This window comes from Streptomyces sp. NPDC001604 (genome assembly GCF_042893475.1).
Taxonomy (GTDB): domain Bacteria; phylum Actinomycetota; class Actinomycetes; order Streptomycetales; family Streptomycetaceae; genus Streptomyces.
In genome coordinates, this window is record NZ_JBIAUY010000021.1 from 1 (window position 1) to 115,070 (window position 115,070).

Genomic DNA, 115,070 nt, shown 5'->3' on the forward strand with positions numbered 1-115,070 from the left:
TCAGCCCTCCCCCTTGCGGATACCTCATGTGACCGGCCTACTGCGCCAACCACAACGTGTCGACCCTCACGACATCACCCCAACAAGGTCAGTAATGCCTCAGCCGACTCAGATCACGCAGCTGTACGCGGCTTCGAGGTGGATTTCCTTCCTGCTGACTTCCGCGTCGGGCACATGCGACGGATCGTGTCGGCCCACCTACACCTCTGGGACCTGACGGGGCTGTGTGACTCAGCCACTCTGGCCGTCTCGGAACTGGTCACCAACGCCGTGCGACATGGCCAAGGGAAGCCGGTCGGATTCCGGGTGACGAACACCGACAACGAACTACGCATCGAGGTCACTGACGGAAACTCGACACCGGCCCGGCTCCGCGAAGCGGGTGAATCTGCTGAGAGCGGCCGCGGGTTGTTACTCGTCGGCGCGCTTGCGAAAGAGTGGGGTGTCAGTCCCGACGGGATGACGACGTGGTGCTCCTTCGCGATCCCCGAAGGGGGATCTTGATGGTCGCAGTGACGCGCGAGGTCGCCGCTGAGCTGACCGGACGGTGCTCCACCGATGACGCCACGCTGGGCGTGGTCCTCTTCTCACTGCGCCGCTCTCTAGCACGCGAGGCGATCAGCGAGGAGCTGTACGACGACCTGGAGGCCGTTCTCGGGGAGTTCTCGCGACCTGACCCAGACGAGGTCGGGGTCATCGCGGATGGGTTCCGGAAGACGACCACCAAGCTCGTGGAGATCGTGCCCTACCTGGTGAAGCCGTACCCGATCGATGAGATGCGGCGCGTTATCGATGTGAGTGCCGAGCACCCGTGCCCTGAGCACACACAGGGCCACGTCGTCCGCTTTGGCCTGGCCATCCTCTCGATCCTCGATCTGATGGGGGACGACGCGTCGTGATGCGCTCGCCAGCACCGACTGTTGGACCTGTACTGAGCGACGACAGCTTGTGGCGGGCGCGATACTCCGCCCGGCGCCGGGCGAACACAGCTCCGCGCGTCCTTCTCGGGGAGTCGGAAATCCCTGGCGACGGTCACTGCATCCGCCATGTCGTACCCACCTTGATCGCCGCGACTTCCCCCAGGTCACCGCCGCCGCCCATTCTCTGGGCAACCACACCTGACTCCCATGCGCGGCAGCCCCGTTGCTAGCCACTGCCGCGCATGGGTTCCACACCCCTGTTCGCGCGATGTGCGAGCAGTCCCAACCAACATCTCGGAGGCATTAGATGACAGTCCAGATGGACGAACAGGCCACTGCGACCACTGGGCCGGCCACCGACCTCTTGCCGTTCTCGGACGAGGACTGGCAGCTCGAGGTCACGATCACCGACGCTCCGCGTCCGGTGCCGGCCAACTGCGACACCAGCGACGGCTGCGAGTCGTCATGCGCGTCCTCCTGCACCAGCGACTGATCCCATTCAACAGAGCCTGTTCCTGCGGGCCGGAGGTTCCCGGCTCGCAGGACCAGACACATCCGACGAGGACGAACATTGACGCGGACCAGACTTCTCCAGCGCGGCGACGTGCTTCTTCTGCGCGCCGCGGTCGCCCCCTTTACACTGCAGCACACTCGCTGGCCTTCGCCCGACGACGCGAAAGCCTGCCGTGAGTGGCTGGCCGGGATGTGGGCTGACCAGGCAGACTTCGCCACTTCGGTGCAGTCCGCCACGCCGCGCCTGGCCCGCGCGGTGGAGCAGGCCGTGAACGACCTGAGTCTGTCACCCAGGAAGGTCCGCAGGGCGACCACCGCCACAGCCCGGTACCTGCTGCGGGCCACCGGCCGTCCGACCCCTTTCGGTCTCTTCGCCGGGGTGACCACTGCGCACATCGGCCCCGCCCTCGCCCGATTCGGCAGCGAGCATCGCCCGATAGCCCGCCCGGACACCCTTTGGCTTGACCACGTACGCCGCGACCTCGAGAACCGCCCCGACGTCCTGCCGCACCTGATCGTGGCAGCCGACACCCTCACCACACGGCGCGGGATCACCCTCGAACGCCCAGCACCCGGCGGCCGTACGGCAACCGTCCGGCTCACCCGGCCGCTCGCATCCCTCCTGGAAATGGCGGTCAAGCCGGTGCCGTTCGCGCAGGTCGTGGAACACCTCACCGCGATGGGCGGCTCCGAATCGCAGGCGACGGGTCTGCTCGCCACTGCGGTCCGTGCGAGCCTGCTGACCACTCATCTCCATGCCCCGGTCACGGACATGGACCCCCTCGGCCACCTGCTCGGCGTCCTGGAGCCGGTGTCGTCGAGTCTGGAGCCAGAGACCGTTGCGGTGCTGACTGAACTCGCCGCTGTCCACCGGTTGCTGGACGGCCACAACACGGCCTGGGATCAGCGAGCAGCGAGGAGGATCCGGGAAGAGGCCGAGCACCGGATGACCACGCTCAAGAACGCCGGCCGCGTACGGCTGAGCGTGGATCTTCGTCTCGATGCCACCGTGCAGATCCCCGCCCCCGTCCTGGACGAAGCGGAAGCCGCCGCCCACGCTCTGCTCCGCCTCACCCGCCACCAGAGCGAGAAGCCCGAATGGGCCGCCTACCACAGTGTGTTCTGGGACCGGTACGGAGCGGGCAGCCTGGTCCCCGTCCGCGACGCCGTGGACCTGGCTGCCGGTGTGGGGCTGCCCGGCAACTTCCCCATGTCGCTGTGGCCCGAGCAACCGACGCGGCCGCTGCCGAGGGACGAGCTGCTGATGCGCCGCGCGTGGCAGGCCGCAGTCACCGGCGAGCAGGAAATCCGCCTCACGGATGCCGATATCGAGGAGCTGAACCCCACGCCGCGGGCCGCTGACGACGAAGCAGCGGTGGCCCCGCACGTCGAGATGGGGGTGCGGGTCTACGCCGGAAGCCAACAGGCCCTCGACCGCGGCAACTTCACGATCTCGGTACGCCCGGCGTGGAGCACTGGGAACCTCACCGGCCGGTTCGCGGCCATGCTGCCCGACAGCGGCCTGCGCGAGGTCTACGGGAAGCTGCCCACCCTCGTGGATGGGGCCCTCGCTGCTCAGCTGTCCTTCACCCCGGACTACCCGCACGCCGAGAATGTCGCCCGCACGCCGGTCTTCCTGCCGTACGTGATTCCGCTGGGCGAACACCACCCGCCCGCCGACGACTTCATCCCCCTGGACGATCTGGCGGTGCTGTCCACCGGCAAACGGCTTCACCTGGTCAGCGTTTCGCGCCGACGCGTCGTCGAGCCAGCGGTCCTCCACCCGCTGGCCCTGGAGAAGCAGGCACCACCCGTCGCCCGTTTCCTTGCCCAACTCGGACGGGGCTTCGCCACCGCGTGGACCCAGTTCGACTGGGGGCCGCTCGCTGCCGGGATGCCGTTCCTGCCCCGCATCCGCTACCGCAAAGCCCTCCTCACTCCCGCCCGTTGGCACATCACCGCGAGGGACCTGCCAGCCGGGCCCTTCACCCCCGGCTGGCACGAAGCCCTGACCGACTGGGCACGGACCTGGCGATGCCCGCAGTTCCTCGAACTACGCGAGAACGACCGCACCTTGCGTCTCGACCTGCGCGAGGCCCTGCACGCCCGCCTGCTGTTCGACCACCTTCGGCGGCACGACGGCGCCGACCTCCACGAAGCCGCCACAGAAGAGGACTTGGGGTGGATCGGGCACGCCCACGAGATCGTCCTACCGCTCACGTCCACCCGACCGCCGGTGCCTCACCCGGACCTCGACAACGCACCCGTGATCACCAACCGGATGCAAGCCACCCCCGGCGCCGACCAGCCGTGGGTCCAGGCCAAGCTGTTCACCGCACCCGCCGCCATGGACCAGATCCTCGCGCGTACCCTCCCCGACCCACTGGAACAGCTGGACACCTGGTTCGTGCGCTACCGCTCACCACTGGAGGAGAACCACCTGCGGCTTCGCGTCGCCGCTGCCGAACCGGCCACGCACGCCGCTATCACCCAGACCCTCGTGACCTGGGTCCGACAACTTCAGGACGACTCCCTCGTCTCCCGCCTCGTCTTCGACGGCTACCGGCCCGAGATCGGCCGGTACGGCACCGGCGCCGCGATGACGGCCGCCGAGAACGTCTTCACCGCTGACAGCCGCACCGTCCGCTACGCCCTGGCGGACCTCCCGCACGCCGACCGGCGCGTACTGGCCACGCTCGGCATGATCGACATAGCCCTCGACTTCCTCGGCGACAAGCACGGCACCCGCTGGCTGGCCACCACACCCGCCCGCGGTACCGGCCTGTCGGCCGTCACCCGCGTCGTCGCCCAGCACACGGCCTCCGGCCTTCGGGCCCGGCCTCACGGCTGGACCCCACGGCTCGACGCCGCGACCGCCGCCCGGCGCGCCGCCCTGCACCGCTACCGTGAACACGTCGCCGACCGGCAGATCACGGCCGTACTGGAATCCCTGCTGCACATGCACCACAACCGGCTCATCGGACCGGATCGCGACTCGGAGGCCGCCTGCCGTCACGCCGCCCGCCAGGCGAGCCGCACCGTGTGGGTGCGGGAGGCCACCCCATGAGCCAGCACGCCTGCGACCTGGGCACAGGGGCAGTCGGAACGCTCCTACGCCAAGCCGTGATCGCACGCAGCGACGGCGCTTGGGACGCAGCACACCGCACCGCCCGCGCGGTCGCCGCCCAGCCCGCCACCAGTCATCCGGACGACGCCAGCCTGTACCGCGGCGCACCCGCCCTTGCCTACGCCCTGCACACCGCTGGCCACCCGGCCTACCACTCGGCACTCAAAACCCTGGACGAGACGGTCGCAAATCTCGTGCGCGTCAGACTCGTGGCGGCGCACGCGCGGATGGACGCAGGCCAGCCGCCGAGAATGAGCGAGTACGACCTGATCAGCGGCCTTACCGGGCTCGGCGCCCACCTCCTGCACCGCCGCACCCGCCCGGAGCTCCTGGAACAGGTGCTGCGCTACTTGGTCCGGCTGCTACTCCACCCCGTCACGACTGGCAGCCTCGTGCTTCCGGGCTGGTGGACCTCGGACGGCCCCGGCGGCCAGCCCGTCAATGAACTGCCGCACGGGCATGGCAACTTCGGACTCGCTCACGGAGTTGCCGGCCCCCTAGCTCTCCTCGCTCTGTCCGCCCGAGCAGGAGTGCGGGTGTCCGGAGGGGAAGAGGCGCTTGAGCGCGCCTGCCGACTGCTGGAACAGTGGCTGTGCCCCACTCCCCAGGGTGCGGCGCTCTGGCCCGAGACCCTCACCGCCCACCAGTGGTACGCGGGGCCGCCCCCCTCCATCACCCCGAGTAGACCCTCCTGGTGCTACGGCGCCCCCGGCATCGCCCGAGCCCTTCAACTGGCCGCACTCGCCTGCGGCCGCGTCTCGGCACAGCGAGACGCCCAACAAGCCCTGGCCGCCTGCCTCACCGACCAGTCGCAACTCGACTTGCTCGGCGGTGCCACGGTCTGCCACGGCTGGGCCGGGCTCGCACTCGTCGTCAACGCGGCCGCGGCCGACGCCCCCGCCGGCAGCCCGCTCCCAGCGCAGATCCCTCTCCTGCGCGAACGTCTGAGCACCCACCTCGACCAGCACCCGATGCCGGACAACGGCGGCCTCCTGACGGGTTCGGACGGCGTCCTGCTGACCCTGCACACCCTCACCCCCACGCGGTGCGCTGCACCGACGTGGCAGACGTGTCTCCTCCTCAACTGATAAGGATGCAAAACGTGAACGACACCCCCACCGTCGATGTCCTCCGCAACAACCTCGTCGACCAGATCCTGGCCAAGCGGCAGCTACCACCCCGCGTCGAGCAGGCCATGCGCACCGTGCGCCGGGAGATCCACCTTCCCGGCCTCGACCCGGCCACGGCCTACACCGACAAGGCCGTCACCATCAAGGACAACCCCAACGGGCCGCTCGCCCTGTCCTGCGCCTCCGTGCCCTCCACCGTGGCCATGATGCTCACCCAGCTCGACGCACAACCCGGCGATCACGTCCTGGAGATCGGCGCCGGCACTGGCTACAACGCCGCCCTCCTCGCCGAGATCGTCGGCAACGACGGTGAGGTCACCACCCTCGACATCGACAGCGACGTCACCCTGCACGCCCGCACCGCCCTCAACAACGCCGGCTACGAGCACGTACGCGTCATGGAACGCGACGGACTGAAGGGCGCGCCCGAATACGGCCCCTACACCCGCATGATCGGCACGGTGGGCTTCTGGGACATCCCTACAGCCCTGCGCGACCAACTCGTCGACGGTGGTCGCTTCGTGCTGCCACTGCGCTGGCGCGGCCAGACCCGCTCCGTCGTCCTCATCCGCCAGGGCGAGACGTTGCTGTGCCAGGGCATGGAACTGTGCGGCTTCGTCCCCATCATCGGACAGGACGGCGAACACACCGCCGAACTGGCCGACGGCACCGTCCGCATCCACTATGACCAGGACCAGGACATCGACGCCGCCGGGCTGAACTACGCTCTCGCACAGCCGGCCACCGAGTCATGGTCGGACGTCCGAGTCGGCAACCAGGAGTCCTTCGACGGAATCTGGCTGCGAGTCACCGCCTTCGACGACACGGTCTGCCGACTCGAAGCCACGCCGGCCGCCGTGGACAAGGGACTGCGCCGCCCCGTGATCCTTCTACGGAGCCCTGCTCTGGTCTCCGGAGGATCCCTGGCGTACCTGATCGCCAAGCGCGATGACGGGGACCCCGAACGGCGTTCGCTACTGGGTGCTGCCTACCTTGGCGCCGACGGCGCCGATCTGGCCAAACGCCTCATTGCCCACATCACGGCGTGGGGAGCCGACCGTACAGCTGTGCCCCACCTCGCTGTCCACCCGTCGGGCACGCCGCACCGTGACCTACCCACAGGCCACGTCATCGACAAGGTCAACTCCCGCATCGTCCTTTCGTTCGCATAAGGCGACAGTGGGGCTTCGAGTTGAAATCGGGGCCCCTCTCTGGTCATCCCGACACAGGAGGAGGTGAAGACACTGCTGAAGCACCATCGCCGACACGGCGCGCGGTAGAGACTGCCGTCATGATCGAGTTCAGGCGCAAGCCGGATTCCGCCGTCTGGGACCCGGACGAGGTCGTCCTGGACGTCGAGGCGCTGACCACGGACGCCCTCCCGGGCCGCGGCGACGACAACGCGTACAACTGACCCACCGTGCTCGGACCGTGCCGCGCACGCACGGCCCCGGCTGTTGCATCTTGAGGACGGCTGCCGCGGCTGCCGCGAGGATCTCGCGCCAGGTGCGGTGCTCGTCGGTGGCGTCGGGGGCGTCTTCTTCGTGTCCGAGCTGTTTCCAGACCTGCTTGAACAGCGCGCCGGCCAGGACGCCGCTGAGGGCGCCCAGGGCCATGCCGACCGGCTTGTAGGCGATCTTCGAGGCTGTCATCGGTGCCTCCTGGCGCGGCGGATGACAGCAACGCGATGAGCGCGCCGGCGGCGGCGAGCAGGGGGGTGCGGTTAGCGCGGGCCTCCTGCAGACCCTCAGCAGAGCGACGTTGACGAGTGTAGGGAAGGAGCTGTCTCATGCCTGTCAGACCCGTCAACGCCATTACCGACGCTTACTGAGGGTTGCTTGCCGCCAAGTCGTTGAGCACGGCGTTGACGGTGGACCAGCAGAGGTCGGCTGTGTCGAAGTCTGCGCTGTGTTTGGCTCGCTTCTCCGCGAGGGGGTGTACCAGGTTGCGGTAGGTCCGTAGCAGGTCCGAGGCCATTTTTGCGTCTTGGTCGATCCACTGGTTGGTGTGGGCGTGCTGAATGAGGTCCTGCAGCCGGGTGTCGCGGGCGGGCCGGGTCAGCGGCACGGTTGCGTTTCTGACGTCGGCGGCGTGGACGAGGACGCCTTCGAGGAGACTCCCGAGCATGATGACGGCTGAGGTGTAGGCGCCGTGTTCTTGGCAGATACGGGCTTCGTCCAGGCGTAGCTGAACGGCGCGGGCCAGGTCGGGATCGGAGACGATGTCGGTGATGGCCACCTTCAGCTCTACGCGCTGCGGGCGAGGGGGTTCGTCGGGGTCGTACTCGATGAGGAACGGCTGCCCTTTGCGGTAGTCGATGCGGCGGCATTCGAGGGCGAGGACTTCTTGGAGGCGTTGGATGACGGCGTCGTAGTCGGCGGGTTGTTGTTGGTATTCCCGTCGGTTGGCCAGGCGCAGGATGACGCGCTCGGTGTCTCCTGCCTGGTCTTCCTGCCGTTCGCGCAGGATGGTGTGTACCCAGCGGTGGCGCGGGCTGCCGTCGTGGTCGGGGACGTCTTCCCAGCCGGCCCGGCGGAGGAATGGAGCAAGTTCCCAGCCGGCCCGGCGGAGGAATGGAGCAAGTTCCCAGCCGGCTCGGTGTTTCATGCCAGGCTCGTCACCGCAGACCATGGCGGCGAGTTCTTCGAGAGTGCTGTCGTCGAAGTTGTCCATGTCAGTGTCCCTCGCTGTCTTCGTCCGGCTCGCCGTCGTAGGGGTCCGCGTCTTCGTCGGGTTCGGCCTCGGCCAGGCCGACCGGAGTCCAGGTCACGTCGGTCAGCGAGTCTTCGATGGATGACTCGCGGACGGGATGGATGCCCAGCTCGGTCAGGCGGTCCCACAGCGGTTCCAAGGCCTCGTCGGGCGAGACGGCGAAGGCGCTGCTGCGTATGCGCCAGAACGTCCAGCCGGCACGTCGTAGCTCCCGCTCGCGCTCGGCGTCGTCTTGGATTTGTTTCGAGGTGGAGTGGTAGGGGCTTCCGTCGCACTCCACTGCGAGGCGTCCGTGGTCTCCCGTGACGACGAGGTCGATGCACTTTCCGTTGACTTCCCACTGGGGCACGACGTCGTAGCCGCGTTCCTTGATACGCAGGAAGACACGCTGTTCGAAGAGTGAGTCGAAGGGCGCGCAACGTCGGTCCGGGCTGACGTTGGTGGGCTGGTGGGGGTGTGTGTAGGGCGGGGGCGGGCTGACCATGTAGGTGAGCAGGGAGCGGCGTAGGTCCTTGCTGCTGAGCTGGTCGGCGGTCATGGAGTGGAAGAGCCACATCTGGTCGCGGGCGCGGCTGGCGGCCACGTTGAAGCGTCGTTCGTGGTTCCGGCCGGTCGCGGCGATGGCATTGGCTCCGTCGACGACCATCGACAGGAGGATGACGTCGCGCTGGTCTCCCTGGAACTGTTCGGGTGTGCCGACCTGGATGCTGTGGCGTTCGCGGGCCGATACGTCGATGCGCTGATCGACTAGGTTCTGGACCAGGCGGGTCTGGTCACCGTGGCGCAGGATGATCACGCCGATGCTGCGGTCGGCGTAGGCAGGGTCCTGGGTGAGGCGGTGCAGTTCGTTGACAACGGCCTCTGCCTCCGGCCGATTGATGAGTTTGTCCCGGCGTCCTTCACAGTGCCCTTCGGGCACGTGGACGACCTTCAGCGGCGGGAGGCGGTCGGAGCCGTGCTGGCGCAGCAGGACCAGCTGATTGTCGGGATAGAACTGCATCGAGGACCACTTGATGATCTCCGGCATGCACCGGAAGTGCTCGGTGAGACGGATCACCTCGGTGAAGCGGGACTGCAGCAAGTCGTACAGGTTGGACTTGGGGTCGAAGCCTTCGCGCTGCCAGGGTTCGAGGCCGGCCATGCGCTCGTCGAAGATCTGGGTGATCCGGTCATGCTTGCTGCCGCTGTAGAACGGGGCGCACTGCCGGTCGTCACCGACGACGATGATGCGGGGTGCGAGCCAGAGCAACAGCAGGCCGTCCAGGCCCACTTGGCTTGCTTCATCGACGATGACGACATCGAAGGAGTCCGGCTCTGGACTGATCGTTTCCGCTACCTGGTTCAGCGGCATGATCCACGCCGGTACCGCTCCTTGCGCTGTCTGCATGGCAGAACGCGCGTGACGCTGGTGGCGTTTGCCGTACTCGGTGGTCCCCTGGCCTGCGTTGGCCACGGCACTGGCGTACGCAGCCAGGGCCTGTTTGTGCTTGGTGGTCATGCGGCTGACGCAATGGAGTGCTGCGCGGTCGCAGACCAGCTGTTCCACCAGGTCGTGCAGCCGGGTTTGGATCTGGGTCAGTTCGCCTTCGAGCTGCTCTTCGCGTCCCGGGAGCAGGTGGGTGTCGAGGAAGTCCTGCGCCTGCCGCCACGCCCAGGCCTGGGGAAGCACGGCGAACCGGGAGCGCCAGTGCGGGGCGAGGGGATCGCCGACGAAGTCCTTGGCGAGTTCGGGGTGGGCCTCGGCAAGGCACTCGAAGAGTTTGCCGGTCTCGCGCCGGTCTGCCTCACGCTGGTATGCCGCAGCCAGTGCGTCCACCGCCTGCGCGTAGGCCTGCGCATCACGGGCCGCTGCGGCCTCCGCCGCGCGCTGCAGCTCGTCGACGCCATGCGGGTGGGGCGGCGGAAGGCTCTTGAGGAGTTCTTCGAAGCGTTGTGTTGCGGTCCTGATGTGCAGGAGTTGGCGGGCCTGGGCCGTGGCCTGGCGGATGTCGCGCCACTGTTCGGCGGTGGTGACCGGTGTCTGGATTCCGTCGGCCAGCAGGGTTGCGTGGACCTGGCGGATGACCTCCACGCAGGTGTCGATGGCTTGCAGGATGACGGCCCTGTCCAGGAGCTCGGACGTCATCAGTTCGGTGGTGTCCTGCCCGACGGCCGATCCGACGCCGGTCCATCGGCCGCGCAGGGTGCGGGCGTGGGCGCGCATCTCCAGTTGCCGTACGACCGCGGTGATGTGCTCTCGGCCGGCTGGCGCCATGCCTTCCACCCGGCACTGTTCCAGGAGGAATCGGGCTTGCTTGACGACGGCCGGCCGGGGCCATCGCGTGTTCAGTCTGCCGGTGCGCAGGACGTGTTGCTCCAGATTGCGGCCCGCGATCAGGAGTTCCTTCTCCTCGCTTTCGGACAGGCGGGGGATCTCCACTTCCGGGAACGAGGCGGCGGCTATCTCGTCGTGGGTGTGCTGTGCACGCAGTGAGGCGTTTCGGATGCTGTCCCACAGTTGCTGCCATCGCTGGGCGATGCCGTCCTGCAGCGCGCGCGTGGACCAGATATCCGCCTGCCAGGAGGTGGGGTCCGCGGACAGCCCTACCCTCTGCAGGGCCTGCTGAGCTCGGTCGAGGAGCGCTTCCAGCACAATGAGCCGCGCGTCACCGTGGTCAGCCAGTTCCTGCGCCAGCGGTGTGACCGGCTCGCGGCCGACGGCTTCCTCGACTCCTTGAAGTTCCGTGATGCAGTGGGAAACCTCCATCGGGTCCGGCAGGGTGGCCGGGTCCGGGCAGTACTGGATGCGGGCGTCGAGGATTCCGGGACCATGCTGGGTGACGAGCAGCCACAGTCGCTCAGCTTCGTCCGTGGTCAGTGGCGGGACCTGTGGGGCCTGGACATCCAGGGGCGGCAGCCACTGATATTCGGCTGCGCCGTGTTCCACGGCCTGCACGATGTCGTCAAGCCGCCCTCGGTAGCCCGGCGCGATCTCGGGATGCTCGTACCACTCGACTTCACGGACCTGACGCAGGCGGTCTTGGAGTTTGGCCTGCTCCGCCATGAGCTGGTGCCGCTGCGTCTGCTGGTCGTCAATGCGCTGTTGGAGTCGATCGAGGTTCGTTGTCGCGTTCAGGTGCGCCAAGGCTCCCAGCGACTGGCTCAGATCGGAGTTACCGCCCTGCCACTGATCGCCTTGGATCACGCACATGCTGCGCAGCTTGGACGGCAGCTGGTCCCGCAGCACATTCAGAGCCTGGCTCTTCGCGCTGGTGACCAGGACTCTCTTGCCGTCCGCGAGGAGTGCGGCGATCAGATTGCTGATGGTGTGTGTCTTTCCGGTGCCCGGCGGGCCCTGGACCACGACACTGGTGTCGCGCTGCAGCCGGTCCAAGACATCGCGCTGGGCAGCGTTGGTGACCATCGGGAACAGCGGATCCGGTCCCAGTGCCGGCGGCACGGAGCCATTCCTGCTCCCCCAGGCCGTCCGATGCTCGGGTTCAAGGTCATACAGCAGTTGCGCCAGTCCCAGAGGAGCTTGTGCTCCGGGACGTTTCAGCGCCCGGGCGATGCTCTCGTAGAAGCCAAGGACGGAGCGCTGGCTGTGTTCGCGCAGGATGAGTGCGGGCGCGAGATGCAGTGACCGCGCATGGGGTTCAGCGGTGAAGTCTTCGGGGTGCTGGCCGGTGGCGTCGAACGGGAGCACGCGGTCGACTCCGAAAGCCCGCTGCGCCCACGAGCGCACTGCCTGTGCCGCCCGGTCCGACAGCGGGTGGAAGGGGACGTCCTCGACAGCGGAGCGCACGACCCCCAACAGCTCCGACGTGTAGCCGTCGGACTCGCTGAGGAAGTCGGTGTCTTCCAGACGGCCGGGGTGCTCAGGCACCAGAGAAACGGTCACGTTGATCGATGCCGGTTCAACGGTGAGGGTTACAGGTGTTGTCACGATGTGCCTGCGGACCCGAGCCGAGGGACGACCGGCTCCCAGTTGCAAGAGACCTACGGCCAGGACTACTTCGAAGGTGTCACTGTCCTGCTCGATCTTCTTGGCCATCCGGTACAACTGCTGGTGCAGCCGCCGCTGCGGCTCGGCCGCCAGCTCTTCCTGCGACCATCGCATCCACTTGCCGGCCCACGTCTCGTACGCCTTGCGCTCTTCGGAGCTGCCGCTCTCCAGTGCCGGCTGGTTCTCCTCCACACTTGCCTGGGCATCTGCCACTTGACGGTCATTCGGGGTGTTGTCGATCAGGCCGGGAGGGTGCGGTCCAGCGGTGGCGGCGGCCTCGGCGGACACCCTGCCGTGCAGGATCGCCGGCAGCCGCGGTGCGTCTTGGGGCGGACGGTGCTTGACCACCATGATGCGAGGGTCAGCGTCCACAGCACGGCGCACGGTCCCAACGGGAGCATCCGCGAGCCACACCGTTTCCGGGTACTTGGCACAGTCGCGGATGGTCTTGGAGACGGCGCCCCGCACCAGCTCCTGCAGACAGTCGATCAAGACGCGAGTGTCACGGATGGCTTTGGGATCGCTGCCATCTCGTACTGCCGGGCGGGCCATCACATCCCCCAAACGCCTGCCACTGTGGCAAGCCTTTTAGGATCCCTGGCAGGTGCCCACCGGGCAATGTGACGGGATTCATGCACAACCATTTCCGGACATGAAAACCCTCCGGTGCGTCATAGGGTTGCTACCCGGCTGGGCCATGGCTGCTGAGCAGCAGCTGCAGCTCGGCGCACTACGAAACAGTGCAGCCCCAATCTCTGCCAAATCTCCGGGGGACTGTCCCTGCGGGTGGTGTACCTGGGGCTCCATGGGGTGGGACAACAGCGCGTGGCCTCGGCCTCGCAGATCCGGCCGGGCTACGGCGGGCACTCCGGTGTCCTTCTCGGAGCACTGATCGGATGCCGCAGCGCAGCGTCCAGCAGCGGGCTGGGTTCCGGGACGAGGGCCCTCGGTGTGGCCGCCCCGGTGCGTGGTGCGGACGGCAGGGTGCTGGCGGCGCTGTCGGTCGTCGTCCCCAATGACGCGGGCGCCCAGGCGGTCGTTCCCGTCCTGCGGACGGCCGCGCGAGGCGCGTCCCGTGCACTGGGCGCGCTCACCGGACGAGAGGGGGCCTGCTGTGTGACGGCAGTGTGACTTCGGTGCGAAAATAAGCGTTTCTCACTCAATGGGAATGCCGTCGCGCCGTGCCGGCGGCCACGTGCATCCTTCCTGCATTCCACAGGAGGGAGGCGACAACGTGGTCGTGCACAACCTGCTTTCCGCAATGCCCCGACCCACCCCACCTCCACCCCCTCCTTGCGGGTCCGTGCCAAGGACGTCGTCGCGGACGGCGTCGTGTCCCTCACGCTCGACCACCCCGACGGTGTCCGCCTGCCGGACTGGACGCCGGGGGCGCACATCGCTTTCGTGCTGCCGGACGGGACGACCCGGCAGTATTCCCTGTGCGGTGACCTGTGGGACCCGCACAGTTTCCGCATCGCCGTCCTGCGTGAGTCCGCCGGGCGCGGTGGGGCGGCGTACGTGCACAACCGGCTCATGCCCGGTGACCGGGTGAGCGTCGGCGGGGTGCACAACCACTTCCCCCTCGTGTCGGCGTGGGAGTTGCTCTACGGGGGCCGTAGCCGCGCCTCGACGGCGTTCCGCGCGAACCTCACGCACACCTACGGCGAGCGGGTGCACATCAGGCCCCAGGACAAGTGCGGGCTGCTCGATCTGGCTGCGTGGCTGGGCGAGCCGCTGCCCGGTACCACGGTGTACTGCTGCGGACCGGCTCCTCTCCTGGCGGCCCTCCAGGAGGCGTGCGCCCACTGGCCCGACCACAGCCTGCGTACCGAGCGCTTCACCGCCGCCGACCGCTCCCAGCCCGCGCGCCGGGTGCCCTTCGAGGTGGAACTGCGGCGCACCGGCCGTACGGTCACCGTCACCCCGGACGTGACCGTGCTGCACGCCGTGCGCCGAGCCGGTGCCGAGGTGCTGTCCTACTGCAAGCACGGCACGTGCGGCACCTGCCCCGTCCCGGTGCTGGAGGGCACGCCCGACCACCGGGACGCGGTGCCGGCCGACCACGAACGTGCGGCGGACTGCATGCTGCCCTGCGGGTCCCGCTCGCACTCCGACCATCTCGTCCTGGACCTCTGACCGACCGGTGACCGGTACCGAACCCGCGGCCGGACTTCCGAGCCACGTCGCCTTGAACCCCCTCGCCTCAGCCGCATCTCATGGAGCCGCCATGACCGAGACAGCCGCCGTTCCCGCGTCGCCGCCGATCAGCGACGCAGACCCGTTCGCCGCCGAGCACCTGGAACACCCCGACCCCCTGCACCGGCAGCTGCGCCAAGCCGGCCCCGTCGTCCGCCTGTCGCGTTACGGCGTCCACGCCCTGCCCCGCTACCAAGAGGTGTACGCCGCCCTCGTCGACTGGCAGACCTTCCAGTCCGGCGCGGGAGTGGGACTGGCCAACTTCCGTCACGAAAGGCCATGGCGCCCGCCGAGTTTGCTGCTGGAGGCCGACCCGCCCCACCATGACGCGCCGCGCCGCGTGTTGCGGGACGTCCTCGCCCCGCTCAGCCTGCGCCGGCTGCGGGAGACGTGGCAGGCGGTGGCCGAGGAACTCGTCGCGACCGTACTGGCTGAGCAGGGGAGGGAGTTCGATGCCTTCGAGGTGCTGGCGGCGGCGTTCCCCTTGCGTGTCTTCCCCGACGCCGTCGGCCTCGGCTCGCACGGGCGGGAAAACCTGCTGCCCTACGGCAACATGGCCTTTAACGCCTTCGGGCCGCGCAACGCCCTTGTCGAGGCCGACGCGCACCGCGTCGGCGCACTGTCGGACTGGGTGAACGCCCAGTGTGCCCGTGAGGCGCTGAGCGAGGACGGCTTCGGCGCCCGGATCTGGGCCGCCGCCGACCGCGGTGACCTCACTCATGCGCAGGCGCCCCTGGTCGTGCGGTCGCTGCTCACCGCCGGTATCGACACCACCGTGCACGGACTGGCCGCCGCGCTGTACGCCTTCGCCACGCACCCGGAGGAGTGGCAGCGGCTGCGTGAGCGCCCCGAACTGGCGCGGGTGGCGTTCGACGAGGCGGTGCGCTGGCAGTCGCCGGTGCAGACCTTCTTCCGTACCGCCACGACCGATGTCGACATCGCGGGTACCCGCATCTCCGCAGGCGGCAAGATCCTCATGTTCCTCGGCTCCGCCAACCGCGACCCAGATCGCTGGGCCGACCCCGACCGCTTCGACCTCACCCGCGATCCCTCCGGCCACGTCGGTTTCGGCATGGGTATCCACCAGTGCGTCGGCCAGCACGTCGCCCGCCTTGAAGCGGAGGCCCTGCTGACCGCCCTCGCCCGCCGCGTCGGACACCTGGCGCTGGCCGGCGAGCCGAGGCGGCACCTCAACAACACCCTGCGCTCGTGGTCTTCGCTGCCAGTGCGCGTCCTGCCTGCCGACTGACCACACTCACCGGACCCCCGCCTTACCCACCGAAAGGACCCCTCCCCCATGCCCCAGCACGTACGCGGAGTCGTCGCCCGCACCAAAGGCGAAGCGGTACACGTCGAGACGATCGTCGTCCCCGACCCCGGCCCGGGGGAGGCGGTCGTGAAGGTGCAGGCGTGCGGCGTCTGCCATACCGACCTGCACTACCGCGAGGGCGGCATCAACGACGACTTCCCCTTCCTCCTCGGCCACGAGGCGGCAGGCGTCGTCGAGCAGGTCGGACCCGACGTGACCGACGTGGCCCCGGGTGACTTCGTCATCCTCAATTGGCGTGCGGTGTGTGGCCGTTGCCGCGCCTGTCGGCGCGGCCGCCCGCAGTACTGCTTCGACACGCACAACGCGCGGCAGAAGATGACCCTGCCCGACGGAACCGAGCTTTCGCCCGCCCTCGGCATCGGTGCGTTCGCAGAGAAGACACTCGTCGCCGCCGGTCAGTGCACCAAGGTGGATCCGGCTGCCTCCCCGGCCGCCGCAGGGCTGCTGGGCTGCGGGGTGATGGCGGGCATCGGTGCCGCGATCAACACCGGCGGCGTCGGCCGGGGCGACACCGTGGCCGTCATCGGCTGCGGCGGTGTCGGCGACGCGGCCGTGGTCGGCGCACGTCTGGCCGGCGCGGCGAAGGTCATTGCCGTCGACATCGACGACCGCAAGCTGTCCACCGCCAAGTCCCTGGGCGCCACACACACGGTCAACTCCCGCACCGCCGACCCGGTCGAGGCCATCCGTCACCTCACCGGAGGCTTCGGCGCCCACGTGGTGATCGAGGCCGTAGGCCGGCCGGAGACCTACCGGCAGGCGTTCTACGCCCGCGACCTGGCCGGCACCGTCGTCCTCGTCGGAGTGCCCACCCCCGAGATGACCGTCGAACTGCCGCTGCTGGACGTCTTCGGACGCGGTGGGGCCCTGAAGTCCTCCTGGTACGGCGACTGCCTGCCCTCCCGCGACTTCCCCATGCTCATCGACCTCTACCTCCAGGGCCGCCTCGACCTGGACGCCTTCGTCAGCGAGACCATCGCCCTCGACGAGGTCGAGGACGCCTTCGCCCGCATGCACAAGGGCGACGTCCTGCGCTCGGTGGTGATCTTCTAATGACCGGCCTGCGTATCAAAAACGTGGTCACCTCGGGCGTCTTCACGCTGGACGGCGGCACCTGGGACGTCGACAACAACGTCTGGGTCGTCGGCGACGATCATGAAGCGGTCGTCATCGACCCTGCCCACGACGCCGTCGCCGTCGCCGAGGCGGTCGGCGACCGGAAGCTGGTCGCCGTCGTGTGCACCCACGCCCACAACGACCACATCAACGCGGCACCGGCGCTCGCTGCGGCCACCGGCGCACCCATCCTGCTCCACCTGGACGACCGGCTGCTGTGGAAGCACACCCACTCGGACCGCGACCCCGACGGTTACCTCTCTGACAACCAGCGCATCGAGGTCGCTGGCACAGACCTGCGTGTCCTCCACACCCCCGGACACACGCCGGGTGCCATCTGCCTGTACCTGCCGGACCTCGGCACCGTCTTCACCGGTGACACCCTGTTCGCGGGCGGGCCGGGAGCGACCGGGCGGTCGTACTCCCATTTCCCCACCATCATCCGCTCGATCCGCGACCGCCTGCTGGTGCTGCCTCCCGCCACCACCGTCCGCACCGGGCACGGAGCGGACACCACGATCGGCGACGAGGCGCCGCACCTCTCCACATGGATCGCGCGAGGCCACTGAGGCCGGAGGCTCACCGCCACGGCACCCTGCCGGTGCCCGTCCCACCGGCAGGGGCCAACGGCGACGCGTCGGGGTCGCATCGGCCTGTCGGCCCATGGCGACGCAGGTCGGCGCACCGAGGTCAGCGGTTCGACGGCGGACGCCGCGAAGTCGATGTCGTCGTAGCCGATGACCGCGATGTCGTCCGGCACGCGCAGTCCGGCCTCGTACCGCGCCTGCAGTGCCGAAGGCGAGCAGTCCGTTTCCGCAGAAGACGACGGTTGGGCAGGCCGAGGATGCGGTGTCCGGCGTCCCGGTCGGGCGACCACCGTGAGGTCGACGCAGGGCAGTTACCGCATGGCGCTCGCCGCGATGCCCGCCTCGCTCAGGGCAGGGCGTCGGGGTGAATGTGGGACAACGGGCTCGCGCCGCGGCGGTGTACGAGAGCCACAGCAGCCGGCGTGGCGTCCTGGTCGTGTTCGCCTTGGCAGACCTCGGCATGATCGGCGTCGAGCGCGAGCACCGTTCCTACCACTCGGCGTTACGGCAGCACCAGGGGTGGCCTTGCCGGCCGCCAGGGGCCGCGTTCTCGACGATGTCGAGGCGCTTGGTCACCGGCGAGGACATCTTCATGACGGCATCGCGCTGGGAGGGCCAGGCCGAAGAAGCGATTCATGGCGGAGATATGGGTCGCCCGCGCCTTCACGAAGTTCAGGTAGTTCGCTCCGAACGCCCAGCGGCCGTCTTCCTGCACCCCGGTTCGCTGTGCGAAATCGCTGATGCCCATGACAGGTAAACGAGGCACAGGAGGTTCCGACACATGCACCTACGGCTACTTCCTCGTCCTGGGCCCGTGGAGCAGGCCGATCACCCGAGTGAACAGCCTGTCGGTCTTCTCGGTGCGGTCGAAGGTGGTCAGTGTGAGCATCGGCCTGAACCTCTGCCGGGCGATCGCCTTGGCGTATGTGAACTCCTTCAGGCCGTCCGGCCCGTGGATGCGGCCGAAGCCTGATTCGCCGACGCCGCCGAAGGGCAGGCTCGGTATGCCGGCGAAGCTGATCACGCCGTTGACCGAGGACATGCCCGAGCGGATCCGCTCGGCGACCGCCATGCCGTGGCGCTTGCTGAAGACCGTGTTGCCGAGGCCGTAGGCGGTCGCGTTGGTCAGTTCGATGGCTTCGTCCATGTCCCGCACCTTCGCGACGGTCATGGTCGGTCCGAAGGTCTCCTCCTGCACCGCCAGGGAGTTCTCCGGCACGTCGACCAGGATGGTCGGCTGCACATAGCGCTCGCCCACGGCGTCGAGGCCGCCGACCACCGCACGGCCGCCCTTGTCGAGGGCGTCCTGCAGGTGCCGGCGTATGACGTGCAGCTGGCTCGGCATGGTGATCGGCCCGATCTTGCCCTCGGCGCCCGCGTGCAGGCCGGCGGCCTTGGTTGTGAGTGCGTCGACGAACTCGTCGTACACCTGCTCGTGGACGTAGACCCGCTCGACGCCGATGCACGTCTGCCCGGCGTTGCCGCACGCGCCCCAGAGCGCCGCGTCGGCCGCGGCGGGGATGTCGGCGTCGGCGTCGACGATCACAGCGTCCTTGCCCCCGGCCTCGATGACCACCGGTGTGAGCGTTTCGGCGCACGCGGCCATCACCTTCTTACCGGTGGCCGTCGATCCGGTGAAGGCGATCTTGTCGGCCCCGGCGTGGCACAGTGCGGCGCCGGTGGCACCGAGGCCGGTGACGACCTGGAGGACCGGACGGCCCACGGCCTCCTCGAATCGCTCGGCGAGCCACACGCCCACCCCCGGCGTGTACTCGCTGGGCTTGAAGACCACGGCATTGCCGGCTGCCAGTGCGTAGGCGATGGACCCCAGCGGTGTGAAGACCGGGTAGTTCCACGGCCCGATCACGCCGATCACCCCCAGCGGTTTGTAGGCCACCGACGCGGACTGATTGACCATCAGCAAGCCCGGGGACACCTTGCGCCGACCGAGCACTCTCCTCGCGTGTCCGGCGGCCCACCCGATGTGTTCGATCGCGAGCCCTGCCTCGAGCGTCGCGTCACCGACCGGTTTGCCGGTTTCGCGGTGCACTGTCTCGATCAGCTCGGGCAGTCGCTGGACCAACGCGGCTTTCCACGCCGTCAGGTGCCGCTTGCGTACGGTGAAGCCGAGGTCGGCCCACCAGGCGGCCTCGGTGCGGGCGCTGTCGACGGCCGCGCGTACCTCCTCCTCGGTGTGCACCGGGTGGGTACCGACGACCTCGCCGGTGGCGGGGTCGAGCGAGTCGAACGTGGCGGCGGCGTGTCCGCGCCGACTGGCGGCTGCTTGGCTGGTCGGACTCACAAAATCCCTTTCGCTTTCGACCTGGCATGGCTCAAAGGCGCGCCAGTTCGGTGTTTGTGGCCGCGCGCCGGCCTTGTGGCGCGGGCGCCTGGAGGTTGGTTCAGGGCTGATATCCGCTGGCTGTGGCACGGCGCCATACGTCCTCCAATTGCTCGCTTATCAGCGTTGCCGGCTCTGCGAGTTGGGCGGCCTGCATGTACAGGCGTGCGAGCCACTCGACCGATTCGGCGTTGTGGACCGCCTCGGCCAATGTGGCGCCACTGGTGACTGCGCCGTGGTTGCGCATGAGCGCAGCCTTCCGGTCGAGCATCGCGCGACGCACGTTGTCGGCGAGTTCCTGGCTGCCGAAGGTTGCGTAGGGCGCCACTCGGATCGGGCCTCCGAGCTGGAGGATGGCGTAGTGGACGCTGGGCAGCTCGTCACGCACCAGGCCGAGGGCGGTGGCCCACGGCGCGTGTGTGTGCACGATGGCCTGAGCATCGGTTGTGCGGTAGATCCCCAGGTGGAGGGGGGTTTCCGAGGAGGGTGAGCTCGCGCCCGGGTCGAGGATCTCGCCGTCGAGTGTGACGCGGGCGATGCCGGCGGGTTCCAGCGTCCGGTAGTTCACCCCGGACGGCGTCACGAGTACCTGGTCGCCGGTGCGGACGCTGAGGTTTCCCGACGTGCCGGTGACGAGCCCGGTGTCGTGGAGGTGCCGGCTCGCGTCGACCAGAGCTGTCCGGGTTTTCAGTTCGTGTGTGTCGTCCACTGCGTTGTCACCGCGTCCGTTCTTGTGCCGTTGCATCGGGTGGTGGCTGTTCGGGCTTGTCCGGGCGGCTCAGCGCTTCAGGGCGCCGGCCGTCACGTTGCGGACCACGACGGGGAGTTGGCGTGCGAGTTTCCCGCCGAGCAACGCGGCGTAGAGGCGGTGCAGGGGGCCGTCGAGGACGACGCCGTGGGTGGTGCGCATGCCCTCGCCGGCGGGCTCCATGTCGTGGGTGATGGTCAGGGTGGCCAGTGGCAGCCGGATGACGAAGTCCATGGCGCGTTCGTGTTCGACGCGGGTGAACTCGATCTTCTGGGCCGGGGTGCCGTGGTCCTTGACGACTCCGGTGGTTCCGACGGTGAGGGGGCCGTCGATCTGGGCCCATGCGACGCCGGGATCGTCGAGCTGCCAGTAGGCGGCGTTCGTCCAGCGCTCCCACAGCTGGGGGGCGGTGGCAGTGGTCAGCTGGCTGTGGGAGCGGCTCCAGGTCATCGGCGTGCCTTCTCGTAGGGTGTGGTCGTGGTGAGTTCGATGGCGGTCTCGCGGGCGGCGCGTTCGCCGGCTGCGACCGCGCCGTCCATGAATCCGGCCCAACGCCGCGCGGTCTCGGTGCCGGCCCAGTGGATGGGGCCGACCGGCTCTGTCAGCCGGGCGTGCAACGAGGCGACCGCTCCGGGGCCCGGTGCTGCCGTGGGCCCGCCGCCGAGCCAGTCCTCCTCGCCCCACCGCTGATCGGTGTAGCCGCGTGGTTTCAGGGCGCGGTCACCGAAGAGGTCTGCGAGCGCCGAGAGCGTGCGCAGGCGCCGCTCGGCAGCGTCCACTGCGTCCCACTCGCGTGCGTAGTCGCCTCCGATGAAGCCGAGGATGACGCCGCGGGAGGCGTCGGGAGGGCTGGCGTCGAAGGTGATGAAGACGGGGCCTTCGTCGGAGATCGTCATGCCGTTGAGGCCCTGTTCGCGCCAGAACGGCGTGTCGTAGACGGCGTAGATCTTGGACAGGACGCCGGGCGACCAGCGCTGTGAAAGGCGCCGGTGCGCGGCGGGAAGGTCGGGGACGAACCGGATCCGGCGTCGCATGGCCGGCGGAACCGCGACGATGACGCGGCGTGCGGTGGTGGGGCCGTCGTCGGTGTGGACGGTCACGGCGTGGTCGCTCCAGTCGATCCGCAGGACCGGCGACCCGAGGTGGACGGTGTCCGCCCCCAGTCCGTCGGCGACGCGGACGGCGATCTCGTGCGAGCCTTCGACGAAGTGCTGCTCCTGCGCGCCGCCGCGGGTGTCGAGCAGCGGGTCGAGCCCGCCGGCCTGGGCGATGTAGTGCAGCACGTACAGCAGCGAGATCTCCGAGGGTTCGCAGCCCCACGAGGTCTTGCACACCACCGCCAGCAGGTCTTTGGTCGCCTGGCCGGCGTGCTTGGCGGCGAGCCAGCTGCCGAGGGTCTGGGCGTCGAGGCCTGCCGCATCGGGGGCGTCCCACGGCCTGCCGACGGGGATCTTGCGGCTCATCCGCTCAAGGGAGGAACGGACACGGGCGAGGTCCAGCAGGGAGGTCGCACCGATCGGGAGGGCGGCCCCGCGGTACCGCTTGCGGTCCTTGCGCCACAGCAGCAGGGTGTCCCCGGCCTCGTGCGTCAGGTAGCGGCCAACGCCGACCTCCTCCGCGAGGGAGTTGATGTGGTCGTGGTCGGGGCCGACGAAGGTGCCTCCGAGGTCGACATGCGCATCGGCGACGGTGGCGGAGTGGACCCGGCCTCCGACCCTGTCGAGCGCCTCGAACACCTTCACGCGCAGCCCGTGCCGCTGCAGGCTGCGGGCGGCGGCGAGGCCGGAAAGTCCGGCGCCCACCACCACGACATCGACGTCGAAGCTGTCGGTCACGCTGGTTCTCCTTCGGGAAGAGGCTTGGGGGAAGCAGAGGTACGGGTCGGGAGTCGGCGGGCGATGGGCAGCACGAGCAGGAGCGCGAGCGCGGGTGCCACGAACCCGAGCCGGAGGGCGGCACCTGAGCCGAGCAGGCTCGGGACGACGGCTCCGGTGACGGCGCCGGCGTAGTTGAAGACGTTGACGCGGGCGATGACCTCGTCGCTGCGGGCGGGCAGCAGCTGACCGGCGGCTGCGAAGGCGATCGGCACCAGGACGCCGGTGGCGATCCCGGCGACCGCGAATCCGGCGACCGCCGCGGCGGCGCCCGGGCCGGCGACGACGAGGGCGCACCCGATGATTCCGAAGGCGAGGGCGCACACACCGACGCCACGTCGGCCCCAGCGCAGCACGGCCGGGTCGGTCACGAGCCGGGCGAGCAGGACCATCGCCAGGTAGGCCGCATAGCCAATCGGCGCGACGGCATCGGAGGTCTTCAAACCGTCGGAGAGATAGACAGTGCTCCAGGTCGAGACCGCCGCGTCGAGCACGTAGGCGACGAGGACGAGCGACCCGACAGCCCAGATCGCCGCTCGCGGGAGTGGGGTGCTCCGGCGATCGGGCGAAGTGGTGTCCGCCGTTCGGGCCGGAGGCTGCGGCACGAGCCAGATACGGCCGGTGAGGGCCACGGTGAGCTGCAGCAGGGCAACGCCCCCGACCAGGGTGAGCGCGGAGACACCGCCGGTGGCCAGAGCCGCGGCGAGGAGCGCTCCGATGATGCCGCCGGCGGTGAAGGCCGAGTACAGGCGGCCCATCATGGGCACTCCGGCGCGGCTTTGCAGGGCGACGCCCTGCATGTTGCTGCCGGCGTCGACCGTGCCCAGGCCCAAGCCGTAGACGGCGACCGCGCCCAGGTAGACGCCTCGGTCGTGGGCGAGGCTCATCCCGGCCATGGCGGCGAACTGCAGCAGGAATCCGAGGCACAGCGCACTCCGGCTCCCGCGGCGCACGGCGACCGCATCCGCCAGTCCCGACCCGAACACCGCGGCGACGCAGACCCCGAGCAGGATCGCGGAGAGGACGGCGTCGCTGAAGTCCATGCGGTCCTTGGCCGCGGGAAGCGCGGTCACGACCGCGGCGTAGCCGAGCCCCTGAGCGCCGTATACCGCGCAGACCATCAACGTCGTCGCGGCCGGTCTCTTACGGGGGCTCACCGCACGTCCAGGCGGTCGGCGCTCGCGGCGAATGCGCGGATGTCGTCGAGCGTGTAGGTGCCGGCGTCGGTCCCGAGGCCGCCGGCGACCTGTGCCGACGTCGCGCAGCCGAGCTCGGCCGCCTCCCGCAGCCCGAGCCCTAGCGACCGGGCGCGCAGGAAGCCCGCGCTGAACGCATCGCCGCACCCGGTGGTGTCGACGACCTTCACCGCGTAGGCCGGAACCTCCACCACCTCGTCCGCGGTCACCACCACCGCGCCATGGGCGCCGTGGGTCACCGCCACGCACGCGGCGCCGGCGCTCACGAGCGCGCGGGCGCCGGTGACCAGGTCGTCGGCGCCGGTGAAGCCCAGCACCTGCTCGTGGTTGGGCAGAAGGTAGTCGGTGTGGGGCAGCGCGGCCGCGATCCACTCCAGCATTCCCGGGTCGCCGGAGGCGAGGATGTCGACCGAGGTCGTCGCACCGCACGAGCGTGCCCGGGCCAGCAGCGAGGCGGCGGCGTCGCCGCCGAGGAACTCCGGACCGCCGAGGTGCAGATGCGTCAGGTCACGCAGCAACTCGTCGGAGACGTCGCCGAGGGTGAACGCCGCGTTCGCCCCGATGCAATGCCAGGCCGGGCGGTCGCCGTTCGGGCGGACGGGCAGCACGGAGGCCGATGTCTGGTGGCCCTCCTTGCGCACCAGGCCGGAGGTGTCCACGCCTTCGCGGGCCAGGAGCGCCAGGAGAGTGTCCGCGAGAACGTCGTCCCCGATCGCTCCGACGCTGCGGACGTCGGCTCCCAGCCGCGCCGCCACCAGCGCTGTCCCGCCTGCCGTGCCGGCGGCGGTGGCGCGGATGGTCTCGACCAGCTGACCCTCGTTGCGCTCGGGGATCGACTCGATCCCGATCACCAGATGGTCGAGCACGTGCACGCCCACGCACCCCAGCTTCATCACGTCGCTCATCGCGTGTTCCTCCTCCGCCTTGCTCGACTCCCGGCCTGTGGTGCGACGTCGTCGCTGCGCGGCGGCCGATTGCCTGCCGCGACCACGAACGGTTGAGCGACGGTAGGAGCGCGCCGCCCGAAGCTGGGCGCCGCGTCACGCTTGTGGCAACATTTCCCCCCGTCATGGCGCGAACGCGGCCCCTCCTCACCTCGGGCGGAGGCAGATGGCGGCGGCAGGATGCCGAGGAGGCGGACCGTGGAGAAACCGAAGCTGACGCAGGCCACGATTCCTCCGCTGACCCTGACCGGGTTGCTCGAAATGGCCGACCACCACCGAATCGAGACGGCCAGGTGGTTCGCGGGCACGGGCCTGGATCGGGCCCGACTCGAGCAGCCCCGGACGCTGGTCTCCTACCGGCAGGCGATCACCGTGATACGCCGCGCCCTGAAGGAACTGCCCGCCGGACCGATCGGCCTCATGATCGGAAGCCGCGACCCGCTCCTCACCTGGGGAACGCTCGGCACCGCCGTGCGGTCCGCCTCGACGGGCGCCGAAGCCCTCAAGGTCGCGACCCGGTTCCAGCAAGGGGCGGGCACGATGATGGACTACCTCGTGTCCCGCACGGACCAGGGAAACGTGGTCGAGCTCCTGCCCCGCACCCACGAGCCGGACCTGCTGGTCTTCCTCAGCGAGGAGGCGTTCGCCGGGATCGTGGTCCTCACCCGGCTCATGTTCGGTCCGTCATCCGGCCCGCTGGCCGCGGAACTGTCCTACCCGCCGCCACCGTGGGCTGCGGAGTACACCCGACTGTGGCGCTGCCCGGTCACCTTCGACTGCGAACGCACGACCCTCACAATGCCCAGTGCCCTCGAAGAGCGGCGCGTTCCCACGGCGAACGCCACCCAGTTCGAGGCCGCTCTGCACGCCACTCGCGCGATCCTGGACTCCGACCCGGTCGACGACCTCGTCGCAGCCGTCGAAGGAACACTTCGCCAAGACCTCCGCTCCCGCCGAACGGCGACGCAGGTCGCTGACGCGCTCGGCATGAGTCCCCGCACCCTTCATCGTCACCTCGCCAAAGCCGGGTACAGCTTCGGCACGATCCAGGACCAGGTACGGCGGCAGCAGGCCGACGTACTGCTGATGCAGACACGCAGGTCGATCACCGCCATCGCAGCCGAACTCGGCTACAACGACCCGCGCGAGTTCCGCCGCGCCTACAAACGATGGACCAACACCACACCCACCCAAGCACGACAACAATCGACCCCCAGCATTTGAGGAGGCGCCACTCCCCCGGCGATTGCCCAGGTGAGCTGAGAGAGCGGTATGAGACCTGATGCCCGATTCTTCGTTTCGTGTGGGACAGGCGAGCAGGTCGTGGCGACGTCGGTCGTCTACGGCCGGGACTGAGTGAACAAGCCTGACTCGGTCTCGGCCAGGATCCCGCGGTCGGCCAGCCGCTTGAGCTTGAGGCGAACGTTGTTGATGTTGTTGAGCGCGATCTCCAGGTCCATCGCCTCGCGCCACGGATGAGCGAGGCCCGCCGTTACCAGCAGCTGCGGGCGGCCACCGGGTCTATCGGGTGTCCTCGGCCAAGGCGGCCGATCTGCGCCGGTTACTGACGAGGTGGTCGCCGCGATCGGCGACCCGCCCCGTTCCCCAACGGCAAGGCCTTTCGCTCCTACACCCTTGTGCCTAAGGCATCCGAAACCGGCGACACCGACCGCAAGGGCCAACCCATGTCCAAGGCCGGCTCCTCGCTGCTGCGCACCACCCTGATCCGGGCCGCCGACAGCGCCCGACACCAAGACCCCCAGCTGGCCCGTCTGGTCGTCGGGGACAGGCCGGAGGACTTCGCGCTGGCCCAGCTTGCCGGTCTGGTCCATGGCCCGTGCATGTGGCTGCCGTGGCCGGACCCGAGTCCATTGACGGTCATGGGCCGCTTCCCGCGCTGGACAGGGGCAGGCATGGTCCGGGTGACCAGTGCCTCGTTGCCCTTGGAGGACGTCGAGGCGCGGATGCGCAAGATGTGGGACCGACGGCTGCGCGCCTTCGTCGACGGCAAGGAGATGGACGACAAGGCATTCGCATGCGTCTCTGTGAACGAACTGTGCACCCGCGGAAACAGCCTTTACGTCCACGAGCAAGCGTGGGATCTGCCGCGTTCGCTGCCAGCCACCGTATTGCCAGACGGCTCGCTGGAGGCCGCCCTGGGCCTCCCCGCGGAGGTTCCGCCAGGCCTGGATGCAACCCGGGACAAATGGCAGGTCCTTCTGGTGGCTTCGGACCACCCGCTGCCGCCGCACCGGGCGTTGACCGGCGACGCACTGTACGCCGGGCAGAGCAACTTGTGGTCGACATTCGTGCGGGCCGCGGACGGGGGCATCACCTACTCCTCACACCGCTTCGACTTCGTACCCCAAGGCGCCTCTTTGGCAGGCACGTTGGCCGCACCACGGTTGCGGTGGCCGAGCCTGCCTGGAGTCCTGGCAATGGCGGCCAAGCCCCATACTGTCCAGGCGAGCGCCGCGGGCAAACGAGCGGCAGTGGCCGAGCGACTTCTTGGCTCCCGCGCGGCTCTTGAGGAGCTTGCCGATGGCCCCGGATGGAACCTGCTGAAGACGTTCCTGCCCGGCCAGCAGCATCCCGGCCAGCCCGAGAGCGCCTGGTGGGCTTTGAAGACCTCAGTGGTGATGACCTTCCGCGCCCTGGCAGCCACCCCCATCGCACCGGAATGGGATACACCACAGCGGCGCGCCCAGGTCGACGAATGGACCAGGCAGGGCATCCTGCGCAGAGGGCTGGCCCTGGGCTGCCAGGAGTGTCCCGCCTTCGAGTTCTATCCCCTAGAGGAGATCGCACAGCACTATCGCTGCCGCCGCTGCGGCGCAGGCAACGACCTCGTCCAGGCACGCTGGAAGACGGATACCTGCGAACCCGAGTGGTCCTACGAACTCCACCCAGCCGTCGTCGAGCTCATCGACAACAACGCCGACGTGCCCCTGCTTGCCACCCGCTACCTGCGCCAACAGGCCAGAGGCACGCGCCCTTTGGTGGCAGCGGAGTTCGAGATCCTGCGCGACGGCGGATCCTGACCCCCCAGCTGCGGCAACGACACGAACCCGTCCTTGCCCCAGCGCTGCCCGCGCTGGCCTCCTTCAGCCCCCAATGGCCTGGTCGCGCTCGCTTCTTGCGCTGGTACTCCCTCGTCGGTCAATTCACCCAGGCCAGCGATGAACCGGCACGAGCCGTCTGCGCCCTGCAGCACGATCTCGAAGACCTGCTGAAGCTGGCCCACCGCACATACGCACCGGTCGCCCGCATGGCGGTCCTCCACCACATCACCCTGCTGACAACCGGTCCTGCTGCAGCCCGGCGCCTGCTGTTGGCCGCACTCGCTGCAGGTCAGCCGACCGCGCGCATCGCTGCCGCACACGCCCTGGCGGACAAAGTTAATCAAGGCGATGGAATACAAAGCCTCCTGACGGCTCAGGCGGCCAACGATCCGGACCCTTCCGTGAGAGCGGCCACCCTGACCTTGTTGGTCGGTCACTGGGGCCACGATGACGACATGCTCACGCTGCTGGCCCACCGTGCGACGGCCGATCCCGATCCACGTGTCCGCTGGACCATCGTCACTGCCCTGGCCAACGCTTGGCACGACAGTCCTGACGCCCGCACGGTGACGGCGGCACTGGCCGGCTGCGACAGCGACCCCACCGTGCGCGCTATCAGCCTGCAGGCCACGATGTTGATGGCAAACGGCTCCACCGATACGCACGACGCCCTACTGCGCTTTGCCGCACACCTGCCCGACCCACAGATCCGCAGCATGGCATTGCGCGACCTCGCCCGACGCGCTCCCCACGACGAGGGCACCTTCCATATTGTCAAACAGGCCACCAAGGATCCCCACGGACTGGTGCGTTGCGCCGCCGTGGAAACCCTCACGCAGCATTGGGCCTGGCGCGAGGACACGCTGCCGGTCGTGAGGCACGCCGCCGAGGATCCCGAAGGAACGGTCCGTGCCCTGGCCGTTGAGGCGCTCGTACAGGGCTGGGCTACCCACGACGACCTCCTCGCCGTCGTCGACAAGGCCGCACGCGACAACCACCCTGACAGTCGGTTCGCCGCCTACCAAGCCCAAGCCCGACTGAGAGGAACAGACCGCACCTTCTGGACATCCCTGGCAGACACGGTGGCAGAAGACCCCGATCCCACCGTACGACAGCGGCTCATGCACCTCATCGCCCTGGCAGAGACCGACGCTTCCCGTGCACGGACCTTGCTGGAAGCACGCACGCGGCACGAGCCGGATCCTGCCGTACGCGAATGCGTCTGGGAGCTGCTGGCCTCTTTCACCACACCGTTGTCTCTAAGGCAAACCGCAATTGACTGACGAGGAGCTTCACTTCTCAATCTCGTCCCGCCGAGACCGGGCGTGCAGGAACCATTGCAAGGCTCAGCCGCCAGGTCGCTACCGTCACACACCGGTGATTTGAGGCGTGATCTCGGGGAGCTACCGAGCGAACGAGTCTTGCGCGCCGTCCCGCCAACCAACGCGCCGGCGATCTGGCCCAGTTGCGGCTGACCCACAGCCAAGGGCCCGACATCGTGTCCCGCGACAACGAAGACACCTCTAGCGGTGGCAGGTCCCCATCCGCGCCTACCAAGGGCGCGTGTGATGAGCCATATTGCTCTGTCGGTGATCAGGCCCGGATGGTGGGGGTGATCAGTCGGCGATAGCCGGCCCAGGGAGCCCGCTTCCGGGTTCCTGGACCGGCTGATGGTACTGGCGTCAGGCGTCCGGCGTCGGCTTGAGCAGGCGTACATCGCCAGCCCTGCCGTTCTTGATCACGAACTCGACCTGCTCCCCGGGTTTCGGTGCACGCGAGAAGACCTTGAAATCCTGGCAATGAACCGGGACTTCGCGGCCTCGGGCCACGGCGATATAGCCCATGCCCTCGCGCGCGTCGAACCACTTGATGCGGCCCTTCAGCACCGCATTACCCGGTGGGCGGGCCTGGGCCCGCTCGGGGACCAGTTGCTTATTGTCCCGCTGCTGCTCGTGGCGGGGCATCACCCGTGCCCTCTGGATCACCTGGTTGAGGCCATCGCCCAGGCTGATCACGTTATGCAGGGAGTCCACTGCGGAGTCGGACACGGCCGCGACGTACTTGTCGAATGCCTGGTCCTGCAGCTCATCCTTGTCGAGGTCGTCCCATGGAGTGCTCATTCGTCACCCCCCATGAACCAGTCGCGATTGTCGTTGAGGGCTTCCTTGAGCCTTTTTCGTGCCAGATGAAGGTTCGAGCGGACACGGCGGGGATCAACGTGGAGCAGATCCGAGATCTCCGGAATGCTGAACCCGTCGTAGTTCCAGGCCATGACTTCACGCTGCCGTTCAGGCAACTTTGCGATGGCATCGATGACGTCCTTCTCCTCGTCGAGGAGCTTGAGCTGGTCGAATGACGGGAAGTAGAACCATTCCGCTTCGGTAGCCCGCCGGACGTCCTCGCTCGAACGCTGCTTTTGCGCCCGGTAGTTGCGCAGTGCGGTGGCCCGCACGTACTTCGCCGGGTAGTCGATGCTGTCCCACCGCTGGAACGCCTCCGCAAATGCGTTCTGGGTCGCGTCCCATGCGTCATCCCACGTCGCACCGTTCTTGTACACGAACAGGACGATGAGCCTGACCTCTGAGGCGTAGAAGTCGGTGAAGCTCGACTGGCCGGCCCATTGGTCCGCGGAAGGGTCCGGGTCGTCGGGCGTTTTCATGTCCAAGGCGTGCTCCTTGCGGATTCCAGTCCTTGGGCTTGATGGTGCCACTGGGTACCAGGCCAGGAGCACACCATGGAGTGTTCCTCCCCGAAACTGGACCAGGCGATCACGCCACCACCGGGAAGCAGGGGAATAACTGCCTCAAGGAGGTCCTGGCGTGATCGTGCTTCCCGCCTGCTGATCCAAGCCCTCAGGAGCACGCCTGGGTACGGGTAGAGATATCGCAGAGCCAAGAGCATTGCGCTCAGCCCCACCACGGCCGGTTCGGCCATCTGAACCTCCTCGCTACGAGACCGGGTTGTCAGGCGCAGTCACTAAGTAAGAGCGAGACGATCACCGATTCATCAAGTAGCTGTCGAATGAACCCATTTCATGGGGCTGCGGCGCAGAACGGTCGGCCAGTCCGGCCCCGCCGCCGATCAGCCGATCAGCTTGGCGGGACCTCGACCGTCAGGGGGCTGCTTGCGGGCTCGGGTTGCGTGCTGATTGGCGGGCACACCGTGGAGTCGACACTCAGGTCCGGGGTCACCAGGGCGGGGTGGGGGTTCCATCCGGGTCAAGCCCGTAGCTCCACATACGGAAGACATCCCTCCCGGTTCCTCCCCAGGCTTTCCCCGCATTGAGGGCGCGTTTGACGGTGTCTTCGGCGCGGGCATCCTCTCCGGTCGCTGTAAGGAGCAGGAAGAGTTCGATGAGGGCTTGCGGATGACCGGTCTCGTCGGCCCTATTGAGCGCCTGTTCCGCGCCGGGTAGATCACCGGCAGCTCGGCGGATCCGGGCAATCTCGAAAAAGGCGGTCGGCTCACCCTTGTCAGCGCCCTCGGTCAGGAGTTGCTCGGCGCCCTCGCGGTCTCCGGCAGCGTGTCGGAGACGGGCAAGCTGGATGACGGCCCACTGATGACCAGCCGCAGCCGCATTTTTGAGGAACTGTTCAGCGCCTTGAAGGTCCCCGGCCTGCTGCCGTCGACGGGCGAGTTCGACAGCTGCCCATGGCTGGCCGGCTTCAGCGGCTTGGGCGAGGGGCTGGTCTGCCGCCTGATCGTCCCGGGCTCCCGGCTGGCGGGGAAGCGGCTCAGCACCCGCCTCGACCGAGACTTCAGCGCGACGGGGACGTCGGCCTCTCAACTCCTGGCGGCCACGCCGCACGCCCTCACTGTGCAGCATCGCTTGGGCTATGGCATCCCCAGAGTCGGCTGCTTGGCTCAACAGGCGTTCGGCATCCTCGTCATCACCAGCCGCACGGCGAAGTCTCGCAAGGTCGACGAGGGCTGACGTATCGCCAGCATCGGCGGCTGCGGTTAACAGCTGCACGGCAGCCTTGACGTCTCCTGCTCTTTCCCGAAGCACTGCGAGTTCCCTGAGCGCGCGCGGGTCACCGCTGGCAGCGGGCTGGGCCAGCAACTCCTCGGCACCGCGCATGTCACCAGAGCCCAGCCGGAGATCGACCAGCTCGAACAGGGCAGCACGACTTCCCTCTGCGGCAGCTTCGCTGAGCAGTTCAGCCGCTCCTCCCCTGTCGCCTGCACGCAGGCGGAAGACGACCTGCCGCTTGAGCGCGAACCAGGGATCCACGCGCTTGTAGAGGTGGTAGGCCCATTGGAGCCGGTGCCGCGTTTCCGCGGCGTGGGCGAGCCTGCCGAGGTCCTGGACATCGGTGAGATGGTGGTGCGCGGCCTCCCAGAACGAGGCAGGCGGGCACAGGCAGCGGCGTTCTGCTAGGCCGTGCTGCTCCAGATAGTCAGCCAGCCGGTAGACGACGCCGTGTGTAGTGTCTTGATCTCGAGGAGCACCGGGAGCGCGGCGGGAGGGACGCCGCCGGGCGCGCTGCAAAGGGGCGAGCCGTCCGTGCACGGGTGCCGCCAGTTCCGCCAGAGCCTTCTCCGCCCAGTCCGGACTCAGCGCGTCGTATTCCCGGTCGGTGAGGTAGTCGACGGCGGCATCGGTGAGAAATGCCAGCGGAAGGTGGAGGCCAACGCCGAGCCGACGGGCGTCCATCGCCGTATTAAGAATGGCACGTGCTGGCGGACTGGCCGTGCGGAAGCGGTGCAGGAGCTCAGGCGCACCGGCCAGGTCCTGCGTGACGCGCCCTGCTTCGGCACGTTCCAAGGCTGCAGCGAGTATCCGGTCGCCGGCCGCCGCAAGGTCACGGGCCGCCGACTGCGCGGCGTCGTCGAACGCATCGGGCACGGGGACAGTCCGTCCGGCCAGCAACGCACGGACCTGCGCGTAGCGGTCCGGCTCTCCCGGAAAGGGGAGCGTCGTGTAGGCGCGGTCGTATTCGGGCCAGAGGGTTCCCAGCACCAAGACCGGCCGGACACCCGGGTTGGTGAGCAGGGAGCGGACTGCGGCGGCGATGTCCGGGCCCTTTTGGGCGTCACCCAGATAGTGCTGGGCTTCATTGAGCCACAACACGGTGCGCGGCCCCACACGCCGGATGTCAGCGAGAGTGGCCTCGGCCCGGGTGGGGTCGAAGGGATGCCACAGCCGCCACCCCTGGTCGGCAAGTGGCTGGATAGCCTCCCAACACGCCCTGGTCTTGCCCGTGGAGGACGATCCGACCAGGACAAGCATGCCGCTGCGCCCTGCGGACGCTGCCTGCACGACCTGCTCGAGGACCTCATCGTGCCCGCGCCGCACATATCCGGGCAGGACTGGGACCCGTGCTGTCCGGGGCAGCGCAGTACTCGCTGCCGTGCTCGCGGCGTCGCCCTCCGCACCCGCGGGGTGGACTTCCAGGTCATACGGGTCGCAGGCGCAGATCGGGTGGCCGATACCCTCCTCCGCGCCGTCCGAAGCTGTCCGCGTCAGGCCCTGGGCCTCCGCGTCCGCCTGCATCTGCAGCCCCAGCAGCCGGTCGGCATCCAGACCCAGGGCCTTTGCCATCGCAGCCACTGTCGTCACAGATGGCACTTGATCGATCGCTCGCAAGGCCTGGCTCACCGTCGTGCGACCCAGTCCAGCACGCCGCGCGAGCTGCGTTTGATCCAGCCGGGCCTTGGCGCGCCCCTGCTCCAAAAGCGCTTGCAACTTGGCCAGTGCCTGCCCATTTCCCTTCTGGGTTCCCCCGCTCAACCCTCGATGCCCCCGCTTCCTCACTACGACGTGTGCGACGGTGTCCATCATCGTTCACCTGAACCCTGGCGAACGCGCTCCCCACCACATTTGCAGTCAGCACAATCCCCGTGCTGCCCCGTCCCAGAAGAGGAGCCGTCACCGTGTCGAACCGCTTCGCCCTGGCCCTGTTCACTGTCCTGGCCACCATCGTGCTTGCCATCACGGCCGCAGCCGGAGCGGGTTACCTTTCACGCCGCGATGGCGCTAGCTATCCGGCGGCCATCACCCGAGCTGCTGCCGCCTTCGCCGCCACCGTGACCGTAACCGCCGCCCTGGTGACGGCCATTGTGGCTCTCGCAGGCTGACCTTGCAGTGAGATGTGCCGCCTGAACCTAACCTTTTAGCCATAGAACACACGGCCCCGCCGCCCCATCTCAACTGCCAGGAACGGGGCCGATGCTGTCCACGATGGGACCAGTGGCGCGGCTGGCCGGAAACGAGCCGCGCCAGTCAAGCGAAGGCACTGCCAGCAGGTGCTCTGGACCGAGTACTGGGGCCGCCGCAAGCCGCTCACGCCAACCCTGCAACAGCGGGTGCACGTTGCGGCCTACGGCCGGATCTGGAAGCTGAAGGCTCTGGTCAGAGTCGCTGTCGGCGAGGCTTCCGAGGTGTGCCAGTTCCTCGTCCCCGTTGGGGATGAAGACCACCGAGTCGACGGCGCGGCGATGACCGGTGAGGCGACGCCCGACGGGGGCATCCAGGCTCCGCTACCGCTGGTACGACGGCCAACACGAATTCCGACGAGCGAAGGGCGTGTTGAAAGCGCGCCGGACAGCCCACGTCTTGGTGTGCCCACGCTGGAAGGAGCCCGCGGGAGCCGGCGCTGCCCTGGCCAGCACTCAGCCAGCCCCGACATTGTCAGTGGTGCCTCCTAGGATTTTGTTGAGCACCACGGTGCACTCACGTGCCAGGGCAGAAAGAGAACATGACGTGACGACTGTGCGCCCAACTCATCTCGTTGACCGTGCGGGCGTCACGATGACCGGCTATCTGGTGATCACCCGGCTCGGCTGGCTGTTTCGTGAGCAGGAGACGAGTGACGTTGGGATCGACGCGCACCTTGAAGTCGTCACCGGCGCCAGCCTCGCCGCCAAAACGACGGGCAAACCGACCGGACGCCTGTTGGCAGTGCAGATCAAGTCCGGGGAGAGCCAGTTCACGGCTGCCGCCGAAGGGGGTTGGTGGTATCCCTGCGACGCTGCGCACGTGGCCTACTGGAGCAACCACTCTCTGCCGGTCACCCTGCTGCTGTTTGACCCGAACACCGAACGTGTCCACTGGCAACACGTCACCCCCGACACCCTGGTGAGGACGGGCAAGAACTACAAGGTGTTCGTCCCCGTCGACCAGCAGATAGACCAGGCCAATGCCGAGGCGCTGGCCCGCCCCGCTCGGCTTCAGGACGACGTCGACCCCTTCCAGCATGCAGCAGATCGTCTGCCGGGCGATACCCGCATCCAACTGCTGCGTGAACACCAAGCCCGCGCCGCTCACGCTCTAGACCTGGCCGTTTTCCTTGCGGATGCCGACGACCCGACTCAAGCCGTCCGGCAGCTATTGAGCGCTCCGCCTGTCTGGTTCACCGATGTGGAGGCCGAGCGCGAAGAAGGAGTCTGGCGGGCTGTTGCCGCCTACGCCAGCTCTCACGAAGTCGGCATACCCGCTGCCGAAGCCCTGGAGCGTGCCGCCGCCGCGGCCCCGGGCGACCGCGGACGCCTGCTAGCCCTGGCTGCATTCTCGGCCGTTGAGCACGCTCCCGAGCACGCGCGCCGACTGCTGGACGCCGCTCAGGAGGAAGGCACCACCGTGCTCGTCGCGGCCACCCGAGCTTTCCTCGACGCCGGAGGACAGCACCCCGCACGCCTGCCGGACGCCGTGGAACTTGCACTAGCGGCCGGGGATCCAGCCGCGATCAAAGACGTCAACATCCTGCGCTTCACGGCCTACTGCCACTTCGCAGCCGATCGCCACGAGGAAGGCGAGGACATGCTCGAAAGGGCGCTGCGACTTGCTCCCAATGAACCTGCTGTGCAACTCGACCTCGCACAGTGCCTGTTGCGCCGCAGCGCAGTCGGCGCGCCCCACCAGGCGTCCTTCGACACCGGCCGAGCCCAGCGTCTGGCACAGGCCGCACGCGCCGAGTACCGACGCTGGCGGGGCCCCAGCGCCCGCGCCGCGGCCATCCTCCTCGAGGCCCGAGTGATGTCCGGTGACATCACCGCCGCCATCCACACCGCGATCGCCGAGCCAGAGGGAGACGCCTACGGACCAGAGATCACCTCCCAGACCCTCCTGGTCGAGGCGGTACGGCTGGCCCACAAATCGGGCCGCACGGACCTCGCGGAGACACTCGCTGCTCACATCACCGGACATGGCGAGAAGCTCCAACTGGCCGCGTACGCACGCGAGGCAGATCCTGCTGTAGGCCGTGCCGAGCGCATCGCCGCCTGGCAGGCCGCGGCAGACGGCGCAACCACCGACGAGCATCGAGCGGAGGCCGCATTCGCCCTGACCAGCCACGGCCTCTGGCCGGTGCCTCGCCTCGACGAACTGCGTGAACAAGGGGCTCTGCCCGAAGCCGTCTACCAGACCCGCCGGGCCGTGGCCGATGCCGTCAACGGCGACGTCGATGCCGCCATCCGCCGGCTGCGCATTTGGGAAAGCCACAGCGTGGTAGCCGCGATGACACTCGTCGAACAGTACGAGCACCAAGGACAGTTGGTGCTGGCCGCGGAAGCTGCTGAACGCGCCGGACGGCGCTTCGGCGACACCCACCTCAGGGCACTCGCCATCGACCGGTGGGACCGGGCCGGCGACAGGGAACAGGCCCGTCTGAAAACCCTGACACTGCTGGGACGCCCGTTCCTGTCAGCCGAACTGCGCAGCCAGTTGCGCCGGATGGTCATCCAGTGGGCCCAGGAACGCGCGGACTGGGACGACATGGAAGAACACGCCCTGGTCGGGCTGGCCGAAGAAACCGGCATCGAGCACATCACCGCCCTGGAAGGAGCAGCAGGAACCGTCCCCCCACAGACACTGCCCCTTGCCTGGGCGGCGATCCACGCCCAGCTCAACGCCCGCAAGCTGGAGACCGCACGCGACACGCTTGCCCGGTTCGCCCCGCAAATCCGCAACACACACGACGCACGGGCATGGCTCACCCTGACCGGATGGTCGGGATGGACGCCCGCACTCGCGGAGACAGCGGTCGACCTCGCCGAGCGCTACCGCTGCCAGGACCCCGAATTGACCGGAGCACTCCTGAACGGCGTCCTCCTCGCCACCGGAGAACCGGCCCCCGAACGCACCTCGGCCACCTCCGCAAAAACGGCGGACCCGGCCTGCCATGAGACAGCACCTGCAGCGCTCGTACTGCCAGATCAACTCGGCCGAAGACTGCAAGACCTCTTAGCCGATGCGATAGCAACCCGCTCACTCACCACCATCCAAGGCGCTCAAGACCTCCTGCAGCACGTCGAACGAACCCTGGGCCCCCGCGAACCACTGCTCGAAGCCGCCGCAGACGCCGTACGCGTCGGCACCCTCACGACCGGGATGCTTGCCTGGGCGGCAGGACGCCCCGTCGCCCTCGCGGTGATTCATCGGGCCGCCGGGCTCATCCCCGCCTGCACGCTCAACCCACAACACGTCGCCTCCGAAGTCCGGGCCGCAAACGACGCGCTGAACCGCACCGCCGTGCTCGACCCCAGCGCCCTGGCCCTCACCACACTCCTCCCCGGACGGTTCGACCAGCTCAGGGCCGTCTTCGTCGCTGCCCCCGTCCCACGCGCCGTGTTCGACGACATCATCAACACCCGCTACGCCCTGGACGAGATGCTGCGATCCTCCGGCCAACTCGGCGTACGTGGCGGACGCTTCATCCTCACGAAATACTCCGACCAGGACAGGAGAGAACACAGCCGTCAAGCCGCCGCGTTCTCCCAGATCATCCCCGCCCTGCAGACCGTTGACGTCCCAGACCTCACCGAGATCCGACGCCGGCTCGACCTGCATGATGTTCCCGACCAGGAAACCGCCGCGTGGCTGTCTGCCGCCCAGCATGCCCTGGACACTGGGACCGCCCTGTGGTGCGACGACGCGGCACTACGCGAACTGCTCATCAAGGTCGGCATCCCGACCTTCGGCACCGTTGCGCTCCTACGCCTACTCACCGACCACAGCGACTATCCGGAGTTCACCCACGAGCGCTACCGCGACGACCTCCGCACGCTACTCAAGTCCCACGTCGTGGATCTGCCTGTCACCACGCAGGAGATCACCGACCTCGCCCAAGCGCAGGACTGGGCACCAGCCGCCGCAGCCGCCTCGTTCAGCAGGCCCCACTTCTGGACGATTGAACCGCTCAGAACACGGTGGGCACACATCGCCGAGAAGGTATGGGAGAACGCTCCCGAACAGCTCGCAGGCTGGCTCCACCAGGCGATCGCAGGCGCAACGGCACTGCTGGCGCCACAGGAGATGATCCCGGCCGTCGTACAGCTGACCGCCGAAACCCTGCTAGCGACCGGAATCGGCCCGGAGCCAGCGCAAACTCTGCATCCCGCCGCACTCAAGGCACTCGAGGCGAGCAGCCAAGCAGTATCCCGCCAGCGCACTCTGAGCAGACAGCCCACCCCGGAACTGCAACTACCGACGGCCGACGAGTTCCTGGCCCAACTTCGCCCCGTCGTGACACGCCTGCTGACCGAGCAGCATCGGTTTACACCGACGATGGCAACAGCCATCGTCGAGGCCAGCATGCCGCAGAACCCACCGCGGTGAGCCGTTGCTGCAGAGTGACGGCCGCCCATCTCACCGGCTTCGGGCCGCGCAGGAGGATGTACCAGACCAGATCGACCGCGGCCCGGGGAGGCCCAACAGCGTCGTGCCCTCCCGAGGAGGGCCATGCGGCTTTTTCATCGTCACCGTTCCGGTGCGGTCCAAGGGGTCCCACGCTCCGCTCCGACGATGTGCCGACCCTCTGTCCAGCGGGGCGTGTACACGTTTTCGGCGCCCGATTCCTCTACTCGGTGACAGCGCACCGAGCCTCGGGAGGCTAACGCCGTGACAGAGCAGTGGAGTTGGGTGATAGTGGGCACTGGGGCGGCTACTGCGGGCGCTGCCGTCCAGGCCTGCGGATACCTGCTGAGGGAGCGGGTGCGTGCCCGGGCGATGGCCCGGATGGCGCGCGCACTGTCCGTCCGAGGGGGGATGGCCGAGGTGAGCGACCAGGACGGCACCGCATGGAGCGTCCGCCTGGACGCACAGGATCCTCAATGACGGCCCCGCCGGAGGAGCAGTTCGACGCCCTGTTCCGCCAGTGGTACCGGCCCCTTCTGGCGCAGGCGATCTTCGTCTCCGGAGGGCGCCGTACCTTGGCCGACGACGCAGTGCAGGAGGCCTTTCTTCAGTGCTGGCAGCGTTGGAACGCACCTCACCTGGAGCCGGTCCGGGCTTGGCCGGCCTGGCTGCGTACCACCGTCGTGCGCGAGGTGCTGCGGCTGCAGAAGGATGCAGGCTCGGTCGGCTTCGACACCGAGCATCATGACCGGGCCGCGGCGGAGGTGGACCTGGCATCGTTGATGGATGCGCGCGGCGCCTACCGCACCGTGCTGGAGCGCATCGTGTCCCTCAGCGACAAACAGCGCGAAGTGATGGGCCGCTGCGCGATTGCCGGACAGCCGCTGGGGGATGCCGCGAAGGAGATGCGCATCCAGGTGGCGACGGCGCGCGTGCATCTGCACCGTGCCCGCCAGGCGCTGGAAGATGTACGCAGCCAGCTGCATGAGTTGGGCGTGATCGACACGGGCGAGGGGAGGCAGCGATGACCGGCCACCACGACGAGGACAATGCAGCCGCACTGTCTGCAGGAGCGGTGCGTCGAGGGCGGGAAGCAGTGATGGCCGACCACCACGACGAGGACGATATTGCCGCGCTGCGCGAAACCCTGATGGCCAGTGAAGGACCGATCGGAGCGCTCGTGGCCACGGCCCACGACGTCGAGTCCGCGCTCGCCAGGGTCAAGCGGCGGACCCAGACGCAGCCCGCCCCCCAGTCGGCCCACCGCACTCCGCCCGCAGCAGACCGCAGCAACGCGCGAGCGATGTTCCTGCAACTGCGCGCCCTGAACGACGGCAGCCCGGAGTACGCGGAGCTGCGCAACAAGCTGGTCCGTATGCACCTGCCGCTCGTCGAGCATCTCGCGCGCCGCTTCCGCAACCGCGGCGAGCCGCTGGACGACCTCACCCAGGTCGCCACCATCGGCCTGATCAAGTCCGTGGACCGCTTCGACCCGGAGCGCGGCGTCGAGTTCTCGACGTATGCGACCCCGACGGTCGTCGGCGAGATCAAGCGGCACTTCCGCGACAAAGGCTGGGCAGTGCGCGTCCCGCGGCGCCTGCAGGAACTGCGCCTCGCGCTCACCACGGCCACCTCAGCGCTCTCGCAGGCGTACGGCCGACCGCCCACGGTCCACGAGCTGGCCGAGAAGCTGGCGATCTCGGAGGAGGAGGTCCTGGAGGGCCTGGAGTCCGCCAACGCGTACTCGACGCTGTCGCTGGACGTCCCCGACACCGACGATGAATCCCCAGTGGTTGCGGACACCCTGGGAGTTGAGGAGGCGGCACTCGAGGGCGTCGAGTACCGCGCGTCCCTCAAGCCGTTGCTGGAGGACCTCCCACCCCGGGAGAAGCGGATCCTGCTGCTGCGTTTCTTCGGCAACATGAGCCAGTCGCAGATCGCGCAGGAGGTCGGCATCTCTCAGATGCACGTCTCCCGGCTACTGGCGCGCACGCTGGCCCAGCTGCGGGAGAGGCTTCTTGTGGAGGAGTGAACTGCCTTACGTGGAACCTTCCGTGCCCGCGGTCCGAGAGGGCGCAACTCTTCGAGGGGATCAGCCGCGTGGGCTGTATTCCAGGCAAGATCGTCGCGTCGGGCGGAACTCAGAGGAAGAGCGGCCTAGCGTCGTAGTGCCCTGCTCCGACAGGACGGCAGGGCGCGGGCAGCCCTCCACCATGCGCCCTGGTGAGGGCCGCCCCACCTGATGCCGAATCGAGCAGGCGGCCCTTCCACGCCCCCGAAAATCTCGGTAGGTGTCAGGGGGCGGAGCTACGGTTCGCTTCATGTTCAGAAGTGGCCGTAAGAAGCAACGTGATCCGCTGGCGGCGGATCCCCGGCGATCGGTGGGTGAGGCCCTCGTTGAGGACGTCCCCGAGCACTTGGAGATTCCCCTGCGGCGATGGGTCATGGAGATCCTCCAAGACGACGAGGACAACGCTCAGAGGGTCGCTTTGCATCTGCGGCTGCGCGTGGACACCGGCCGGCACGAGTACTCGCCTGCCAAGTTCCTAGCGAGCCGCACCACCGGCAAGCAACTGCTCGACGTCATCGACGCGATGCTGAGCTTCAGCGCACCGCCCGAGCCGGAGCCTGGCAGCCCGCGGGCCTACAGGTCGAGTGGCTACGCGGACGGCAACGCCGATCGAAACAGGGCCATCGCCGCTCTGCAGGACATGCTGACGCTCGGGGGCTCTGCCTACCGCGTGAATGATGCTCGTACTGGCCTTGAGCTTCGGGTCAACACCACGGCTCAGCAGGCCGTGGCCGGCGCGCTCGCCGCGTCGCGTACGCCGAGCAGCGGGTCTGCCGCCGATCACCTGGCGGCGGCTTGGAAGTGTGTGTACGGGCGCGACCCGGATTCCTCCAAGGCGTACAGCGAAGCGATCAAGGCGGTGGAGTCAGCCGCTCAGGCTCTCGTTGAGCCGAACAATGCCAAGGCGACCCTTGGGACGATGCTGGGTGTCATGCGCAACTCGCCGCAGCGGTTCGCCACGGCGATTCCGGCGGCCGGCAGCGCGGACGATATCGAGCTGGTAGCGGACATGATGCGGCGTTTGTGGCAAGGACAGACCTCTCGGCACGGCTCGCAGAGCCTCACGCGGCTCGAAACCCAGCAGGAGGCGGAGATGGCGGTCCACTTGGCCACCACACTGGTGCAGTGGTTCGCAGCCGGGCTGATCCACCGCGTCCCCTAGGTACCGCCCTGATTGCGGCGATCTAGGGACCCGGGTACCTGGTCGCCCCGCGGCTGGTCGGAAACGAGCCGTCCGGTCATGCGCAGGCGCTGCCGGCGGGTGCTCTGGGCCGAGGACTGGGCTCCGCAAGTCGTTCCCGCCAACCCGGCAACAGCGGGTGCGCGTTGCGGCCTGCGGCCGGATCTGGAAGCTGAAGGCTCTGGTCAGAGGTCGCTGTCGGTGAGGCTTCCGCGGTGTGCCAGGTCCTCGGCCGTACAGCCGCGCCGCTGTGCCAGGGCCTGGAAGGCTTCACACTCGCGCTGCGAGGCCAGGGCCCGTTCGGCTGCCGTACGGCGGATGTATTCATCCGGGGACACTCCCAGGGCGGACGCATGGGCGGCGATGGCATCCCGCTCACCGGGGGTGAAATCCACAAAGGCCTCCTGAGGCTGGCCAGTTCGCTCGGCGGGAACCAGGCACCGGCATGCCCGCGCCGACTCTGACGCTATCGCGCTGCTGCGCGCCGGAGCCATACTGCGGCGGTCCTCGCACGGAGGCACGCGCTGCCTTACGGAAACAGCCGGAGGGGCAGAAGGCCCGACGGTCGTTCAGCGGGCGGGGTTCCACAGACGGATCGTCTGGTTGGCGCCGCTGCTGACCAGCAGGTTTCCGTTTGGGATGAAGACCGCCGAGTAGACGGCGCGGCGACGACCGGTGGGGCCACGCCCGACGGCCCGTGCACCCTGGTAATGCGTTGCCTAGCCAGCACCGTGCGTCGCATCATCACACCCATGAGTGATCCTTCCCGCAGCCCCAACCCGGGCACAGGCCTGCTCGGCCCGAACTACGCCCGCCGCAACCAGCCCAGCGCCACCACGGACATCGAGGAGGAGGGACGGTGGGTGGCTGTCGACGAATCGGGGTGGGACGGGGACCAACTGCATGGCGAGCAGCGCAGCCGCTACCTGTCGATCGGATCAGTCGCCATCAGTGACGCCGACGCCGAGCCCATCGTGGACGAGATCCGCACCGCCACCCGCCTGCAAGCACCCGAGCTGAAGTTCTCCAAGGTCTTCGCCGGACCGAAGAATGGCCAGCGGCGCTTGGTTTTGTCCGCGCTGCTGGCACCGGGCGGTGCCTTGCACGAGAGGGCATCGGTCTATCTGATCGACAAGCATTACTTCGTCGTGGGCAAGCTGATCGACTTGTTCGTCGAGGAACAGGCCTACAAGCAGGGACGCAACCTCTACAAAGCCGGCCGTGCACGCAAGATGGCCCGCAGCTTGTTCGACGAGGGGCCGCGTGCCCTGGGACCGGCGCTCTTCGACCGACTGTTGTCGTCCACCGTTGCCTTCACCTCACAAAAGAACCGGGACCAGCAGGTCACAGTCGATGATTTCTATGAGGTCGTGGAGGAAGCCTGGGCTCGTTCCCGCCGCCGCAACGTCACCGAAGCCTTGGCACTGCTGCGCACCACCCGGCAGGAAGCCACCGAATACGTCCAGGATGCACATGGGCCGGACGCGATTCTCCCGCAGGCACTGGAACCTCTCATCCCGGCCGTTTCTGCGATCACCGCAAACTGGTCCCGAAAACTGGGCAGGGTCAACATGCTGGTGGACGACCAAAGAGCCCTGTCCGATGCGAACCTTGACGACATCGAGAGGGAAGCACGTGACCGCGGGCATCCCGACTTCCGCCACCTGTCCAGGGGAGTGCACCTGGGGCACCTGCTGCGAGGGCAGTCCACACAGCACCCATCACTGCAGCTCGCGGACCTGATCTCGGGCGCCGGATTTTCCGTGGCGCAGCGCCACAATGGGCTCGCCAACCCCGCCGGAGAAGACCTGTATCCCGTTGTGGTGCCTCTCATCGACGAGGCAGGCATGCTTCCACACGACGAGCCTGCCCGCGTAGCCCGCCCCTCTTCTCCAGTCGCCTGAGCTTCGGTATTGCGAGGGTCGTAAACGGCCCCGGAGGCGGAGCGGGGCGATGCGCTGTTGTCAGGGGCGAAGGGGGATGGGGATGGCGATGACGGGTTGCAGGATCTCGAGTCGGGCTGCGTAGGTGCGGACGACCTGGTCGTAGAGGTCAGGTACGGCCGGCGCCTTCAGCGTGACGACCAGGGCGTAGGACACTTCTGGGTCGGTGTCCGATGGGAGGTCGTCCAGGCGGAAGACGTGGCGCACGTCGAAGGCTGGCCGCTTGAGGCGGTCTGCCTTGAAGACGGCCGTCTTGTGTTTGACGGTCTCCCACTTGTGGGCGTCCGCGCGCAGTTCCTGTTCGGTCATGTAGTCGCGGGCCTGGAAGAACGGCTCGGATTTGGGCACGTTCCCGGACGGGTTGAGCCGCTCCATGTGGGGACGGAAGAAGGGCTCGAACGCGCTGGTGGTGTAGTTGCGCGGTGCCCGTGGGTCGGTGGGGCAAGCGATGCAGTACGTCGCGGTGATCTGCACGTTCCCTGCGGTCACCGATTCGGGCAGCGGCAGGAACATGCGCACGGTCTGCTTGGGGGCCAGCTTTCCCTGGTAGACGACGCGGGCAGTGTGGGGCGGGCAGACGACGTAGTCCTCCAGCGTGGTGGGCAGCCGGCCCCAGCCTCGTTCGGAGGTGTCCTGCTCGTTGTCCTCCGCGCAGTGGACGAGCAGGGCTTTCAAAGCGAGCGGGGTAAGGACGGGACCGAAGTGCGCCCGGATGCCAGCCGCCATCCGCAGGGCGCTGGGCGCGGCGAAACTGGTGCCGAGCGACATCGGCGGCGCCTGCTGGCCGTACGGTGCGGCGAAGAAGAACGGTTCCTTGTGGTCCCCGCCGAAGCTGAGCACATCGGGCTTGACCATGCCGGGGCAGCGCCCCGGGCCCAGAGCGCTGTACGAGGCGCGCCGCCATGAGGGGCGCGTGGAGTCGGCCGCACCGACCGAGAGGGCGTTGACACTGTCGGAGGGCACCTGTATGCGTGCGTTGCCGGAGGGCTGGTCCAGGGCGCCGTTGTTGCCCGCGGCGATGGTCAGCAGGCGTTTGCCGTCGGAGAGCCATGAGTCCAGCAGCGCGGTCCAGGGATGGATTTCGTCATCTTCGATGGGCAGGTCGGGACCGAGGCTGAGATTGACGAGTTCGTGTGGGTTCTCCCGCAGCACCGTGTCGACGCGGTCCAGGGTCCGGTAGAGGGCGAGACCGTCTTCGGGATCTTGGTCGACGACGCGGAAGTGGTCGACGGTGCCGAAGGGGCGCGGTGCCGTCTGTCCGGGGACGAGGGGCCCGAACAGGGCTGCTGAGGTCACGTTGTGGCCGTGATCGAGGTAGTCACCGGCGGCGGCACCGATGCCGGGCGCCTCGTATGAGCGTGCCCATGGGGCCATCGGGCCGTCCTCGGGGAGGCCTCCGTCGAGGACGGCCATCTTCACTTCGGGGTCGACTGCTTCGGTGTTGGGCAGGGCCGGGGCTTTGAGACCGGTGGCCGTTGTGGCGCGCTCGACGGGGTGGAAAGCCCTAAGCTTCGGCATGGGCCGGATCACACGGGCAAACGCGAACTGGGCCAGCTGGTCGAGGGCTTCGCGATCCAGCCGCACCGGGACGAAGGCGATTCCCTGCAGGCGTAGGGCGTGGGTGACCTCGGCAGTGCCGCCGAGGGAGTCGACGTAGTCGGCGAAGCCAGTGAGGACCTTGGAACGGATCCGGTGGGGCAGGTGCAGACCGACTTCCACGAGTGATCCTGCGGCCAGACGCGTCATGTTGCGCTGCCGCTCACGAGGGGTGGGTGCGCGGAAGGACTCGACCTTCCGTAACTGATCGCCTCCTGGCAGCGGGCCGGCCGCCATGCGCTGGGCCCAGAGGGTGAACGCCGCCCGCCGGCCGGAGATGAACAGCTCGGCTGTCTCAGCGGCTGCGGGCGACCGCGACGGGTTGGTCCATTTCTCGGGCCGCACCGTGGCGTTGCGGGCGCCGACGTAGGACAGGCCCAGGTCGTCTAACAGCCGTTGGGGATGGTAGCTCTTGGCGATGAACTGCGGATGCATCGTCAGGACGCCGACGACCTGTCCGTCCGGGCAGGCCTGGGCGGGCAGCCGGGAAAAGTGCTGGACCGCCTCCCTTACTTGCGGGCGCAGACGCGTGCGGGCCTCGTCCTCGGTGTAGGGCAGCGGTGTCGAGCCTCCCCCCGGTGGCAGCGTGACTGCCTCAACGAGCCTTTCCCCATGGCCGAGTAAGAAGTTGTGCGGTCCGGGCACTGGCTGCTCCCCCTCGAGATCTACCCCTCAGACTCCTGCCGCCGCATACGGTTTCGGATCGTGTCCCTGCTGATTCCTGACAGCTCGTGTACACGCCGTTGCGACATGTGATCAGATTGCACCAGATCCACTGCCAACCGCACCCTCTCTGCAAAGGGCAATTGCCGTACCTGCTCGCCACAGACACGCAGAAGCGCCTCGCCGACCGGCTGATCGGACAAGGCGGCGCGGCGTCGTGCAGTCATCACCACACGATGAGCCTCCGAGTACGATGCACTCTGGGCGCTCAGTGCCTGGGCGATGGCGGTGAGGACATCGTCAGGAGCCTGGTCTTCGCAGTACTGCCCGAGGGCCTGCCGCAGCTGTGCTGCATCGGGCAGAGCGAAGTCGATCACCACCTCGAAGCGGCGCCAGACAGCGGGATCAAGCAGGGAACCATGGTTGGTGGCCGCCAGGAGCAGCGAGCTGGCTGGCCAGTCGTCAATCTCCTGCAACAGCACGGTGACCAGTCGCTTCAGCTCACCGACCTCGGCACCGTCATCCCGTCTCTTGGCGACCGTGTCGAGCTCGTCCAGCAAGAGGATCGAGGGGCTGGCCTTCGCATAGTCGAGGACCTTGCGAATGTTGCCGCCGGTCCGTCCCAGGTAGCTGCTCATGACGGACGACAGATCGAGGACAAGGAGAGGCAGGTTCAGGCGGCTGGCAATCCACCGCGCCACCAGCGTTTTGCCGACTCCAGGGGGCCCCACGAAGAGGGCGCTACTGCTCGGCGTCAAACCGGCCCGCACGAGACGGTCGCAGCCCAGACGTTCCTCGCAGAGCTGATCAACGGCCCCGCGGACGCCCGACGACAGCACAGGCGTCACCGACGGAGCCAGATGATCAGGGCGGATCAGGGGCACTCGGCTGTCCATGTCGAGCGGCAGCGGCGCGGCGTTGCCCATGCCGCGCAGCGGCGCATCCGCCGTCGGCGCTTCCCTCAGCAAGGACTGCAACGCCTCGGCAGTTGCCCGGTTGGTACGGCTGTAGCGTCTGGCCATGCGCTGCAGCAGGGTCTGAACATCCTGGCTGCGCCCGGCGAGCGCCATACGTGCAAGATGGACTAAATCATGCTCAACTGCTGTCATCTCGTCCGCCTGATGGCCATCCAAGGTCCTGGTCATAGGGGGAACACTAGTGACTGACGGGCGAGATATGCGCGACCAGGTCACCGCTAGTCCGTATCGATGCCTGGCCTGTCTTCACGAGGCGTCGTCAGCGTTGGATTGAGCATGGTCGGTCAGCGCGAAGCAGAGCTGGGCGTCTTGGCGATCAGCAGACAGCACGCCGTCCAACCCTTGCAGGCCATGCGTCGACCAGGAGTACACCACGCTCTTGGTGCACGCGGCTACGGATCTCTTTATGCAGGCAAGCCGATGTAGGCGCCCAGCCGTTGCTGCCAGATGGCGTCCTGTTCAGGCAGGACAGTGCGGCAGATTCGTTTGAGGGTGCCGTCGTCGCGCCAGCGAAGGAAGCGGCGTCGGCAGGCCTGGAAGGTGCCCAGAGCTGAGGGAAGTCGTGTCCACGCCTGTCCGGTGCAGGCGATGTGGACGATGGCTTCCAGGATTTGCCGATCACTGCGGGGGCGGCCGCCGGTGTGCGAGCGCGCGGGCAGCAGCCCGGACAGCGTTTGCCAGGCGACGTTGCTGATCCGCGGCTGCCACACCGGTATTTCGCCAGCCAGCGACAACAGCTCATCGACCAGAGACTGCTGCCGTGGTTGCAGCAGCGGTCGTCGCGCACTCTGCTCGCGCAGCGAGGCTGCGGCGTGCTCACCATTCGGTGCGGCGGCCCACCACTCAAGACCGTCAGGGAGCCCGGTCAGGTGGTGGTGGCAGGCCCACCACATACGCTGCCAGGCCACCGGCCAGGGCGGGTTCCACCACGCGTCGAGGGCCGTCAGATGGTGGCCCAGCCGGGTGGGCCGGCCAAGGCTGCGCTGGCGCTGACGCTGATTGCTGAGCCAGGTGCCCAGAGAGAAGCCGTCTACAGCAGTGGGCCGGGACACGGCGAGGTGGCCGTGACGGGCGGCATAAGCACGGGCGACAGTCAGGCCATCGGCGGTCGGACGCCGCCGTCCGGGCCAGGCGTGGAACCGTTCGACCTCGCCCGCAGTCAGGCCGAGCTCGGCCAGCAGCACCTGCTGACCCTCGTGCAGTTGATCGTAATGGGTGATCTGGTGGCGCAGCCACCGCTGAAGCCAGCGCGGCAGCCCGGTCAGGTTGTCGCCGCCGTGTACCGGCCCCTGCTCGTGCACGTGGGCGCGGGCCCGGTACCAGGCACGCTGCCAGTCGACGGGCCAGGGTGGGTTCCACCACACATCCAGCCGTCGAAGCTGCTCCGCCTGTTCCCTGGTCAGTGACGTCGCGTCGGCACGTCGGTTGGCCAGCCACCGCCCCAGATCAAACCCCTCCTGCACCCGGCCATCGGTGTGCGCGACGGCCAGATGCCCGAACCGCTGCACATGAAGACGGGCCTGCTCAAGGCCTTCGGCGAACAACTGCGCATGCCGCTGCTCCAAGCCCCGGCCGTGCCCGGCCCGCCGCGGCACCCTCAACTCTGCCCGCCAGCCTCTCTGCGCCGCCGGTTGGCCAGGTCCTGCCGCACCCGAATCCTCACGGATGCCTGGGCCTGCGCTCAGAGGGTCTACCAGCCGGCGCAGGCCCGTTCCTACTTCCACCGGCCGGTGCGCGCTGTGCACCCACCACAGCCCATACCGCCCCTGCTACGCAGGCGACCCCGCCGGGCGGCGCTGCTCACGTACCACCGCGTGAGCCCAGGACGCCAACGGCCCGCCATGGCCGTCCGCTTCCAGTTCAACCAGCCACTCCCGTCCCAGCCGCTTGCCCAAGGCGGCAGCAAGCCGCTCACCGCTGCCCCGGCCGCGCACCAGAGCCCCCGAACGGTTCTCAGCGACCAGCTGCTGCATCCGCGGGTCCAGCAGAGCTTGCGCCACCGCGACGACCTCCGGGAACATCACCACGTCCCGTACCAGCAGCCGCCACTGCTCAACGCCCCAGCCCGCCGGATCCGGACACCACCGGCGCGTAGCTGCCACCAGCTGCTCTAGGCGCGGCCCCCACACCCTCTCCCGCTCCCAGAACTCCTCCCGCCCCCACCACCCGCCCACCACCGCACGCGCTAGCCCGAACACCTCACGAGGCGCCGCGTCGGCCGCCTGCCCGATCCGCTCCACTCGATCCCACTGACGCTGCGCCCGGATCAACTCCATCACCAGATCCTCGGCATCAACGAATTCCACCGGATGTCCTTCGCCCACCTCCAGCAGCCACCGGCCATGCCGCGCACACAGCCGCCGCCACCGCGGCCGGTACGCCCAGACCGGCGCCCCACCGCTGCTACGCCGGGCTGCGCACAACCTGCAGCCGAACACCACCGGCCCCCACTCCGAAGCCGCCGACCGCCACCTCGCCCACCCCTGCCCGTCCTCGCCACGGCCAGCCAGCTGTGTCGGCCCTGCCGTCCAGGACGGCAACGCCCGCGCGAGATGGCCTGCTGGCACACGGCACCACCCGGCCAACTGCGCCTGCGCCACTGCGTCGAGGAGCACTTCACCGTCGGGACGCACACCATGCCTTTGATGCACGGGGTTTGCCCACTGCCACCACGCCGTCAGGTCGGTTACCTGCAACCGGTAGGCGGACGCCACCCGGTGCAGAAAAGACCACGTCGTTTCTCCTGGAAGGGGTGTCACCCGCAGGACTGCCTCCACAGCATCGATTTCCGCCCAATTCGCTCTTGCTTCCTGGCCGCTACGGCGTAACCCGGGCGTATCTACTACGTGCAGAGGTTGAGCGCGGCAAGGACCACCTCGGCGCACTCTTCGTGGTCGCAGCCAACCTCGCCGAACGCTTCTGGACCGTGATGAACCGCCAGATGCCCTACGTCATCTGCGACACCAACGCCTGTGCGGTTACCCCGAGTGAGGCGCAAGCGATCATCGCCGAACACTGGACCGTCCCACCCGAGGTCCGGTTCCGACACCGCAGCAAGAAGACGGGGAAGGCCCCCCGAACAGTCCCAGCGAGACCGTTGCTACGGGGCGGCCTTCCCCACCAACGACCCTCAGCGGCACCCGGCGCCCAGGTCAACAAGAGACCCGCTTGGCAGGGGATCCCCCATGGGGAATCAGCTCAGGTGGAACCGCAGGGGGATCGACTTCCACGCTCGGAGCGTGTTGTTGTGGTGACGTTCAGGCGTCTCAGCGATCTCGATGCGGCACACGCGGTCGAGAAGGGCGTGCAACAGCGCCTCGGCTTCGAGCCTAGCTACGTGCTGTCCCACACACTGGTGTATGCCCATGCCGAAGCCCACGTGCCCGGAGGGGTCTCGGGCGAGGTCGTACACGTCGGGGTTGTCCCAGCGGCGCGGGTCGCGGTTGGCGGCTCCGAGGAACATCAGTATCTTCCGTCCCTCCGGGATGGTGACGTCGCCGATCCGGACGTCTGTGGTGGCGGTGCGGAAGAACGTCTGTACGGGGGATTCCCAGCGAACGGCTTCGTCGAAGGCGACGCGGATGCGGTCGCGGTCGCCTCTGAGCGCGTCCCATTCATGCGGGTGGCTGGCGAAGGCGTGGAGAACAGCTGCGATGCCGTGCACGGTGGTGTCGACGCCTGCGGAGAGAAGTGAGCGGACGATGAGGGGTGCTTGCTCGTGAGTAATGTCGCCGCGGTCAGCCGCCGCCCAGATGGCCTCGCCGAACCCTCCGGCGGTCAGGGCGTCGCGGGCGCACTGGGCGATGACCCATGTGGAGATGTCGCCGATGCGGTCCGCGCCCTTCTGGACCAGGTCGTTGCTCGGACCGAAGGCGTTGAACAGGTGGTCGCCGTACGGCAGTAGGTTCTCGCGGCCTTCTTTTCCGATGCCTACTGCGTCGGGGAACACTCGGATCGGGAACGCGGCCGCCAGGTCGGCGTACCCGTCGATCTCCAGCACCTTGCCGGTCGCTCGTTCGGCCAGGTCACCGACCAGCTGCTCGGCGTCAGCCATCCAGCCGTCCCGGAGCTTTCGCAGGGCACGAACCGACAGGATCGAGGAGAGCACGACGCGTGGTGCGTCGTGGTGCGGCGGATCGCTCTCCAGCAGCAGGCTCGGCGGCCGCCATGGCTTCTCGTACTTGAAGTTGCTGAGGCCCACTCCTGCTGCGGACTGGAACGACTGCCAATCGACGAGCGCAGCCCGGACGTCGGCGTAGCGCCCCATCGCGAACACGTCGTAGCGGGACAGGTAGACGACCCGGCCGGCCCCACGCAGCTGCTCGTGGAACTCCGACGGGTCCTCGAGGATGTCGTGCCCGAACGGGTCGGCGTCGATTGTCGGAACGCCCCCAAGGCCGCCGAGTGGCTCCGAGGCTCCGAGCGGGAGCCGAGCAGCCTCTGGATTCGACGTAGTCATGACGCTCTCCTCACAGGTCCAGCACGAGTCGGTCACCGATGGAGCGCGACACACAGACGAACATGCAGTCACCGCTTTCCCGCTCGGCGTCGGAGAGGAGCGAATCGCGGTGGTCCGGCGCGCCTTCGAGGACGGTTGTCTCACAGGTTCCGCACGTGCCCTCCCGACACGAGGACAGAACGTTCACTCCGTGACGGTCGAGGGCGTCGAGAATCGACACATCGGGCTCGACCGTCACAGATCCGCCTGTCCTGGCGAGGTCGACGACGAACGGGGTCGTACGCGCCGGAGCGTCCTGTTCTTTCGGTACGAAGCGCTCGGTTCGCACTGCTCCGGCCGGCCACTCTTGCGTCGCCGCGGCCAGCGCATCCAGGAGGGGCGCGGGCCCGCAGCAGTACACCTTGCCGGTGCCGTGTTCGAAGTCCGTGAGTGCAGCGGCCAGGTCCAGCAGGCCGAACTCGTCTTGCGGGCACACCTGGACCCGATCTCCATAGGTCTGGAGCTCGGGCAGGTACGCCATCGAAGCGCGCGTACGTCCGCCGTAGAGCAGCTTCCAGCCGGCACCGAGTCGTTCAGCTGCAGCCACCATCGGGAGGATGGGAGTGATCCCGATGCCGCCCGCGATGAAGAGGTACCGGTCGGCCGGAACCAGGGCGAAGTTGTTGCGCGGGCCACCGACGCCAACAACGTCTCCTTCGGCGAGGTGGTCGTGAACCAGCGCGGAGCCTCCGCGGCCGGCGGGTTCACGGAGGACCGCGATTTGGTAGGTCGAGGCGTCCCATCGGTCGCCGCACAAGGAGTACTGCCGTGAGTACTGCGAGCCGTCGGGCGCGGTCAGCACAAGGTCGATGTGCGCTCCGGGCGCCCAGTCCGGCAGCCGCGCACCGTTGGGATCACGCAGCGTGAGCTGGGCGACCCCGTCGGCGACGATGCGTTTGGAGGCCACGACCAACGTCGTAGCGGTCGATGCGACCGCACGACCGGGCGAGAGTGCGATGGACATGCGCAGACTGTCGCTCGCCGGTGACCGGCGTCACCACCGCCATCCCATTGAATGGCAGCATCGTGGTGACCGCTGTCACTGCTCGTGATCGTCCAGTTTGGGCTGCTCCGCCGACGGGCCGACCAAGAGGCGGTGGGTTCCCCGTGCCGCAGCGAGCAGCGCGGGGATGTGTGAACGCGCGGCGTCGTCGTTCGGTACGACGACCGAAAGCGCTGCGATGACGCGGTTTCTGCTGTCCCGGATGGGGACGGCGACGCCGGTGGCGTCCGGGTGGAGGTAGCCGGGGCAGAATGCGTAGCCATCGTGTCGGATGCGGGCCAGTTCGGAACGCAGTGCTGCCTCGGTGGTGATGGTCGCGTCGGTGAAGCGCTCCATCGGAGAGTTCAGGATGCGCTCCTGCAGGGTGCGCCCAGCGTGTGCAAGCAGGACCAGTCCGGAGGAGGAGGCGTGGAGGGAGAGCCGTCCGGCGATGCGGGTGAAGTTGATGACCGAGCTGCGTGCACTCAGTCGTTCAATGAAGAGCACCTCGTCGTTTTGCAGCACACCTATCTGAACGTGGTGGCCGGTGACCGCGTGCAGGTCCTCCATGAACGGCAGAGCTGCCTCGCGCAGCCCTAGTGTGGGTGAGGCGCGCTGGCCGAGCTCCCACAGGCGGACACCAATGCGCACGTGACGGTGGGCATCGCGCCGCAACAAGCCCTGGTCGATGAGCTCGTCGACCATGCGCGAGGCGGTCGAAAGTGGGAGCTTGGCTCGCGTGGCGATCTGCGAGACCTGCAGCGCCGGGGTGTCTGGCCCGAACGCATCAAGGATGCGCACGACGCGTTCCAGGACCGACTCCCCAGAGGTAGATCTGGCCAACTTGCCCCTCCTCCACGAGCTACCTGAATACAGCCACACCGGCATACCTGGCCCCGCGTAACCGAACCGTCCACGGCCCCGCGTTCTCGGTGCCATCTGGACGTGGTCGGCGATCGGCTGCGGGGAGCCGGGCAATACGCTGGTTGGTGGGAGACGCTGAACGACCACGGGCCTCAGCGAGCAGCGCGGGGATTTGAACCTCAACCCTCTGGGTTGGATCGGCGCATTGCCGACCGCTACCAAACGTTGTGGGATGCGGCCGGATCCTCCGTGTTGACGAGGAGGAGTCCTCGCTGTCGGTTCCGACCGTGGTCGCGGGCACGCCGGTCGGCAGCCCTGCCAGCAGCGCCGCCATCCGGCCGACGTTGCGTTTCTCCTCCCCCGCACCGTTCGCGTTACCCCACACCACCTCCTCGACCGCGGCCGGGTCGAGGCCCGGCGTCTTCACGAGCAGCGACTCGATCAGCGCGGCGGCGAGATCGTCGGGGCGCACACCCGCCAGGGCGCCGTTGAACCGGCCGAACGGGGTCCGCACCGCGGCATAGAGAAAGGCACTGGCCAGCGACGTCATGACAACGACGGTAGACGCGATCAGCGATAGGGTGAAGTATCGATATCGGGTCAGATTGAGATGGTGGCCGTATGGATCTGCGGCACCTGCGCTACTTCGTCGCCGTCGCCGAGGAACGTCACTTGGGCCGCGCCGCCGACCGCTTCCACATGGCGCAGCCACCCCTGTCGCAGGCGATCGACGCACCCCGAAGAACCGCGGCCCGGACACCGTCGTATTCGGCGCGGCCTGCCGGCTGACCTCCCGGCGCGCCGGCAAGCTCCTCAACTTCCTCAACAAGAGCGACGACCTGCTCACCGAGCCGCTCCAGATCCATGGGTGAGCTCGCGGTGCGTCCCGAAGCGGGCCTGGGCGTGGAGATCGACCCCGGCAAGCTCGCCCGCTACCGCACCGACCGCTGAAGCGGGAGACACACGCTCTTCCACGCCCCGGATGGACGTCCGCTTCCCCCACGACCTCGACGCCGCGATGCGAGCCGAAATCGTGGCGCGCGAGAACACCTACGCACAGGATCTGCAGCGCGCCGGCAAGTGGCCGCACCTGTGGCGGATCGTCGGGGAATAGGCCAACATCTCCATCCTCGAGTCAGAGAGCAGCCGCGAGCCGGGTGCCCTGGTCGATTGCGCGCTTGGCATCCAGCTCGGCCGCGATGTCCGCTCCTCCGATGAGGTGCACCGGGATGCCGGCCGACTGCAGGGGGTCGTGGAGGTCCCGGTTGGGCTCCTGGCCGGTGCACAAGACGACGTTGTCGACCGCGAGCACCTGCTTCTCGTCACCGACGCGGTAGTGCAAGCCTTCGTCGTCGATGCGGTCGTACGTCACTCCTGCGATCATTTCGACGCCACGGTGCTTGAGTTCGGTGCGATGGATCCAGCCCGTCGTCTTGCCCAGCCCGGCACCGACCTTCGTCGACTTTCGCTGCATGAGCGTGACATACCGAGGGGATGGTGACCGGAGCGGAGCCTTGAGTCCACCAGCGTCTCGCTGGTCGGGGTCGACTCCCCACTGGGCCAGGAACTCGGGGACGTTCGTGCTGAGGTCTCGTCCGCTGTCGGTGAGGTACTCGGCCACATCGAAGCCGATTCCACCTGCGCCGAGAATCACAACTCTCCTACCCACGGGCTGCTTGTCGCGCAGCAAGTCGAGATAGCCCAACACCATCGGATGATCGATGCCCGCGATGTCCGGCGTTCTGGGACGAACTCCCGTCGCGAGGACGACCTCGTCGTAGCCGAGCAGGTCCGTGGCGGAGACCATCGCCCCCAGCCGGAGCGCGACGCCAGTGGCGTCGATCCGGTGCCGGAAATAGCGGAGGGTCTCATCGAACTCCTGCTTGCCAGGTACCTGGCGCGCCACGTTCAGCTGACCGCCGATGACATCGGCGCTGTCGTACAACTCCACCTGGTGGCCCCGCTCGGCTGCGGCCGTTGCGGCGGCGAGTCCCGCTGGGCCGGCGCCGACCACGGCGACTCGCTTCGTCCGCCGCGTCGGCCCGAGAACGATCTCCGTCTCGTGGCACGCGCGAGGATTGACCAGGCAAGAGGTGACCCTCCCGGCGAAGGTGTGGTCGAGGCAGGCCTGGTTACAGCCGATGCAGGTGTTGATGGTGTGCGCGCTTCCGTTGGCCGCCTTGCTGACGAAGTTCGGGTCGGCCAGGAACGGGCGGGCGAGGGACACCATGTCGGCGTATCCACCGGCGAGCAGCTCCTCCGCCTTGTCCGGTGTGTTGATCCGGTTGCTCGTCACCAGTGGCACCTCCACGGCGCCCATGAGGCGCTTGGTGACCCAGGCGTACGCAGCGCGGGGTACCGACGTGGCGATTGTCGGGATGCGGGCCTCGTGCCAGCCGATTCCCGTGTTGATGATGGTCGCTCCCGCCGACTCGACAGCCTTGGCCAGAGTGACGACCTCGTCAAACGTCGACCCGTCCGGGACCAGGTCCAGCATCGACAGTCGGTAGATCAGGATGAACTCGGGCCCGACTGCCTCGCGCACCGCGCGGACGACTTCGACCGGGAAGCGCATTCGATTCTCGTAGCTGCCGCCCCACCCATCGGTGCGCTGGTTGGTGCGCCGGACGATGAACTGATTGATCAGGTAGCCCTCGGAGCCCATGATCTCAACACCGTCGTACCCGGCCTGCTTGGCCAGTGCGGCGCAGGTCGCAAAGTCCGCGATCGTCTGCTCCACCTCAGCGGAACTGAGTTCGCGGGGCAGGTAGTCGCTGATGGGCGCCTGGATCGGGCTGGGCGCGACCACGCCGTGATGGTGGCCGTACCTGCCAACGTGCAGGATCTGCATCGCGATCCGTCCACCAGCCTGGTGGACGGCCTCAGTGATCAAGCGGTGTCGATTGATCTCGTCGGCCGTGGTGAGCTTGGAGCCTCCTGCAACCGGCAACCCGGCTTCGTTCGGCGCGATGCCCCCGGTGACGATCAGACCGACGCCCCCTCGGGCCCTCTCGGCGTAGAACGCCGCCATCCGCTCGAAGCCGTGCTCGACCTCCTCAAGCCCCACGTGCATGGAGCCCATCAGTACTCGGTTCGGCAGACACGTGAATCCAAGGTCGACGGGTGCGAGAAGGTGGGGATAGGACATGCGGAACTCCATTTCGAAAGCGCCCATTCGGCTGGCCGAGGACGTCAGAGGCCGAGGTCGCGGCCGCTCAGCTTGGGGCGGTCGCCTCAGCTCGTCGGTTCGAGTACTCCGGGGCCGGGTGTTGCGGAATAGAGCTCGGCGATCTCGGCGGCGTACTTTTGAAGGATCGGCTTCCGCCGCAGCTTCATGGTGAGCGTGAGCTCGCCGCCACCCGGCTCCCAGAAGGTGGGCAGGATCCGGAACCGTTTGATCTGCTCGACCCGGGACAGTTTCGCGTTACCGGCAGAGACGCCGGCGCGGATCGCGGCGACGACCTCGGGATCTTCGGCGAGTGCCTTGGCCGACGCGTCCGGCAGACCTCGGCGCGCGGCGTACGCGGCGGCACCCTCGGCGTCGAGGGTGACCAAGGCCGTCATGTACGGGCGAGCGTCGCCGATGCTGATGACTACGCCGGCCAGGGGCGTGGCAGCCTTGATGACGTTCTCGACGTTGGCCGGTGAGATGTTCTTCCCGCCCTCGGTGATGATCAGCTCCTTCTTGCGGTCGATGATCGTGAGGTAGCCGTCGCCGTCCATCGTCACCACGTCGCCGGTCGTCAGCCATCCGTCCGGGTCGAAGGCCTCGGCGGTCTTGGCGGGCTCCTTGCGATAGCCCTTCATCACCAGCGGCCCGCGGACCAGCAACTCTCCGTCGTCGGCGATCCGGGCCTCCATGCCGGGGACGATCTTGCCGATGGTCCCGAGCCGGTGCTCGGCCGGCGGCACGACGCTGCAGATGCACGAGAGCTCCGACATCCCCCAGATCTCGGTGATCGGCACCCCAAGACCGCCGAAGAACGCGAGCGTCTCAGCCGGGATGGGAGCGGCCCCCGAGATAGCCCACTTCAGTTGATCGAAGCCGAGTTTGGCCCGCACCGACGACAGCACGGCGGCGTCGGCCTTGGCGTACTCCGCAGCCAACTCGTCGGAGACCGGCTCGCCGGCGAGGTCCGCCCGCGCCTTGCGGGACGCGACGGCAAAGGCCCACTGCATGTCTTGACGGCGTTGTTCGTCGGGCTCGGTGGCGACGATGTTCTCGGTGGCTGCCTTGAGTTTCTCCCACACCCGCGGCACGGCGCCCCAGATGGTCGGCCGGCAGTCGCGGAGGGCGGCGGCAATCTGGCGCGGGTCGGGTACGACGGTGATCTGGATGCCAGCCCACATCTGCAAGTAGAGCGCGCTGAACCGGTCGGCGATGTGCGCCGACGGGAGGAAAGACGTGATCCGGTCCCCGAACTCGGCAGGGAGCACGGACGTCACCGCGGCGCACTCGAAGGCGATGTTGGAGTGCGTCATCTCGACGCCCTTGGGGTTGCCGGTCGTGCCTGAGGTGTAGATGAGCGTGACGACGTCGTCGGGCTGCACCGCCTGCCAGGTCGCCTCGAAGTCGAAGGTGGTGTTGGCAGATCCGCGCGCCATCAGGTCGTCGAGGGTGATCGCGCCGTCGACGGGTTCGTCGAGCACGATGAGGTGGTCGATCGGGACTCGGGAGGCGCGGATCACCTCGACGTACTGTGGCTCGCACACGACAACCTTGTTGCCGGCATTGGAGAGGACGTACTCCAGCTGCTCGGCTGCCAAGGTGTTGTAGACGGAGAACGACGTCGCGCCGAGGTGCTGTACCCCGACATCGACCGGATAGAACTCGATCCGGTTGGACATCATCAGAGCCACTGTGTCACCCCGCGCCACGCCGAGGCTGTCCAGGCCTGCCGCCACGAGGCGGACATGGTGGGCGTACTCGCCCCAGGTCAGGGTCTGGGAGCCGCCGACATTGCGCACGGCAACGGCGTGGGGATCGATGACAGCGATTCTCTGGAACGCCTCACAAAGTGTGGTGGGCTGGGTTGCGCGCCATGTCATAGATTCGCCTTTACGATCGAAAGTCGTAGCGGCCGATGCGACCGCACGAGCGGTCGGCGGCGAGCCTGCGATGGCCTTGCGCAGAGTGTCGGGCGCAAGTGACTGGCGTCACCATCACCATCCCATTGAATGGCAACATTGTGGTGATACCGCTGTCACTGCTGTGAGCGTCCAGTTCGGGCTGCTCCGCCGACGGGCCACCAAGGCGCACCGGGAACGCGTGCAGTCGGAATCGCAGCTCGACGGCGACGCCGGTCCCTTCGTCGAACGTTTGAGCTGCGAGCCACTTCCGGGCGTAGGTCACGAACAAGATCTTTCCCGCGTCGGGATCGACGTACTGTCCCCGCACGAGATCGGCGCACACCGTGGCGGCGAAGCAGTCTGCGTCGACCTTGCGCTTGAAGCTCTTGTTGCGCTCCGTGCCATCCGGACCACGCCATCGGACGCGGTACGACCTGACGACCCGGCCGTTGTTGCCCCGCCGCTCGCGCCGTTCAACGTGGGCCATGGCGATCCGCCAGATGTTCGTCGAGCCATGCGCGGACGGCGGCCGGCTCGTACCGGAGGTGCCTGCCGACGCGCCCGACATCGACCCGCTGCGACCGGCGACGTACGCCAGCAGCAACGTGCAGAGCGCTCGCGACCAGAGACAACTGGATCCCTGACAATGTGAGTCGCGTAGTCCGCACCAGGGGTTCGCTGGACGGATTTGGATCTTGCCGCCTTGCTCGCCGAGATCGACGAAGCCGGGGACGAGCGCGGCACGTTCGGCCAGACGGTCTTTCATGTCTTGACACTCGATCAAGATCTTGAACCGAAACTAGTTCGGGTGGCGCTGGATCGAGCGTTGTCAGACGGGGTTCGATTCTGGGCGGCCGCGATACTGCTGTACCTAGCCGGCAATGACGCGGCTGCCGTTCTCGCGAAAGTGCTTGGAGCCGACGAAACGATAGATGGCGGGGAGGGCTCCTTCACACTCTCGCGCCGACTCCAGGACGTCGACCACATCGACCATCTGGTCGAGTCCGTCGAAGTGTGGGGCCATGTTTCACTCTTCTGAGAGGCGGTCAGGTGGATCGACGGCAATGCCCCCGCAACCCCTCTCCGGCGATCAGCCCCCGCGATGCCGCGTGGGCCGCACTCGGGCCGCAGACGAACGAAAAACAACCCCTGACGCTGGAAGACGGTGGAAGACGTCTTCGCGGGTCAGGGGTCGATTTCAGGCATTCACCGGGTGGGCATCGCCCACGCGGGCTTCGCATGGCGGCGGCGCTGCGTTTCCACTGGTGCGCCGATCGGTTCCTCGGTGAATGGCGCCGTCAGTTCGACCGTCTTCTCGCGGCGGCACCCGAACTCACTCCGGTCGGCGCGGGCGCTGTGGAGGCAGGGTTCGTTGGTCTGCCACAGCCGGGCGAGAGCGCCCACGGCCGACCGCCCAGTGGGGAAGGCCCTGCGCTCGCAACCATGAGGCTCCGCCCCCTCCCGGTCGTCCGGGGCTTCCGGCTCACGGGCCGCTGTGCCAGGAAAGTCACATTCAAGGCACTCCCTCCTCTTGCTAACCTCTGAACGTATTTGGCTAGCCTCTAAACATATTGGTACGCCCATGGATGGGGTCTCCTCTTGACCGCTGTCATCCCTGCGGTGGGTAATCTGCCCACGCCCCTGACCAGCTTCGTCGGCAGGCACCGCGAGGTCGCCGAGATCCGCCGTCTGGTGGGCGTGGGGCGGCTGGTGACGCTCACCGGAGCGGGCGGCGTGGGCAAGACGCGGCTGGCGCTGGCGGCCGCCGCGGCCTCCAGGAAGGCGTTCCCGGACGGCGTGTGGATCGTCGACCTGACCGCGGTGTGCGACCCGTCGGCGGTGGCCGTCGCGACCGCGGGTGCGCTGCGGGTTCCGGACCGCGGCGGCGGGCCCGCCCTTGAGCAGCTCGCGGACCATCTGGCCCGCCACCGGGCGCTGATCGTGCTGGACAACTGCGAGCATCTGATCGACGCGTCGGCGGGGCTGGCGAAGGCGCTGCTGTCGGCCTGTCCGGAGCTGCGTGTCCTGGCGACGAGCCGCCAGACGCTGGGGGTCACGGGCGAGCACGTCTTCGTCGTCCCCGCGCTGTCGATACCGGACGAGGCGGTCGAACTGCTGCAGGAGCGGGCCGCTGCCATCCGGCCGGACTTCCGCGTCACCGACGCCAACCGGGCTGAGGCCGCCCGGCTGTGCGCCGACCTCGACGGGCTGCCCCTGGCCATTGAACTGGCCGCGACGCGGCTGCGGTCGCTGACCGTCGACCAGGTCGTGGAGCGTCTGGAGGACCGCTTCGCTCTGCTCACAGGCGGCTGCAGGACCGTGCTCCCACGCCAGCGCACGTTGCGCGGGCTGATCGAGTGGAGCTATGAGCTGTGCACCCCCGCCGAACAACTGCTGTGGAACCGGCTCTCGGCCTTCCGCGGCGGCTTCAGCCTGGACGCGGCCGAGTACGTGTGCGCGGGGGACGGCATCGCGGCGCATGAGGTACTGGACCTCCTGGACCGGCTGGTGTCCCAGTCCGTCGTCCTGCCCTGTGAACGCGAAGGATTGCCCCGCTACCGGCTGCTGGAAACCATCCGCGCATACGGCCGGGCCCGGCTGGCCGAGACGGGTGAAGAGCCGGGGTTGTTGCGGCGGCACCGCGATTTCTTCCTCGCCCTCGCCGAGCGCACCGCCTCCGAATGGTTCGGCCCCGGCCAGGAACCGGCTCTGACCCGGATGCGTGCCGAGCGCGGCAATTTCCGGGCGGCACTGGAGCTCGGGACGAGGTTTCACCCAGCCATGGCCGCGCCCGCCCCGGCAGAGCCCCAGAAGGCGCAACCGCACCCGCTGGAGCGCGGCGGCGCGGATTCCGCCGACGCACAGGAGGCGCTTCGCCTGGCCGCGGCGCTGCGTTTCCACTGGTGTTGCGACGGGTTCCTCGGTGAGGGGCGCCGCCAGTTCGACCGTCTTCTCGCGGCGGCACCTGAACCCACCCCGGTCCGGGTCGGGGCGCTGTGGGTCGCCGCCTGGGTGGCGATTCTGCAGGGAGATTTCGCGACGGCCGGCCGGTGGCTGGACGAGGCCGAGGAGCTGGGCGAACGGCTGGACGACCCGTCGGTCCGGACGTGCATCCAGGGCTATCGCGGTGCGTCGGCGGCCTTGCAGGGGCGGACGGCGGAAGCCGTGCGTCTTTTCGAGGGGGCGCTGGCCGCTCACGAGGCGGCGGGCGAAGCACCGCAGGGGCTGCGGTGGCTGTTCCAGATGGCGGTCACGCAGTTCCATCTCGGGGACGCGCGCGCGGCGGAGGAGACCGGCAAACGCGCGGTGCGGCTGGCGGAAGCATCCGGGGAGCGTCTGTACGGGTCCTACGCGAAGTGGGCGCTGGGCTACGTGCTCTGGGCACGCGGCGACGAGGAGGAGGGCACGGCGCTGACGCGGTCCGCGCTGGAGATCCTGCGGGGCTTCAACGACTACGCCGGGACCTCGATGGCACTGGAAGTGTTCGCCTGGATCACCGCGTCCCGAGGCGACCACGAACGGGCGGCACAGCTGCTGGGCGCCGTGCACGCCCTGACCCGGGACGTCGGAGCCGCCTTCTACACACCCAGCGGGCACCGCGCCCGCTGCGAGGAAGCGGTCATCTCCGCGCTCGGCCCGGCCGGATACGAGAAGGCCCTCGCGGAAGGCGCCCGGCACGACAGCCCGGCCCGGGCCATCGCCCTCGCCCTCGACACGGATTCCGGTGCCGGGCCCGAAGGCGGCAGGGACACCGCGCACGACACCGGCACCGAAAGCGGCAGTGGCACCGACGCCGACGGTGAGCGCGGTGCCGAAAGCGATATCGGCACCGAGGGTGATCCCGGTACCGACGCCGACGGTGACATCGACGTCAAGGAGACTGCGCCGAGCACTGTGCGCCGCCGACACACGCCTGCCGCCGCGGACACCGAGCCTCCGTCACCCGCCGAGGGACCCCGCATATGCGACGTACTGCTGGTCGACGGCGACCCGACGGCCAGGGAGAACGCCCGGCGCATCCTGGAGGCGAGCGGCCACCGGGTACGTAGCGCCGCCGACGGCCTGATGGGGCTCACCCTGTTCCGTCAGCAGACACCGGACGTCGCCGTGCTCGCCGAGCGGCTGCCCGGCCTGGACGGGATGAGCCTGGCCGGGCGGATCCGCGCAGAGTCCGCGGTGCCCATCATGCTGATCGCGGACCGCGACGACCCGGCGGACCTGGTGACGTGTCTGGAGGCGGGCGCCGACGACTGCCTGGCCAGGCCGGTCGACGGATCGCTCCTGGTCGCCCGTGTCCGTGCCCTGCTGCGCCGCTCCGTCCCCAGGGACCAGCCGCCCGACACCTGTGCGGTCCGGTTCGGCGACCTGGTGTACTGCCCCGAGTCACTGGAGGTGTACAAGGACGGGGAACCCATCCACCTGACCACCACCGAGCTGAAGCTGCTGCGGGAGTTCGCGGCTTCGCCCGGCACGGTCCTCACCCGCGACATCCTCCTGGAGCGGGTCTGGGGCTGCGCCTGGTCCGGCGACACGCACGTCGTGGATGTCCAGGTGATGCGGCTGCGTAGCAAGATCGGCCGCGACCGCATCGAAACGGTCCGTGGTTTCGGCTACAAGCTGCGCGCCTGAGCCGAGGGGGGCGGCCGTCAGCAGCCTGCTGCCGCCATGCGCCGCTCCAGGTGGGACAGCCGGTCAGGCGTGTCGTCCAGGACGAGCAGCAGGTGTGGTTCGCCGCCGCCGTCATCGGCGATGTCGCCGAGGATGGGCACGAGGGGGGGAGGGCGTTGTCCGGCTCGTCGGCGAGGAGGTCGCCGGCTTCCCGGACGATGACCGTCAGCGGCGCGGTGGGCCTCCCGATCGTGGCGGCTGCGCTGGGGGCCGCTCGCGACACGGTGTCCCGGAGGCAGTCGTAGAAGGCGTCCCAGCTGTGCCCGAAGTGCTCCGGAAGCGGGGCGCGGCGGGCTCGTTCGATGAACAGGCCGTGCCTGGGACGGCAACGGAGCCGCGCACCTCCTGCTGCGCGGGAACGTCGGCGGCCACCTCGGCCAATAGCCTCGATCGACGACCTCGCCAAGCGCATCACGGACGAGACCACACCTACCTGGCGAGGTGCCTATTGGGGCCTACAGGGCGATCTGTCTAAGACAAATGCCCTCTCGGAAGCGGTGGGTAGCCTGCTTCCGTCATGCGTTCGGTCACCCGAGACAGGCGGTCCGGAGTTCCGTCCAGGAGCAGTGACAACGTGGGCCTTGAGCTGTCTTTACCGGCGGTTTGGCCCAGGATGTTCAGAAAGACCCACAGTGCGCTCGCGGACTCGTCCGCGAGGAGCTCGTCCGCCTCCTGGACGATCACCGCCAGTGGCGCGCTTTCCCCCTCCGAGGAGGCACTCTCGTCGGAGGCTCTCGCCACCGCTTCATCGAGACAGTCGCTGAAGGCGTCCCAGTTCCGGCCGAAATAGTCCGGGAAGCCGAGTTCGGTCGCCCATTCGGTGAAAAGGTCCCGGCTGGTACGGCAACGGGAGCCGCGCACGGTACCCAGTGTCGTGATGTCGGCTGCCGCCTGCGTCAACGGGCGGAGCCAGGCAGTCTTGGAGGTCAATCCGATCGTCCCCTTCATTTCCTTCATGACCACCGGGGTGGTGTCACGGACGGATTCACCTGTCTGTGACACCACCCCGGCCCGGTCGGCTTCCACGTGCCTAGTATTTGCCCAGGTAGTAGAACGTCTGGTAGTGGTCGAACGTGGCGTAGACGTTGCCGGTCCTTGTGTTGCGCACGAGCCGCCTCGCGTTACGCGGCGCCTTCGCATAGCCGTAGTAGTCGATGTCGTACTCCACGTAGGGAGAGTTCCCCTGGACTGCCGAGCTCTGCCAGGCGTCGTTGCTCGAGACGCCATGGTTGAGTTCGGCCTGGGTGACCAGTCCGGCGTTGTCGTTGAACGTGCCGCCGTAGTAGATGAACTGGTCACGTCCTATGCCGGGCTCGTAAAACCCGTACCAGTTACGGCCCCAGAACGAGCCGGGCCATCCTCCTCCCGGGTGCGCATCGAGGCGGTAGTAGCTCGACCAGCCGGACCTGACGGACTGGTTGAGGTCGACGTTGTTGTTGGCCCACCACGTCGCCGCTTCGTTCGCGTCGTCCCAGTCCACCTGCTGCACGCCGGCGGGCGCGCCGGCGTAGCAGGCTGCCGGGCATTGGGCCGACGGCGGCTGCGCGAACGCGGCGCCGGACTCGGCAACCGAGCCGCCCAGGAGGGCGAGCGCGATGCTCGCGACGGTCAGGATCCGGCGGCGGCCCCGGAGCCGGGGGCGCTTCGTACGGCGTTCCGCGTCGGACGCGGACGCTGTGTCAAGAGAGGAGGACAAGACGTCTCCTTCGCTAGTTCCGGTCTTTCACCCGGGGGCCGTTCGCCCCGGTGCCATCAAGAAACCGGTCGTGCGTAGCAGTGGCCTCTCAGCCGGCTCACAGCTGTCCGACAGACGGAAATGACACCCGGCTGTGAGAAAGTCCCCCCGGGCGGCCACCGGTGAACGCACGGTCCGGACCGCTCGCGGTCGGTGAACACGGCGTGCAAGGTCAGCTCGCGCAGTCGGCAGTATTCGGTGAGGCAGCCGACGAGTGGCGCATGGCGGGCCAGGCCATCCCGGTGACGGGCGCCGGCCGAACGAGGACACCAGATCGAACGCGACCCGCAGGCCGCGGAAAACGAACATGGTCACCGCCGTCCACGCCCACTACAAGGGCCTCAACGCGGTGCAGGCGCTCTTCTACGGCATCGCCCGCCTAAACTCAACTGCCGCCAAGGACTCGCTAGTTACGCCCCGTCGGCGCCCGCATTGCCTACGCCTACGAGCGTGCGGTGAACCTGCCGTCGGGACGCTTGTGCAGCCAGCCGCGGTCAGCGAGCTTGGTCAGCTTCGCCCGCAGCGGTTCCAGCTTCCCACGCATCGTCACCTCAAGGCCCAGCTCCTCGCCGACGGCCTTGACCTGCATCGGGCCGGCGGCAGCCCGCACGATCGCCAGGATCTTGCAGTAGTCAGCGGGCAGCGCGGCCTCGTCGGGATTCTCGCCGCGGTGCGGGATCAGCAAAACCGCCCGCTCCGCCACCCGGACCGCAGTCGGGGCGACGGCCGCCGCGGCCTCCTGCGCAACCCGGTCCTGATCGGCCAGCCGGTTCAGGACCCGCTCGGCGATCACCAACTCCTTCCGCTCGGCCTGGACCTCCCCCAGCTGCTTGGCCAACTCCTCGACGAGCGCGTCCAGTTCACTCGGGCGAGCGGTAATCCGCTCCAGCTCCAGCATTTCCACGTCCTCCCCGCGCTCTCCCGGCGTACCGGCCCGGCCACGGATCGTAGGAGCGGCACGGCGGTCAGCGCAGCAGAAGCCGGCAACGGCCCCGGCCGACAGGTCAGACGATCTTCACCATGGACACCCGCCGACGACCAGCGCGAATACCCCGCTCGCCCCGCACACACACCCGTGACCTGCGTACTTCATGTTGCACAGGTCTCATTGCCGCTTGTGGACGTCGATCTGTCGCAGCGGTTGGCCCCTGACAGCCTGTGCGAACTGGTCGCCCCGTTGCTGCTGCCGTTCTACTCCCGTCCGCAGGGCGGCGGGTATGCGGCGTGTGACGATGCATCCAACCCGTCCGCATCGTTCTGCCGATCGTCCCGCCGACCGGGCTGAATCAGCGCGGCTTCAGAGCTCCTTGTGGTGTCCGGTGTGGAGCTCTGCCACCCGGCCGCCCCGGGTTTAGAAGGTCCAGAAGGCGTGGACGGTGCCGGTGCCGAGGTACGACGCCATCATCAACTTCCTCCGCCAGCGGGGCGGCGGCTCAAACCTCTACCAAAGCATCCGTATGACAAAGAACGACAACGACTACTTCCCCCTCACCCTGCGGTTGGGTCAGACCGCGATCACTCTGATCTTCAACGGGCGTAACGGGTACGTGACCGGCTGGTTCAACGAACAGACCCGCCAGTACGTCCGGCTGGATACCGGACCCGTTGCATATGAGGGGCAGGCCGGGCAGAACAGGAACTGGTTCAACTACAACGACATGGAGCGTGCCGCGGGGGTCGACCGCGGCACCGTCGGCATCACCATGGGTGCCATCCAGGGTTCGATCAGCGACCTGGCGAGGGGCAACAGTCAGGACCAGGCGCGGGCCCTGCTCGTCCTTGTCCAGGCCTTTTCCGAGGGTGCCCGCTTCGACTTCATCTCCTACCGGATCAGCCAGGCGATGCGGTACCACAGCACCTTCTACGCCGGGTCCCCGTCCGTCATCAACGGTGCCGTCGGGTTGTCGCTCGAGGGCTCCCCAGTCGGCCAGCTCGCCGATCAGGCGATGAGCCGTGGATAAGTGCATCCCTGTTTAGCGGGCCAGGTCGCTGAGGGACAGGGAAACCTGCTTGGGCTCCAAGCAGGCCGGCAGCTGAAGGGCACGGGCGACCACGGACCCGGTCGGGCCGATCGGGTGCCTGCGTGCCTTCATGATGTACTGACCGTTCTCGATGAGGGTCAACTCCTGAGCAACCGCCGGAGGATCTTTCCGGCCGGCGACTTGGGAATCTCGTCGATGAACTCGATCTCCCGGACCTTCTTGTAGGGCGCAACGCGCTCGGCCGTCCAGGCCATGAGCTCGGACGCATCAAGGGCCCGGGCGGTGACCACGAAGGCCTTGGGCGCCTCTCCGCCCTCGGCGTGCGGAACGCCGACCACGGCGGCATCAAGCACATCGGGATGTGTCAGCACCACCGACTCAAGCTCTGCGGGAGCCACCTGATATCCCTTGTACTTGATCAGCTCCTTGAGGCGGTCGACGACCCAGAACACCCCGTTCTCATCCACCCGGACGATGTCACCAGTCCTCAGCCAGCCGTCGTCGACAACGGTCTCGGCTGTCGCGGCGGGATTGTGCAAATAGCCGGCCATCACCTGGGGACCACGGACCCACAACTCCCCTCGCTCCCCAGGACCAGTGTCCTGACCGCTGACGGGGTCGACGAGGCGAGCCTCCGTGTTGGGAACCAACAGCCCGACCGATCCCGCCGGCGTGGTCTCGAACAGATCGTCGGGCACGAGGTGGGTGCCCGGACTCGCCTCGGTCATCCCGTAGCCCTGGCGGATGAGGCAGCCGATCCTGCGCTCCGCCCGCAGGGTCACTTCCACGTCCAGAGGTGCCGCACCGCAGCTGGCGAGCCTCAGGGACGAGAGGTCGTAGTCGTCGACCTCGCGCGCGGTGGCCAGGTCGAGGACCATCGGCGGTGCCAGGAGGGCGCGAGTGACCCTGAAGTCCTGCACCATCCGCAGATAGGAAGTGAGGCTGTAGCGCCCAAGGGTCACCACGGTGGCCCCGGCGCGGAGGGCAGCGTTCAGGATGATCGTGAACCCGTAGATGTGGAAGAACGGCAACGCGGCCGAGAGGACATCGGCCTCCTCGACCTTCCAGCCGACACCGACCTGTTCCAGATTCGCGACCAGGTTCCGGTGGGTCAGCATCACGCCCTTGGACACTCCGGTAGTCCCGCTTGAGAAGGGAAGCGCCGCGAGGGCCGTGGCCGGGTCGAGATCAAGAGGCGGCGGCGGACCTTCACCGATCAGGAGGTCGGAGAAGGGGCGCGCAGCGCCTGGTCCGCCCTGAGAGGCCAACTGCCCGTCGCCGAGCACGAAATGATGCTGGATCCCAGCTTCGTGTGCGGCCTCCGCGGCTTTGTCGGCAGCCTGACCGGAACTGACGATGACCTTGGCCCCTGCGCTGACGAACTGCTTGACGAGCTCGCCGGTCGTCAGCGCCGGATTCACGGGAGTCACCACACCGCCTGCCGCCAGGATCGAGTAGACGGCAAGGGCGTAGTGCGGCTGGTTGTGGCTCATGATCGCCACCACATCGCCGGGCCTCATCCCCCGGCTCGCGAGGCCGCGAGCGGCCGCGGTCGCACCTTCCGCGAGCTCGCGATAGGTAAGGCGTTGACCAGTGGTGGCGTCGACCAAGGCCACCTTGTCGCCCCGTTGCAGTGCGTTCCCGAGGACGTGCTCCACGAGGGTCACGTCCGGAATCTCGATGTCCGCCGCCGGGCCTCGATAGATTGTCACGACTTGTGGCCTCTCTGAGGAACATGTCTCAGCGGTAGAACCTGAACACAAGCTGGGCGACACAGGCGGGCTTGTCGGAACCCTCTATCTCGATGACGACGTCTGAGGTGATCTGCAGACCCTCCCCACCCACCTTCTCGACCCGGGCAACTGCGCCTGTCAGGCGAATGCGAGCACCGACGGGAACAGGTGACGGGAAGCGCACCTTGTTGAGCCCGTAGTTGACCTTGGTGCTCACGTCGCTCACCTCGAGCACTTCGGACCAGAGCGGGATCACCAGTGACAGGGTCAGGTACCCGTGGGCGATCGGCCCGCCGAACGGTCCCTCGCTCGCGCGCACGGGGTCGGTGTGGATCCACTGATGGTCGTCGGTGGCGTCCGCGAAGGTGTTGACGCGGTCCTGCGTGATCTCCAGCCATTTGCTGGTGCCGAGGGCGGCGCCCTCCATGCCCTGCAGGTCGTCGAACGAAACGATGGTTGTCATGCTGTCTCCTGGTTGTGAACTCGTGTCAGCGCGCCGGGCTGCTGGCGGGCGGGTCCTGTGCCTCCGCGCAGCCCGAGCGCGCGCATGGCGTTCTCCTTCATCACCAGCGGCCTGACCTCGGCGCGGATGTCGAGTTGGTCGAAGTCCTTCATCCAGCGCTCGGGGCGCAGGAGGGGGTAATCGGATCCGAAGAGCACCTTGTTCTGCAGCGCACGGTTGATGGCGTGTACGAGCTGGGGCGGGAAGTACTTGGGAGACCAGCCGGACAGGTCGATGTAGACGTTCGCCTTGTGCTGGGCGACCGAGATCGCCGCGTCCTGCCACGGCACTGAGGGGTGCGCCATGATGATGGTCAGTCCCGGGAAATCGGCGGCCACGTCGTCGAGCAGCATCGGGTCGGAGTAGCGCAGCTTGATCCCGCGCCCCCCGGGGAGGCCCGAGCCGATGCCGGTCTGACCGGTGTGGAACAGCGCGGGTACGCCGAGGCTCTCCAGTTCTTCGTAGAGCGGGTACACCGTTGGGTCGTTCGGGAGGAACCCCTGGAGGCTCGGGTGGAACTTGAACCCGCGCACGCCGTACTCCTCGACCAGCCGGCGGGCGCTGCGGATGCCGGCCTTGCCTCGGGCAGGGTCGATGGACCCGAACGGGATGAGCACGTCGCGGTGCTCGGCGGCTGCCTCGGCGATCTCCTCGTTGGAGAGCGCTGTATGACCGGTGGCCGCCTCGGCGTCGACGCTGAAGATCACGGCTGCCATCTGCCGTGCGCGGTAGTCGGCGGCGATGTCGTGCACGGTGGGGTCGTAGGGGTCGCCCTTGAAGTACCTGGCGGCGGCCTCGTTGAGCTCGTCGTCGAGTGAGTGGTGGCCGTGAAGGTCGGCGTGCACATGAACGTGAACGTCGATAGCCGTGAGAGCGTCAAGATCCATGGCGGCAACTGGCCCTTGTGCAGTCACTGGGCCTGCCCTTCGGACGAAGGCTCGACCTGCTGGCCGACGGTCTGGTGTGCCGCGGCGTACTTCCCGGGCCAGGCTGCGGCGATGTCGTCGGCGCTCCAGCCGGTGCCGTCGGCGAACTCGACGACGACCTCAGTCGGATGGCTCCACAGGGACAGCCGGTCTCCGCCGATGCCGATGGCCTGCCCGGTGATGTCGCGGGCGGCGTCCGAGGCCAGGAAGGCGACCAGCCCGGCCGCGTCCTCCGGGGTGCCGAAGCCGAGCTGCTCGCGTGCGTACCGCGGCAACGCCCGGCCTTCCTTGAGGGCCTCGATGTAGGGCTGGACGAACGGGACGGTCTCGGTCATCGCGGTGGCCGCGACCGGGACGACGGCGTTGACGGTGATGTTCGCCCGAGCCAGCTCCATCGCCCAGGTGCGCACCATGCCCACGATGCCGGCCTTTGCGGCGGCGTAATTGGTCTGGCCGAAGTTGCCGACCTGGCCGGTCGGGGAGCCGATGCAGATGATCCGGCCACCGTCGCCCTGTTCGCGCAGCCGAATCGCCGCAGCCCGGGTGCAGGTGAAGGTCCCTCGGACGTGGGTGGTAATCACCGCGTCGAACGCCTCGTCGGTCATCTTCCAGAGCGTCGAATCGCGCAGGATTCCCGCGTTGTTGACCAGGATGTCGAGGCGACCGAACTCAGCGACGGCGCGGTCGACGAGTGCCTGCGCGGCTTCCTGCGTGCCGACAGGGACGACCTCCGCCACGGCCTTACCGCCGATGTCGGCGATCGTCGAGACCGCGGCCTCGGCCACATCTGCGTCGACGTCGTTGACAACGACGGCGGCGCCGCAGCGGGCGAGTTCCGTGGCGTAGGCGAGTCCGAGGCCGCGGCCGCTTCCCGTGACGATCGCTACCTTGCCTGAGAGATCCACGTGGTGCACTCCTTCTGAATCATGACCCGCCCGGTGGGCGAGGCGGGACGGAACTGCTGCTCTGGTGGGTGACTGTCGGTCATCCGTCGCTCCAAGGCGTAGCTCTGGGCGCTCGGGCCGTCGACGCTCCGCAGGACCTCCAGGCCCCCCGGGACATCCGCTGCCTTGGAGATGAAGACCGTGCGCGTCGCCGACTCGGCGAGATCGGTGTAGTCGAGCGCATCGTCAACGACCAGCAGGTGGTGGGGCGGCTCCGGTACCGATGTCTGCACCGGCATCGTGCAGGGGGTCCTGCTTCATGGCGGGCGCCAGCTCCTCGTCATCGCCCCATTGCCTCCTCAAAGGCGATGTCTCCACGCCACAGGTGATCACGGCAATGATCGGGCGATGATCTCTTTCATGATTTCGCTCGTGCCGGCGAAGAGAGTGGTGACCCGGGCGTCGAGAAAGTCACGGGCGATCGGGTACTCGCGCATGTACCCGTAGCCTCCGTACAGCTGCAGGCAACGCTGCACCACGGTCTGCTGAAGTTCCGTGGTCCACAGTTTCGCCATTGCCGCGGTCTCTGGGGTCAGGGTGCCGGCGACGAGCTCGGTTACGCAGCGGTCGACGAAGACGCGGGCGACCTGGATCTGGGTGGCCAGTTCGGCGAGGACGAACCGGTTGTGCTGGAAGTCGGCCACGGCGCGGCCGAAGGCTTGGCGCTGCCGGGTGTACTCCAGCGTGTGGTGCAAGGTGCGTTCCATGGACGCCATGGCGGCGACGGTCACGCTGATCCGCTCGGTCGCCAGGTTGTGCATCAGGTATGACAGGCCGCGCCCTTCGTCGCCGAGGAGGTTGGTGCGGGGTACGAGTACGTCGTCGAAGAACAACTCCGCGGTGTCTTGGGCGTCCAGCCCGATCTTGGCAAGTTTCCTGCCGCGGGTGAAGCCGGGCATGTCGCCTTCGACGACGAACAGGCTGATCCCGTCCCGGTCGCGCGGGGGGCCGGTCTTGGCGGCGACGACCACCAGGTCGGCGAGGATGCCGTTGCTGATGAAGGTCTTCGCGCCGGTGAGACGGTAGTGGTCGCCGTCGGGCGTCGCAGAGGTGCGTATCGCCCGCAGGTCGCTGCCCGCACCGGGCTCGGACATCGCGATCGCGGTGACCAGCTCTCCGGAGCAGGCTCGGGGCAGCCAGCGCCGCTTTTGCTCCTCAGTGCCGAGACCGCACAGGTACGGCGCGACGAGGTCGTTGAAGCCGCCGATGCTCATCGATACGGCGTTCGCGCCCACGCGGCACAGTTCCTCGGTGATGACCATGCTGTACCGAAAATCGTCGACTCCGCCGCCACCGTACGGCTCGGGTACGGCTGGGCCGAGCAGCCCGACACGACCGGCTGCCTGGTAGAACTTCCGATCGACGCTGCCGTCGGCTGCCCAACGGTCCAAGTGCGGGACGACTTCACCTTCGACGAACTCTCGCACGACCGCCCGGAAGGCGTTGTGGTCGTCGTCGAAGAGGGTGCGCGGAAGCTGGGCGTTCATGGTGTGGGTCCTTCGCAGATCGGAGTCCGGACTCGTGCGCGCATCTGGTCTCGCCCGGGGCGTCCGAGCCGAGACGATCTTCATGCGCGCCGACGCAGTCGTGGTCTCGAAGCTCGCATCACTGGTCGACTCCGGCAGCCTCACGGTCGACATCGCGCGGCACGTACCGCTCAGCGACTTCGCGACCGTGCACCGCCAGGCCGGATGAGGGCAAGGTTCGCGGCAGGGGCGTGATCGTCCTACCCGTCGCCTGACCCCCGTGCGCCACGTGCGGTGCGGATCCTGCCCCTCTTTAGAGCAGGGGCCGTATCGCGGTCGGAGGGGTACCGATCAGCCAGTCGCAGCGGATCGTTGCCCGCTGGTCCAGCGAAGGCCTGAACCAGCGTGAGCCAGTGAGTCGCCGTCGGGCCCTCGGCGTGCACATCGACGTCGTCGAGGTGCCGCCGTCGGGTGGCAAGCAGCGCGAAGTCGTGCCCTTGTCCGGTCACGCGGTCGGTGGCCGACGGGTCGCCCCACGTCCACAGGTCGCCGTCGGGACCAGTGAGCTCGACGCGAACGTCCACCTCGGGAGGCAGCTCGCCCCTCGAGGCGTGAGCGAAGTCACGCGCGCGCACGCCGAGGTGGCACACGTGACGCGCCCGCGGAGTGGGGACAACAGTGCCGCCGGTCGCTTCGACGACGTCATGCCCATGAGCCCAGGTCTCCATGAGGCGCGCCGTGGCCATGGATGCAGCGCCCATGGACGGCCCGAACCACGGGATCCTGCGCCCTTCAGCCGCATCCGCGAGCGCGGAGGCGAGCGAGGCACGGCCGGCCCGCCACCGAGTCATCAGCTCGTCACGACCCAGTTGCGCCAGCTCGTCGGCACCCGTGTCGATGCGCTTCACGGGGTCGTCGCTCGCGGCGCGGGCCTCCTTCGCGAACGCTTCTGGATCGACGACCGCTGCGAGCGCGAGGAGGTCGGTGTCGTGCAGGTGGCCGATTTGGTGGGCCACCGTCCATCCTTCCGGGGTCGTGACCGTCAACCACGCGCGGGAGGGGAGTCCGGTCACGTAGCTGTCGAGCCACTCGCTCTCCTCGGCGAGGTCGCGCAGCACGCCGTCCAACATGTTCATCGCGGCACCTCGAGTCGATTCGGGTCTCCTGCAACGGGTTCGCCCGCGTGGGCGGCGAGCCCCATGACGTCGGTATGCAGGCCGGTCCCTGCGGTGCCGGTCGTGGTCATCGTCATTTCCCGTTGTGTGTAAGGTCGCCTGACAATAATACATCAGGGAGCCTGATACTCCAGGCCTACGTCAGGATCATGAGACGCCGAGGCCCGCGGAAGGAGATGCTCGGGTGGTAGCGGATGTCCTGCTCCGGCACGAGCCGCCCGCCCAAGCGCGGAGCCGATACAGAAGTGGATCCCGCACCTGAAGGCCAAGGTGGGGCGGGAGTTGTCTCGCTCGGGTTCGCAGTGGTCGGAGTCTGGGAAGGCGCTCGCGTCCCGGCCGGCAGCGGCCAGCCAGAGATAGAGCTTTGCTCCGACGGGCAAATCCACCCCTCCAGGCGTCACGGGCGCCTTGGTGACGCGTCGCCAGACGGAAACGGATGGGTCGCGCCGGAGGATCTCGTCGACAGCGCCGGGGATGAGATCCGGGTAGTCGACCAGCTGCTGCCACCGCGCGGGCTCCTCGAAGCTGAGTGAGAACAGGATCGAGGCGACCTCTTCCTGCGTCAGGGCCTTGAGGTCCTCGTCGTGGATGCCGAGGAGGGCGCTCGCGAGATCGTCCATCCGCTGGTTCGGTTTGGCCGCGACGAACTGGCGCAGTTACGTAGCGGCAGTAGGCGATCATCTGCTCCGCATGGTGTAAAGGCCACTTCCAGCGCCGGCCGTCCCCACGCAAGGCATGAGCGACAGCGCGTAGAACACCGGTTCGTCGTCGAGCGGAAGCAACTGCATCACTGCGAACGGGTCGCAGAGGAACTCGGCGCTGAGCGGTTCGAAGCTCTCTCAGACCGGCAGGTTCGGCATCAGCGGCGGTCCTGCGCTGCCGGCCCCGGATCCTCGAAGCCGCCGTGGACGTTATTGACTGCGCACTTGATCATTCTCAGGAACGCCGCGCGTTCCTCCTCGCTGAACCCCTCGAGCAACGCCTCCTCCCACTCCGCCACCGCGGCCTCGCACTCGGCAAGGACGCGACGGCCCTTGGCAGTCAGCGTTGCGAGCAGCTTGCGGGCGTGATCGGGGTGCGGGTCGCGCTTGATCAGGCCCTCGCCTTCGAGGCGCTTGATCACCTCGTGCATCGACTGCGGCGTCATGAACGAGCGCCGCGCCAGTTGCGAGTTCGAGAGCGGTGTCCCGTGGCGGTTCAGCACGCTGAGTGAGGTGAACTGCAAGGTGGTCAGGCCGTATGGGGCGACGCGCTCAGTGATGGCGGCGAACACGAGCGTCTGCAGCCGCCCGATCGCATACGAGATCCCTGGCTCGGCCGTCGCCGGGGTGCTGTCGCTCGCGAGCTCATCGTGCTGGAGCGCCCCGCTCGCACCGGCCGCTACTCCCCTGACGGCGCTCATGATGCGCTCGCTCCTGGCGCTACCTCGGCGCGCTCTAGTTCGACTGCGCAGTCGCGATGGGCCTGCGGGATCGCCGGCAGCTCTTCGCGCGAGACGCGGCCGAAGCCGCACGCCGACGCGACGCCGAAGGCGGGCAGGTATCGCCGGGCGAGCTCCACCGCGCTGTCGAACGGCAAGCTGCCTACCAGCAGGACGTCGCCCTCGGTTGCCACCGTCAAGCCCTCCCATCGCGTCGCGAACGAGCGACAGTTTAAGAGCACCTGAAACTCATCCGCACTGGCCTGCTTCCTGTTTGGCATCACGGGGCCACCAAGAGCAGTTTCAGGCTAGCAGAAACTCTGTGCGAGGGGTCGACGCTGAGCACGTCGCCGCGGCTTCGTCGGCGTCTGAGTCGCAGAGGTTTGCCATGTGACGGGCCCGGACACGAGGGTGGCGCCGCATTGCCTCCTCGGCGCCTTTCGGGTCCCGTCTGACGGTGGCGTCTGCGATGGCGGTGTCTTGGAGGGAGTTCGTTGAACGGCGGGGATGAGGAGGGTTCGGTACTGGTACGCGACGCTGTCGATCCTCGCTCCGATGGCACAGGAGCCGAGGTTCGACAGGGTCACGCCGGGCGGTCACCCTCCGCCGCCGACCACAGGGCGAGGGGCGGGCGTCAGTACGACTTGGGCAGCCCCAGCATCGACGTGCCGATGTGCGCGAGGACGAGCTGCTCGGCAACGGGGATGTTCTTGCCGATGCGGGCATCACGCAGCCACCGCTCGACCGGGTACTCCTTGGAGTACGCCATGCCGCCGAGCGTCTGGAAGGCCTGGTCGGCGGCCTCCCACGCCACCTGGGCGCCTGTGAGCTTGGCGACGTTGGCCTCGTTGCCGCAGGGCAGGCCCTGATCGAAGAGCCAGGCGGCCTTGTAGGTCATCAGCCGGCCGAGCTCCGCCTTCGCCTTGATCTGGGCGAGGGGGAACTGGAGGCCCTGGTTGGCGCCGATCGGCCGGCCGAACACCTCCCGCTCCGTCGCGTACTGCACGGCGTAGGCGAGTGCCGCGTCGGCGGTGCCGACACCGCCGGCGGCGGCGAGGATCCGCTCGGGGTTGAGCACGTCCCAGAGCACCTTGAAGCCGTGGTCGAGCTCGCCGATGACATTGCGGGCGGGCACGCGGACGTCGTCGAAGAACACCTGGCTCGAGTAGAGGATGTTGCTCCCCATCTTGGGGATCGGCGTGTAGGTCAGCGAGCCCGCGGCGAGCGCCTCCTTGACGTCGATGAGGAACAGCGTGAAGCCGGCGTAGCGTTGCTTCGCCTCGGCTGCCGGGATCGTGCGGGTCACCGCGACCATCCAGTCGGCGTTCTCGACGTTGGAGATCCAGACCTTCTGACCCTTGATCAGGAAGTCGTCCCCCTCTCGACGGGCCGAGGTCGTGATCTCGATGGCGTTGCTGCCGGCGTCCGGCTCGGTCAGCGCGAAGCAGAACTGGACGTCGCCGGCGGCGATCCCGGGCAGGATCTCTCTCTTCTGCTCCTCGGTGCCATGCCGCACCAGCGTGGTCGCCCCGAACCCGGGTGTCGTCACGTAGAAGAAGGTGCCGGCGCCGCCGCCGGACGCGCACAGGGTCTCGTTGGCGACGGCGACCTCGAGCAGGCCCTGGCCGCCGCCGCCGTACTCCTCGGGGATGTTGAGTCCGAACCAGCCGCCCTTCCCGAGGTCGGTGAACACCTCGGTGGGAAAACGGTGCGCCTCCTCGCACTCCGACCAGTAGGCGTGGTCGTACCTGGCGGCGACAGCGCGTACGCCGTCCCGCACGGCCAGCGCGGTCTCGGGCAGGTTGAAGTCCATCGTGTTCCTTCCGAATAGCGGTGGGGGCCGGCTCAGAGGCCGAGCGAGCGGCCGATGATCTCCTTCTGGATCTCGGTAGTGCCGCCGTGGAGGGTGGAGATCCGGCCGTCGAGGTAGGCCCGGCCGAGGCGGTACTCGAGCATGTAGCCGTAGCCGCCGTGCAGCTGGACGCCCTGGTTGACCAGCTTGTTCTGCAGCTCGGTGGCCCAGTACTTCGCCTGCGAGGCCCCGACGGCGTCGAGCCGGCCGGCGACGTGCTTACGCACGCGGTCGTCGACGAACATTCGGGTAGGTGTCCTGGGCGTGCAGCCCGATCTTGTCGAGGTTGCGGCCGCGCCCGAAACCCTCCATGCCGCGCTCGACGACGAGCAGGCCGATGCCGTGGTGACCGGCCTCGGTGCCGGCCGCTGAGGACGACGATCGGCGACTGCGTGAGGATCCGCAGCGAGAACGTCGTGCCGTGCTTGCGCCGGCAGCGCGACATGTACGGGTTGGGACGCAGCAGCCGGCAAGCATCTGCACGAAGGCTGGTGTGCGGGGACTGGGCGGAAGCTCAGTCGGCATTTGGACTCACCTCCGTGTCGCGTCGGGCGAAGGCGAGACCGGGCATGCCGTTCTCGCGCCACGTGCGGACGACTTCGAAGTAGGCGTCGGACCCGAACCCGTAGAGCCCTTCGAGGAGCCCTTTCCCCTTCCCAGTGGCGCCTTCGCCGTTGTAGTAGCCCGGGGTGCATGTGGTTTGGAGCTCGGTGGTGAAGGGCATTTGGGTCGCGGCGATCTCCTGGACCCAGCCCTCAACGGCGTCGGCGGTGGGCTCGACGCTGTGACTGCCTCGGCGCTCGGCCTCGAGCAAGACGCTGGTGATGTGCTCGACCTGCTCGTCGAGGATGTGGCAGAAGTTCGGGGTGAAGGCGTTCTGGTTGAGGCCGGTGAAGAAGCAGTTCGGGAAGCCGTCGCTGTAGTAGCCGTGGAGGGTGCGCGGCCCCTGGGCCCAGTGCGCCGAGAGCGTGGCGCCGTCTCGTCCGATGATCTCGAACCCGAATCGGCGGGTGTAGTTGGTGCCGATCTCGAACCCCGTGGCGAAGATGATGCAGTCGACCTCGTACTCGACGCCGTTGACGACGATCCCCTGCTCGGTGACGCGCTCGACGCCTCGGCCCTCGGTGTCCAGAAGGGTGACGTTGGGTCGGTTGAAGGTGGGCAGGTAGTCGTCGTTGAAGGTCGGGCGCTTGCAGAACGTCCGGTACCAGGCCTTGAGCTTCTCTGCCGTGTCAGGGTCGTCGACGATCTCGTCGACGCGTCGGCGGATCCGGTTCATGTGGGCGAGGTCGGCGCGTTCGTAGGCGACACCGACGTCGTCGCCGGTGGCACCGGACTGCGCGGCCTCGAGGCTCGCCGACATGGTGCTGCCCAACAGGGAGGTCCAGCCGTCGGCGACGAGGTCCTCGCTCGGAGCGGACCCGAGAAAGAGGGAGGCTGGGTTGACGAGCGCGTTGAAGTTGCGCATCCGCTCGCGCTGCCAACCGGGCTTGAGCGTGGCCGCCCACTCGGGATCGGTGGGCCGATTGCCCCGGACGTCCACGGCGGACGGAGTCCGCTGGACGACGTACAGGTGCTCTGCGTAGCGGCCGAGGTGGGGCACGCACTGGATGGCGGTGGCGCCGGTGCCGATGACGGCGACGCGCTTGTCGGCGAGGCCTTCGAGGCCTCCGCCCTCATCGCCCCCGGTGTAGGCGTAGTCCCAGCGGCTGGTGTGGAACGTGTGGCCGGTGAAGGTGGTGATTCCCGGGATGCCGGGCAGCTTCGGGCGGTTCACCGGCCCGTTGGAGAGGATGACGTAACGGGCGCTGATGCGATCGTCACGGTCGGTGCTCGCGTGCCAGCGCGAGTCGGTGGGATCCCAGCGGAGTTCGCGGAGCTCGGTCTGGAACAGCAGCCGGGGGTAGAGGTCGTAGAACTGGGCGATCCGGATGGCGTGCTGTCGGATCTCGGGCGCGCGGCTGTACTTCTCGATCGGGAGGTAGCCCGTTTCCTCCAGAAGGGGGAGGTAGATGTAGCTCTCGATGTCGCACTGCGCGCCCGGATAGCGATTCCAGTACCAGGTGCCGCCGACGTCGCCGGCCTTCTCGATGATGGCGAAGTCATCGATGCCGGCGTCGCGCAGACGCGCTGCGGCGAGCAGCCCGCTGAACCCCGCCCCCATGATCAGGACCTGGACATCGCGAACGACGGGGTCGCGGGTGAAGCCGGGCTCGACGTAGGGGTCAGCGACGTAGCTCTCGTACTCACCAGTGACCTCGATGTACTGGTCGTTGGCATCAGGCCGCAGTCGCTTGTCCCGTTCGACGCGGTAGCGCTCTCGGGCCGCCTGAAGCTCGCTGTCGGTGATGGTGTCGATGTTTCCGGTTGTCGTCATGCCGGTCACGGTAGAGTGTCAGGTAGCCTGACGTACAGAGTCGGGTAGCCACCGATCTCGCACACAGGGACGCAGTGCTCGGGAGGAACAACATGGGTGAGGATCACGGCTGGACGGCGTCTGGTCGCCGCGGGTCGTTCTGGGTCGGCGGCGAGCGGGTCGAGGGACCGCTGGGAACCGTGCTGCGCGGGCCGATGTACGTCGAGTGGTACGAGCCGGAAGAAAGACGCTTCCCGGTGCCGCTGGTGCTCGTGCATGGAGGCGGCGGTCAGGGGCTCGACTACCTGACGACGCCCGACGGCCGGCCGGGCTGGGCCCCGCTCCTGGTTGATCAGGGCTACGCCGTATACGTCGTCGATCGGCCGGGCCACGGACGGTCGCCGCACCACCCGGACGTTCTCGGGCCGATGAGCCCGGTCCTTGGGACTGAGTTCCTGGAGCCGATCTTCGTGCCGCCGACCGAGGGTCCCGGCTCGCATCCGACCGCGCACCTGCATACGCAGTGGCCGGGTGCCCGCAAGCTCGACGATCCTCTGTCCGACCAGTGGCTGGCCTCGAGCGGCCCGGTGCTCGCCAACCAACCCGAGATGCACTCCCTCGAGCAGGCGCGGCTGGCCGCGTTGCTCGACCGCATTGGCCCAGCCGTCATCGTCGCGCACTCGGCGGGCGGTCCAGGCGCGTTCCTGGCCGCCGACGCGCGGCCGCACCTCGTCAAGGCCTTCGTCGCCCTCGAGGTCCTCGGCCCGCCGTTCCTCAAGATGCCGGAGGCCGGCCTCGACCTGACGTGGGGCATCGCCTCCGCCCCGTTTACCTTCGACCCACCGGCGGTGAGTGCCGACGAGTTGCGGCTGGTGACGCACGAGCCGCCCGCGGACGGCGGGATCCCGATGACCCTCCAGGAGGAGCCGGCGCGCAGGCTTGCCAACCTCAGCCGTTTCCCGATTGCGGTCGTCAGCGCGCCCGCGTCGCCGTTCGTGCACTTCGACGGCCACCTCGTCGCGTTCCTCGAGCAGGCAGGCTGCGACGTCGCGCTGGTGCGCCTCGCCGACCACGGCGTGCACGGCAACGGCCACGGGATGATCATTGAGAAAAACAACGCCGACGCCCTGCGCGTCGTGACGGATTGGATCGCCAGGTTGTAAGGATCGCGGAACGGCGACGACAACGGCTTCAGTCGAGATCCCAGCCCTCCGGGCGACCACGATGTGCGAGGCGTTTCAGATCACCGCCGCCGAGCGCGCGGACTGCGTGGCGTTGCGGCGGGCCTGCAAATCGGCACCTTCCCCGCCATCGCCGCATCCCTGCTGCCCGCGTCGTGCGCGCCTTTCGCACCCGGTCCCCGCTGGTTGAACTGGCCGTGCACAGCGACCGCAACGCCGGCCTGATGGACCTCCGTGTCAGTTCACGGGCCTGGTGGCCGGGTTGGACATCAAGTCGAGTGCGATGTCCACGATCATGTCCTCCTGGCCTCCGACCAGGCCGCGCCGGCCGACTTCCAGCAGGAGGGTTCGGGCGTCGACGCCGTAGCGCTCGGCGGCGATCTCCGCGTGGCGCAGGAAGGAGGAGTAGACGCCGCCGTAGCCGAGGGTGAGCGTCTCGCGGTCGACTTGCACGGGGCGGTCGCGCAGGGGGCGGACCAGGTCGTCGGCGGCGTCCTGGAGGTCGAACAGGTCGCAGCCGTGCTTCCAGCCCTGGATGTTCGCCACGGCGATGAACGCCTCGATGGGGCAGTTTCCGGCACCCGCTCCTTGTCCGGCCAGGGAGGCGTCGACGCGGGTGACGCCCTCCTCGACGGCGACGACACTGTTGGCGACCGACAGGGAGAGGTTCTCGTGCGCGTGGATGCCGATCTGCGTGCTCTCGTCGAGTACGTCGCGGTAGGCGCGGACCCGTTCGCGTACACCGTCCAGGGTGAGGCGGCCGCCGGAGTCGGTGACGTAGACGCACTGGGCGCCGTAGGACTCCATGAGCTTTGCCTGCGCGGCGAGTTGGGGCGCCTCGGCCATGTGGCTCATCATCAGGAAGCCCGAGACGTCCATGCCCAGCTCGCGCGCCTTGGCGATGTGCTGGGCCGAGATGTCGGCCTCGGTGCAGTGGGTGGCGATGCGCACCGAGCGGACGCCGAGGGCGTAGGCGCGCTCCAGTTCGGCGATGGTGCCGATGCCGGGCAGGAGGAGGGTGGTGAGGACGGCGTTGTCGATCGCGTCCGCCGCGGCCTCGATCCACTCCCAGTCGGTGTGGCTGCCCGGGCCGTAGTTGAGGGAGCCGCCGGCGAGTCCGTCGCCGTGGGCGACCTCGATGGCGTCGACGCCGGCTGCGTCGAGGGCGGCCGCGATGCGGCCCACGTCGGCAGGATCGATGCGGTGCCGGATGGCGTGCATGCCGTCCCGCAGGGTCACGTCCTGTATGTAGAGCCGGTGAGTCATCGGCAGGCCTCCGCGGTGACGGTGGTGCTGTGTCGGGCGATCGACTCGGCGGTGCGCAGGGCGGCCGAGGTCATGATGTCGAGGTTTCCGGCGTAGGCGGGCAGGTAGTGGGCGGCGCCCTCGACTTCAAGGAACACCGAGACACGGGTGGTCACCGGGCCCGCGCCCTCGGGGAGCAGGGTGTGCACGGGCTCGCCTTCCGCGATCGGGGTGAACTGCACCTCCTGCTTGAGGCGGTAGCCCGGCACGTACTGGGCGACCCGCTCGGCCATCTCCTTGACGGAGGCTCGGATGGCGTCGTGGTCCGCGTCCCCGATGAGGCAGAAGACGGTGTCTCGCATGATCAGCGGGGGTTCGGCGGGGTTGAGGACGATGACCGCCTTGCCGCGGGCCGCTCCGCCGACGCTCTCGATGGCGTGGGAGGTGGTCTCGGTGAACTCGTCGATGTTGGCGCGCGTGCCCGGCCCCGCCGACTTGGAGGCGATGGAGGCGACGATCTCCGCATAGTGGACGTCGGTCACCGCGGAGACGGCCGCGACCATGGGGATGGTGGCCTGGCCGCCGCAGGTGACCATGTTGAGGTTGTCCGCGCCGGCCGCCAGGTGCTCGTCGAGGTTGACGGGCGGGACGACGAACGGGCCGATGGCGGCGGGGGTGAGGTCGATGAGCCGCTTTCCGAAGGGTGCGAGCCGGTGGGCGTTGGCCAGGTGGGCCCTGGCCGAGGTCGCGTCGAAGACGATTTCGATGTCGTCGAAGTCCGGCAGTGCGATCAGGCCCTCGACGCCCTCGTGGGTCGTCGGGACCTTCAGTCGGGCGGCGCGGGCGAGGCCGTCGGACTCCGGGTCGATGCCCACCATGGCGGCCACTTCGAGGGTGTCCGACAGGCGGAGGATCTTGATCATCAGGTCGGTGCCGATGTTGCCCGACCCGATGATGGCGACCTTGGTCTTCGACGTCTTGGGGGAAGTCATGCGTCCCTCTTCTCGGAGAATGCGGCGGTGACCTCGCCGAGCGAGCTGATCTCGGCGCGGATCCGGGTGCCGGGCGGGGCCGGGACCATCGGGCCCAGCGCGCCGGAGAGGACGACTTGTCCGGCGCGCAACGGGTCACCCAGGTCACGGGCCGTCCGGGCGAGCCAGGCCAGCGCGTTCAGGGGGTCGCCGAGGCAGGCGGCGCCGTTGCCCTCGGAGACGAGGACGTCGTCGGCGTACAGCCGCATCACGGTCTCGCGGGGCTCGAACTCGTCCAGCGTGAGGCGGCGTTCCGCCAGCACGAACAGTCCGCTGGAGGCGTTGTCGGCGACCGTGTCGGTGAGGGAGATGTCCCAGTCGGCGATACGGCTGTCGACGATCTCCAGCGCGGCCACGGCGTAGTCGACCGCAGCGCGCACCTGCGCCGGGTCCAGGTCGCCGTCGGCCAGGTCCTCCTTGAGGACGAAGGCGATCTCCGCCTCGGCCTTGGGCTGCAGCAGCCTGCCGGAGGGGACCTCGGCCTCGGCGGAGACGTCCATGTCGGCGAAGAGCACCCCGAAGTCAGGCTGGTCGACGCCGAGTTGGCGCTGGACGGCCGGGGAGGTCAGGCCGATCTTGCGGCCGACGACGACCGCACCGCTGTCCACTCTGCTGCGGGTGAGTTCCTGCTGTACGGCGTACGCGGCGTCGACGTCCTGGGTACCGAGCAGATCGCGTACCGGGGCCACGGGCCGTCCCTCGGCGAATGCGGCGGCGAGCCGGGCGGCCGCCAGTTCGACGGGTGTGACTGCCATGCCGGTCACCGCCCTTCCGCCGTGGTCACGGCGAATCCGGCGATCCAGGCGGGGATGGCCTCGTAGAAGCGGGACGTCATCTCGTACTTGCCGGTGGCCGCGAGGGAGGCGTACGCCGCGATCCAGGTGCGGACCTCGTGGGCGGAGCCGCCGCCCTGTGCGGCCATGTCGTCGACGGTCCAGGAGTCGAACTCCGCGAGGTCGCCGCGCTCCAGGTGGTCGAGGAGGAGGTTGTCCCAGGCGGGGTTGATCGGGATCATCTTCGTCGACCCGGCGGCGTAGTCGCGGCCGGCCTGGACGACCCGCTCCTCGCCCTTCGCACGCTGCTCCGGGGTGGGCGGGTTTCCCTCGATGAGCGCGTCGGCGACCCGGGGCGGTGCGCCGTCGAGCACCGGCACCGGCGGATCGTGGGACAGACCACCGGAGGCGACGAACAGCACCCGCTTGTCCAGGTCGGCCGCGGCCTGACCGACCGCGGTGCCGAGTGCGCGGATACGGCTGACCGGGCCGAGCGGGGTCGCCACGCCGTTGACGAAGACGGGCACCACCGGCACGCGGTCGATACCGCCGAAGAGCACCTCCAGGGGCTGCGCGAAGCCGTGGTCCACGGTCATCCGGGCCGAGACGGTGAGATCGATGCCGCGGTCGAGCACCCCCTTGGCCAGCGTCTTGGCGGTGTCGGTGTCGACCGACAGCGGCCCGCCCTGGGAACCGAAGTCGCCCACCGCGTGGGCCTCGGTGGCCAGGCAGAACGGGGGCATCTCCTTGTAGAAGAAGCCGTTGTAGTGGTCGGGCGCGTAGAGGACGACGAGCTCCGGGTCGAAGCGACGGACGAAGGCCCTGGCGCTCTCGACGGCCTCGTCGACGCGGGCCAGAACCTCGGGCTCGGGGTCGTTCCTGCCGATCAGGGGCGAGTGCGAGAGCCCGACGACAGCTGCGGTCATGGGAGAGGGTCCTTAACTCTGCGGGGCCGACGGGTGGATGACGAGCTTCCCGGTCAGACCGCCGTCGATCATGAGCTGGAAGCCCTTGTGGATGTCCGTGAGGGGCAGGGTGCGGTCGATCACAGGGCGGACTCCGGTGGCCTCCATCAGCCGGAGCAGCGCGACGAGCTCGCCACGGGTGCAGCCGGTGGAGCCAAGGACACGTCCCTGGAGGTAGAAGATGCGGGCCAGGTCCGCGGGCGGGTTGGCGCCGCTCGTCGCTCCCGCGATCACGACCGTGCCGCCTCGCCGCAGCGACTTCAGCGAATGGGACCAGGTCGCCTCGCCGACCGTCTCGATCACGACGTCCACCCGCTCGGGCAGCCGCTCACCGGGGGCCAGCGCGGCGCGCACCCCCCAGGTGAGGGCCTCGGCACGCTTGGCCTCGCTGCGGCTGGTGGCGTAGACGACGGCCCCGGCGGCCACCGCGAGCCGGATGGCGGCGGAGGCGACCCCGCCGCCCGCGCCCTGTACGAGCACCCGGTCGCCGGCGGTGATCCGGGCCTGGGTGAAGAGCATGCGGTAGGCGGTGCCCCAGGCGACCGGCAGGCAGGCCGCCTCGTCGAAGGACAGCCACGCGGGCTTCGGCACCAGGTTGCGGGTGGGCACGGTCAGGTACTCGGCGAAGGCCCCGTCGTGCTGTTCGGACAGCAGCGCACGATTCGGGTCGAGCGTCTCGTCGCCCCCGCCCGCGTCCGGGTCGCCAAGCACCGGATGCACGATGACCTCGTTGCCGTCCTCGTCGTATCCGGCCGCGTCGCAGCCGAGCACGATGGGAAGGCGCTCCGGGGGATGGCCCACGCCCCGCAGCGTCCACAGGTCGTGCATGTTCAGGGAAGAGGCCACGACCCGTACCCGGGACCAGCCGGGCTTCGGGTGAGGTACCGGTACGTCGCGCAGCACCAGCCCGGACAGCGGGTCGGCGGCGCTCTGGGAGATGGCGGTTGCTGCAAGCACGCAGCCACGGTCACCCGCACCCGGAGGCCGGACCTAGCCCGTGTGCCACGGTGCAGCACACGTCCGGGCTCCTGCCGGACGGCGGCCCGTGCCCCGCCCCCTGCACTCCCCTCGGACGCCCGGCACGCCGACCAGCGCGCGGCGTGGCCGCCCGGCTTGAAACCTGCCACCCTCAGGGGGATCGTGAACATGGTCAGCAAGTCCGGCAACAAGGCCGCTAGGGCACGACAACAAGGCCACCAAGGACACGACAATGACGTCCGACGAGCCGCCCGGCCGACTCCCTCCGGCGTCGACAGGGTCCTTCCTCGGCACGGCCGCGGCCATCGCGGTCACGGACCCGGACGGCCGGGTGACCCATTGGAGCAGCGGCGCCCAGACGCTGTGGGGCCATGCCCCCGAAGAGGTCATCGGCAAGCCTCTGGCCGATCTGTTCACCGCTGACTGGGCAGTGCTGAGGCACCGGGACGGCAGGCTGTCGGATGCCCAGGTGCGCCTCTATCCGCTGCCGTCCGACAAGCGGCCGACCGGGTACCTGGTGATTGCCGTACCCAGGACGGACTCCCCGGACGAGTGCTCACTCATGCGATGGATGTTCCAGGAGCAGCCCCTCTCCCTTTCCATCTATGACCGCGAGGGACGCATACTGTTCGGCAACGAGGTGACGAAGCAGGCGACGGGCCTCTCCGAGCACGACTTCCGCGGCCGGTTCATGGCCGAGATCCTTCAGGGCCCCGCATACGAGGAAGTCGAGCAGCGGATCCGCCGGGTTCTTCAGACCGGGAAGCCCGAATTCACCGAGCCCTTCGCGAGGCTTCCGGGCGAGCCGAAGGCGCACGCCTGGGCTCTCGACATCTTCCCGCTCAGGGACGAAGCCAGCCAGGTGCATGGGGTGGGTCTGTCGGCGTACGACTACTCCCAGCAGTACGAGTCCCGGGAGCGGCTGGCCCTCGTGAGTGAGGCCCGGACCCACATCGGCGCCAGCCTGGACGTGGTGGGCACCGCACGCGAGCTCACCGAGGTCGCCGTACCCCGCTTCGCCGACCTCGTCAGCGTGGACCTGCTCGACCCCGTCTTCCAGGGCGATGTGCCCCCACCTGTCCTGTCCGGTCCCGTCCCGCTGCGCCGGGCGGCATACAGGGTGGCGTCCGCGACGTCCGGAGAGCATCCGGCCACGGATGAGATCAGCAACCATGTTGATTCTTCGCCGATCGCCCGGTGTCTGGCCAGCGGCCGGGCGCAACGGCACCACGTCAACGACTCCCAGGTCGTCCGCTGGTTCGCCGACGACCCTGTCCAGGCGGCGCAGGCCCGCGCGCGCGGAGTGCATTCGCTGATCGCCGTACCCATCCGCGCCCGTGGCACCACCCTCGGAGCAGCCATGTTCGCCAGATGCTCACCTCGCGAGCCATTCGGCCCTGACGATCTGGCCGTCACCGAGGACCTGGTCGCGCGGGCCGCGGTCTGCCTGGACAACGCCCGCCGATTCACCCGCGAACGCGGCATCTCGCTGGCGCTGCAACGCAACCTGCTGCCGCACGGCCCGACCACGCTTCCTGCCGTGGAGACGGCTTCCCGTTATCTCCCTGCGGGCGGCGGCACGCAGGCGGGCGGCGATTGGTACGACGTGATCCCGCTGCCCGGCGGCCGCGTCGGTCTGGTCGTCGGCGATGTCGTCGGCCACGGCATCAACGCCTCAGCCACCATGGGCCGCCTGCGTACGGCGGTGCGCACCCTCGCCGACATCGACCTCCCGCCCGACGAGCTTCTCACCCACCTCGACGACATCGTCACCCACACCGAGGACGACACCGTCGCCACCGGTGAGATCCCCGGCGCCATCGGAGCCAGTTGCCTGTACGCGGTCTACGACCCCCTCTCCGGTATCTGCTCCCTTGCCCGGGCCGGCCATCCCCCGCCGATCCTGGTGCACCCGGACGGCACCGGCACGGTCCTCGACCTGCCTGCCGGCCCGCCTCTGGGTCTGGGCAGCCTGCCCTTCGAGGCGGCCGAGGTCACCGTGCCCGAAGGAAGCCTGCTCGCCCTGTTCACCGACGGCCTCCTCTCGGCCGGCGATCGCGACCTCGACGAGGGACTCGACGCCCTGCGCCACGCTCTGGCCCGGCCCGCATCCTCGCTCGCAGCGCTGTGCGACACCGTCCTGGGCACCCTGAGCCCCGAAGCGCGCACCGACGACATCGCCCTGCTCCTGGTCCGCACCCGCCTCTTCGGCGAGGACCGCGTCGCCTCCTGGGACGTTCCCGTCGATCCCGCGGTCGTCGCCGAGACCCGCCGCCGCGCCTGCGACCGGCTGGCCGCATGGGGCCTGGAGGAAACCGCGTTCGTCACGGAACTGGTCATCAGCGAGCTGGTGACGAACGCCATCCGGTACGCCAGCGGCCCGATCCGCCTCAGGCTGATCAAGGACGAGGCACTGATCTGCGAAGTCTCCGACGCCAGCAGCACCAGTCCGCACCTCCGCCGCGCCCGGGTGTTCGACGAGGGCGGCCGCGGCCTGTTCATGGTCGCCGAGCTCACCCGAAGATGGGGTACGCGCTACACCTGCACCGGCAAGACCATCTGGGCCGAGCTTGCTCCTCTCCACCCCTCCACGCGGTGAGGCGGTGGTCAGTGGGGCATGTCGTCGAGGGCGGTGGACATGTCGGCGAGGTCCGGCGGTTCGGCGGCGAACAGGACCACGCTGGCGTCGGGCAGGTCGGCCTCGGTGACCCGGAGGAGTCCGCCCGCCTCAAGGGCGGCCTGGGTGACGGTGTCGCTCTCGTCCGGTGCGGCGACGATGCGGCGGCAGCGGGGGTCGGCGAGGAAGAGTGCGGGGACGAGGGCGCGCAGCAGTTTCGCGGCAAGCGCCGGGCCGGACGGCCCCTGGTAGGGGAGGACCAGGCCCAGGGCAAGGTCGTGGGTGCCGTACGGATAGCAGCTGTGCAGCGGGTGGTGGGCGACGCGGTGGACGCGCAGGAGCAGCGTCGGGCCGCCCTGGGCCTCGGTGACGGCATACGTGCGCGCCGTCTGCGGGGTCACCGTGGCGGGCTCGTCGAGCGGGCGCAGCGTCCAGTCGGTACCCAGGACGGGTTCGGGCGGTGCCGGTACGACGGCGGTGTGGATGTTCATGGCCGGCTCACGGTGTCTCTGCGGGGCGCTGGTTCTCGACCCAGCTCCGCAGTTCGGACTTGACCAGCTTGCCGCTGGCGTTGCGGGGCAGTTGTTCGGCGATCAGCACCTGGGTGGGCAGCTTGTAGCGGGCCAGGTGCCCGCCGGTGAAGGCGCGCACCTCCTCCAGTGTGGGCGTGGTCCCGGGCTCGCAGGTCAGCACGGCGAGCACGGTCTCGCCCCACTTCGGATGCGGGACGCCGATGACGGCCGCCTCCAGGACACCCGGGTAAGCGGCGAGAACGCGCTCGACCTCGGCCGGGTACACGTTCTCCCCGCCGCTGATGATCATGTCCTTGAGGCGGTCGACGATGTAGTAGAAGCCGTCCTTGTCCCGATGCGCGATGTCGCCGCTGTGGAACCAGCCCGCGTCGTCGAAGGCGGCACGGGTGGCCTCGGGGTTGTTCCAGTAGCCGGGCGTGACATTCGGGCCGCGCACGCAGATCTCCCCGCGCGTGTCCGCGTCCTGCACGCCCACCCCGGTGACCGGGTCGACGATGCGGATCTCCGTGTACGGCATGGGTGCGCCGGCCGATCCGGCCTTCTCCGCCGTGAGCCCGGCCGGGAGGTAGCTGGCGAAGGGCGCGGTCTCGGTCAGCCCCCACGCCTGCTGGAGCAGGATGCCGCGTTCTTCGTAGTTCCTGATCAGCTGGGGCGGGACGGGGGCGCCCGCGACGATCGCGGATCGCAGGGCGGAGAGGTCGGCCGCGGCGAAGCCGGGCACGCGGGTCAGGGCGCCGTACATCGCGGGGACCGCGAACAGGGTCGTCACGCGGTGCTGGACGAGGTCCTCCAGGCACTGGGCGGGGTCGAAGCCGCGGCGCACGACGACGGTGCCGCCGCGCACGAGGGTGCGCAGGGTGAGGGCGTTGAGGCCGCCGATGTGGAAGAGCGGTGCGACGGCGAGGTTCACGTCGTCCGGGCGGGTGTCCACGACACTTTCGACGTTGACCGCATTCCACCAGAGGTTGCCGTGGGTGAGCATGACACCCTTGGGTCGGCCGGTCGTGCCGGACGTGTACATGAGCGCCGCCAGGTCGTCGTCGTACAGGGCCACCGGCTCCGTGCCACGTCGGTCGGCTCCGAGCAGCTCCGAGAGCGGTGTCCAGACGGCGGGGGGCGCGGTGGCCGCGGGGCATCGCGGATCTGTGTCGACCAGCACGTGGAAGCGGGCGGGTATGTCGCTCATCACCGACTCGACGAGTGCGCGATGGCCCTCCTCGACGACCAGGGTGTGCGCACCGCTGTCGCTGAGGATGTGGCGCACCTCCTCGGCCGCGAGCCGGAAGTTGACCGGCACGAAGACCGCCCCTAGGTGGGCCGCGGCCAGCAGCGTCTCGAAGAAGGTCACGCTGTTGAGGCCGAGGTAGGCGACCCGGTCGCCGCGCCGCAGTCCACGTTCGGCCAGCCCGGCGGCCAACTCGGCCGTCCTGTGGCTGAGTCGGGCGGCAGAGATCTCATGGCCCTCGTAGACGAGTGCGCAGGCGGTGGGGTACTGGGCTCTGCGGTGCAGTGCCGCGGCGGGGCTGATGTCGACGGCGGCCATGCGGCGGCTCCTTCGATGGCTGTCGTGCGGAAGTGAGAAGAGGAGACGGTTCAGAGGCCGGCGCCACCGGCCGGGGAACGGAATCCGCGGACGGCGATGCCGCCGTCGGCGGGGATCACGGCGCCGGTGACGGTGCCGCTGTTGGCGCGGGAGGCGAGCAGGACGTACGGGCCGGTGAAGTCCTCCGGCTCGACGCTGGAGTCGTACAGCGGGATGAGCGGTTGCTGTTCCTGTCCGGACGCCTCGTTCTTGGCGAACGACGCGGCCAGCGTGCGGTCCTGAAGGCCCAGGCTCTGCGGGCCGCGCAGCTTGGTGCGCATGCCGCCGGTGGCGACGCCGTTGACCCGGACCTTCGGCGCCAGCTCGTAGGCGAACTGCCGGAGCAGGCCGAGGCAGGCGTGTTTGCTGGCGGTGTACAGAGGGCCGCCACCGTCGGTGTGGAATGAGGCGTTGGACAGCGTCATCACGATGCTGCCGCGCGTGGCGACGAGTTCCCGCCAGGCCGCCTCGACGGCGAGGACATAGCCCTTGACGTTGATGCCGAAGACCTCGTCGAACGCCTCGGACAGCTCCTTGCCGTCGAGCTTGGTGACGCTGCGGTGGTAGTCCCAGATCCCGGCGTTGGGGACGAGGATGTCCAGCTTGCCGAACCTCTCGACGGTCGCGTCCACCGCCCTGTGCAGATCGTCCGGGGAGCGTACGTCGCCGGTGAGGGGCAGCACCCGGTCGGAGAGGTCGCCCGCCGCGGCGACGACTTCCTGCAACTGCGCGGCCCCACGGCCGAGAACGGCGACGCTCGCGCCTTCGGCGAGGTAGCGCAGGGCGACGGCACGACCGATGCCGGAGCCCCCGCCGGTGATCAGGGCGACTTCGCCCTCCAGCCAACCCATGATTCAGTGCTCCCCGAGGAAGTCGGTGACCAGGCGCTCGAACTCGGCCTGCCGCTCCAGCTGGACCCAGTGGCCGCAGCCGCCGAAGACGTGCAGCTGGACGTCGCGGATCTGCTTGAGCATGAGCTGGGCGCCGTCGAGAGTGATGGTGCGGTCGTCGCGGCCCCACAGCAGGAGGGTGGGCGCCTTGATCTTGTGAACGCGCTGCCACAGCGGGTCCATGCCGTGCCGCTTGGCGAAAGCGGCGTTGTAGGCGTGGTAGAAGGCGATGTGGGACTCGTCGAGGGACGCCTCGTAGCGGGCCTGCGCGGTGTCGGTCCAGCGCCCCGGCTCGGCGGTCATCACGCCGATGAAGTCCCGCATCTTCTTCAGGGTGGGGCCCTCGCCGTTGTAGTAGCGGAACATGGCCTTCTGGCCCTCGGTCGGGGTCGGTCCGAAGGGCAGCCAGCCTCCTCCCGGCGCCATCAGAACCAACTTCTCGACCCGGTCGGGTACTTCGAGTGCGGTGGCGATGGCGGCGGCCCCACCGAGGCTGTTGCCGAGCAGGTGGAAGCGGTCGATGCCGAGGGCGTCCAGGGTCTGCAGCAGGGCGTCGACGGTGATCTCGGTGATGCTGCGGGCGTCGAGGTCGGCCTCGGTGGGGCGGTAACTGCCGCCGAAGCCGGGCTGGTCGGGCAGGATCACGCGGAAGTGCTCGGTGAGCGCGGGGAGGTTCTGGCGGTAGTTGGCCACCGCGCTCGCGCCGGGGCCGCCGCCGTGCAGCATCACCAACACCGGGCCCTCGCCGGCCTCGCTGACCGCGATGCGGCCGAGCGTGGTCTGCGCGGTGTGCTCGACGAGCTTCACCTCTGTGGTCTGTTCAGTGGTCACGAGCGGGCTCCGGTTCACAAGGGCTTACAGGAAGGTGCTGATGTTCTTGGCGAGCAGGACGTTCTGGTCGATCAGGATGGTGCGGCGCGCGATCAGCAGCCGTCCGTCGTCCGGGTCGCGGCGCAGCTGGTCGGTACGGCCGCCGGCGTAGAGGTCGACCTCACGTTCCAGGCGGTTGCGGTAGCAGAGGAACGACGACTCGGCGACGTACTCGCCGGGCTCGTCGGCCGGCCAGACCAGGATGTTGGTGATCAGATGCCGGGTCCGCGACGGCGGGTCCTCGGCCCAGGCCATGCCCGAGTCGAACCGGCGGATGCGCCAGGCCAGGCTCGCCTTGGTCTCGTCGAAGATCGCGACCTCGCCCGGGGCGCCGTCGGCCAGGGCCTGCTGGCGCCGCAGGCGGTTGGTGCGTACCGGCGCCCAATAGTGCAGGTCGTCGGTGAACAGTTCCAGCCAGTCGGCGTAGCGGTGCTGGTCGAGCAGCTGTGCCTCGAGGGCGTACAAGCGCTGTACCTCGAAGTGGAGCCGCATGTCCTCGTCGACGGCGGGTGCGGTCGTCCGGGGGGTCTCCGGGGGGTGGATGCTCATCGGGGGTCCTCCTGCGGGCCGCGCCGGATGGTGCCATTCCAGCGCGGAGGGGGCGGTTCGGGGAGCGCGTGTGCCACAAGGCGGCACGTGGCGGTTCAGCGCTTGAGCAGCGTGCGCAGATCCGCACTCTCGTCGGACAGGACGGCCGCGTCGACAGCGACACCGCGATCGACGATCCGCCGGGCGGCCTTGATGTCGCGTGGTCGGTCGATGGCGGCCGCGGCCACCAGCCGGTCGCCCAGCAGCCCGAAGACGGTGAAGGCGCCGTCGTCGGGAGCCCCGCGCAGCACGGTGCGCTCGGCGTCCGCCATGGTGCCGACCGCCTCCAGCCGGGAGCCGTGCCGGTCGGACCAGAACCAAGAAGCGCCGAAGGGCGGCAGGGGGCGGCCGAGGATGGCGTGGGCGGCGGCCTCGCCGTCGCGCTGGGCGGCCTCCCAGTGCTCATGACGGACCTTGTGCCCCTCGGGGCGGGCGACGTCGCCGACGGCGAGGACATTGGGGTGGGAGGTGCGCTGACCGGGGTGGACGACCACACCGTTGTCGACGTTCAGCCCCGCGTCCTCGGCCAGTTCCGTGGCCGGACGCATGCCGATGCCGACCACCACGGTGTCGGCGAGCACGGGCGCCCCGTAGCCGGTGAGGTGCAGCAGGACTCCAAGGTTGCCTGGACGGCGCTCGATGCATTCGACGCCGGCGGTCAGGACGCCGATGCCTTCGGCGGAGTGCCTCCGATGCAGTGCGTTCGCGATGTCGTCCCCGACCGCTGCGGACAGTGGCACCGGTAGCGGGTCGATGAGGGTGACGCGGCAGCCCAGGGCGTGGGCGACGGCCGCGGTCTCCGCACCGATGAGCCCCGCCCCGACCACGACCACCCGGGCGCCCGGCAGCAGCCGCTCCCGCAGCCGTTCGGCGTCCTCCCAGGTGCGCAGCAGGTGTACGGCCGGGTCGTCGCCGCCCGGGACCGGCAGGGGGCGCGCGGTGCCGCCGGTGGCCAGCACGATCCGGTCGGCTGCGGCAAGCTCGCCGTCGGCCAGCTCCAGTCCGCCCTCGTGCGGGCGGATCGCCCGGACCGGGGCGCCGTCGCGGAGTTCGATGCCCTGCTCGTCGTACCACTGGTCGGGCCGCAGCAGGATGTTCTCGCGGCGGGACTTGCCGAGCAGGACGTCCTTGCTGAGTGGCGGGCGGTCGTAGGGCAGCCCGCGCTCGGCGGAGTACAGCACGAGCTCGCCGTCGTAGCCCTGGGCGCGCAGCGCGTCACAGGTCGAGACGGCGGCCAGGCCCGCGCCGACGACGGCGATACGCCGTGGCGCGCTCATGCGTCGGCCTCCTCGCCGGGGTGCAGCCAGACCTCACCCTCGCGTACCTCAACCCGGTGGGTGCGCTGGGCGAGGGTGGCGGGCATGCACTGCGGTTCGCCGGACTTTAGGCAGAAGCGGGCGCTGTGCAGCGGGCACTCGACCTCGCCGTTCTCGATCCAGCCGTCGGCGAGCGATGCCTGGCCGTGGGTGCAGGTGTCGTCGAGGGCGTAGTAGGCGCCGGCCTCGTGGAAGACGGCGATGGCGTCGGTGTGGCCCGTGGTCTCGGCGGGCACCTTCAGCGCCTCGCCCTCCTCGATGTCGCCGACGGCGGCGACACGGATGCCGGTGCCGGTGGTGCTCATGGGGTGTCCTCGGGGTTCTTCTCGGTGTTCTTCTCGTGCCAGGCGGGCGTGTTCATCAAGTCGCGCCAGCGGGCGTAGAAGCCGCGGGCGGCGCCGTCGCTGTAGAGGCGGCCGGTGGTGCCGGGGTGGACGCCGTCCTCGGACTGAAGCCCCAGTCCCATCTGGTAGTTGAGCGTCATGGAGCCGGCCACGAAGCCGTGCGCGGTGGCCTGGCACTCGCTCCAGTTCTCGCCGTCGTCCTGCTCGAAGATGCCGCTCGGCCCGAACGTGCGCAGGTTGTAGATGCGTTGGGCGTTCTTGACCTCGTCCGGCATCGACTTGTCGACGATGGTCCAGGCCCAGACCTCCATCTTGTCCGGGCCCTTGGGGTGCCACACGCGGATGGAGCCGTTGACCGGCAGGTAGGAGAAGTTCGGGAAGACGGTGCCGTGCCCGGTGGTCATCGGTCCCTCGACCCGGGCGTCACCGAGCCGTTCGCGCAGCGCCTCGTAGTCGGTCCACTCGTGTACGACACGGTCGTCGAAACGGCTCTTGGGGTGGGTCGGAAAGCCGTGCCCGTGCCCCAGCGAGTCGGTGTACTGCCGGCCCGGCGTCTGCACGATGTCCGTCTTGGGTCCCTTGCCGGTGGGTGACATGACCATCAGCGCGGAGGCGTGCGAGATGTTGACGTGGTACCAGTCGGAGGCGAACTGCTCGGCGGCGAGCTTCCAGTTGCCCTCCAGCACCCACTTGTGCACCCCGCCGACGGCCTCGGTGCCCTCCGGGTCGTGGTCGAGCATCGCGTCCAGGTACCAGGCCAGTCCGCCGAGCGCATCCCCCAGGGGCGGGGCCTCGGGGTTCCAGGTCGCGAAGACGAGTCCCTTGTACGTGTCGAGTTGCGCGACCTCGATCAGTCCCCACTGGTCCTGCTCGAAGTGGGCGGGGTAGTCCCCTCCGTTGGGGACGTTGATCAGCTTCCCGGAGGTGTCGTAGGACCAGCCGTGGTAGCTGCACGTGAACGCCTTCGTCGCCCCCGCGTCGGCGCGGCATACCCGCATGCCGCGGTGGCGGCAGGCGTTGAGGAAGGCACGCAGTTTCCGGTCCTTGCCCATGGTGACGATGACCGGGTCCTCGCCCATGTAGGCGGTGAAGAAGTCACCGGGCTTCGTGAACTGGCTCTCGTGCGCGAGGAACAGCCAGCTGGGCGCGAAAACGCGACGCAGCTCCTGCCGGTAGACGGCCTGGTCGCTGAAGATCGTGCGGTCGACCAGACCGCGGTCGAGGTCGAAGTAAGGGCTGACGTCGACGGCCGGCTCGGGTACGCGAGCCAGGCGGTCCTCCCCCACCCTTCGGGCGGGAGGTGCCCCCAGCCGGGCGGGCGTGGTTGTCATCGCTGGGCCTCCTCGGGCCGGATCGGGCGCGTGCTGCGCCGCCCTCGTGGGCTGGTGGTTCGGCATGCGTTCAGGTGCACACCCGAAGGGTCGGAGCGCTCCGGTTCACGCGGTGGCATGGCGGCTCCCCCGCTTCCTTGCTGGTGGTTCATCGGACGGTGACGGTCAGTTCGGGCAGGCGGCCGGTGCCGGACCGCACGGCGAGCCGAGAGCCCGGTGTCAGTGGGACGCTGGCGTGCACAGACCCGGTAAGCAGCAGCTCGCCCGGGTGGAGAGGGCTGCCGTGCGTGTGGAGCGTCCGGGCCAGCCAGGCCACGGCCCGAAGCGGATCGCCGAGGACTTCGGCCCCCAGGCCGAGCGCGACGCGCTCCCCGTCGGCGTACAGCCCGACGCACTCGTCCCGGAGCCCGGTTGAGCAGGTCGTCCGTGGCGTCGACGGGACGGCCGACGGCGACGCGCGCCGAGGAGGCGTGGTAGGCGATGGTGTCGGCCTGGGAGACGCGCCAGTCGGCGATGCGGCTGCCGATGATCTCCACGGCCAGCGCCACCTGGGAGACGGCCGCCCGGACCTCCGCGTCCGTCACGCGGGGTCCGGACAGCCGCCGGCCGAGGACCAGACCGACCTCTGCCTCGGCTCGCGGGGTGATGAGCTCCCGCGTGTCGATGATGCCGCCGTCCGGGATCACCATCGACTGGGACAGGGTCCCGAAGCTCGCTTCGGGCAGGCCGAGTTGCTCGCGCATCGGCAAGGACGTGAGGCCCACCTTGCGTCCGACCAGGTGCTCGCCCGCCGCGAGACGGATCCGTACGTTGGCCTCCTGCACGGCGTAGGCGCCGGCCAGGTCCAGGTCCTCGTACTCCTCAGTGAGTGGTGCGACGGGAATCCTCCCCCAGCCTTCGGCCCGGAGGTGCCCCCAGGCCTCGGCACGCCGCAGCACCGCCGCCAGCTCCTCGACGAGCTGTGCGTCGGGGGAAGCCGGGGCGGCGAGGACGGCGGTCGGCGCCACGGTGGCGTGTCGCTGCATGGCCACAGCAGACGCTGCTCCGGGCCGCTGTGCCCAGCCACCGTGCCGAGATACGGCACGGGGTGACGATCGGATCCGTCACACAGAGGCGAGCGGGGTCCCCGGTGTTTTACAACGATGAAATGACCGATTAAGCTGGACGTGCGTCCATTTTAATGGCCATCCTGGATCCCCATCGGAGCCCGCCATGCCACTCCCCTCCCCGCCTTCCGCGCAGCCCTCAGCCACGGCGACCGGCGAGCCCGACCAGCAGACCGCGGTCGACAAGGCGCTCTTCCTCCTGAAGTCCCTCGCCGAACTGGACGGGGAAATCGGCGTGAGCGAGCTGGCCCGGCGGACACGGCTGACCAAGTCGACCACCTTCCGACTGCTAGGCATCCTCCAACGCAACGACCTCGTGGAACGTGTTGGCAGCAACTACCGGCTGGGATCCCAGCTCTTCGACATCGGCGTACGGGTCTACGGCCCCAATCCCCCGCTCTTGCAGGAGTGCCTGATGCCGCATCTGGCGGACCTGTACGAGATGACCCACGAGACCGTGCACCTGGCCGTGCTGCACGACACCGACATCGTGTACGTCAACAAGATCCAGGGCCACCGAGCGACCCGCTCCCCCTCCCGGATCGGCGCCCGCCTGCCCGCCTACTGCACCGGCGTCGGCAAGGCCCTCCTCGCCTTCGACCACGACACCATCGAGGCCGCGATCGCCGACGGACTCGCGGCACGCACTGAGTACACCTGCACCGATCCCGACCGTTTCCGGTCCGAGCTGCGCCGCATCCGCCGGGACGGCGTCGCCTACGACCGCCAGGAAGCCGTTCCCGGCCTCACCTGCGTCGCCGTACCGATCATGGGTTCGGCCGGGCGACCCGTGGCCGCCTTCTCCGTCGCGAGCGCCGACCGCCGTTTCGAGCCCGCCCGGTTCGCGCCGGCTCTGCGACGCGTGGCCTACGAAGCGGCACGCGCGGTCAACGCGGCCACAGCAAGCCGGCAGGCGGCCCCCTCAAGGCTCGACAATCTGTCTGCGGCTTGACCCTCGCACGAGAGCCAACAGGCCACCCACCTGGACGGCGACCCCGGTGTGCGCGGCACCGAGGTCGCCTCACGGACGGGCCGGGTCCAGCGGAGTGGCCTGATCCCGTCCAAGTTCACCGCTGTCCTTGCCAGGCGTGGTCAGCGGTGATGTCGCCCCCGACGTCCACCGGCGGCTGGCGCCAGCATTGCGGGTCGGCGCCTACCGCGGCGAGAACACGTGCCGAAAGGCGGCACAGCGCATCCGGATCAGCGCCGGACGCCGCCGTGCGTCCGCGCCACGCTGACACCGCCGCACACGCACCACACGGCGCGCCGACCGACGGCCAGCAGACCGCAGTCGACAAGGCGTTGGTTCTTCTGAAGTCCCTCGCCTCGATGGACGGCGAGATCGGCGTCAGCGAACTGGCCCGCCGCTCGCAGCTGACCAAGTCGACCGCCTTCCGTCTGCTGGGCATCCTCCAGCGCAACGATCTCGTCGAGCGGGTCGGCAGCAACTACCGACTGGGCAGCGAGCTCTTCAGCATGGGCGAGCGAGTGTACGGTGCGACCCAGTACTGCTCCGCGAGCAGCTGCTGCTCCACGGCCACCGGGCCGCCCGCTCCCCCTCCAAGATCGGCCTCCGGCTGCCCGCGTACTGCACCGGCGTCGGCAAGGCCCTGCTGGCCTTCGACCACGACGCGGCCGAGGCTGCCGTGTCGGCCGACCTCCCGGCCCGCACCGAGTACACCCTCGCCGACCCGCGACGGTTCCGGGAGGAGCTGCGGCGCATCCGCCAGGACGGCATCGCGTACGACCGGCAGGAAGCCGCCCCCGGTCTGACCTGCGTCGCAGTGCCGATCATGGGTCCCTCTGGACGTCCGGTGGCGGCGCTCTCGGTTGCTGGCGCCCACCACCGCTTCGAGCCGTCCCGATACGCCCCGGCCCTGCGCCGCGTGGCCTTAGAGGCGGCACGCGCCCTCACCGCAGCAAAGGGACGCGGGGAACGGTGGCCAGCCAGGCGTGCGCCCAAGAGCACCACGGTATATGCCCGGACGCTCACGTCGGTTGTGCCGAGATGCGGCACAGCAGGTGCGGCGAAGCTCAGCGTCTTTCGTTCCCGTGGGTCCGCGCCAGGTTCGTACCGCCGGTGCCAGGCTGGACGCGCGGCACGCTCACCACGATGTGCACCAGGCTCTCGTCCGCCAGTGACTCGTACACGTGGCGCCGGTCGCCCGGATAGCGCGCGAAATCCCCCTCGTCAAGCTCCAGCGGGCTGTCGACAGGCCCCACTCGTACCTTGCCGCTGATGACGTAGAGGTGCTCCAGCGTGCCCACCGGGTGCGGTTCGGACGGCATGTCCGCACCGTTGCTGTGCCGGCCGATGCGCACCACGTAGTTCTCGATGACACCTGAGCCGTAGATGTGGTCGAGCGACCGCGACTCGTACCTTCCGTGCTGCTCCCAGACAACCTCGTCGCCCCGCTGCACGGTGATGACCTGTTCCTGCTCGGCGACCAGCCGGGTCACCGGCACGCCGAGGGCCGTGGCGATGGAGAACAGGGTGTCGACCGTGGGGTTGCCCGTGCCCTGCTCCAGATTCGACAGTGTCTGCTTGGCCAGCCCCGCCCGGCGGGCCAACTCGGCCAGGGACAGGCCGCGCTGGTCCCTGAGAAGGCGCACATTGCGCGCGACCACGGCGTTTCCTTGTGACACACAGCCACTCTACGAGCTCCGGTCGGCGTCCTCCGCACCGCCCGCCATTCGGAGATGGGCCAGCAACGCCGCCCCGACGGCCTGTGGCTCTTCCACGGCGAGATGACCTGTATCCACCGTGCCCAACTTCGCCCCGGAAATCCCCTCGGCGAGTTCCCTGGCATGTGGCAGGGGTGTGGCGGTGTCCTGGGAGCCACCAAGCACGAGCGTAGGGGCGGTGATCCTTCTCAGGTCGCGCCGAACGTCGTAGGCGGCGAGGGCGTCGCAGCAGGCGGCGTAGCCGATCGGGTCGGCGGTAGCGAGGTCCTGCAGGAACGTCTTCCCGAGGGAGGTCGCGGCTGTGCCGGGATCTGCGAACCAGCGGCCGGGCATGGCCTCGAGCAGGGCGCCGGTTCCCTCGCGTCGTACGAGAGCGGCGCGCTCCTGCCAGAACTGCGGCGGGCCGAAGTACGCCGAGGAACAGACCAGCGCCAGCGAGGCGATGTGGTCCGGCTGATGCAGTGCGAGGTGCACCCCCACACCGCCGCCGAGCGAGATGCCGGCGTAGTGGAACCGGTCCCGGCCGTGGTGGGCGACGAGGTCCAGGACCATGTGGGCAAGGTCGCCGACTGTCGTACGGCCGGGCTTGTGATCCCGGACGAGATCGCTCGGCGAGCCGCCGTGCCCTGGAAGGTCGTAGCACACCACGCGGTGGCTCGCGGCAAGCACCGCCACATGGGGGTCCCATACGGTCGTCGACGTGCCGAGCGAGGGTCCCAGGACGAGCAGCGGCGCGTCGATGGGACCGAGCACCCGGTGATGCAGCAGAGGGCGGCGTTTCACTGCGGCTCCTGTGGAGGTTCTCAGCGTTCGAGGAGGAGGGCGAGGCCCTGGCCCACGCCAATGCAGAGGGTCGCGATGCCGGTGCCCCTGCCCCGGCGGGCGAGCTGGTGGGCGACGGTGCCGGCGAGGCGGGCGCCAGAGGCGCCGAGAGGGTGGCCGAGGGCGATGGCGCCGCCCTGCGGGTTGAGGACCGCCGGGTCGAACTCGGGCCATTCGGCGAGGCAGCCGAGGACCTGGGCGGCGTAGGCTTCGTTGAGTTCCAGGACGTCGAGGTCGGCGAGGGCCTTGCCGGCCTTGGTCAGGGCGCGGTTGACAGCCTCGACTGGGGCAAGTCCGAAGTAGTGCGGGGCAGCCCGCCCTCGGCGACCGGCGTGCCCACCCCGGCCGGGGTGTAGAAGGCGGGGACCCCGGCGCCCCCGGCACGCAGCCGCTCTGCCGGCGTGCCCTGGGGGATCAGTTCCACCTCCAGCTCCCCGGCCAGGTACTGGCGGGCGAACTCCTTGTTGGCGCCGATGCAGGAGCCGGTCACCCGGGCGATCCGGCCCGCGGCCAGCAGGACCGCGAGACCGGATTCCAGGGCGCCGCAGTTGTTCGACACCGCGCTCAGCCCGCTCACCCCGCGCTCGTACAACGCCTGGATGAGCACATTCGGCACACCGCTGAGCCCGAACCCGCCCACCGCCAGCGAGGCACCCTCCGGTATGTCGGCCACCGCCTCGTGGGCGGTGGCCACCGTCTTGTCCATCAGGCCGCTTCCTCGCCGGCCGCGAGGTCGGACGGGTGCCGGGCCAGAGGCGTGACCTCGACGCTCATGTAGGGGAAGAGCGGCAGGTTCCAGAGGATCCGGTGCAGCGCCTCGTTGTCGGCGACGTCGAAGATGCTGATGTTGGCGTACTGGCCGACGCACCGCCAGATGTGCACCCACTCACCGGACTTCTGCAGCTCCTGGCAGTAGGCCTTCTCCTGGGCCACCAGGTCCGCGCGGACCTCGGGGTCGAGGTCCCGCGGAATCTCCACGCCCATGCGCACCGCGAACAGCATCGCGTTTCCTCCGGTCCTTCACTGCTCTGGCGCGAGCTCGAGGTCGTAGTGGACCTCGTGCCCGTTGCCGTCCGCCGCCGGGGCGGGGTCGAGTACCAGCTCGGGCTTGACGGCGGAGGCGATGTCGTCGGTGACGTGCTCGCCGCCGCGGAAGTACAGCTGGGTGGTGAGCGTCTGGTGGCCGGGTGCGCTGACCTTGAGGTGGAGGTGGGCGGGGCGCCACGCGTGCCAGCCGGCGGCGGCGATCAGCTGGCCGCAGGAGCCGTCCGTCGGAATCTGGTAGGGGGCCGGCTCGACGGTGCGGATGCGGAAGGTGCCCTTCTCGTCGGCGGTGACCTTGCCGCGCAGGTTCCACTCCGGGAGGTTCGGCGCGAACTGCGCGTACAGGCCGTCGGCGTCGGCCTGCCAGATGTCGACCAGGGCGCCGGGCAGCGGGGTGCCGTCGGCGCTGCGCACCTGGCCCTGGAAGACGAGGGGGGTACCGCTCTCGCCCTCACGCATGGGCAGGGTGGCGTCCGCGGACAGGGCTGGGGCGCCCGGCACGTAGTACGGCCCTTCGATGGTGCCCTTGCTGCCGGGGCGGACCTCGTTGTTGACCTCCTCGACCACGTGCTCCACCCACACGTCGAGGAAGAGCGGCCACTCGCCGTCGAGGCCGACCTGGATCAGCCAGGCCTTGAGGGCGTCGTACTCGGCGTAGGTGACCTTGTGACGGCGGATCACGTCGTGTACCGCGGCCAGGACCTCCGAGGCGAGCGTGCTGACCCGCTCCTTGCTGCTGGCGGCCTCGCTGCGCTCCTTGGCCTGGAAACGCTCGGTCGCCGAGGCTCCCGAGGCAGCGGCGGTGGCCTTCTGCTCCGTGCTCTGCTGTGTGGTGACGTCGGTCATGTCCGGCTCTCCTTCGAGCGGGTGGAAGGGTCAGGTGTCCTGGCGGTAGTGCTTCAGCTTGTGGTCGTCGATCTCGATGCCGAGGCCGGCGGCCGGGCGTACGCGGAGCGTGCCGTTCTCGATGCGCAGTGGCTCGGCGAGCAGGTCGTCGGTCATGTCGAGGAAGTTGGACAGTTCCGCGGGGCGCCGCGCGGTGGTCTGGAAGGCGGCTCCGAACGCGGCGCTGCACAGGGAGCCGATCTGGCCGTCGATCTGGTTGCCCATCACCACGTCGACGCCCAGGCCCTCGCACTGGTGGACGATGCGCTGGGACTGGGTGAAGCCCGTGCGTGCCGTCTTCACGCTCACCCCGTGCGCCGCCCCGGCGAGGAGTTCGCGGGTGACCTCGGCGGGCCGGGTGGCGCTCTCGTCGGCGTACAGCGGGATGCTGCTGTGCTCGGCGAGCCAGCGCCGGGCGAGGACGTCGTCGGCCGGGCACAGCTCCTCGGCGAAGGTGAGACCCACGTCCTCCAGCTCGCGCAGGGCGCGGGCCGATTCGGCCGCGGTCCAGCCCCGGTTGCCGTCGATGTAAAGCTCCACGTCCTGGCCGAGGGCTTCCCGCAGGGCGCGGGTGGCCTCGACGTCGTCCCGGTAGGGGCGGCGCCCGACCTTCACCTTGAAGGCGGTGATGCCGTACTCGGCACGCAGTTTCTCGGCCTCGGCCACCATCTCGGCTGCCGGGGCGAAGCCGACCATGTGGGCGACCCGCATCCGGTCGGTGAACCCGCCGAGGAGCTCGGTCACCGACACGCCCAGCGACTGGCCTATGACGTCCCACAGGGCCATGTCGAGGGCGGCTTTGGCGGTGGGGTTGCCGACCGTCCTGGCCAGCCGGGCCCAGATCGCCTCGCGGCGCAGCGCGGACTCGCCCAGGATCTGCGGGGCGAAGACGGTGTCGATCACGGCGATGATCGACGCCTGGGTCTCGCCGTAGGTGAAGGGGCGGGGTGGCGCCTCCGCCGTGCCGGTGATCCCGTCCTCGGTGTGGACGCGGACGAGTACGTGCTCGGCCGTGCCCACCTCTCCGCTCGCGAAGCGCAGCGCCTTGCGGTAGGGGATGGCGAACGGGATCGTCTCGATCCTGGTGATCTTCACGTCTGTCTGGTCCTTATCGGCGGATGAGCGGACTGCGCACGACGTGCGTGCCGGCAGCGCGGTCGGCCGTGTCGAAGAAGTCCTCCCGGTAGATGTCACGTGGGAAGAGGCGCGCCTTCATCAGGGCCTTCATCGTGTCGGCGACCATTGCCGGACTGCCGCAGACGTAGGCCACGTGGCCGGAGGCGCGGGGGTAGTCCTCGGCCAGCAGGGCGGGGACACGCCCACTGCGGCCCCGCCAGCTGTCACGGGAGAGCGCGGGACGGTAGGTGAACCAGTCGTGCTCCGCCTGAAGTGTCTCGAACCACTCCGCGTCGTAGAGGTCGTCCTGGGTGGCGACGCCGTGGTAGAGCACGACCTCGCGCTCGATGCCGGTCTCGACCAGGTGCCGGAGCATCGACACCATCGGGGCGAGACCAGTGCCGCCGGCCAGCAACAAGACGGGTTCCTCGCGCAACGGCCGGAAGGAGAACTGGCCGTAGGGGCCGGACAGTGTCACCCGCTCCCCCGCCGCCAGGCTCTTGAAGATCCAGCCGTCGGTGCACAACCCGTCCTCGGAACGCTTGATGTGCAGTTCGATACGACCGCCGTCGGCGGGGCTGCTGGCGATGGAGTACGGCCGCTGCTCGCCGCCGGGCACGTCCAGCAGGACGTACTGTCCCGGGTTGAATGCCAGCGGCTCGTCCAGCGTGATGACGACCCGCCGCACGTCCGGGGCGATGTCCTCGACGACGGCCACCTGACCCGCCCGGTCCCGCACCGGATGGATGTCCACGCCCTCCTCGACGTCCACCTCGCCCTCGACGACGAGGTCGCTTCGGGGGCAGGCCACGCACAGCAGTGCGCAACCCTCCTCCCGCTCGCTCTCCAGCAGCGCGTACGGAGAGGCGTCACCGAGGTCGGCGTCGCCCTCGAGGATCTGTGCCTTGCAGGTTCCGCAGGTGCCGTGCGTGCACGCGTGCGGCAGCCAGATGCCCTCACGCAGAGCGGCATCCAGCACCGTCTGGTCCTCACGGCACTCGATCTCCGCGCCGAGCGGCTCGATGCGGACGGTGTGAGTGGTCACTGCGGTTCTCCCTTGCCGGACCCGCGGGTGCGGGAGGGGCTACGGGCCAGCCGGCGCCCGCACCCGCGGGTGATTGCGGTGGCCGCTCAGGCCGCGAAGCTGAGCAGCGCCTTGTGTCCGATGCCGAGATCCGCGAGCGACTTGTCCTGCCCGCCGGAGAGCGGTTCGTCGAACAGCCGCCACTCGGTGACCGAGTCCGGGTCGAAGTCGGGATCGGACGCGGCCCAGCCGTGCACCGTCGAGGTGACGAACGCCGCGAACGTCATGGTCTTCGGCACCCGGAAGCAGGCGGCCGAGCAGAACAGCGGGTTGCCCCGCCAGTGCACGTAGACCAGCTGGTCGTCGCCGAACACCTCGGCTCGGTCGGCCGACGGGAACTCGTAGTCGTACAGCGCCTTGACCGTCATCTCACACCGCCTTGCCGTCGCCGTCGCTGTGCCATGCGGCCCAGGCGAGCTGGTCGGGGGAACCCGTGTACTCGCCGTTGTCACCCTCCTGGATGCCGTACCAAGCGAGCACTTCGGGAATGGTGGGGCCGCCACAGTTGCCCTGGTAGATCTGGTGGACGGGGAGCCAGGCCTGGACGTACTTCTCCGGCTCCCGTTCGAAGATCCACTGGCAGCCGTCGCTGCAGGTGTGGAAGGTCTCGTCGCGGAAGGTGCTGCGCCGGAAGGAGATCTGGGCCGGATTTCCGGGCTCGGTGAAGGCCATCGGTACCTGGCAGACCTGGCACAGCTGCGGCAGTCCCTGGAAGAACACCCGGCCGCCGTCGGCCTCGATCTTGCGGTGCTTCTCCCACACCGGCCGGTAGGACTGGTTGAAGGAGTCCGGGTACTGCTCCGCCAGCCACGCCATGTGGGCCTCGTCGGGCGTCTTGGTGGTGAAGGCGGCGGCGAACGAGAAGTTGTGCAGGATCTTGTAGACCTGGTGCGAGAGGTGGTCCTTCTCGGCGATCGCAGCGCTCACGTGCCGGGGCGGCTGGATGCCGTAGTACTCCAGGTCGGGGAAGAGCCCGCCGAGCATCTGCTCCTCGAAGTACAGCTCGAATGCCTCGCGCCAGCTCATCACCGGCTTGGGAAGCATGTAGTCCATCATTGCCGCGACCAGCGCGGACATCCGGTACGCCCGCCAGAACCACTTGTCGATCCAGTCCTGGATGATCGGCACGTTGCCCTCGTCCTGCTCCAGCAGGAACTTGATGGCCTCCAGGCCCAGGGTCATGTGCCGGCTTTCGTCGGACTGGGCGGAGAAGCCGAACGACATGGTGGGCATGTCGCCGTTGAAGCTGGCGCCGCTCATGAACGGCACGAACAGGAGGTTCGTCAGCAGGTACTCGAAGCTGAACGAGATGGAGATGAGGAACTCGAACGGCCCGGCGGTCATCGCGTCGTCGAAGAGGGACTTGGTCACCGACAGGTACCAGACCCGGTCGTGCATCTTCGACCAGCTGTGGAAGCCGCCGTAGTACTTGTTGTAGTTGCTGATGGTGTGGATCTGCGTCTGGCAGTGGCGCAGTTCGTCCACGCTCTGGCACAGCGCCGCGAACCGGGGGGCCGGGCCCTCCAGGTGGCGGGCCAGGTAGGCGAAGTGCCGGTGTGCCGCATACTCCAGGGGCGTGACGCCCTGGATGAACAGCTTGATGGCGTTCAGGTAGCTGGCGTCCGACAGCGACAGGTGCCCCTGGCTCTGCGCGAAGCCGTCCAGCACGGCGTACAGCCGCTTGTCCTTCTCGGCCTGGTACTTGTAGTAGGCGTCCACCGTCAGCCGGAAGGGATCCTGCCAGCCGTCCCAGTCGTGGATCTTGATGCCCTCGTAGCGGGTGTGCGGAAAGAGCTGCTCACGGTCGACGTAGCCCGGCTCCCAGTCCAGGTCGCGGGTAAGCAGCGCATAGCGCTCCTTGAGCGGCAGCTTGCGGGCCGGCTTCGAGGCGGCCTTCTTCGTGGGCACGCTCATGTCAGTGCTCCCAACTCACGACGATCTGGTCGTCGTCCCACTCGGAGAAGTTGCCGGTGTAGGAGACGATGGCCAGCTGGAACTCGCCGGTCTCCCACTCCCGCCCGAGGCGGCTCTCGACGCTTTCGCGGTTGATGACGATCCGGCCCGCCGCCTGCAGCTTGACGAGGCCGGGAAGGTGACGGAGGGTCAGTTCGGGGTTGTCGTCCTTGATCGCCTCGATCAAGGCCCGATTCTCCTCGGACTCCTGGAGGTCGATGCCGACCTGGCGCAGTGTTCCGGTGCTCATGCGGCGCCTCCGGTGGTCTTGGTCCATGCGGTGGCGTGGGCGCCGGCGAGGTCGCCGAGCACAGTGGTGCTGGCCGCCTGCGGGAGCGTCCGGTCGATCGATTCGGTGAGGGCCGCGACCGCGTCGTGTGCCCGGTCGGACCAGGTGGCGGCGATCCGGGTCAGTGCTGCGCGGTTGTCCTCGCCGCGTTCCGGGTCGTTCGCCCAGCAGGTGAGCAGCGCGTCCAGCCACCGGCGCTGGTCGGCGAACCACGTGGCCAGGTGCTGTGCGACCAGGCTGTACGCGCCGGCCCCGCCGAGCAGCGCGGTCTCGTCGAGGTGCTGGTACAGCAGCGGGTAGATGAGTGAGTCGACGAGGTCGACGGCCAGCAGGCCCTCCGCCCAGTCCTCGACGACCATGATCTCCTCGGTCAGGCGGCGCAGTGGCTGGAGGTGCTCGCCCTCAAGCCATTGCCGCTTGGCCTCCTTGAGCGCCTCGGCGGTGCCGCCGGCGGCGGCGATCCCGGCCCGGGAGAGCATCTGCGCGTTGCCGATCCGGTCGAACGCTGCGAAGGTGCAGCACTGCTCCAGGGATGTGCCGTAGGCGAAGCGGGCGCCGGAGACGCTCACCAGCTGGGCCCCGGACTCGTAGTGCCTGAGCGGGACGACCACCGAGGTCAAGACCGTGTGCCACCCCTCGGGCAGCTTCGCGAGCAGGTCGCGCGCCTCCAGGTAGCCCAGCGTCTTGCCGAACTCGTCGTGCAGCGCGGCCCGTTGGGTCACGTACGGCGTGTAGTAGTACTGGCGCGGATCGGTGTAGCTGTACGGATCCGTCAGCCGCAGGGCGGAGAACCGCTCGTCATACAGCTCGCGGTCCTGCGCCCAGGTGGGCCGGTAGTGGAAGTTCTCCCTCGGCTCGACGTCGAGTGTCGCTTCGAGATAGCGGCTCGCCGGCTGGTCGCCGAGGCGGTCGATCACGTTCTGGTAGGTCTGGCGCCTCGGTTCGAGGACCCGGTAGCGCAGTTCGTATTGCACGAGCTTCTCCTGACGGGCTTCATCGGCATCAGGGACGGTTGCCGCGTTGTATCAGCGGCGTACGGAGGCGGCGATCAGGCCGAGCAGGAGTGCCTGAAGCTCGTCCTCGCTGGTGAGGCGGCGCGGTCCGTCGTCCGGGAGACCGGCGGCGGTGAGCCGGGCGACGGCGGTACGGCCGGAGACGGCGGTCTCCACCCGGGCTTCGGCTTCGCCGCAGCCGATGGTGAAGGACAGGCTCCCGGGACCGGTCTCGTCCGCCAGGGTGAAGGCGGTGCCGTGGTCCCGGAGGACCGCGTTCGCCTCAGAGACCAGCTGCTCGGCGAGGGACCGGACGACGACCTGCGTGTCGGTGACGACCGCCACCGGGCCGGCCTGGCTCGGTTCGGTCTCCGGCACGGGCGGTGGCGCCCCGTCGAGCAGGGACATCACGGAAATCATGAACGGCGTCATCGCGCGCTCCTTGGTCCGAGCTGACGTCCGCCGGGCCGCTCGGGCGGTGCGCCACTGCCGCGGCCTGCGGTTGCTCCGAGTGTTACAGAGCCGCAATGACGTGTGAAATATCGATTACTAATGGATTGATATCTGGCGCGTCACACTCGACCGCTCCGCGGTGGGCGGGGCCGCGGCCGTCAGCGCGTGGCAGGTCGGCCACCGCCCAGCAGCCATCGCAGGCGAGGCATCACCTGGGCGAGCAGCGCGGAGTCCTCGCCGGCTCGGGTGGCGACGGCCAACTCGACCTCCTCGGTCGTGCCCGCGAGGGGCCGGTACGTGACCCCGGTGATGTGCAGGTGCTGCACCGAGGCGGGCACCAGCGCGACGCCGAGTCCGGCGGCCACGAAGGCAACGAGCGTCGAGGTCTCGGTCACCTCCTGCAGTGCCGAAGGCCGGAAGCCCGCCCGCTGGCAAGCATCGAAAACGGCGTCGTATACCACCGATCGGTTGTGGGAGGGGTAACAGATGAATGGCTCGGTCTGCAGTTCGACCAGCGGCACGCTCTTCCGGTCGGCGAGTTCGTGCCCCTCCGGCAGCACGGCAATAAGCGGCTCCCGACGAAAAACCAGGACGTTCAGCCCGGGGTCGCGCACCGGGGGGCGCAGGAAGCCGATGTCCAGGGACCGGTCGTGCAGGGCTTCCACCTGGCGCGGCGTGAGCATCTCCCCCTTGAGCTCCAGCTCGATCCCCGGGAACTCCTCGCGCAGCGCGCGAGCCACCGTCGGCAGCAGCTCGTACGTCGCCGAACCGGTGAAACCGATGGCCAGCTTGCCGACCAGGCCCGCGGCGACGCGTCCCGCCTCGTCCGCAGCGGCGTCCACCGCGGCGAGGATGCCGCGCGCCCGCTCCAGGAACCGGGCACCGGCGGGTGTGAGCTCGACCCGGCGGGTCGACCGGGTCAGCAGTTGAACCCCGAGTTCGGTCTCCAACTGTTTGATCTGCTGCGACAGCGGAGGCTGCGCGATGCGCAGACGCTCCGCGGCGCGCCCGAAGTGGCACTCCTCGGCAACTGCGACGAAGTACCGGATGTGCCGTAGTTCCATGCTGGCGAGCATAGGTGGGCGCTTGACCCCTTCTCTTCGATGCTCCCGGCCCGTACAGGCTGATCAGCGAGGAAGGGCACGCAAGGCCTCAAGCGCCAGCCCCAGATCGGCCAGGGTGCGGGGATCGGACAGGGGGCGACCGATCAGTTCCTCCACCCGGCGCAGCCTGTAACGGACGGTGTTCGGATGCAGGAACATACGCTCTGCAGCGTCCGGCGCCCGACCGCCCGCGGCGAACCAGTGGCCAAGAGTCTCCAGGAGACGCGTCCGGTCGCGCGAGGGCAGAGCGAGCACGGGTTCCAGGACGAGGCGCACCAGGCGGGTCGCCTCCTCAGGCGCCGCCGCGACGACCATAGCCAGCGGACAGTCGTCGAAGCGGGCCACGCCCGCCGACTCCCCGGGCAGCCCGGTGAGCGCCAGCCGTGCGAAGCGCAATGCCTGGGGGGTGTCGCTGAGTGAGTCGAAAAGAGGGCTGATCCCGACCCGGGCGCGGCGCCGCCGCAGGGTCCGCAGGCTCAGCGTCTCGGCGTCCGGCAGGGCGAGGGACAGCAGGCCGATCTGCTGATCCGGCAGCAGCCGCCAGGCCGAGGACACTTGGGCCTCGCGCAACGCCGCCTCGATACCGGGCAACGGTTCCTCTCCCGCCCCGAGGCCCGTGGCCACCACCACCGCATACGGTCCCTCCTGGGGCAGCCCGAGATGGCGAGCCGCGTCGTCGAGGCCGACACGGTCCGCGATGTCACCCCTGCACAGGGCCTCGACCACTGCTGAACGTCTCGCCTCCCGCTGCCGACTCAACTCGGCGGAGGTCTCCCGGTATGCGGTGGCGAGCACCTCCGCGTATCGGCCGAACAACACCCAGATCTCCGAGGACCCGGCTGCGAGCTGCGCCTGATCGATCTCGGGGTACTGCCGGGCCTCATCGACGATCTGCGCCCAGAGGGAGTCGAACGCGGTCCGGTAGGCGTGCAGGGTTTCCGCCAACGGGACGCCTTGCTCGGCACGGATCCGCCCGGTCTCGCGTGCCGGGTGTACGTCGGGCTCGCCGCCCTCGGCCAAATACGCCAGGACGACGCGCGCATTGCTTTCTAGGGAAAATCGAAGCGATTCCCCGGGAACAACCGAATCATCGGCGTAGGAATCAACCTCGGCACGAATGCGCACCGCCAACACCTCACTGATTTCGTGAAGGCGCTCCTGCAGCACCGAAGCGACAGCGGAGAGGTCCATCTCCGCAGCTTATGGCGGTGTCCTTGTTCCTGGGAACAAGCAGTCCACAGCGAGGCTGTATGCGCTGCCATAGACCCTCCTCATCACGGGCGGCAGCATGCCGCCAAGCATCGCTGGGACGCGCGATGCACGTAGTCGCAAGAGGAGACAGGCATGCCCAATCTCGCGGAGTTCCTGGTGGCGACGGCCGCCCGACAGCCCGAGCGCCCGGCGCTGCGGCTGGGAACGGCGACCATCAGCTACGCGGAACTGGACGAGGCGAGCGCCCGAGCCGCCGCACTGCTGCGCGCCGAGGGGGTCCGGCCCGGCGACCGGGTCGCCCTGATGCTGCCCAGCTCACCCGAGTTCGTCATCCTCTACTACGGCGTCCTGCGCGCCGGCGGCATAGTCCTGCCGCTGAACCCGCTGCTCAAGGAGCGGGAGGTCGCTTACCACCTGGGGGACTGCGGTGCCGTGCTGCTCTTCGAGTGGCACGAGGCGCCGGGTGAGGGCGACAAGGGCGCTGCCACCGCCGGTGTGCGGCACCTGGTCGTCGAGCCCGCCGACTTCGCCGAGCGTCTCGGGCGGCACGAGCCCGATCGACAGGTCGCCGCGGTCGACGGGGATGACATCGCGGTCCTGCTCTACACCTCCGGTACCACCGGCCGCCCCAAGGGCGCCTCGCTGACCCATGCGAACCTGCGCCACAACACCGAGATCATCGTCACCGACCTGGCCAGGATGAGCTCGGACGACGTGGTGGTGGGCTGCCTACCCCTCTTCCACATCTTCGGCCAGACCTCCACCCTCAACGCCGCGGTGAAGAGTGGCGCTCTGCTCGTGCTCGTCCCCCGGTTCGACGCGGAGACCGTGCTCGACATCCTCGCTCGCGAGGGCGCCACCGTGTTCGAGGGCGTCCCCACCATGTACGCGGCGCTGCTGCAGCACCCGGCTGCCGCGAACGTCGATGTGTCCGCCCTGCGTACGTGCATCTCGGGCGGGGCCGCACTGCCGGTGGAGATCCTGCACGGCTTCGAGCGCCACTTCGGCTGCATGGTGTCGGAGGCCTACGGCCTGTCCGAGACCAGCCCCGCCGTCTCCGCCTGCCGCCCCGACCGCCCGCGCAAGCCCGGCTCGGTGGGGACGCCCGTCCGTGACGTCGAGGTACGGCTGCTGGACGCCGACGGGCAGGAAGTGGCCACGGGCGAGGTGGGCGAGCTGGTCGTGCGCGGCCCGAACGTGATGAAGGGCTACTGGAACCGTCCCGAGGAGACTGCGGCGGCCATCTCCGACGGCTGGTTTCGCACCGGTGACATGGCCCGGCGGGACGAGGACGGTGACCTGTACATCGTCGACCGCAAGAAGGACCTGATCATCCGGGGCGGCTACAACGTCTATCCGCGCGAGATCGAAGAGGTCCTGCACGAGCATCCCGCCGTCGCCCTGACCGCCGTCGTGGGTGTGCCGGACGACAAGCTCGGTGAGGAGGTGGCCGCCGCGGTCGTACTACGCCCCGGTGGGCAGGCCACGCCGGAGGAGCTGCAGGAGTTCGTCAAGGAGCGGGTGGCGGCGTACAAGTACCCGCGCCGCGTGTGGCTGGCCGACTCGCTGCCGACCGGGCCCACCGGCAAGATCCTCAAGCGGGAGATCACCGCACCCAGCATCTGAGGACAACGGATGATGGCCTCCGAGCAGCTGTGGCGGCTCGGAGGCCCTCACGTCTGACGGGCGAACAGCGGTCGCAGCCAGGTGCGGTCGGCGCTATGCGATCCCGCCCGTACGCCCGGCGAACTGTGCGCGTCGCCGGGCCATCCACGCGGCGATCTGGGCCCGCGAGGTGAACCCGAGCTTGGCGAGGATCCGCTCGACGTGACCGTCGGCGGTGCGCTTCGCGATCACCAGCCGATGGGCGATCTCCCGGTTGGACAAGCCGGATTCGATCAGGGCGGCGACCTCCAGCTCCCGCTTGGTGAGTGGCTCGGTCGCATCGGCGCGCCGGGCCACGGCCGTACTCCCCTCGGCGCCCAAGGCCAGATCGATCACATCCCGCAGGCGCCACAGAGGAACGGAGGGCTCGCCACCCCCGTAACTCGGCGGATCGGGCCGGTGGGCGCAGTGGCGTTCCGCGAACTCTGACAGCTGCGGCCCGAATGCGGCGATCGACGTGCCGAGGGAACACCACACTCGCCGTGCCGCCTCACACAGGGCGGCCGCGCGGTCCGCCTCACCACGGTCGTAGGCCACCCAAGCCAGCAGGTCGGTGCACAGAGCGACGCCGATCCATTCGGACGAGAGCTGAACTCGCAGTGCCGCACGGGCCGATCGCTCCGCCTCCTCCAGGTGGCCCAACGTCCACTCGGCCAGGCCCGCAGCCCAGAGGGAGAAGGCGCGGGCGGACCTGTCTGGGTACGTCTCGCACAACGCCACCGTGCTGCGGCTGATCTCCACGGCCTCGGCTGCCCGGCCGGCGCAGGCGAGCGCGGTGGCGAGCATATAGCGAGCGGCGAGTTCCAACTCACGATCACCGTGGTCGCGGTGTCCGTCGACAGCGGTCCGCAAGCCCTGCACCGCGGTGTCGGCGTCTCCGGTGAAGAGCGCCCACAGCGCCCCCCAGTGGGTGACACGCAGCTTCGCGCCGGGGTCGTCCAGTTCCTCGGCGAGGTCCGCAAGTGTGCTGAGCCACCGTCCGGCACTGTGGTGGTCCCCCTGGAGCAACGCGATCCAGATCATCACCCACACGCTCTCGGCCCGCTCCGGCGACGGCGCGGTGACCGCGGCGAGCGCCGCCTCCATCCGCGTCCGGCCGTCGGCGAGGAACCCTCCGGACAGCCAGTGGTAGCGCAGCCGTGCCATCAGGCGCAGAGCGGCTCGTTCCTCCCCCGGAGTGGAGAGGCTCCACTGCACCGCTGCGACATGGTCCGCGTGCTCCAGGCGCATCCGCTCCAGCAGGGCTTCCTGCTGGGGACCGCACCACTGGTCGAGGACCCGCTGGGCCCGGCGCAGCATCACGTCGCGATGTCTGCGCCGCAACTCGTCCGCTTCGCCAGCCTGTTCGGCTTTTTCGGCCGCGATCTCACGGACGGGAGCGAGCAGGCGGTACCGCATGGTGCCGACGTCGCGCTCGGCCAGCAGGATCGACTGCCCTACGAGACGCTCGATGGAATCAAAGACGTCGTCGGGGTGCAGTTCGCCAAAAGCACAGACCTCTTCAGCGAGCTCAAGATCGAAGGTTGCGGGAAACACCGACAAACGGCGCAAGAGGATCTGCGCGGTCTGCGGGCAAAGCTGGTAGCTCCAGTCCACCATCGCCCGCAGTGATCCGTGCCGCGACCGGGACTCGGCATCCGGCGCGGTCAACGACGCCAGTCGTCGGCCGAACCGTTCCACCACCTGCTCGACGGTCAGCGCTCGCAGCTTCGCTGCTGCCAGCTCGATGGCCAGCGGTATGCCTTCCAGCAGTCGGCACAGCTCGACCACGGCCTCAGCGTTGTCTTCGGTGACATCGAACTCGGGATCGACGGCACGCGCCCGCTCCACCAGCAGGCTCACCGACCCGTCCGCGATCAGCTGCGCAGCCGGGGTGGCAGTTTCGGGGACGCTCAGTGGCAGCACCGGCCGCAGCACCTCCCCCTCGACACCGAGGGGTTCCCGGCTCGTGGCCACCACGTGCAACTGCGGAGCCTCGCGCAGCATGACCGGCACCACCGCCCGCACCCAATCCAGCACGTGCTCGCAGTTATCCAGAACCAGCAGCAGTTTGCGGTTGCTCAAGAAGGACAGCAGCTTCTCACGCGGCTGCGTGGCGGACTGATCGTTGATGCCCAAGGCGCTGACCACCGCGGCCTCCACCTCCGCGCCCCCTGCACCGATGCTCAGATCGGCCAGTCGGACCAGCCACGCGCCGTCGGGGAAGCCGTTGCGAGCTCGATAGGCCAATTCCAGGGCCAGCCGCGTCTTACCCACACCGCCCGCCCCGACGAAGGTCAGCAGCCTGGATTCCGACAGTGTCCGCTGTGCGACGTCGAGATCGCTCCTTCGCGCGATCAAGCGATTCAGAGACGGACCGACCCGGTTCCCTCCTCGTTGAGGGGTTTGGGCGCTAGTCATGCAGAGATCTTAGGCGAGTCCAACCCGAACACACCCTCGTGGCTCTGATCAATTCTCGCGAACACCGGCGATCGCTGCCTTCGGCCCTGCCCCGGCGGCGGCCCGCCGGGCCGCCGTCTCTGTGATGACGTGAACATCGGGTTCACCCGGGGCGTGGGCCGTCCCGGTCCGATGAGTGAGGGTCGCCGCCTTCAGGTTCGCCAAGAGTCTCGGCGCCTGACACCGCCGGAGAGCACGGCTGCGCCGGCGGTGAGCAGATCAGCCCTCTCACATTCGCTTCACGTTCCACCCCCCGTCGATCACGGTGGCGGTGCCGTTGACGAACGAGGCGCCCTCGGAGGCCAGGAAGGTGGCCACAGAGGCCACTTCCCCAGGTGTGCCGAGCCGTCCCTGCCCCTGGATGAACAGCTCCTTCAGCTGCGTTCCGGCCTCGCTCTCTGTGAAAAGGCGCTCGCTCATGGGGGTCTCGATGACGCCGGGACAGATCGCGTTGGCGCGCACTCCAAGGTCGCGCAGCTCAAGCGCCATCACCTCGGTCATGCGCACGACACCGGCCTTGACCGCCGAGTAGGCGCCGATCAGGGGGAGCCCGACGACGCCGGCCAGCGAGGCGATGTTGACGATCGCGCCGCCGCCGTCCGTCAGGGCGGGAACCGCGTGCTTGTAGACCAGCCATGTCCCCCGCAGGTTGACCGAGTACATCCGGTCGAACTCGTCCTCGGTCAGTTCGTGGAGGGGACCGAAGGACTCGACACCGGCGTTGTTGACCAGCACGTCGAGTCCGCCCAGGGCACGCGTGGCCTCGGCGACCGCCGCGGCCACACTGTCACTGGAGCGGACGTCGCAGGTGACGCCGACGGTGTCGTGGCCGATCTCCGCAGCTGCCTTGTCGGCCCCCTCAATGTCGGCGATCACGACGCGGGCGCCGGCGGCGACGAACGCTTCGGCGACCGCCAGGCCGAGGCCCCGGTGCGCGCCAGTCAGCAGTGCACGCTTGCCCTCCAGAATTCCGGTCATGCTGATTTCCTCTCCTATCTACGTCATGGTGATCGTGTTG

The 115,070-nt window shown here is 68.7% G+C and carries 97 protein-coding genes and 12 pseudogenes; 34 read left to right on the forward strand and 75 right to left on the reverse strand.

Annotation, left to right across the window (positions count from 1 at the left end; genetic code table 11):
* The first annotated feature begins 138 nt into the window (after positions 1–138).
* The 7 genes from ACFY1E_RS39255 (at position 139) to ACFY1E_RS39285 (ending at position 7,104) form a co-directional block, all read left to right on the forward strand.
* Positions 139–504, forward strand: a complete 366-nt coding sequence (locus ACFY1E_RS39255) for an ATP-binding protein (protein ID WP_389085131.1) — start codon at positions 139–141, stop codon at positions 502–504.
* Positions 504–899 carry a hypothetical protein gene (locus ACFY1E_RS39260; RefSeq protein ID WP_389085134.1) on the forward strand — a complete coding sequence of 132 codons (396 nt, stop codon included), beginning with the start codon at positions 504–506 and terminating at the stop codon, positions 897–899. Before ACFY1E_RS39255 ends, ACFY1E_RS39260 begins: the two co-directional genes overlap by 1 nt.
* Positions 900–1,227: 328 nt before the next feature.
* On the forward strand, positions 1,228–1,413 hold the full coding sequence (gene fxlA / locus ACFY1E_RS39265) for an FxLD family lanthipeptide (protein ID WP_389085136.1): 186 nt from the start codon (positions 1,228–1,230) through the stop codon (positions 1,411–1,413).
* 210 nt (positions 1,414–1,623) lie between these two features.
* Positions 1,624–4,500, forward strand: a complete 2,877-nt coding sequence (locus tag ACFY1E_RS39270; RefSeq protein ID WP_389085138.1) for a lantibiotic dehydratase — start codon at positions 1,624–1,626, stop codon at positions 4,498–4,500.
* Positions 4,497–5,648 (forward strand): lanthionine synthetase LanC family protein, encoded by a 1,152-nt coding sequence (locus ACFY1E_RS39275; RefSeq protein ID WP_389085140.1) that lies wholly within the window; start codon positions 4,497–4,499, stop codon positions 5,646–5,648. The genes ACFY1E_RS39270 and ACFY1E_RS39275 overlap by 4 nt, the downstream gene beginning before the upstream one ends.
* Positions 5,649–5,662: 14 nt before the next feature.
* Positions 5,663–6,862 carry a methyltransferase, FxLD system gene (gene fxlM / locus ACFY1E_RS39280; protein ID WP_389085142.1) on the forward strand — a complete coding sequence of 400 codons (1,200 nt, stop codon included), beginning with the start codon at positions 5,663–5,665 and terminating at the stop codon, positions 6,860–6,862.
* Between the two features lie 119 nt (positions 6,863–6,981).
* The gene (locus ACFY1E_RS39285) at positions 6,982–7,104 is read left to right on the forward strand and encodes a hypothetical protein (RefSeq protein ID WP_389085524.1); all 123 of its coding nucleotides are present in this window, start codon (positions 6,982–6,984) and stop codon (positions 7,102–7,104) included.
* Positions 7,105–7,171: 67 nt separating this feature from the next.
* On the opposite strand, the pseudogene ACFY1E_RS39290 reads toward ACFY1E_RS39285, so the two are convergent.
* The 3 genes and pseudogenes from ACFY1E_RS39290 to ACFY1E_RS39300 all read right to left on the reverse strand — a co-directional run.
* A pseudogene (locus ACFY1E_RS39290) lies at positions 7,172–7,342 on the reverse strand (DUF4235 domain-containing protein); the annotation flags it as partial.
* Between the two features lie 172 nt (positions 7,343–7,514).
* A complete protein-coding gene (locus ACFY1E_RS39295; RefSeq protein WP_389085145.1) occupies positions 7,515–8,363 on the reverse strand; it encodes a hypothetical protein in 849 nt (282 codons plus the stop codon).
* 1 nt (position 8,364) lies between these two features.
* Positions 8,365–12,939 carry an AAA domain-containing protein gene (locus ACFY1E_RS39300; RefSeq protein ID WP_389085521.1) on the reverse strand — a complete coding sequence of 1,525 codons (4,575 nt, stop codon included), beginning with the start codon at positions 12,937–12,939 and terminating at the stop codon, positions 8,365–8,367.
* A gap of 273 nt (positions 12,940–13,212) precedes the next feature.
* Here ACFY1E_RS39300 and ACFY1E_RS39305 point away from each other — a divergent pair, with 273 nt between their 5' ends.
* The 5 genes from ACFY1E_RS39305 (at position 13,213) to ACFY1E_RS39325 (ending at position 17,598) form a co-directional block, all read left to right on the forward strand.
* Positions 13,213–13,518 carry a hypothetical protein gene (locus tag ACFY1E_RS39305; protein WP_389085147.1) on the forward strand — a complete coding sequence of 102 codons (306 nt, stop codon included), beginning with the start codon at positions 13,213–13,215 and terminating at the stop codon, positions 13,516–13,518.
* A gap of 162 nt (positions 13,519–13,680) precedes the next feature.
* Positions 13,681–14,523, forward strand: coding sequence for a PDR/VanB family oxidoreductase (locus ACFY1E_RS39310; protein ID WP_389085149.1), 843 nt, complete (start codon positions 13,681–13,683; stop codon positions 14,521–14,523).
* Between the two features lie 91 nt (positions 14,524–14,614).
* Entirely contained in the window at positions 14,615–15,832 is a 1,218-nt protein-coding gene (locus ACFY1E_RS39315; protein ID WP_389085151.1) for a cytochrome P450, read from the forward strand.
* A gap of 48 nt (positions 15,833–15,880) precedes the next feature.
* Positions 15,881–16,966 carry an S-(hydroxymethyl)mycothiol dehydrogenase gene (locus tag ACFY1E_RS39320; RefSeq protein WP_389085153.1) on the forward strand — a complete coding sequence of 362 codons (1,086 nt, stop codon included), beginning with the start codon at positions 15,881–15,883 and terminating at the stop codon, positions 16,964–16,966.
* Positions 16,966–17,598, forward strand: coding sequence for an MBL fold metallo-hydrolase (locus tag ACFY1E_RS39325; RefSeq protein WP_389085156.1), 633 nt, complete (start codon positions 16,966–16,968; stop codon positions 17,596–17,598). Before ACFY1E_RS39320 ends, ACFY1E_RS39325 begins: the two co-directional genes overlap by 1 nt.
* Positions 17,599–17,756: 158 nt before the next feature.
* On the opposite strand, the pseudogene ACFY1E_RS39330 reads toward ACFY1E_RS39325, so the two are convergent.
* The 7 genes and pseudogenes from ACFY1E_RS39330 to ACFY1E_RS39360 all read right to left on the reverse strand — a co-directional run.
* Positions 17,757–17,906 (reverse strand): annotated as a pseudogene (locus ACFY1E_RS39330) (LacI family transcriptional regulator); the annotation flags it as partial.
* 503 nt (positions 17,907–18,409) lie between these two features.
* A complete protein-coding gene (locus tag ACFY1E_RS39335) occupies positions 18,410–19,918 on the reverse strand; it encodes an aldehyde dehydrogenase family protein (RefSeq protein WP_389085158.1) in 1,509 nt (502 codons plus the stop codon).
* 100 nt (positions 19,919–20,018) lie between these two features.
* Positions 20,019–20,666 (reverse strand): class II aldolase/adducin family protein, encoded by a 648-nt coding sequence (locus ACFY1E_RS39340; RefSeq protein ID WP_389085161.1) that lies wholly within the window; start codon positions 20,664–20,666, stop codon positions 20,019–20,021.
* Positions 20,667–20,735: 69 nt separating this feature from the next.
* Complete coding sequence (locus ACFY1E_RS39345) at positions 20,736–21,155, reverse strand: hypothetical protein (RefSeq protein ID WP_389085163.1); 420 nt, start codon at positions 21,153–21,155, stop codon at positions 20,736–20,738.
* Positions 21,152–22,540: a flavin monoamine oxidase family protein gene (locus ACFY1E_RS39350; protein ID WP_389085165.1), complete on the reverse strand. Its 1,389-nt coding sequence runs from the start codon at positions 22,538–22,540 to the stop codon at positions 21,152–21,154. The genes ACFY1E_RS39345 and ACFY1E_RS39350 overlap by 4 nt, the downstream gene beginning before the upstream one ends.
* Positions 22,537–23,736 carry an MFS transporter gene (locus tag ACFY1E_RS39355; protein WP_389085168.1) on the reverse strand — a complete coding sequence of 400 codons (1,200 nt, stop codon included), beginning with the start codon at positions 23,734–23,736 and terminating at the stop codon, positions 22,537–22,539. Before ACFY1E_RS39355 ends, ACFY1E_RS39350 begins: the two co-directional genes overlap by 4 nt.
* Positions 23,733–24,680, reverse strand: coding sequence for a carbohydrate kinase family protein (locus ACFY1E_RS39360; RefSeq protein WP_389085170.1), 948 nt, complete (start codon positions 24,678–24,680; stop codon positions 23,733–23,735). The genes ACFY1E_RS39355 and ACFY1E_RS39360 overlap by 4 nt, the downstream gene beginning before the upstream one ends.
* A 237-nt stretch (positions 24,681–24,917) precedes the next feature.
* Between ACFY1E_RS39360 and ACFY1E_RS39365 the strand changes: the two genes are divergently transcribed.
* From ACFY1E_RS39365 to ACFY1E_RS39375, 3 genes and pseudogenes are all read left to right on the forward strand, one after another.
* Complete coding sequence (locus ACFY1E_RS39365; RefSeq protein WP_389085173.1) at positions 24,918–25,943, forward strand: AraC family transcriptional regulator; 1,026 nt, start codon at positions 24,918–24,920, stop codon at positions 25,941–25,943.
* Between the two features lie 386 nt (positions 25,944–26,329).
* Positions 26,330–27,760: pseudogene (locus tag ACFY1E_RS39370) on the forward strand (hypothetical protein); the annotation flags it as partial.
* Positions 27,761–27,855: 95 nt separating this feature from the next.
* Complete coding sequence (locus ACFY1E_RS39375) at positions 27,856–29,064, forward strand: HEAT repeat domain-containing protein (RefSeq protein ID WP_389085175.1); 1,209 nt, start codon at positions 27,856–27,858, stop codon at positions 29,062–29,064.
* 399 nt (positions 29,065–29,463) lie between these two features.
* Here ACFY1E_RS39375 and ACFY1E_RS39380 read toward each other — a convergent pair whose 3' ends face one another.
* The 3 genes from ACFY1E_RS39380 to ACFY1E_RS39390 form a co-directional block, all read right to left on the reverse strand.
* Complete coding sequence (locus tag ACFY1E_RS39380; RefSeq protein ID WP_389085177.1) at positions 29,464–29,901, reverse strand: cold shock domain-containing protein; 438 nt, start codon at positions 29,899–29,901, stop codon at positions 29,464–29,466.
* Positions 29,898–30,440 (reverse strand): RNA polymerase sigma factor, encoded by a 543-nt coding sequence (locus ACFY1E_RS39385; RefSeq protein ID WP_389085179.1) that lies wholly within the window; start codon positions 30,438–30,440, stop codon positions 29,898–29,900. The genes ACFY1E_RS39380 and ACFY1E_RS39385 overlap by 4 nt, the downstream gene beginning before the upstream one ends.
* Before the next feature lie 528 nt (positions 30,441–30,968).
* On the reverse strand, positions 30,969–33,566 hold the full coding sequence (locus ACFY1E_RS39390) for a helix-turn-helix domain-containing protein (protein WP_389085182.1): 2,598 nt from the start codon (positions 33,564–33,566) through the stop codon (positions 30,969–30,971).
* 92 nt (positions 33,567–33,658) lie between these two features.
* Between ACFY1E_RS39390 and ACFY1E_RS39395 the strand changes: the two genes are divergently transcribed.
* The 6 genes from ACFY1E_RS39395 to ACFY1E_RS39420 all read left to right on the forward strand — a co-directional run bounded on the left by ACFY1E_RS39395 (position 33,659) and on the right by ACFY1E_RS39420 (position 41,590).
* Positions 33,659–33,862 (forward strand): hypothetical protein, encoded by a 204-nt coding sequence (locus tag ACFY1E_RS39395; RefSeq protein ID WP_389085184.1) that lies wholly within the window; start codon positions 33,659–33,661, stop codon positions 33,860–33,862.
* Positions 33,863–34,487: 625 nt separating this feature from the next.
* Positions 34,488–38,339, forward strand: coding sequence for a DUF4365 domain-containing protein (locus tag ACFY1E_RS39400; RefSeq protein WP_389085187.1), 3,852 nt, complete (start codon positions 34,488–34,490; stop codon positions 38,337–38,339).
* A 282-nt stretch (positions 38,340–38,621) separates the two neighbouring features.
* Positions 38,622–38,837 (forward strand): hypothetical protein, encoded by a 216-nt coding sequence (locus ACFY1E_RS39405; protein ID WP_389085189.1) that lies wholly within the window; start codon positions 38,622–38,624, stop codon positions 38,835–38,837.
* Entirely contained in the window at positions 38,834–39,385 is a 552-nt protein-coding gene (locus tag ACFY1E_RS39410; protein ID WP_389085192.1) for an RNA polymerase sigma factor, read from the forward strand. The genes ACFY1E_RS39405 and ACFY1E_RS39410 overlap by 4 nt, the downstream gene beginning before the upstream one ends.
* Entirely contained in the window at positions 39,382–40,389 is a 1,008-nt protein-coding gene (locus ACFY1E_RS39415) for an RNA polymerase sigma factor SigF (protein ID WP_389085194.1), read from the forward strand. Before ACFY1E_RS39410 ends, ACFY1E_RS39415 begins: the two co-directional genes overlap by 4 nt.
* A gap of 289 nt (positions 40,390–40,678) precedes the next feature.
* Entirely contained in the window at positions 40,679–41,590 is a 912-nt protein-coding gene (locus tag ACFY1E_RS39420; RefSeq protein ID WP_389085196.1) for a hypothetical protein, read from the forward strand.
* A 203-nt stretch (positions 41,591–41,793) separates the two neighbouring features.
* Here the strand turns inward: ACFY1E_RS39420 and ACFY1E_RS39425 are convergent, their stop codons facing one another.
* Together ACFY1E_RS39425 and ACFY1E_RS39430 are read right to left on the reverse strand one after the other, a co-directional pair.
* On the reverse strand, positions 41,794–42,003 hold the full coding sequence (locus ACFY1E_RS39425) for a hypothetical protein (protein ID WP_389085199.1): 210 nt from the start codon (positions 42,001–42,003) through the stop codon (positions 41,794–41,796).
* Between the two features lie 174 nt (positions 42,004–42,177).
* A pseudogene (locus tag ACFY1E_RS39430) lies at positions 42,178–42,264 on the reverse strand (hypothetical protein); the annotation flags it as partial.
* 96 nt (positions 42,265–42,360) lie between these two features.
* On the opposite strand from ACFY1E_RS39430, the gene ACFY1E_RS39435 reads away from it, so the two are divergent.
* A complete protein-coding gene (locus tag ACFY1E_RS39435; RefSeq protein WP_389085201.1) occupies positions 42,361–43,512 on the forward strand; it encodes a hypothetical protein in 1,152 nt (383 codons plus the stop codon).
* 60 nt (positions 43,513–43,572) lie between these two features.
* Here the strand turns inward: ACFY1E_RS39435 and ACFY1E_RS39440 are convergent, their stop codons facing one another.
* From ACFY1E_RS39440 to ACFY1E_RS39475, 8 genes and pseudogenes are all read right to left on the reverse strand, one after another.
* Entirely contained in the window at positions 43,573–45,792 is a 2,220-nt protein-coding gene (locus ACFY1E_RS39440; RefSeq protein WP_389085204.1) for a S8 family peptidase, read from the reverse strand.
* A gap of 20 nt (positions 45,793–45,812) precedes the next feature.
* Positions 45,813–46,955, reverse strand: coding sequence for an AAA family ATPase (locus ACFY1E_RS39445; RefSeq protein WP_389085206.1), 1,143 nt, complete (start codon positions 46,953–46,955; stop codon positions 45,813–45,815).
* 236 nt (positions 46,956–47,191) lie between these two features.
* A complete protein-coding gene (locus tag ACFY1E_RS39450; RefSeq protein WP_389085208.1) occupies positions 47,192–48,352 on the reverse strand; it encodes a Helicase associated domain protein in 1,161 nt (386 codons plus the stop codon).
* Between the two features lie 204 nt (positions 48,353–48,556).
* Entirely contained in the window at positions 48,557–49,093 is a 537-nt protein-coding gene (locus tag ACFY1E_RS39455; RefSeq protein ID WP_389085211.1) for a hypothetical protein, read from the reverse strand.
* Between the two features lie 887 nt (positions 49,094–49,980).
* Positions 49,981–51,282, reverse strand: a complete 1,302-nt coding sequence (locus ACFY1E_RS39460; RefSeq protein ID WP_389085213.1) for a cytochrome P450 — start codon at positions 51,280–51,282, stop codon at positions 49,981–49,983.
* Positions 51,257–52,249: a PDR/VanB family oxidoreductase gene (locus ACFY1E_RS39465; protein ID WP_389085216.1), complete on the reverse strand. Its 993-nt coding sequence runs from the start codon at positions 52,247–52,249 to the stop codon at positions 51,257–51,259. The genes ACFY1E_RS39460 and ACFY1E_RS39465 overlap by 26 nt, the downstream gene beginning before the upstream one ends.
* Before the next feature lie 75 nt (positions 52,250–52,324).
* The gene (locus tag ACFY1E_RS39470; protein ID WP_389085218.1) at positions 52,325–53,068 is read right to left on the reverse strand and encodes an IclR family transcriptional regulator; all 744 of its coding nucleotides are present in this window, start codon (positions 53,066–53,068) and stop codon (positions 52,325–52,327) included.
* Positions 53,069–53,414: 346 nt separating this feature from the next.
* A pseudogene (locus tag ACFY1E_RS39475) lies at positions 53,415–53,672 on the reverse strand (3-oxoadipyl-CoA thiolase); the annotation flags it as partial.
* Positions 53,673–53,752: 80 nt separating this feature from the next.
* Between ACFY1E_RS39475 and ACFY1E_RS39480 the strand changes: the two are divergent.
* Both ACFY1E_RS39480 and ACFY1E_RS39485 read left to right on the forward strand, forming a co-directional pair.
* Positions 53,753–53,860 (forward strand): annotated as a pseudogene (locus tag ACFY1E_RS39480) (LysR family transcriptional regulator); the annotation flags it as partial.
* 253 nt (positions 53,861–54,113) lie between these two features.
* Positions 54,114–54,245: a muconolactone Delta-isomerase family protein gene (locus tag ACFY1E_RS39485; RefSeq protein ID WP_389085221.1), complete on the forward strand. Its 132-nt coding sequence runs from the start codon at positions 54,114–54,116 to the stop codon at positions 54,243–54,245.
* A gap of 21 nt (positions 54,246–54,266) precedes the next feature.
* On the opposite strand, the gene ACFY1E_RS39490 is transcribed toward ACFY1E_RS39485, so the two are convergent.
* The 3 genes from ACFY1E_RS39490 to ACFY1E_RS39500 form a co-directional block, all read right to left on the reverse strand.
* Positions 54,267–56,279 carry an FAD-dependent oxidoreductase gene (locus tag ACFY1E_RS39490; protein WP_389085223.1) on the reverse strand — a complete coding sequence of 671 codons (2,013 nt, stop codon included), beginning with the start codon at positions 56,277–56,279 and terminating at the stop codon, positions 54,267–54,269.
* 86 nt (positions 56,280–56,365) lie between these two features.
* Positions 56,366–58,180, reverse strand: coding sequence for a fatty acid--CoA ligase FadD11 (fadD11, locus tag ACFY1E_RS39495; RefSeq protein WP_389085226.1), 1,815 nt, complete (start codon positions 58,178–58,180; stop codon positions 56,366–56,368).
* A gap of 10 nt (positions 58,181–58,190) precedes the next feature.
* Entirely contained in the window at positions 58,191–58,805 is a 615-nt protein-coding gene (locus ACFY1E_RS39500) for a hypothetical protein (RefSeq protein WP_389085228.1), read from the reverse strand.
* Positions 58,806–58,904: 99 nt separating this feature from the next.
* On the opposite strand from ACFY1E_RS39500, the gene ACFY1E_RS39505 reads away from it, so the two are divergent.
* Entirely contained in the window at positions 58,905–59,240 is a 336-nt protein-coding gene (locus ACFY1E_RS39505; protein WP_389085231.1) for a hypothetical protein, read from the forward strand.
* Between the two features lie 560 nt (positions 59,241–59,800).
* Positions 59,801–62,830, forward strand: a complete 3,030-nt coding sequence (locus ACFY1E_RS39510) for a winged helix-turn-helix domain-containing protein (RefSeq protein WP_389085234.1) — start codon at positions 59,801–59,803, stop codon at positions 62,828–62,830.
* 17 nt (positions 62,831–62,847) lie between these two features.
* Here ACFY1E_RS39510 and ACFY1E_RS39515 read toward each other — a convergent pair whose 3' ends face one another.
* The 5 genes and pseudogenes from ACFY1E_RS39515 to ACFY1E_RS39535 all read right to left on the reverse strand — a co-directional run bounded on the left by ACFY1E_RS39515 (position 62,848) and on the right by ACFY1E_RS39535 (position 65,502).
* Positions 62,848–62,970: a hypothetical protein gene (locus ACFY1E_RS39515; protein ID WP_389085526.1), complete on the reverse strand. Its 123-nt coding sequence runs from the start codon at positions 62,968–62,970 to the stop codon at positions 62,848–62,850.
* A 26-nt stretch (positions 62,971–62,996) separates the two neighbouring features.
* Positions 62,997–63,281: pseudogene (locus tag ACFY1E_RS39520) on the reverse strand (barstar family protein); the annotation flags it as partial.
* Positions 63,282–63,340: 59 nt separating this feature from the next.
* Positions 63,341–63,895 (reverse strand): barstar family protein, encoded by a 555-nt coding sequence (locus ACFY1E_RS39525; protein ID WP_389085237.1) that lies wholly within the window; start codon positions 63,893–63,895, stop codon positions 63,341–63,343.
* Between the two features lie 4 nt (positions 63,896–63,899).
* Positions 63,900–64,565 carry a hypothetical protein gene (locus ACFY1E_RS39530; protein WP_389085240.1) on the reverse strand — a complete coding sequence of 222 codons (666 nt, stop codon included), beginning with the start codon at positions 64,563–64,565 and terminating at the stop codon, positions 63,900–63,902.
* A gap of 481 nt (positions 64,566–65,046) precedes the next feature.
* Entirely contained in the window at positions 65,047–65,502 is a 456-nt protein-coding gene (locus ACFY1E_RS39535; protein WP_389085242.1) for a hypothetical protein, read from the reverse strand.
* 559 nt (positions 65,503–66,061) lie between these two features.
* Between ACFY1E_RS39535 and ACFY1E_RS39540 the strand changes: the two genes are divergently transcribed.
* Positions 66,062–66,565: a ribosome-inactivating family protein gene (locus ACFY1E_RS39540; RefSeq protein ID WP_389085245.1), complete on the forward strand. Its 504-nt coding sequence runs from the start codon at positions 66,062–66,064 to the stop codon at positions 66,563–66,565.
* A 158-nt stretch (positions 66,566–66,723) separates the two neighbouring features.
* Here the strand turns inward: ACFY1E_RS39540 and ACFY1E_RS39545 are convergent, their stop codons facing one another.
* The 6 genes from ACFY1E_RS39545 to ACFY1E_RS39570 all read right to left on the reverse strand — a co-directional run bounded on the left by ACFY1E_RS39545 (position 66,724) and on the right by ACFY1E_RS39570 (position 72,178).
* Positions 66,724–68,253 (reverse strand): AMP-binding protein, encoded by a 1,530-nt coding sequence (locus ACFY1E_RS39545; protein WP_389085247.1) that lies wholly within the window; start codon positions 68,251–68,253, stop codon positions 66,724–66,726.
* 73 nt (positions 68,254–68,326) lie between these two features.
* A complete protein-coding gene (locus ACFY1E_RS39550) occupies positions 68,327–68,782 on the reverse strand; it encodes a MaoC family dehydratase (RefSeq protein ID WP_389085249.1) in 456 nt (151 codons plus the stop codon).
* Entirely contained in the window at positions 68,779–69,708 is a 930-nt protein-coding gene (locus ACFY1E_RS39555) for an amidohydrolase family protein (RefSeq protein WP_389085252.1), read from the reverse strand. Before ACFY1E_RS39555 ends, ACFY1E_RS39550 begins: the two co-directional genes overlap by 4 nt.
* 23 nt (positions 69,709–69,731) lie before the next feature.
* Complete coding sequence (locus ACFY1E_RS39560; RefSeq protein ID WP_389085254.1) at positions 69,732–70,661, reverse strand: SDR family NAD(P)-dependent oxidoreductase; 930 nt, start codon at positions 70,659–70,661, stop codon at positions 69,732–69,734.
* Positions 70,631–70,930, reverse strand: a complete 300-nt coding sequence (locus tag ACFY1E_RS39565) for a hypothetical protein (protein ID WP_389085257.1) — start codon at positions 70,928–70,930, stop codon at positions 70,631–70,633. Before ACFY1E_RS39565 ends, ACFY1E_RS39560 begins: the two co-directional genes overlap by 31 nt.
* Positions 70,931–71,020: 90 nt before the next feature.
* Positions 71,021–72,178 (reverse strand): acyl-CoA dehydrogenase family protein, encoded by a 1,158-nt coding sequence (locus tag ACFY1E_RS39570; RefSeq protein WP_389085259.1) that lies wholly within the window; start codon positions 72,176–72,178, stop codon positions 71,021–71,023.
* 34 nt (positions 72,179–72,212) lie between these two features.
* Here ACFY1E_RS39570 and ACFY1E_RS39575 point away from each other — a divergent pair, with 34 nt between their 5' ends.
* Positions 72,213–72,386, forward strand: a complete 174-nt coding sequence (locus ACFY1E_RS39575; protein WP_389085262.1) for a hypothetical protein — start codon at positions 72,213–72,215, stop codon at positions 72,384–72,386.
* A 31-nt stretch (positions 72,387–72,417) separates the two neighbouring features.
* Here the strand turns inward: ACFY1E_RS39575 and ACFY1E_RS39580 are convergent, their stop codons facing one another.
* From ACFY1E_RS39580 to ACFY1E_RS39610, 7 genes and pseudogenes are all read right to left on the reverse strand, one after another.
* Positions 72,418–73,293 carry a TIGR03084 family metal-binding protein gene (locus tag ACFY1E_RS39580; protein ID WP_389085264.1) on the reverse strand — a complete coding sequence of 292 codons (876 nt, stop codon included), beginning with the start codon at positions 73,291–73,293 and terminating at the stop codon, positions 72,418–72,420.
* A gap of 152 nt (positions 73,294–73,445) precedes the next feature.
* Complete coding sequence (locus tag ACFY1E_RS39585; RefSeq protein ID WP_389085267.1) at positions 73,446–73,952, reverse strand: cytochrome P450; 507 nt, start codon at positions 73,950–73,952, stop codon at positions 73,446–73,448.
* A 239-nt stretch (positions 73,953–74,191) separates the two neighbouring features.
* The gene (locus ACFY1E_RS39590) at positions 74,192–74,734 is read right to left on the reverse strand and encodes a MarR family winged helix-turn-helix transcriptional regulator (protein ID WP_389085269.1); all 543 of its coding nucleotides are present in this window, start codon (positions 74,732–74,734) and stop codon (positions 74,192–74,194) included.
* Positions 74,731–75,033: a hypothetical protein gene (locus ACFY1E_RS39595; protein ID WP_389085271.1), complete on the reverse strand. Its 303-nt coding sequence runs from the start codon at positions 75,031–75,033 to the stop codon at positions 74,731–74,733. Before ACFY1E_RS39595 ends, ACFY1E_RS39590 begins: the two co-directional genes overlap by 4 nt.
* A 353-nt stretch (positions 75,034–75,386) precedes the next feature.
* Positions 75,387–76,565, reverse strand: coding sequence for an acyl-CoA dehydrogenase family protein (locus ACFY1E_RS39600; RefSeq protein WP_389085274.1), 1,179 nt, complete (start codon positions 76,563–76,565; stop codon positions 75,387–75,389).
* 32 nt (positions 76,566–76,597) lie between these two features.
* A pseudogene (locus ACFY1E_RS39605) lies at positions 76,598–76,961 on the reverse strand (acyl-CoA dehydrogenase family protein); the annotation flags it as partial.
* Positions 76,962–77,118: 157 nt separating this feature from the next.
* Complete coding sequence (locus tag ACFY1E_RS39610; protein ID WP_389085276.1) at positions 77,119–78,981, reverse strand: flavin-containing monooxygenase; 1,863 nt, start codon at positions 78,979–78,981, stop codon at positions 77,119–77,121.
* Positions 78,982–79,073: 92 nt separating this feature from the next.
* On the opposite strand from ACFY1E_RS39610, the gene ACFY1E_RS39615 reads away from it, so the two are divergent.
* The gene (locus tag ACFY1E_RS39615; protein ID WP_389085279.1) at positions 79,074–80,123 is read left to right on the forward strand and encodes an alpha/beta hydrolase; all 1,050 of its coding nucleotides are present in this window, start codon (positions 79,074–79,076) and stop codon (positions 80,121–80,123) included.
* A gap of 255 nt (positions 80,124–80,378) precedes the next feature.
* Here the strand turns inward: ACFY1E_RS39615 and dmpG are convergent, their stop codons facing one another.
* From dmpG to ACFY1E_RS39640, 5 genes are read right to left on the reverse strand one after another with little or no spacing between them, the layout of a single operon-like run.
* Entirely contained in the window at positions 80,379–81,407 is a 1,029-nt protein-coding gene (gene dmpG / locus ACFY1E_RS39620) for a 4-hydroxy-2-oxovalerate aldolase (RefSeq protein ID WP_389085281.1), read from the reverse strand.
* Complete coding sequence (locus ACFY1E_RS39625) at positions 81,404–82,378, reverse strand: acetaldehyde dehydrogenase (acetylating) (RefSeq protein WP_389085284.1); 975 nt, start codon at positions 82,376–82,378, stop codon at positions 81,404–81,406. The genes dmpG and ACFY1E_RS39625 overlap by 4 nt, the downstream gene beginning before the upstream one ends.
* Positions 82,375–83,172 (reverse strand): 2-keto-4-pentenoate hydratase, encoded by a 798-nt coding sequence (locus tag ACFY1E_RS39630; RefSeq protein WP_030928114.1) that lies wholly within the window; start codon positions 83,170–83,172, stop codon positions 82,375–82,377. The genes ACFY1E_RS39625 and ACFY1E_RS39630 overlap by 4 nt, the downstream gene beginning before the upstream one ends.
* A gap of 5 nt (positions 83,173–83,177) precedes the next feature.
* Positions 83,178–84,116 carry a 3-carboxyethylcatechol 2,3-dioxygenase gene (locus tag ACFY1E_RS39635; RefSeq protein WP_389085287.1) on the reverse strand — a complete coding sequence of 313 codons (939 nt, stop codon included), beginning with the start codon at positions 84,114–84,116 and terminating at the stop codon, positions 83,178–83,180.
* A 12-nt stretch (positions 84,117–84,128) separates the two neighbouring features.
* Complete coding sequence (locus ACFY1E_RS39640) at positions 84,129–85,112, reverse strand: zinc-binding dehydrogenase (RefSeq protein WP_389085289.1); 984 nt, start codon at positions 85,110–85,112, stop codon at positions 84,129–84,131.
* A gap of 253 nt (positions 85,113–85,365) precedes the next feature.
* Between ACFY1E_RS39640 and ACFY1E_RS39645 the strand changes: the two genes are divergently transcribed.
* Positions 85,366–87,732: a SpoIIE family protein phosphatase gene (locus tag ACFY1E_RS39645; protein ID WP_389085292.1), complete on the forward strand. Its 2,367-nt coding sequence runs from the start codon at positions 85,366–85,368 to the stop codon at positions 87,730–87,732.
* Positions 87,733–87,740: 8 nt separating this feature from the next.
* On the opposite strand, the gene ACFY1E_RS39650 is transcribed toward ACFY1E_RS39645, so the two are convergent.
* The 9 genes from ACFY1E_RS39650 to ACFY1E_RS39690 form a co-directional block, all read right to left on the reverse strand.
* Complete coding sequence (locus tag ACFY1E_RS39650) at positions 87,741–88,241, reverse strand: GNAT family N-acetyltransferase (RefSeq protein WP_389085294.1); 501 nt, start codon at positions 88,239–88,241, stop codon at positions 87,741–87,743.
* 7 nt (positions 88,242–88,248) lie between these two features.
* Complete coding sequence (locus tag ACFY1E_RS39655) at positions 88,249–89,826, reverse strand: long-chain fatty acid--CoA ligase (protein ID WP_389085297.1); 1,578 nt, start codon at positions 89,824–89,826, stop codon at positions 88,249–88,251.
* A 50-nt stretch (positions 89,827–89,876) separates the two neighbouring features.
* Positions 89,877–90,716 carry a 3-(cis-5,6-dihydroxycyclohexa-1,3-dien-1-yl)propanoate dehydrogenase gene (hcaB, locus tag ACFY1E_RS39660; RefSeq protein ID WP_389085299.1) on the reverse strand — a complete coding sequence of 280 codons (840 nt, stop codon included), beginning with the start codon at positions 90,714–90,716 and terminating at the stop codon, positions 89,877–89,879.
* 3 nt (positions 90,717–90,719) lie between these two features.
* Positions 90,720–91,586, reverse strand: coding sequence for an alpha/beta fold hydrolase (locus ACFY1E_RS39665; protein WP_389085302.1), 867 nt, complete (start codon positions 91,584–91,586; stop codon positions 90,720–90,722).
* A 24-nt stretch (positions 91,587–91,610) separates the two neighbouring features.
* Positions 91,611–92,174 (reverse strand): 3-phenylpropionate/cinnamic acid dioxygenase subunit beta, encoded by a 564-nt coding sequence (locus tag ACFY1E_RS39670; protein ID WP_389085304.1) that lies wholly within the window; start codon positions 92,172–92,174, stop codon positions 91,611–91,613.
* Positions 92,175–92,269: 95 nt separating this feature from the next.
* A complete protein-coding gene (locus ACFY1E_RS39675) occupies positions 92,270–93,490 on the reverse strand; it encodes an NAD(P)/FAD-dependent oxidoreductase (protein WP_389085307.1) in 1,221 nt (406 codons plus the stop codon).
* Positions 93,487–93,834 (reverse strand): bifunctional 3-phenylpropionate/cinnamic acid dioxygenase ferredoxin subunit, encoded by a 348-nt coding sequence (locus tag ACFY1E_RS39680; RefSeq protein WP_123979902.1) that lies wholly within the window; start codon positions 93,832–93,834, stop codon positions 93,487–93,489. Before ACFY1E_RS39680 ends, ACFY1E_RS39675 begins: the two co-directional genes overlap by 4 nt.
* Positions 93,831–95,204: an aromatic ring-hydroxylating dioxygenase subunit alpha gene (locus ACFY1E_RS39685; RefSeq protein WP_389085309.1), complete on the reverse strand. Its 1,374-nt coding sequence runs from the start codon at positions 95,202–95,204 to the stop codon at positions 93,831–93,833. Before ACFY1E_RS39685 ends, ACFY1E_RS39680 begins: the two co-directional genes overlap by 4 nt.
* The gene (locus ACFY1E_RS39690; RefSeq protein WP_389085312.1) at positions 95,201–96,229 is read right to left on the reverse strand and encodes a 2-keto-4-pentenoate hydratase; all 1,029 of its coding nucleotides are present in this window, start codon (positions 96,227–96,229) and stop codon (positions 95,201–95,203) included. The genes ACFY1E_RS39685 and ACFY1E_RS39690 overlap by 4 nt, the downstream gene beginning before the upstream one ends.
* A gap of 187 nt (positions 96,230–96,416) precedes the next feature.
* On the opposite strand from ACFY1E_RS39690, the gene ACFY1E_RS39695 reads away from it, so the two are divergent.
* The 3 genes and pseudogenes from ACFY1E_RS39695 to ACFY1E_RS39705 form a co-directional block, all read left to right on the forward strand.
* On the forward strand, positions 96,417–97,262 hold the full coding sequence (locus ACFY1E_RS39695) for an IclR family transcriptional regulator (RefSeq protein ID WP_389085314.1): 846 nt from the start codon (positions 96,417–96,419) through the stop codon (positions 97,260–97,262).
* Between the two features lie 377 nt (positions 97,263–97,639).
* Positions 97,640–97,690 (forward strand): annotated as a pseudogene (locus tag ACFY1E_RS39700) (hypothetical protein); the annotation flags it as partial.
* A gap of 197 nt (positions 97,691–97,887) precedes the next feature.
* Positions 97,888–98,166 (forward strand): annotated as a pseudogene (locus tag ACFY1E_RS39705) (IclR family transcriptional regulator C-terminal domain-containing protein); the annotation flags it as partial.
* A 178-nt stretch (positions 98,167–98,344) separates the two neighbouring features.
* Here ACFY1E_RS39705 and ACFY1E_RS39710 read toward each other — a convergent pair.
* The 15 genes and pseudogenes from ACFY1E_RS39710 to ACFY1E_RS39780 form a co-directional block, all read right to left on the reverse strand.
* A complete protein-coding gene (locus tag ACFY1E_RS39710; protein ID WP_389085316.1) occupies positions 98,345–98,938 on the reverse strand; it encodes a helix-turn-helix domain-containing protein in 594 nt (197 codons plus the stop codon).
* 27 nt (positions 98,939–98,965) lie between these two features.
* The gene (locus ACFY1E_RS39715; protein WP_389085319.1) at positions 98,966–99,778 is read right to left on the reverse strand and encodes an alpha/beta fold hydrolase; all 813 of its coding nucleotides are present in this window, start codon (positions 99,776–99,778) and stop codon (positions 98,966–98,968) included.
* A gap of 20 nt (positions 99,779–99,798) precedes the next feature.
* Positions 99,799–100,125: pseudogene (locus tag ACFY1E_RS39720) on the reverse strand (3-oxoadipyl-CoA thiolase); the annotation flags it as partial.
* Positions 100,125–100,523: pseudogene (locus tag ACFY1E_RS39725) on the reverse strand (CoA transferase subunit A); the annotation flags it as partial. The pseudogenes ACFY1E_RS39720 and ACFY1E_RS39725, both read right to left, overlap by 1 nt.
* A complete protein-coding gene (gene catC, locus ACFY1E_RS39730; RefSeq protein WP_389085321.1) occupies positions 100,523–100,819 on the reverse strand; it encodes a muconolactone Delta-isomerase in 297 nt (98 codons plus the stop codon). The pseudogene ACFY1E_RS39725 and the gene catC, both read right to left, overlap by 1 nt.
* An 18-nt stretch (positions 100,820–100,837) precedes the next feature.
* A complete protein-coding gene (gene catA / locus ACFY1E_RS39735) occupies positions 100,838–101,707 on the reverse strand; it encodes a catechol 1,2-dioxygenase (RefSeq protein ID WP_389085324.1) in 870 nt (289 codons plus the stop codon).
* Between the two features lie 30 nt (positions 101,708–101,737).
* The gene (locus ACFY1E_RS39740; RefSeq protein WP_389085326.1) at positions 101,738–102,841 is read right to left on the reverse strand and encodes a mandelate racemase/muconate lactonizing enzyme family protein; all 1,104 of its coding nucleotides are present in this window, start codon (positions 102,839–102,841) and stop codon (positions 101,738–101,740) included.
* Between the two features lie 13 nt (positions 102,842–102,854).
* The gene (locus tag ACFY1E_RS39745) at positions 102,855–103,907 is read right to left on the reverse strand and encodes an NADH:ubiquinone reductase (Na(+)-transporting) subunit F (RefSeq protein WP_389085328.1); all 1,053 of its coding nucleotides are present in this window, start codon (positions 103,905–103,907) and stop codon (positions 102,855–102,857) included.
* A gap of 86 nt (positions 103,908–103,993) precedes the next feature.
* Positions 103,994–104,314 (reverse strand): phenol hydroxylase subunit P4, encoded by a 321-nt coding sequence (locus ACFY1E_RS39750; RefSeq protein ID WP_389085330.1) that lies wholly within the window; start codon positions 104,312–104,314, stop codon positions 103,994–103,996.
* A 1-nt stretch (position 104,315) separates the two neighbouring features.
* The gene (locus ACFY1E_RS39755) at positions 104,316–105,860 is read right to left on the reverse strand and encodes a phenol 2-monooxygenase (RefSeq protein ID WP_389085333.1); all 1,545 of its coding nucleotides are present in this window, start codon (positions 105,858–105,860) and stop codon (positions 104,316–104,318) included.
* Position 105,861: 1 nt separating this feature from the next.
* Positions 105,862–106,149, reverse strand: a complete 288-nt coding sequence (locus ACFY1E_RS39760) for an MmoB/DmpM family protein (RefSeq protein WP_389085335.1) — start codon at positions 106,147–106,149, stop codon at positions 105,862–105,864.
* A complete protein-coding gene (locus tag ACFY1E_RS39765) occupies positions 106,146–107,162 on the reverse strand; it encodes a hypothetical protein (RefSeq protein WP_389085338.1) in 1,017 nt (338 codons plus the stop codon). Before ACFY1E_RS39765 ends, ACFY1E_RS39760 begins: the two co-directional genes overlap by 4 nt.
* A 51-nt stretch (positions 107,163–107,213) precedes the next feature.
* Entirely contained in the window at positions 107,214–107,612 is a 399-nt protein-coding gene (locus tag ACFY1E_RS39770; protein WP_389085340.1) for a hypothetical protein, read from the reverse strand.
* Positions 107,613–107,791: 179 nt separating this feature from the next.
* Positions 107,792–108,697 carry a LysR family transcriptional regulator gene (locus ACFY1E_RS39775; protein WP_389085343.1) on the reverse strand — a complete coding sequence of 302 codons (906 nt, stop codon included), beginning with the start codon at positions 108,695–108,697 and terminating at the stop codon, positions 107,792–107,794.
* A 63-nt stretch (positions 108,698–108,760) separates the two neighbouring features.
* Positions 108,761–109,927 carry a PucR family transcriptional regulator gene (locus ACFY1E_RS39780; RefSeq protein ID WP_389085345.1) on the reverse strand — a complete coding sequence of 389 codons (1,167 nt, stop codon included), beginning with the start codon at positions 109,925–109,927 and terminating at the stop codon, positions 108,761–108,763.
* A 153-nt stretch (positions 109,928–110,080) separates the two neighbouring features.
* Between ACFY1E_RS39780 and ACFY1E_RS39785 the strand changes: the two genes are divergently transcribed.
* Positions 110,081–111,574 carry a long-chain fatty acid--CoA ligase gene (locus ACFY1E_RS39785; RefSeq protein WP_389085347.1) on the forward strand — a complete coding sequence of 498 codons (1,494 nt, stop codon included), beginning with the start codon at positions 110,081–110,083 and terminating at the stop codon, positions 111,572–111,574.
* A gap of 93 nt (positions 111,575–111,667) precedes the next feature.
* On the opposite strand, the gene ACFY1E_RS39790 is transcribed toward ACFY1E_RS39785, so the two are convergent.
* Both ACFY1E_RS39790 and ACFY1E_RS39795 read right to left on the reverse strand, forming a co-directional pair.
* Positions 111,668–114,013, reverse strand: coding sequence for an ATP-binding protein (locus tag ACFY1E_RS39790; RefSeq protein ID WP_389085349.1), 2,346 nt, complete (start codon positions 114,011–114,013; stop codon positions 111,668–111,670).
* Positions 114,014–114,280: 267 nt separating this feature from the next.
* Positions 114,281–115,030, reverse strand: a complete 750-nt coding sequence (locus ACFY1E_RS39795) for an SDR family NAD(P)-dependent oxidoreductase (protein WP_389085352.1) — start codon at positions 115,028–115,030, stop codon at positions 114,281–114,283.
* Between the last annotated feature and the right edge of the window lie 40 nt (positions 115,031–115,070).

Bases quoted from the DNA above. Each gene is read 5' to 3' on its own strand.
- fadD11 (WP_389085226.1), bottom strand. From the start codon at position 58,180: ATGACATGGCGCGCAACCCAGCCCACCACACTTTGTGAGGCGTTCCAG.
- ACFY1E_RS39465 (WP_389085216.1), bottom strand. From the start codon at position 52,249: ATGTCCATCGCACTCTCGCCCGGTCGTGCGGTCGCATCGACCGCTACG.
- ACFY1E_RS39670 (WP_389085304.1), bottom strand. From the start codon at position 92,174: ATGAGCATCCACCCCCCGGAGACCCCCCGGACGACCGCACCCGCCGTC.
- ACFY1E_RS39635 (WP_389085287.1), bottom strand. From the start codon at position 84,116: ATGACCGCAGCTGTCGTCGGGCTCTCGCACTCGCCCCTGATCGGCAGG.
- ACFY1E_RS39675 (WP_389085307.1), bottom strand. From the start codon at position 93,490: ATGAGCGCGCCACGGCGTATCGCCGTCGTCGGCGCGGGCCTGGCCGCC.
- ACFY1E_RS39490 (WP_389085223.1), bottom strand. From the start codon at position 56,279: ATGTCCTATCCCCACCTTCTCGCACCCGTCGACCTTGGATTCACGTGT.
- ACFY1E_RS39565 (WP_389085257.1), bottom strand. From the start codon at position 70,930: ATGCCGGTGCAGACATCGGTACCGGAGCCGCCCCACCACCTGCTGGTC.
- ACFY1E_RS39580 (WP_389085264.1), bottom strand. From the start codon at position 73,293: ATGAACATGTTGGACGGCGTGCTGCGCGACCTCGCCGAGGAGAGCGAG.
- ACFY1E_RS39625 (WP_389085284.1), bottom strand. From the start codon at position 82,378: ATGACTTCCCCCAAGACGTCGAAGACCAAGGTCGCCATCATCGGGTCG.
- ACFY1E_RS39485 (WP_389085221.1), top strand. From the start codon at position 54,114: ATGGACGTCCGCTTCCCCCACGACCTCGACGCCGCGATGCGAGCCGAA.
- ACFY1E_RS39610 (WP_389085276.1), bottom strand. From the start codon at position 78,981: ATGACGACAACCGGAAACATCGACACCATCACCGACAGCGAGCTTCAG.
- ACFY1E_RS39680 (WP_123979902.1), bottom strand. From the start codon at position 93,834: ATGAGCACCACCGGCACCGGCATCCGTGTCGCCGCCGTCGGCGACATC.
- ACFY1E_RS39600 (WP_389085274.1), bottom strand. From the start codon at position 76,565: ATGGACTTCAACCTGCCCGAGACCGCGCTGGCCGTGCGGGACGGCGTA.
- ACFY1E_RS39685 (WP_389085309.1), bottom strand. From the start codon at position 95,204: ATGACAACCACGCCCGCCCGGCTGGGGGCACCTCCCGCCCGAAGGGTG.
- ACFY1E_RS39315 (WP_389085151.1), top strand. From the start codon at position 14,615: ATGACCGAGACAGCCGCCGTTCCCGCGTCGCCGCCGATCAGCGACGCA.
- ACFY1E_RS39535 (WP_389085242.1), bottom strand. From the start codon at position 65,502: ATGCTGGAGCTGGAGCGGATTACCGCTCGCCCGAGTGAACTGGACGCG.
- ACFY1E_RS39795 (WP_389085352.1), bottom strand. From the start codon at position 115,030: ATGACCGGAATTCTGGAGGGCAAGCGTGCACTGCTGACTGGCGCGCAC.
- ACFY1E_RS39270 (WP_389085138.1), top strand. From the start codon at position 1,624: ATGTGGGCTGACCAGGCAGACTTCGCCACTTCGGTGCAGTCCGCCACG.
- ACFY1E_RS39275 (WP_389085140.1), top strand. From the start codon at position 4,497: ATGAGCCAGCACGCCTGCGACCTGGGCACAGGGGCAGTCGGAACGCTC.
- ACFY1E_RS39780 (WP_389085345.1), bottom strand. From the start codon at position 109,927: ATGGACCTCTCCGCTGTCGCTTCGGTGCTGCAGGAGCGCCTTCACGAA.
- ACFY1E_RS39420 (WP_389085196.1), top strand. From the start codon at position 40,679: ATGTTCAGAAGTGGCCGTAAGAAGCAACGTGATCCGCTGGCGGCGGAT.
- ACFY1E_RS39325 (WP_389085156.1), top strand. From the start codon at position 16,966: ATGACCGGCCTGCGTATCAAAAACGTGGTCACCTCGGGCGTCTTCACG.
- dmpG (WP_389085281.1), bottom strand. From the start codon at position 81,407: ATGACTCACCGGCTCTACATACAGGACGTGACCCTGCGGGACGGCATG.
- ACFY1E_RS39295 (WP_389085145.1), bottom strand. From the start codon at position 8,363: ATGGACAACTTCGACGACAGCACTCTCGAAGAACTCGCCGCCATGGTC.
- hcaB (WP_389085299.1), bottom strand. From the start codon at position 90,716: ATGGGTTGGCTGGAGGGCGAAGTCGCCCTGATCACCGGCGGGGGCTCC.
- ACFY1E_RS39555 (WP_389085252.1), bottom strand. From the start codon at position 69,708: ATGGATCTTGACGCTCTCACGGCTATCGACGTTCACGTTCATGTGCAC.
- ACFY1E_RS39390 (WP_389085182.1), bottom strand. From the start codon at position 33,566: ATGATGGACACCGTCGCACACGTCGTAGTGAGGAAGCGGGGGCATCGA.
- ACFY1E_RS39540 (WP_389085245.1), top strand. From the start codon at position 66,062: ATGACAAAGAACGACAACGACTACTTCCCCCTCACCCTGCGGTTGGGT.
- fxlA (WP_389085136.1), top strand. From the start codon at position 1,228: ATGACAGTCCAGATGGACGAACAGGCCACTGCGACCACTGGGCCGGCC.
- ACFY1E_RS39570 (WP_389085259.1), bottom strand. From the start codon at position 72,178: ATGAACGCCCAGCTTCCGCGCACCCTCTTCGACGACGACCACAACGCC.
- ACFY1E_RS39645 (WP_389085292.1), top strand. From the start codon at position 85,366: ATGACGTCCGACGAGCCGCCCGGCCGACTCCCTCCGGCGTCGACAGGG.
- ACFY1E_RS39690 (WP_389085312.1), bottom strand. From the start codon at position 96,229: ATGCAGCGACACGCCACCGTGGCGCCGACCGCCGTCCTCGCCGCCCCG.
- ACFY1E_RS39345 (WP_389085163.1), bottom strand. From the start codon at position 21,155: ATGACCTGGAGCCGCTCCCACAGCCAGCTGACCACTGCCACCGCCCCC.
- ACFY1E_RS39750 (WP_389085330.1), bottom strand. From the start codon at position 104,314: ATGACGGTCAAGGCGCTGTACGACTACGAGTTCCCGTCGGCCGACCGA.
- ACFY1E_RS39415 (WP_389085194.1), top strand. From the start codon at position 39,382: ATGACCGGCCACCACGACGAGGACAATGCAGCCGCACTGTCTGCAGGA.
- ACFY1E_RS39760 (WP_389085335.1), bottom strand. From the start codon at position 106,149: ATGAGCACCGGAACACTGCGCCAGGTCGGCATCGACCTCCAGGAGTCC.
- ACFY1E_RS39385 (WP_389085179.1), bottom strand. From the start codon at position 30,440: ATGAAAACGCCCGACGACCCGGACCCTTCCGCGGACCAATGGGCCGGC.
- ACFY1E_RS39630 (WP_030928114.1), bottom strand. From the start codon at position 83,172: ATGGCAGTCACACCCGTCGAACTGGCGGCCGCCCGGCTCGCCGCCGCA.
- ACFY1E_RS39590 (WP_389085269.1), bottom strand. From the start codon at position 74,734: ATGAGCGCCGTCAGGGGAGTAGCGGCCGGTGCGAGCGGGGCGCTCCAG.
- ACFY1E_RS39435 (WP_389085201.1), top strand. From the start codon at position 42,361: ATGAGTGATCCTTCCCGCAGCCCCAACCCGGGCACAGGCCTGCTCGGC.
- ACFY1E_RS39650 (WP_389085294.1), bottom strand. From the start codon at position 88,241: ATGAACATCCACACCGCCGTCGTACCGGCACCGCCCGAACCCGTCCTG.
- ACFY1E_RS39380 (WP_389085177.1), bottom strand. From the start codon at position 29,901: ATGAGCACTCCATGGGACGACCTCGACAAGGATGAGCTGCAGGACCAG.
- ACFY1E_RS39445 (WP_389085206.1), bottom strand. From the start codon at position 46,955: ATGACCAGGACCTTGGATGGCCATCAGGCGGACGAGATGACAGCAGTT.
- ACFY1E_RS39695 (WP_389085314.1), top strand. From the start codon at position 96,417: ATGCCACTCCCCTCCCCGCCTTCCGCGCAGCCCTCAGCCACGGCGACC.
- ACFY1E_RS39615 (WP_389085279.1), top strand. From the start codon at position 79,074: ATGGGTGAGGATCACGGCTGGACGGCGTCTGGTCGCCGCGGGTCGTTC.
- ACFY1E_RS39260 (WP_389085134.1), top strand. From the start codon at position 504: ATGGTCGCAGTGACGCGCGAGGTCGCCGCTGAGCTGACCGGACGGTGC.
- ACFY1E_RS39320 (WP_389085153.1), top strand. From the start codon at position 15,881: ATGCCCCAGCACGTACGCGGAGTCGTCGCCCGCACCAAAGGCGAAGCG.
- catC (WP_389085321.1), bottom strand. From the start codon at position 100,819: ATGCTGTTCGCGGTGCGCATGGGCGTGGAGATTCCGCGGGACCTCGAC.
- ACFY1E_RS39790 (WP_389085349.1), bottom strand. From the start codon at position 114,013: ATGACTAGCGCCCAAACCCCTCAACGAGGAGGGAACCGGGTCGGTCCG.
- ACFY1E_RS39755 (WP_389085333.1), bottom strand. From the start codon at position 105,860: ATGAGCGTGCCCACGAAGAAGGCCGCCTCGAAGCCGGCCCGCAAGCTG.
- ACFY1E_RS39770 (WP_389085340.1), bottom strand. From the start codon at position 107,612: ATGACGCCGTTCATGATTTCCGTGATGTCCCTGCTCGACGGGGCGCCA.
- ACFY1E_RS39360 (WP_389085170.1), bottom strand. From the start codon at position 24,680: ATGAGCGACGTGATGAAGCTGGGGTGCGTGGGCGTGCACGTGCTCGAC.
- catA (WP_389085324.1), bottom strand. From the start codon at position 101,707: ATGACCGACGTCACCACACAGCAGAGCACGGAGCAGAAGGCCACCGCC.
- ACFY1E_RS39300 (WP_389085521.1), bottom strand. From the start codon at position 12,939: ATGGCCCGCCCGGCAGTACGAGATGGCAGCGATCCCAAAGCCATCCGT.
- ACFY1E_RS39655 (WP_389085297.1), bottom strand. From the start codon at position 89,826: ATGGCCGCCGTCGACATCAGCCCCGCCGCGGCACTGCACCGCAGAGCC.
- ACFY1E_RS39585 (WP_389085267.1), bottom strand. From the start codon at position 73,952: ATGGACGATCTCGCGAGCGCCCTCCTCGGCATCCACGACGAGGACCTC.
- ACFY1E_RS39595 (WP_389085271.1), bottom strand. From the start codon at position 75,033: ATGCCAAACAGGAAGCAGGCCAGTGCGGATGAGTTTCAGGTGCTCTTA.
- ACFY1E_RS39410 (WP_389085192.1), top strand. From the start codon at position 38,834: ATGACGGCCCCGCCGGAGGAGCAGTTCGACGCCCTGTTCCGCCAGTGG.
- ACFY1E_RS39550 (WP_389085249.1), bottom strand. From the start codon at position 68,782: ATGACAACCATCGTTTCGTTCGACGACCTGCAGGGCATGGAGGGCGCC.
- ACFY1E_RS39285 (WP_389085524.1), top strand. From the start codon at position 6,982: ATGATCGAGTTCAGGCGCAAGCCGGATTCCGCCGTCTGGGACCCGGAC.
- ACFY1E_RS39785 (WP_389085347.1), top strand. From the start codon at position 110,081: ATGCCCAATCTCGCGGAGTTCCTGGTGGCGACGGCCGCCCGACAGCCC.
- ACFY1E_RS39775 (WP_389085343.1), bottom strand. From the start codon at position 108,697: ATGGAACTACGGCACATCCGGTACTTCGTCGCAGTTGCCGAGGAGTGC.